This window comes from Pseudomonas sp. UF-293, assembly GCF_058245595.1.
The window spans coordinates 112884-227663 of record NZ_JBSICA010000005.1 but is presented as its reverse complement, the minus strand read 5'-3'; the positions used below and the strand labels follow the sequence as shown (position 1 = coordinate 227663).

Here is a 114780-nt window from a genome sequence, read left to right as displayed (position 1 = left end):
GACTTCAAGGGGAGGTCGGGCGGGGCGGCGAGGGGAAATAGTAGGATCATGACGTGCGCACCTTTGATTGTTTTTGAAAGAGGTCGGGCTGCGTTGATCATTACAGTGGTCGTACAACGTTTCTAAATCAACCGGCAGGTTAGAACGTTTTTTCTTGAAAAAAGCGGATTTGGCGAGAGTGTCCAAAAAGATAAATACATTAAGTTTCAATAAAGGGAGTTAGAAAGATCACCTAATCTATTGAATTAAAGACATTTGCTTTGAGCATTGGCGATTTATGCTTTTGGACACGCGCTTTCGGCACCCCACCATCAGAAAACAACTGCAAACGCCGTCGTCATCGTATGACTCATTGCCGAGCACCGCTCAACCCTGCAAGATGACAAGCGCCACCTCACTGCCCGGAGGACCTCCTGCCCATGTCTTCACCCAGCCGTATTCCGACCTACGTCATGCAGCAACGCAGCGAATTGACCGATTTCTACATTCGCGACAAAAAGGGCCGACGCGCCGAAACCGCTCCTCACCGGCATGAGTACTTCCAGATCCAGATCAACCTCGGTGGCGACACCGTGCAGCACATCGGCAGCGTGCAGCGGCCATTTCCGCGCAACACCCTGGCGTTCATCCTGCCGCATCGGGTACATGTGATTCCGCATCCCGAGGACAGCAATTTCATCGTCATCAATTTTTCCCAGACGTTTCTCTTGCCGCATCTACAGTGCGACCCGATGGATCTGGAAGAAGTGTCGATCCTGCTCGCGCCTGAACTGTCGCCGTTCCGCTTTCAGGAACACCTGGATTTCATTTTGGACGATGAGGATTTCGCTCAAGTCTGCGGTTTGATCGAGCAGATGCGCGCACTTGATGAGAACCGTCAGTTCGGCACGCGGGAAATGCTCAAGGGGCTCTTGCTGCAGATGATCGGCAGCGTGTGTTTTCTCTATGCCGAGCCGCTCAAGCGCCTGGCGGAAGAGAATGCTGCCGAGAACAGCCGTCGCGACGCCTTGAGCCGAATGTTCGAGTACTTGCGGAAGAACATCGCCGATCCTGATCTCAACCTGATCAAAGTCGCTGCTGCGACCTATCTGTCACCGACTTACCTGACGCACTGGCTGCGCAAGGAAATCGGCAAGACCTTCACCGAGCTGGTGCTGGAACGGCGCATGCACGCGGCGCGCAATTTCCTCCTCAACAGCACGCGCTCGGTGGGCGAAGTGGCGCGGTTGTGCGGGTTCGCCGATGAGGCTTATTTTTCCCGGCGATTTCGCCAGATTCATGGCCAGCCGCCGGGCCAGTTCCGTCGCCGCCAGCTCAACCCGGACACGCCGCAGACTCCCCTGAATACTTAGAACGGCGCTCAGACCCACTTGAAGCGCGCAGGGAAGCGCGCCACGAAGCAGGTGCCCGCTTCACGGTCGGACGTCACGCTCAAGGTGCCGTTGTGCGCATTGGCAATCTGCCCGGCGATGTACAGGCCCAATCCCAACCCTTCATGACGCTGGCCTGCTTCGGAACGCGAGAACGGTTCGAACAGCAGCGGCATCAGTGCAGGCGGGATCGGCGTGCCCTGGTTGGTCAGCGAGATAACGATTTCGTCGCCCTCGGCACGGGCCTTGAGCACGATCGGTTCGGCGATGGAACCGTGGGTGACCGCGTTGCCCAGCAGATTCGACAACAACTGACTGATGCGCAGCGGGTCGCAATAGACGCCGGCCGGCACCTCAAGCGCGGCAACAAACCTCGCCTGCGGGTACGCCACCTGGATTTCTTCGAGGGTCTGGCGCAGCGTTTGCTGTAAATCATCGACCAGTTTGCGCTGCACCGGGATGCCACTGCCGAGCCGGCCGCGGGCAAAGTCGAGGATGTTTTCGATCAGCACGCCCATGCGCACTGAGCTGGTACGGATCGCCGACAGTAGCGTGCGCGAACGCTTGTCCTCGGCTTTGCTTTGTAAAAGGTCGGCGCTCATGCGAATGGCGCTGAGCGGCGTGCGCAAGTCATGGCCCAGTACGGCTATGAATTGCTCGCGCAGACGGCCCAATTCATTGGCATCGGCCAACGCGGTTTTGGTCGCGTGCAAATGGCCTTGGGTATCCAGGCTCATCGCAATCAATTGGGCGAACAGGGTGAGGGTTTTCTCGACGGCCGGATCATCTAGGTTCGCCGGGACCGAATCAATGGCGCAGAGTGTGCCGAAAAACTCGCCATCGGCCTTGATGATCGGAATGGAAATGTAGCTTTCCAGGCCGTAGGTTTTCGGCGTGTGATGCGTGGAGAACACCGGATGTTGGCTGGCATGGCCGAAGATCACCGGCTGATGATGCTGACGGATTTCATGACAGATGGTCGATTCGAGCACCAGCTCGCCGCCGGGTAATAATCCGAAGTCGATCGAGTCATCAACGGCGCAGGCAATCCATTTGCTCTCGGTAACCCGTGCCACCGCTGCGAAGCGCATGCCGGTGATGTGCTTGACCATGCTCAGGATCACTGGCACAGCGTCAATGCTGCCAATGGCTTCGAGGTCGGAAGTGAAATCTGTCTGGGACATGGCCGGTGCTTCGCGATAGTGTCGCCAGAGACTATCGGTAATTCCCGGCCATGCCTAATGAACATGCAAAAAAGGCCGCCGGGAAAGTCCCGGCGCCCTTGGTGTTACAGGCTGAACGCTATCGACTCAGAACTTGTACTTCGCGGTCATCATGTAGCTGCGCGGGGTGCCGTAGTTGTCGGTCGAGCCCCAGGTCACGTCGGTGCCGATGGAGGAGTAGTACTTGCGATCGAAGATGTTGTTGGCGTTGACCTGCAGGTCGAGGTGCTTGTTGACCTCGTAACCGGCCATCAAGTCGGTGGTCGCATAGCCACCCTGTTGCAGGCGGTAGCTGCTGCCATTGGCCAGAGCGATGTCGTTGTACATGCGGCTCTGCCAGTAGATGTTGCCGCCCACGCGCAGTTTTTCCAGCGGGCCTTTGAAGCGGTAGACGGTGGAGACCTTGAACAGGTGCTCCGGCATATCGGTGTCGAACTTCTGATTATTGTTGGCCGGGTTTTCGTCCTTGATGTAGTGGGCGCGGGTGTAGGTGTAGCCGGCGCCGACTTGCCATTGCTCGGTCAGTGCACCCTGCAGTTCCATGTCAACGCCTTGAGCGCGGACTTTGCCGGAGGTTTCGTAGCAGGTCAGTTCCGGGCAGCCGAGCTGCGTCGCTGCCTGGGTGGCGCGGTTGGTCTGGTCCATCTGGAACACCGCGAGGCTGCCGTTCAGCGCTCCGTCGAAATACTCGCCCTTGATGCCGACTTCATAGTTTTCACCAACGATCGGCTCCAGCACTTTGCCGCCGAGGTCCTTCTGGGTTTGCGGGGTAAAGATGTCGGTGTAGCTGGCGTAGACCGAGTGATGGTCGTCGAGTTTGTAGATCAGGCCAGCGTACCGGGTCAGGTTGCGCGTGACCTTGAAGTCACCGTCGGCACTGCGATCGTCGTAGTCATACCAGTCCAGACGACTGCCGAGGATCAGCGTCAGCGGGTCGGCCAGGCTCAAGCGCGTGGTCAGGTAAACCGCATCCTGAGTGGTGACGTTGCGCGACTTGCCGCTACGGACGAAGTCAGGCTTGGGCGCGGCGATCGGCAGGCCGGTGTCGTAGGGCGAGTATTCCCTGGTGGTGGCGTCGTACACGCGATTGCTCGCGCCGACCACCAATTCGTGGGTGCGGCCGAAGGCTTCGAACGGGCCGCTGGCGAAACCGTCAAAGGCGCGTTGCTTGTCGGTGTGATGCGACTGGTAGGCGGTGGTTTCCAGCGGGCCGTTGTAGCGCGACAGGTACGTGCCGGAAAATTCGCCCTCGAGTGTCGACGTCGAGCCGCCGAGGTGCAGTTTCCAGTCGTTGTCGAAACGGTGTTCGACTTCACCGAACACGGTGTCGACCTGCAGCTTGCGGTTTTCCCAATCAGTGCCGGGGTAGGTGGAGCGGGGCAGGTCGAGGTGGTGGCCGTTTTCGCCGATCGGCAGGCCGCCCCAGAAATAGTTGGTCTGATCGTTTTGCCGCGAGAAGCCGAGGGTCGCGGTGGTGCTGTCGCTCAGGTCCGCTTCACCGATGGCATAAAACAGGCCGTGATCATTTTCTTCCTTGTCGCGGAAACTGTCCGCGCCCTGATAAGAAGTCACCACCCGGCCACGCAGGGTGCCGCTTTCGTTCAGGGGACTGGAGGCATCGACTTCGCCACGGTAGTCATCCCAACTGCCGGCGGCACCGGTGAGGGTTACGCGCTGATCGGCGGTCGGACGCTTGCGGACCATGTTGATCGCCGCCGACGGATTGCCGGCACCGGTGACCAGGCCGGTTGCGCCACGGACGATTTCCACTCGGTCGAACATCGCCAGGTTCGGTTGCACTGCCAAAGTGAATGGCGAATACGAGCTGGGCAGGCCGTCGTACATGATGTTATCGATGTCGAAACCGCGCGCCTTGTAAGTCTGCCGGCCCGGGCCGCTGGCCTCGCTGAGGAACAACCCCGGCGTGCCGCGCACCACGTCGTTGACGCTGGTCATGTTCTGATCGTCCATGCGCTGGCGAGTGATCACTGTCACCGCCTGCGGCGTTTCGCGCATGGTCAGCGACAGCTTGGTCGCGGTCTGCATCGGGCCGGTGGTGTAGGACTGCGAGTCTTCGGTGGTGCTGCTCATCTGCGTGGCGCCGATTTCGGTCGCTTGCAGTTCCAGCGGGCCATTGGCGGGCGCAGTCGAGGCAGCTTCCTCCGCCAGCACAGGTGCGATGCTGGCCATGCCGATGGCGATTGCGAGGAGGTTAGGTGAAAGGTTCGAACGGCGGTGGATCGTGTGAAACGACATCTATCTGCTTCCCCAGATTACCCAAACGAAACTGATGCGAGTGCATGTAAGAATTATTCGCATTAGTATGTAGGAAGTTTCCGAGGGAATAAACCCGTACGGGTCAGTTAGTTAATGATTTTTTCACAATTGGATTTGATGGCCTCCGCAAGCAAATGTGGGAGCGGGCTTGCTCGCGAAAGGGTTGGGTCAGACAACACGTTGGTTGAATGATCCACCGCATTCGCGAGCGAGCCCGCTCCCACATTTTTGCCCGGTGGTCGGTCAGACAGACCGCGTCTGGTTCAATTCAGATCTTCTGCCCCATGCCGCTCCGGCACCTGACTGTCTTCATCACCCCAGGTGCGGTTCACCCGTTGCCCACGCATGACCGCCGGCCGCTTGGCGATTTCTTCGGCCCAGCGCTGCACGTGGGTGTACTCATGCGCCGCGAGAAACTCCGCCGCCGAGTAAACATTGTTGCGCACCAGTTGCCCGTACCAGGGCCACACGGCGATATCAGCGATGGTGTACTCGTCGCCCGCCAGATAGGTGTTGTCGGCGAGACGGCGGTTGAGCACATCCAGTTGCCGTTTGGCTTCCATGGTGAAGCGGTTGATCGGGTATTCGAGTTTATCCGGCGCATACGCGTAGAAGTGCCCGAAGCCACCGCCCAGATACGGCGCCGAGCCCATTTGCCAGAACAGCCAGTTGAGGGTTTCGGTGCGACCGGCCGGATCCTTGGGCAGTAAGGCACCAAACTTTTCCGCGAGATAGAGCAGGATCGAGCCGGACTCGAACACCCGGATCGGCGGCTCGACACTGCGATCCAGCAGCGCCGGGATTTTCGAGTTCGGATTGACCTCGACAAAGCCGCTGGAGAACTGATCGCCCTCGCCGATGCGGATCAGCCAAGCGTCGTATTCGGCCTCGCTGTGCCCGAGTGCGAGCAACTCTTCGAGCATGATCGTGACCTTGACGCCATTGGGCGTGGCCAGCGAATACAGCTGCAACGGATGCTTGCCGACCGGCAGCTCTTTGTCATGAGTCGGCCCGGCAACCGGGCGGTTGATGCTGGCGAAGTGGCCGCCGGACGGGGCTTCGTGTTTCCAGACCTTGGGCGGAACGTAAGACGCATTGCTCATGAAACGGACCTCGTCGATGCTGGGAGAGAACAGATGGACACCGTAGGGAAAAATTCCGCCGGGTGCCAGCGGTGGGCGGTTATTCATATCGAATGATGCAAACCGATCCGCCGTCTTCGCGAGCAGGCTCGCTCCCACAGGGGTATGTATTGGACAGAGAAACAGGGTTCACCCGAATTCAGTGTGGGAGCGAGCCTGCTCGCGAAAGCGTCGCCAGGGTCGCCGCGCCTAACGGCTCCAATATTGCCCAACAGCACCCCCGACTCCCTGCACCGGATCTGTCTCAGGAAACGCCAGCCCCACGATCCGCGCCAACTGCGCATCACTCGGCGCGGCGCGGCAAATATCCGCCTGCTGCCCCGGCGGATAAGCACCCACCACGAGAAAATCCTCGCTCGATCCCAGATTGCAGTGCCCGGTCCCGGCCGGCAGCAACAACACATCCCCGGCACTGACGTCGACAATTTGCCCGTCCGGTCCGCCCAGCATCAACCGCGCCTGTCCCGCCGCCACGCCAAGCACTTCATGGCCTTCGGTGTGGTAGTGGTGATAGTCGTAAATCCCGTAGCGCCACTGCGCCGGCCAGCCATTGGCGCCGAACGTCTGCTCGAAGCGCGCCGCCGGGTCGTCGCCCTCGATGGCCATCGCGCCGCGATAGATCAGCACCGGCAAACGCGGATTGTTCGGTACCCAGTCATGGCGTTCGAGCAGCAGGGTTTGCACTTCAGTCATGGCCCATCCTCCTTAGATCATTTCTCAATCGACCACAGAGCAGGGCGCACGCCTCAAAAAAATCATTGCCGCGCAAACATGGCGCCGAAGTTGATGCCCGGACAATCCAGCGAAACTTCACTGCGCAACGGGCTGTCCAGACCCTTACATGTCTATGCACCGGCCAATGGCGAGGAACGAGATGACGATGACAGTAGGGGATTTTCTGGTTGAACGGCTCAGCGAATGGGGCGTGACGCGGATTTTTGGCTATCCGGGCGATGGCATCAACGGCGTGTTTGGTGCCATGAGTCGGGCCAAAGGCAAGATCGAATTCGTTCAGGCACGGCACGAGGAAATGGCTGCATTCATGGCTTCGGCCCACGCCAAGTTCACCGGCGAGCTGGGCGTGTGCATCGCCACCTCCGGCCCCGGCGCTTCGCACTTGATCACCGGCCTCTACGACGCGCGCATGGACCATATGCCAGTGCTCGCCATTGTCGGTCAGCAGGCACGCACGGCGCTGGGCAGCCACTACCAGCAGGAGCTTGATCTGGTATCGATGTTCAAGGACGTCGCCGGTGCGTTTGTGCAGCAGGCCTCGGCGCCGTCACAGGTGCGTCATCTGCTTGATCGTGCGGTGCGTACTGCGGTAGGCGAGCGCCGCGTCACCGCACTGATTCTGCCCAACGATTTGCAGGATCTGCCCTACGATCACCCGGCGCGCGCCCATGGCACCGCGCATTCCGGCGTCGGTTACAGCAAGCCGAAAGTCGTGCCTTATGAAAGCGATCTGCAACGCGCCGCCGAGGTCCTCAACAGCGGCGAGAAAGTCGCGATTCTGGTCGGCGCAGGCGCGCTGGAGGCGACTGATCAAGTCATCGCCGTGGCGGAAAAACTCGGCGCCGGTGTCGCCAAAGCGCTGCTGGGCAAAGCCGCATTGCCCGACGATTTGCAGTGGGTGACCGGCAGCATCGGCCTGCTCGGCACCGAGCCCAGCTATAAGCTGATGAGCGAGTGCGACACCTTGTTGATGATCGGTTCGGGCTTCCCGTATTCCGAGTTTCTGCCCAAGGAAGGCCAGGCGCGCGGGGTGCAAATCGACTTGCAGCCGGACATGCTCAGCCTGCGTTATCCGATGGAGGTCAATCTGGTCGGCGATTCAGCAGACACCCTCGCCGCGTTGCTGCCGCTGCTGGAACAGAAAACCTCGAACAAGTGGCGCAAGAAGATCGAAGGCTGGCGCAGCAGTTGGGAGAAAACCCTGGAAAGACGCGCGATGGCCAAAGCCGATCCGGTCAACCCGCAACGGGTGGTCTATGAGTTGTCACCGCGTTTGCCCGAGCAGGCGATTATCACCAGCGATTCCGGCTCCTGCGCCAACTGGTTCGCCCGTGACCTGAAAATCCGTCGCGGCATGAAGTGCTCGTTGTCCGGTGGCCTGGCTTCGATGGGCGCGGCGGTGCCCTATGCGATCGCAGCGAAATTCGCCTTTCCCGAGCGTCCGGTCATCGCCCTGGTCGGCGATGGCGCGATGCAGATGAACAACATGGCCGAGCTGATCACCGTCGCCAAATACTGGCGCCAATGGCAGAGCCCGAAATGGATCTGCGCGGTGTTCAACAACGAAGACCTCAATCAGGTCACCTGGGAGCAGCGGGTGATGGAGGGGGATCCGAAGTTCGAGGCGTCGCAAAGCATTCCCGACGTGCCGTATCACCTGTTCGCGATTTCCATTGGCCTGAAGGGCATCTTCGTTGATCGTGAAGAAGAGGTGGCGGCGGCCTGGGAACAGGCGCTTGCCTCGGAAGTGCCGGTGCTGATCGAGTTCAAGACCGACCCCAACGTGCCGCCGCTTCCGCCGCACATCAAGCTTGAGCAAGCGAAGAAATTCGCCACGACCCTGCTCAAAGGCGATCCGGACGAAGCCGGGGTGATCGTGCAGACTGCCAAGCAGGTGCTGGGCGCCGTGTTGCCCGGGAAGAAATGACGGTGTGCGCTTGAACGCGCCAGCGAACTACATCGGTTGCGCCGGCTGGAGTCTCGCTCGCGAGCACTGGCCGGCATTCCCCGCCGATGGCACGCACCTGCAACGCTACGCCGCGCGCTTCAACTGTGTGGAAATCAACAGCTCGTTCTACCGTCCGCATCGGCGCCAGACCTACGAGCGCTGGGCCGACTCGGTGGCGCCGGACTTTCGCTTCGCAGTCAAAGTGCCGAAGCTCATCACTCATGAGCAACGGCTGGCGGACAGCGCAGCTGCCCTTGATGAGTTTCTCGGACAGTGCCAAGGCTTGGGTGATCGACTGGGCTGCCTGCTGGTGCAACTGCCACCGAAACTTGCCTTTGAGGCGCCGGTCGCCGAGGCGTTTTTTCGTGCCCTGCGCGAGCGGTTCAAAGGCAGTGTGGTGCTGGAGCCACGACACCAATCGTGGGTTGAGGCTGAGGCAATGCTGGTGGATCTGCAGATTGCGCAAGCGGTGGTCGATCCCTCGCGGATCAGCACCGACACCGCGCCGGGTGGCTGGCAGGGCCTGCAGTATTGGCGCCTGCACGGCTCGCCACGGATTTATCACAGCGCTTATGAAGCGGCCTATCTGCAACAGCTTGCTCAGAACCTGCGGCGCGCCAGGGCCGGGGGCAAAGACATCTGGTGCATCTTCGATAACACCGCCAGCGGTGCCGCTACAGCCGATGCGCTGGCTTTGAAGGCGTTGATCGAAGGCGTTGAAGGCTGAACGACGACGCTCTCGCCACCCACACAAACGATCCGGCTACAGGTAAACTCCGCGCACTTTTTCAAGGAGTTCACATGAGTTACTACCAGCCGGGCATTCTCGCCACCCCTGTTCCTGCGCAAGCACGTCATTTGTTTTTCGCTCTGGCGTCGGTTGAAGCCTTGCCGCAAGCGATCGACAGCCTGCTGATGCTGGTGGATGGCAAGTCGGCGGTGCTCGGTTTTGGTGAGTCGTTGACCAAGGCGCTGAATGTCGAAATCGCCGGCCTGCGCAGCTTCCCGGCGCTGACTGGCGTCGGCGTGAACAACCCGTCGACCCAGCACGCCCTGTGGATCTGGTTGCACGGTGTCGACCGGGGTGAGCTGCTGAATCGTTGCAACGCTATCGAAGCCGCGCTGGCCCCGGCCTTGCGTCTGGTCGAGATGCAGGAAGCCTTCCGCCACATGGACGGCCACGACCTCACCGGTTACGAGGACGGCACGGAAAACCCCCACGATGACGCCGCTGTCGCCGCCGCGCTGCTGAGCAGTGGCGCGGACGGGCTGGTCGGTGGCAGCTTCGCCGCGATCCAGCAATGGCAGCACGACCTCAAGGGTTTTCATCGCCTGTCTGCCGGCGCCAAGGACGACATCATGGGACGGCGCTTGAGCGATAACGAAGAAATCGACGACGCGCCAATCTCCGCCCACGTCAAACGCACCGCGCAAGAGAGCTTCGCGCCGGAAGCGTTCGTCGTGCGCCGCTCGATGCCATGGATTGAAGGCGATCGTGCCGGTTTGATGTTCCTCGCCTTCGGCTTTTCGCTGGATGCCTTCGAAGCACAGCTGCGGCGCATGAGCGGCCTGGAGGACGGTATCGCCGATGGCCTGTACCAGATCAGCCGACCGATCACGGGCGGTTACTACTGGTGTCCGCCACTCAAGGACGGACGCCTTGATTTGCGCGCGTTGCGCATCGGCTGAGGACTGAATATGAATGTGGTGCGCTGGGGCATGATCGGTTGCGGCAGCGTCGCTGAACGCAAGAGCGGGCCGGCTTTCTACAAGGCCCCGGGTTCGGCGCTGGTCGCGGTGATGGGGCGACGCCTCGAAGCCGTCACCGATTACGCTTCGCGTCACGGTATCAGCCGCGTCTACACCGATGTCGATGCACTGATCAACGATCCCGAAGTGGACGCGGTGTACATCGCCACGCCACCCGACAGCCACCACGCCTACAGCCTGAAAGTCGCCGCCGCCGGCAAGCATTGCTGCGTGGAAAAGCCCATGGCGCTCAACGCCGGACAAAGCCGCGCGATGCAGCAAGCGTTTGCCGCAGCCGGTCTGCACTTGTTCGTTTCGTATTACCGCCGCTCGCTGCCGCGTTTTGCCCAGGTTCGGCAATGGCTGGAGCAGGGGCGCATAGGTGACGTCCGCCACCTGAGCTGGACGCTGACCAAAGCGCCGTCACTCGTGGATCTCGAAGGGCGCGATAATTGGCGCACTGATCCGGCGGTGGCGGGCGGCGGCTACTTTGCCGATCTGGCCAGCCATGGTTTGGACCTGTTTCAGTATCTGCTTGGCGACATCGTAGAAGTCGCTGGTTTCACTTCGCATCAGGCGGGTTTGTACGCGGCGGAAGATGCGGTCAGCGCCACTTGGCGGTTCGCCTCCGGGGCGCTGGGCATGGGCTGCTGGAACTTTGTTGCGGACCGCCGTGAGGATTGCGTCGAGATCATCGGCAGCAAAGGGCGCATCGGTTTTTCCGTGTTTGACGAGCATCCGGTGCAGTTGGATGCCGATGAGCAACTCAGCCTGGAGATTGCCCATCACGAGCATATCCAGTGGCATCACGTGCTGGCGATGAATGCGCATATTCGGAGTCAATCCGACCATCCTGCCGTGGCCGAGCAAGCCGTCAAGACCGACTGGGTCATGGACCGGATCCTCAGACGCTGAATAGCTCACAATCCCCTGTGGGAGCGAGCCTGCTCGCGAAAGCGGTGTGTCAGTCACGGAGGTATTGACTGACAGAATGCTTTCGCGAGCAGGCTCGCTCCCACAGGTCTTCCGGCGCAACGCGCATCTAAGGTTATGCCCAAACAATATTTCTCAACCTCGTCATAACATCTCTAAGATCACGTCATAACTCGTTATGACAAGTGATCCCGCGATGACCGATAACGTTCTCTCCCTCAGTAGCGTTCCGCTGCACACCCAACTGCGTGATGTCCTGCGTGCGCGGATTCTCGACGGTGAATACCCTCAAGACAGCCAGATGCCTTCCGAAAGCGAGCTGGGTGCGCTGTTCAAAGTCAGCCGCATCACCGTGCGCCAGGCGCTGGGCGATCTGCAAAAGGAAGGGCTGATCTTCAAGATCCACGGCAAGGGCACCTTCGTCGCCAAGCCGAAAACCTTTCAGAACGTCAGCAGCCTGCAAGGCCTTGCCGAGTCGATGACCGGGCGCGGCTACGAGGTGATCAACCGCCTGCGCAGTTTCAGATTCATTCCGGCCGACAAGCGTGTGGCCGAGCGCCTGCAGGTGGTTGAAGGCGAGATCGTCGCGCAGATCAAACGCGTACGGCTGATCAATCGCGAGCCGATCTCGCTGGAAATCACCTACCTGCCCAAAGCGGTCGGCGAACGGCTAGAGAAGGCCGATCTGGTCACTCGCGACATCTTTCTGATCCTGGAAAACGATTGCGGCATCGCCCTCGGCCACGCCGATCTGGCCATCGACGCGGTACTCGCCGACAGCGATCTGACCCAGGCGCTCGACGTCGAAGCCGGATCGCCGATCATGCGCATCGAGCGTCTGACCCACGATGCGCAAGGCCAGCCGCTGGACTTCGAACACCTTTATTACCGTGGCGATGCGTTCCAGTACCGCCTGCGGATCGACCGGCAAAAAGGGGAGCAGGCATGACCCGCAACGTTCTAGAACAGGAATACGACATCGTCGTGATTGGCGGCGGTACGGCCGGGCCGATGGCGGCGATCAAGGCCAAAGAGAAGAACCGCGATTTGCGCGTATTGCTGGTCGACAAGGCCAACGTCAAACGCAGCGGCGCGATCAGCATGGGCATGGACGGCCTGAACAACGCGATCATCCCCGGCCACTCGACGCCGGAGCAATACACCAAGGAAATCACCATCGCCAACGACGGCATCGTCAATCAGGCTGCGGTGTATGCCTATGCGACGCACAGTTTTGAAACCATCGAACAACTCGACCGCTGGGGCGTGAAATTCGAGAAAGACGAAACCGGTGACTACGCGGTGAAAAAGGTCCACCACATGGGCGCCTATGTACTGCCAATGCCGGAAGGGCACGACATCAAGAAAGTTCTGTATCGGCAGTTGAAACGTGCGCGGGTGAGCATCACCAATCGCCTGGTTTGCACGCGTTTGCTGACTGACGAGGAGGGCGCGGTCAACGGTGTGATGGGCTTCGATTGTCGCACTGCCGACTTCCATGTGATCAAGGCCAAAGCGGTGATTCTCGCCTGCGGCGCAGCCGGACGTCTTGGCCTGCCGTCGTCGGGCTACCTGATGGGTACTTACGAAAACCCGACCAATGCGGGTGACGGCTACGCGATGGCCTATCACGCAGGGGCTGAACTGGCCAATCTCGAGTGCTTCCAGATCAATCCGTTGATCAAGGATTACAACGGCCCGGCCTGCGCCTACGTCACTGGCCCGCTGGGTGGCTATACCGCCAACAACAAGGGCGAACGCTTCATCGAGTGCGACTACTGGAGCGGGCAGATGATGTGGGAATTTCACCAGGAACTGGAAAGCGGCAACGGTCCGGTGTTTTTAAAACTCGATCACCTGGCCGAGGAAACCATCCAGAACATCGAGGAAATCCTGCACAGCAACGAGCGCCCGAGCCGTGGTCAGTTCCACGCCAATCGCGGCACCGACTACCGCACGCAGATGGTTGAAATGCACATTTCGGAAATCGGTTTTTGCAGCGGCCACTCGGCGTCAGGTGTGTGGGTCAACGAGCGTGCCGAGACCTCGGTGAAGGGTTTGTACTCGGCCGGCGACATGGCTGCGGTGCCGCACAATTACATGCTCGGCGCGTTCACTTATGGCTGGTTCGCCGGGCACAACGCGGCGGACTTTGTCGCCGGTCGCGAGTTTTCGGCACTGGACAGCGAGCAGATCGCCAAGGAGAAAGCCCGGGTCTATGCGCCGCTCGATCGCGCAGACGGCCTGCCACCGGCGCAGGTGGAATACAAGCTGCGCCGCTTCGTCAACGACTACCTGCAACCGCCGAAAGTGACCAAAAAAATGCAGATCGGCCTGCAACGCTTCAGCGACATCGAGCGCGATCTTGAACAGATGAAGGCCAACAACGCTCACGAATTGATGCGTGCGATGGAAACCAGCGTGATCCGCGACTGCGCCGAAATGGCCGCCCGCGCCTCGTTGTTCCGCGCTGAAAGCCGCTGGGGCCTGTACCACTACCGTGTCGATCATCCGCAACGCAACGACACCGAGTGGTTCTGCCATTGCCATCTGAAGAAGGGCGAGGACGGCAAGATGACCAGTTTCAAGAAAGCCGTCGAGCCTTACATCATCCCGCTCGATGCCGAAGAAATGCAGGCCTATGACCGCCTGCGGGTCGGTGCCTTCGCCGCTTGAGACATCATTTTTCAGAGAGTCCGAACCATGGCTTATCAAGCTCAGGAAATTTTCTTCCGCTCCAACGCGCCGGTCACCGTCGACGAGGACAAATGCATCGCCGACAAGGGTTGCACCGTGTGTGTCGACGTCTGCCCGATGGACCTGCTGGCGATCAACCCGGCCACGCAAAAGGCCTACATGGCGTTCGATGAATGCTGGTACTGCATGCCGTGCGAGAAGGATTGCCCGACGGGGGCGGTGAAGGTCGACATCCCTTATCTCCTGCGTTGAAACCCGGTCGAAGGTGGGAGGGGGCTTGCTCCCGAAGAGGCCGGCATTGCTGGCATCACCCTTGACTGAAAAAACGCATTCGGGAGCAAGCCCCCTCCCACAAAGGTTTCCCACATTCAATGGTGTGGCAAGCCATTAGCTACCCGGAAAACCCGGACGCTGGATTCACCGAAAACCCCTCGTTTCCCACCGCGCCCTGATCGCGGCGGAGACGAACTTCTAACAAATGATTCGAGGGGAAACACTCATGTTGCGTGCAGCACTCGCCGGTCTGGTACTGGCTTCATTCAGCTTGTCGGCCTCGGCCGAAACCATCCGCATCGCCATCGGCACTCAGGACACCACCATCAACTGCGCCGCCGGCGGCCTGTTGATCCGTGAACTCGGTCTGCTGGAAAAATACCTGCCCCACGATGGCGCCTACAAAGACGCGAAGTACGACGTGCAATGGAAGAATTTCACCAGTGGCGCGCCGCTGACCAACGAGATGGTCGCCGGCAAACTCGACTTTGGCGCCATGGCCGATTTCCCCGGTGCGTTCAACGGTGTGGCATTCGAAACGGCGGGCAAGCACAGCCTGTTCATCAGCGTATTGTCGGGCAGCATCAAGGGCAGCGGTAACGGCATCGTCGTGCCGAGCGCCTCGGCCGTGCAGAGCTTGAGTGAGCTCAAGGGCAAGACCATCTCGGTGCCGTTCGCCTCCACCGCCCACGGCATGTTGTTGCGCGCCGTGGCAGAGCAGGGCTGGGACCCGCTCAAGGATGTCAATATCATCGCCCAGCCACCGGAAGTCGCCGGCTCGGCGTTGCAGGCCGGAAAAATCGACGCCCACGCCGATTTTGTGCCCTTCGCCGAGCTGTTCCCGAGCCGTGGCTTCGCCCGCAAGATCTACGACGGCGCCCAGGCCAACGCACCGACCTTCCATGGCGCACTGGTGGATCAGGCCTACGCCAGGAAGTACCCGGAAATCGTCGTCGCCTACCTGCGTGCCAGCATCGAAGCCAACCAACTGCTCGCGGCCGAACCGGAGAAGTACAGCGAACTGATCGCCAAAGTCACCGGCGTCGATGCTGAGGTCAACTACCTGTTCCACGGCCCGTTGGGCGTGCAGACCCGCGACCTGAGCTGGAAACCTGAATACCGCCAGGCCGTCGGCACCGCCATCGATACCTTGAAGCTGCTGAAGAAAGCCGATCGCGGCCTCGACCTGAACAGCTTCATCGACGACCAGTACATCCGCGCCGCCTTCAAGGCTTCGAACCTCGATTACAGCGCGCAACTGGCCAACTACGCGCAGACGCCGTTGCCGGGTGTGGATGCAGCGACGGGCAAAGCCATCACCGATGTCAGCCATGTCGCGGAAATCTGGGTGCGTGGCGAGGAAAAAGTCCGCCGTTACGGCTCGGCTGAAGCGGCGTTCACCGCGCTGGCGGCGTTGAAGCAGGAGGGCAAGAACGTTCGGGCGGTGTATGCGCAGGCCAGTGACAGCGGGATCAAGTTGCTCGCTGAGCAGGCGTGGTTTGCCAGCGATGCCAAGGGTCGCCTCAGCGCATTTCTGCTCAAGGGCCAGGCTCAACAATACGCTGCGACGCAGGGTGGCAAGGTGTTCGATTTCAGCGATGCCACTGCGCAGGTCGTTGCCGTGCGCTAACCCCAAAAAACACTGCATTCCCCCTGTAGGAGCTGCCGAAGGCTGCGATCTTTTGACTTTGTTTTTTAAGATCAAGATCGAAAGATCGCAGCCTTCGGCAGCTCCTACAGGGATCTGGTTGAGAGGAATATTCGTGTATCGATCCTGTTTGCGCTGGATTCCGAGGACGGGCTCGCTGTTGCTCTGCCTGATCTTCTGGCAACTCGCCGCCAGCCACCACTGGAACCTCGGCCTGGTCACCTTCGCCAACGTGCCGACGCCACTGGCGGTGATCGAAGCCGCGCTGGGGCTGGGCGACTCCGGCAAACTCTGGCAACACCTGAGCAGCAGCCTGGGCCGCGTCTTCGCCGGCTATCTGGCAGCGTTGATCATCGGCATCGCCCTGGGCCTGGCCATCGGCCGGTCGAAATGGGCTGAGGATTTGCTGTTGCCGCCACTGGAAGTCCTGCGCCCGATCCCCGCCGTGGCGTGGATTCCGCTGGCGATCCTGATGTTTCCGTCCTCGGAGTTGTCGATGGTTTTCATCACTTTCACCGGCGCGCTGTTCCCGATCCTGCTCAATACCGTGCACGGCGTCGAAGGCGTTGATCCGCGCCTGATTGCCTCGGCGAAGAGCCTCGGGGCAGGGCGTCGGGCGATTCTGCTGGAAGTGATTCTGCCGGGCGCTGCGCCGAGCATCATCACTGGCCTGGCGATCGGCATGGGCACTTCGTGGTTCTGTCTGGTGACGGCGGAAATGATCTCCGGGCAGTTCGGTATCGGTTACTACACCTGGGAGTCCTACACCATTCAGAACTACGCCGACATTGTCGTCGGCATGCTCCTGATCGGCGTGTTGGGCATGGGCAGCAGTTGGCTGATCAAACGCCTGGGCGGCTTGTTCACGCCTTGGCATCGACCGCGAGGCAAAGCCTGATGAGCGTCATGCAAACCCCGGAAGGGCGGATCGACATTCGCCAGTTGTCCATCGTCCTCGGCCAGGGCCGCGAGGCTTTCGAAGCGGTGCAGGGCCTCGATTGTCAGATCGAACCCGGCCAGTTCGTGTGCATTCTCGGCCCGTCCGGTTGTGGCAAGTCGACCTTGCTCGGCGCCCTGGCCGGCCACTTGAGCGCGAAATCCGGCAGCCTGAAAGTCGACAGCACCGAGGTGGCCGGCCCATCACCACAGCGCGGCATGGTGTTCCAGCATCACACGCTGTTTCCGTGGCGCACGGTGCGCGACAACGTCGCCTTCGGCCTGAAGATGCGCGGCGTCGGCAAGGCTGAGCGGCATCGCGCCGCTGATGAAATCCTCAAACTGGTCGGCCTCGAAGGCTTTGCCGAACGTTGGCCGGATCAACTCTCCGGGGGCATGCAGCAACGGGTCGAGATCGCCCGGGTGCTGGTCAATCGCCCGCGCCTGTTGCTGATGGACGAGCCGTTCGGCGCGCTGGATGCGTTGACCCGCTTGAACATGCAGGAACTGCTGCTGGACATCTGGACGCGCATCCGCACCACGGTGGTTTTCGTCACCCACGACATCGATGAGGCATTGTTTCTCGCCGATCGCTTGCTGGTGATGAGCGCGCGACCGGGGCGGATCATCGAAGACTTGCGTCTGGATTTCCCTCGTCCGCGTACCAGTGAACTGGTGACCAGCCCGGAATTCGCGCGCCTGAAACGCCATTGCCTCGACCTGCTGCGCCACGACAACGACCGACCGCTGCCGCGCCTCAATCCGCTCGGCCTGCCTCCTGAAAACCCTTTGCCGCGATTTGCCCTATGACTTCTATTTTTGCTGTGACCGACAACGAAGAGATACTCGCCCTGCAACCGCGCCTGACGGCTGAAGACGCCGGCGTGCGGCGCATTGCCCTGATCGATCTGGCCGATCTGGAGGAGCCGGATGGTTTGCTCTGGCTGGTTGATCGACTCCGGCAGGATCCCGCCGAGGACGTTCGCGCTGAGGCCGCACGATTGCTCGAAGCGTGGGAGGACGAAGCGGTCGTGCAAGCCTTGTGCGAAGCGCTGACGGACCCGGCGCCCGGGGTGCAATCGGCGGCTGCGCAAAGTCTGAGCCTGCTCAAGACTGCGGCGGCGGGGCGGGTCATTCTGCCGTGGACCACACATGCCGATATCAGTGTGCGCATCGCCGCCTTTCGGGCGTTACGCGAATTGCGCTTCGCCGAGGCCGCGCCGGCTGCCGTCGCCGCGTTGGAGGATGCCGATGCCAATGTGCGTCGCGAAGCGGTGGGCGTGCTCGGCTGGCTCAAACAGCTCGACGCGCTGCCAGCCCTGGCGCGCCTGGCCAGCGACGACCCGGACACCGAAGTGCGCCGCGCCGCCACCGGTGCGCTCGGTCTGGCCAGCGATGCCGAAGTGCTGCCGGCGTTGCGCCAGGCTTTGCACGACCCTGCCTGGCAAGTGCGCGAAGAAGCTGCGACCACGCTGGGCAAGGTTGGCCACAGCGACGCCGGCCCGGCCTTGGTCGATGCGCTGAGCGATGATTATTGGCAAGTGCGCCTGCGCGCTACTCGCAGCCTCGGCCGTTTGCGTTTCGTCCCGGCGCTCGACGCGTTGATCGACACCCTCGGCCATCGCATCAGCAACCTGCGCAAGGAAGCTGCGCTGGCCCTCGGTGAATTGAACGATCGCGGCGCCATGGCCGCGTTGCAGGCGGCGCAGGACGACGGCGATCCGGAAGTGCGTAAAGCCGTGCGCATCGCGTTGAGTCAGTTGCAATGAATCCGCTGGCGGTAGGGAACTCGCAGAGTGCACGCACGTTGCGCCTGAGCTGGCCGGACGGGCGTGAATCGTTGCTCACGCATGCCGATCTGCGCCGGCAATGCCCGTGCTCGCAATGCCGCGCGTTTCGCCTGCGCGGCGTCACGCCGCTGGTTGATGATCGCGTGCGCCTGATCGAGGTCACCCCACAGGGTTATGGCGTGCAACTGGTGTTCAGCGACGGGCATCAACGCGGGATTTACCCGTGGGCGTATCTGGCGCAACTGGGTTCCTGACTTTTCCTGGCCCCTGTGGGAACGATGAAGGTTGTCGATTTGTCCCCTGTCAATGTGTGAGCAGGCTTGCGCTGAAGATGGCGGCTTTGCCCCGGATCATTGTGGGAGCGAGCCTGCTCGCGAAAGCGGGCTGTCAGGCGATGATGATGCTGAATGTGCCACCGCCTTCGCGAGCAGGCTCGCTCCCACAGGGATTGTTGTTGCGCTGAAGATGGTGACTTTGCCCCGGATTATTGTGGGAGCGGGCTTGCTCGCGAAAGCGCAGTGTCAGGCGATGATGATGTTGAATGTGCCGAGGCCTTCGCGAGCAGGCTCGCTCCCACAGGGACTGTGTTCACAGATTGATCAGATGGCAGCTCCTGCTTCGGCTTGCGCCGACTGGTGGTTCTTGTCAGGAAATTCCTACAGGAGTACAAATGTACTCCATGACTGATCTGACTCCCCGCCGTACCGCCATTCTGACCTTCATCCGCGATCGCATCGCCGAACACGGTCAGCCCCCAAGCCTCGCTGAAATCAGCGAGGCTTTTGGTTTTGCCTCACGCAGCGTGGCGCGCAAGCATGTGCTGGCGCTCACCGAAGCCGGTTTTATCGAGGTCAACCCGCATCAGGCCCGTGGCATTCGTTTGCTCGGTCAGCCGGCGCGTCCGGAGCTGCTGGAGATCCCCGTACTCGGTCGCGTGGCCGCTGGCGCGCCGATTGGCGCCGATGCCGACATCCATAACCGCTTGCTACTCGACCCGGCATTGTTCCCCCGCACCCCGGATTACATGCTGCGAGTGCAGGGCGACTCGATGATCGAAGACGGCATCCTCGACGGTGATCTGGTCGGTGTGCGGCGCAATCCCGAGGCGCTCAACGGCCAGATCGTCGTTGCGCGTCTGGACGGTGAAGTCACCATCAAGCGTTTCGAACGAATAGGGGATGAAGTGCGCCTGCTGCCGCGCAACCCGGCCTATCAGCCGATTGTCGTGCGTGATGATCAGGATCTGGCCATCGAAGGCGTGTTCTGTGGTCTGGTGAGGCAAGGCTGATGGGCGCCGTCGTTGCACTGGATACGCTGTTCAATGGCGGCCAGGTCTGGCGCGGCAGGCCTGCGCCACCGGCGGCGAGCCCGCAGCCGACCGGGCATGCGGCACTGGACGCAGCGCTGCCCAGCGGTGGCTGGCCGGAAGCGGCGTTGAGTGAAATTCTCCTGGCCGGCCCCGGTGTCGGCGAGTTGCAACTGGTCTGGCCGACCCTGGCGCGATTGTCCGCGGCCCGTGAGCGCATCGTTCTGGTGGCGCCGCCGTTCGTGCCGTACCCGCAGGCCTGGGCCAACGCCGGAGTCGATCTGCGCCAGTTGTCCGTTATTCAGGCCAGCGAACGCGATGCCTTGTGGGCTGCGGAGCAGTGCCTGCGCTCGGGCAGTTGCGGCGCGGTGCTGTGCTGGCCGAACAAGGCCGATGACCGCGCCTTGCGGCGCATGCAGGTGGCGGCGGAAACCGGCCAGACCCTGGCCTTTGCCTGGCGCCCGTTGAGCGAGGCGGTCAACCCGTCACCGGCAGCGTTACGCATTGCCATCGATGCCAAACCGGCGCAGCTACGCGTGCTCAAGTGCCGAGGCGGGCTGGCGCGTGCAACGCCGATTGCCTTTGCCGTGGGGCACTGAACGTCATGCGCTGGGTATGTATCCTTTTTCCGCAATTGGCCCTCGACGCTGTGCTGCGGCAGCGCCCAGACCCTGAGGAGCCGCTGGTCCTGCTTAGTGGCCCGGCCCAACGCCGGGTGCTGCAAGCGGTGAATCCGGCGGCGCGCAAACTCGGTCTGCGTCCCGGTATATCGATGACCGCCGCGCAAGCCATGAGCAAAGGCTTTGCCACCGCCGATTACGAGGTGGCCGAGGTTGAGCACTGGCAGCAGTTTCTCGCCGCGTGGGCCTATCGTTTCAGCGCACAGGTCAGCGTGCATTACCCGCGCACCGTGGTCTTCGAGATCGAATCGAGCCTGGGCCTGTTCGGTACCTGGCCGCAATTCGAAGCTCGCTTGCGCCAGGAGTTGAAAGACCTCGGCTTTCGTCACCGCATCGTCGCCGCGCCGAACCCGGTGGCCGCGCGGGTGCTGGCCAATGCCTACGATGGCTTGGTAGTGCCGGACGGCGAAGCCTTGCAGCATCATCTCGGGCAATTGCCGGTTGATCGTGTCGGGCTGGAGCCGAATGTCGCCACGGCGTTGTCGCGCATGGGGCTGCGCAATCTCAGTCAGGTGCAAAGCCTGCCACGCCAGGCACTGGCCCGGCGTTTCGAAGCGCAGATGCTCAAGTACCTCGACACGCTGTTCGGCGCACGCCCTCTGGCACTGGCGTTCTATCTTCCGCCCGACCGTTTCGACATTCGCATCGAGCTGAATTACGACGTGCAGTCCCATCAGGCCTTGTTGTTCCCGTTACGGCGTCTGACCGGCGATCTGTCAGCGTTTCTTTGCGGGCGAGACAGTGGCGTGCAGCGTTTCGATTTGCTTCTGGAACACGCCGGGCTGCCGGATACGGTGATCAAGGTCGGCCTGCTTAGCGTCGAACGTGACGCGGCGATGCTCTTCGAACTGGCCCGTGGCCGGCTGGAGCAAGTCCAGGTCGAGGCGCCGGTGCGTGGTTTTCGCTTGCGCGCCGAAGACCTGCCGAGTTTCGTTCCGCAGTATCAGGAACTGTTCGACGATCGCCCGCAGCAAACCTTGCCCTGGGAGCAATTGCGCGAACGTCTGCGCGCACGGCTGGGTGATGACGCGGTGCAGGGCTTGCGCTTTCAGCCCGATCATCGCCCTGAGTGCGCTTGGCAGAGCGCCGTCGACAAACAGCCTTGCACGGGGTTGCCTAGTGTCCAGCGCCCGGGCTGGCTGCTCAACGAACCGCAAAGCGTGCCGGAAGGTTCGGCACGGATTCTCATGGGGCCGGAGCGCATCGAATCCGGCTGGTGGGACGGGGGTGACGTGCGGCGTGATTATTACCTGATCCAGAACCGCGCCGGGCAGCAAGGCTGGGCCTGGCGGGCGGTGGGTGAGGGCGGTCCGTTGTGGCTGCAGGGCTGGTTCGCATGAGTGCCGATTACGCCGAACTGCATTGCCTGTCGAATTTCAGTTTCCAGCGCGGCGCCTCAAGCGCACTGGAGTTGTTTCAGCGGGCGAAAAAGCACGGCTATCAGGCGTTGGCGATTACCGACGAATGCACCCTCGCCGGAATCGTCCGTGCTTGGCAAGCGGCAAAGTCCGTCGAGTTGCCGCTGATCATCGGCAGCGAGGTGCGTATCGAAAACGGCCCGAAACTGGTGCTGCTGGTGGAAAACCTTGCGGGTTATCAGGCCCTGTGCGGCTTGATTACCCAGGCTCGGCGGCGTACGCAAAAAGGCCAGTATCAGGTGCTGCGCGAAGACTTCGCCGAAGCGCTGCCGGGTTTGCTGGTGTTGTGGGTGCCCGACTCAGTGGATGAGCGGGAAGAAGGGCGCTGGCTGAAACGAACCTTCGGCGACCGCCTGTGGCTCTCGGTGCAACTGCATCGCGGCCAGGACGATCAGCAGCGGTTGGCGGCATTGTTGGCTCTGGCGGCTGAGTTGCAGGTACCAGCCGTGGCCAGCGGCGATGTGCACATGCACGCCCGTGGCCGCCGTGCCTTGCAGGACACCATGACCGCGATCCGTCATCACGTCCCCGTGGCCGAAGCGGGTCTGTGCCTGCACCCCAATGGCGAGCGGCATTTGCGTTGCCTTGATGAGCTGCGCGAGCTTTACCCGCCAGCCTTGCTCGAAGAGTCGGTCAACCTTGCCCGGCGCTGCACCTTCGATCTGAGCGAGCTGCGCTATCAATATCCGAAAGAGCTGGTGCCTGCTGGTCACAATGCCAGTTCCTGGTTGCGCCATCTGACCGAGGAGGGCATTGCCTGGCGCTGGCCGAAAGGGCCTCAGGCCAAGGTGCTCAAGCAGATCGATGACGAGCTGCAATTGATCGCCGAACTCGGCTACGAAAGCTACTTCCTCACCGTGCACGACGTGGTGCGCTTTGCCCGCACACAGAAAATTCTCTGTCAGGGCCGTGGTTCGGCAGCCAACTCGGCGGTGTGTTTTGCCTTGGGCATCACCGAGATCGACCCGGACCGCACCACGCTGCTGTTCGAACGCTTCATGTCCAAGGAACGCAACGAGCCGCCGGACATCGATGTTGATTTCGAGCACGAGCGCCGCGAGGAAGTCCTGCAATACGTGTTCAACCGTTACGGCCGGCGGCGTGCGGCGTTGACGGCGGTGGTCAGCACCTATCACGCCACCGGCGCCGTGCGCGATGTGGCCAAGGCGCTCGGCCTGCCGCCGGATCAGGTCAACGCGCTGGCCGACTGCTGCGGTCGCTGGAGCGATGAAACGCCGCCGCTGGAACGCTTGCGCGAAGGTGGCTTCGATCCGCAGAGCCCGGTGCTGCGCCGTGTACTGAGCCTGACCGGGCAACTGATCGGCTTCCCCCGGCACCTGTCGCAACATCCCGGTGGATTTGTAATCTCCGAGCAACCGCTGGACACCCTGGTACCGGTCGAAAACGCGGCGATGGCCGACCGTACGATCATTCAGTGGGACAAGGACGACCTCGATGCGGTCGGCCTGCTCAAGGTGGATATTCTCGCCTTGGGCATGCTCAGTGCGATTCGCCGTTGCTTCGACCTGCTGAGCCGGCATCGCGATCTGGATCTGACGCTCGCGACAATCCCGCCCGAAGACAAACCGACCTACGAGATGATCAGCCGTGCCGATACGGTCGGGGTGTTTCAAATCGAATCGCGGGCACAGATGTCGATGCTGCCGCGCCTGAAACCGAAGACGTTCTACGATCTGGTGATTGAGGTGGCGATCGTCCGGCCCGGGCCGATTCAGGGCGGCATGGTTCATCCCTACCTGCGCCGACGCAATAAAGAAGAGGCGGAAACCTATCCGTCGCCAGCGCTCAAAGTCGTGCTGGAAAGAACCCTGGGCGTGCCGCTGTTTCAGGAACAGGTCATGCAGATCGCTATCGTCGCTGCCGACTATAGCCCCGGCGAGGCCGATCAGCTGCGCCGTTCCATGGCTGCGTGGAAACGCCATGGCGGACTGGAACCGCACAAGGAACGCCTCGCCGCTGGCATGAAAAAGAACGGCTACACGCCGGAATTTGCCGCGCAGATCTTCGAGCAGATCAAGGGTTTCGGCAGTTACGGGTTCCCCGAATCACATGCCGCCAGTTTTGCTTTGCTGACCTACGCCAGTTGCTGGCTCAAGTGTCACGAGCCGGCGGCGTTCGCCTGTGCACTGATCAACAGTTGGCCGATGGGTTTCTACAGTCCGGACCAGATTCTGCAGGACGCGCGCAGGCACCAATTGCAGATCCGTCCGGTGGACGTGCGCGCCAGCGACTGGGATTGCAGCCTCGAACCGCTGAGTGCCGGGCAACCGGCGATTCGGATGGGCCTGCGCATGATCAAGGGTTTTCGCGAAGAAGATGCCCGGCGCATCGAAGCCGCGCGGCGACACGGCGCCTTTGCCGATGTCGCTGATCTCGGTGAGCGCGCCGCCCTCGACAGTCGTGCGCAGGCCTTGCTGGCTGACTCCGGCGCCTTGCGCGGCCTGGCCGGGCATCGTCATCGCGCGCGTTGGGAAGTGGCCGGGGTACAGAAACAACTCGGCCTGTTTGCCGGCTTGCCCAACGAGGAAGAAGTCAAAATCGTCCTGCCCAAACCCAGCGTCGGCGAAGACTTGCATGCTGATTACGCCACAGTGGGGACGACGCTCGGGCCGCACCCGTTGGCCTTGTTGCGTGGCGAGTTGCAGGCCCGGCGCTGCCGCAGCTCTCGGGAATTGATGGATATCGAACATGGCCGGCCGGTCAGCGTGGCCGGTCTGGTCACCGGCCGACAGCGCCCCGGTACGGCCAGCGGCGTGACGTTCGTGACCCTGGAAGACGAGTTCGGCAACGTCAACGTGGTGGTCTGGCGTGACCTGGCCGAGCGTCAGCGACAGGTGCTGGTGGGTTCGCAATTGCTCAAGGTCGACGGCCGCTGGGAACGCGAAGGCGATGTGCGCCACCTGATCGCCGGGCGCATGAGCGACCTCAGCCCGCTGCTCAATGGCATTCACGTGCAGAGCCGTGATTTCCACTGATCCTTTGTGAGAAAGTCTGCACCGAAAACGCTGTGACAGTCCCAATCGAGTTGCCTGACACACCGCTTTCGCGAGCAGGCTCGCTCCCACAGGGACTTTGGTGGAGCTGAAGATAGTGGCTTTGCCCCGGACCATTGTGGGAGCGAGCCTGCTCGCGAAAGCGGTGTGTCACGCGATGATGTTGGATGTACCGACGCCTTCGCGAGCAGGCTCGCTCCCACAGGGATTTTGGTGGCGCTGAAGATGGTGGGTTTGTCTCGGATTATTGTGGGAGCGGGCTTGCTCGCGAAAGCGGTGGGTCAGGCGATGATGATGTTGAATGTACCGCCGCCTTCGCGGGCAAGCCCGCTCCCACAGGGATTGTTGTTGCGCTGAAGATGGTGACTTTGCCCTGGATCATTGTGGGAGCGGGCTGTCAGGCGATGATGATGTTGAATGTGCCGACGCCTTCGCGAGCAAGCCCGCTCCCACAGGTTTTGGGCTCAGTGTTCAAAACAGATACAAATCAAAAGGCTGCACCTTTGTGCCGAAGGCAGATATTCTGCGCTTCACACGGGTACGGGAATCCCATCAATCTCCATGGCCGGCCACTGCCAGGATGAATTGCCCGAGGCCAAAGGAGTGTTCGAATGAGCGAAAAGAAGCTGGAAACCACGGTCGACCGCGTCTACCAAGGGGTTTACGCGGCGATCAGCAAGCGTTCGTTGCGCCCGGGCATGAAGCTGGGCGAGGCCTCGCTGGCTGAGCTGTTCAATGTAAGCCGCACCTCGGTGCGGGCTGCGCTCAAGCAATTGGAGGCCGATGGCCTGGTGACGACCGAGCCCAACAAAGGCGCGTCGGTTTCTTTGCCCAGTGACGCAGAGCTGCGTTCGCTGTTCGAAACCCGGCGGCTGATCGAGATCGGCATCGTCACCGAACTGTGCCGACGCAAAGACACCGTTGTCATGCAGGACCTGCGCGAGCACTTATTGCTGGAGGATGCGGCCCATGCGGCCGGCGACCATGAACGGCTGATCCACTTGCTTGGCGAATTCCACCTCAAACTGGCGCGCAGCCTGAACAATCCGGTGCTGCTCGACTGGTTCCAGAAGCTGATCTCGCGCGCCTCGCTGTATGCCGCCGCGCTCGACGACGACAGTCACCAGGCCTGCCGCGACGATGAACACCTGCGCCTGCTCGAGTACATTGAGGCCGGCAATCAGAGCGCCGCGATCGAGCTGACCTGCACGCACCTCAACGGAATCGAGAAAGCGATTCTTGACGCTGCTGCAAAAATGAAAACCGGCTATCACCCGCTCAAACACTTGATTGGCGTCTGAATGGCCCGGCGTTGCAAATCGGCTATACCTCCAATGAAACCAATGCGCTTTCAGAGCCTCGAAACACACGGGCGTCGCGTCGTTGTAGCGTTGCGATAGATCGGAAAACCGCAAAAAAGGACACTGAGTCAGGCGATGCAGTTTTTATCCGAAAGCCACGGCTGTGAGGGCTGGAAAGGCGAAATGGCCGAACGCATCCGTGCGTTCGACTGGAGCCACACGGAACTGGGTCCGCTCACCGACTGGCCGGCCAGCCTGTGCAACACTGTGCAACTGATGCTGGCTTCGCCGTTGCCGATGGTGATGCTCTGGGGCCACGCCGGCTACATGATCTACAACGACGCCTATTCCGAATTCGCCGGTGGTCGCCATCCCTATCTGCTCGGTGTGCCAGTAGAACTGGGCTGGCCGGAAGTCGCCGAATTCAACCGTCACGTCGTCGACACCTGCCTGGCCGGCGGCACCTTGTCCTATCGCAACAAAGAGCTGGTATTGCTGCGTGATGGCGTGCCCGAAGATGTCTGGATGGATTTGTATTACAGCCCGGTGGCCAACGATGAAGGCGTGCCCGGCGGCGTCATGGCGATGGTGGTCGAGACCACCGAACTGGTGCATTCCGAGCGCCTGCGCCAGGCGGCGGAAGACGCCTATCGCGCCGACAACGAGCGCGTGCGTCTGGCCTTGAATGCCGGCGCATTGCTGGGCTCGTTTGTCTGGGACATCAAGAACAATCGCTTGTCCGCCGATGAGCGATTCGCCCGTACCTTCTCCTATCCCGCAGACCAGGATCTGAGCGATCTGCCACAGGAAATCGCCGAATCGCGCATCCATCCCGAGGATCATCGGTGGGTGCAGGAGCGGGTCGCCCATTGCGTGCGCACTGGCGAACCCTACAACGCCGAATACCGCGTGCAGCGTGGCGACGGCCAGTACCTTTGGGTGCTGGCCAGTGGTGCCTGCGAGTTCGATGAAAATGGCAAGCCGTTTCGCTTCCCCGGTGTGCTGATTGACATCCACGAGCGCAAGAACGCCGAAGAATCACTGCTCAAATTCACCCGCAACCTCGAACAGCGCGTGGCCGCCGAAGTGGATGCGCGACTGGCTGCGGAAGAGCAATTGCGTCAATCGCAAAAACTTGAAGCGATCGGCGGCCTCACCGGCGGCGTCGCCCACGACTTCAACAATCTGCTGCAAGTGATCGCCGGCAACCTGCATCTGCTTGCCCGCCATGAGCCGAACAATGCCAACGTACAGCGCCGGGTCGGGGCTTCGCTGGCAGCGGTCGAGCGCGGCGCCAAACTGTCTTCACAACTGCTGGCGTTTGCCCGACGCCAACCGCTTTCACCCGCCGTGTGCAACCCGGAACAGATTTTCGAAGGCGTCGGCGAATTGCTGCAACGCGCCTTGGGCGAAACCATTCAGATCGACGTGCAACTGCCGCCGCAGCCGTGGCACATCAACGTCGATCGCAATCAACTGGAAAACGCCATCCTCAATCTGGCCATCAACGCCCGCGACGCGATGAAGGGCGAGGGCGTTATCGGCCTCAGCGCGGCCAATGTTCGTCTCGACAACGAGTTCTGTGCAGGCAAAGGCATTTCTGCCGGTGAGTATGTCCGTGTGGCGGTCAGCGACACTGGCGTGGGCATTGCCCCGCAGATGCTCGAACAGGTCTTCGAACCGTTCTTCACCACCAAAGCCGATGGGCAGGGCACCGGGCTCGGTCTGAGCATGGTTTTCGGCTTCGTCAAACAGAGCGGCGGCCACGTCGAGATCGACAGCAAGCTCGGCGCCGGCACGCGGGTGCAATTGTATTTTCCGCGCAGCCTGCGTCCGGTTCGCGAAGAGGCCGCCAGTGTCGGCGAACGCAAGAGCGGCGGCCACGAAACCATTCTGGTGGTGGAAGACAATGACGCAGTGCGCGCTTCGGCAGTCGAGTTGCTGCGCGAAGAAGGTTATCGAGTGCTGACCGCCTGTAATGGCGACGTCGCCATGCAGATGTTGCTGGAAGGCATCGAGATTGATCTGATCTTCACCGACGTGGTCATGCCCGGCCTGATCAAGAGTTCGGATCTGGCCGCATGGGCCAAGGTGCAGACGCCGCCGGTGCCGGTGCTGTTCACCTCGGGGCATACCCGCGACATCATTTCCCGCGACCACCAGCTCAGCCCCGATACGCATCTGCTCGGCAAACCCTACAGCCCGCAAGCGTTACTGCAGATGATTTGCGAGGTGCTCGGCACTTGAGGCCGAGCGCTGCCACTGTTTTCCAACCAAGGCAGGTCGATGACTTCCAAGCGCAATTCCAAAGCACCCGCCGGCATGGTCCGTGTGCGCGGGGCCCGCGAACACAACCTGAAGAACGTTGACGTAGATATTCCGCGCGATGCGCTGGTGGTGTTCACCGGTGTCTCCGGTTCAGGCAAGTCATCGCTGGCGTTCTCCACGTTGTACGCCGAGGCCCAGCGGCGTTATTTCGAATCGGTTGCGCCGTACGCGCGGCGGCTGATCGATCAGGTTGGCGTGCCGGATGTCGATTCCATCGAAGGCTTGCCGCCCGCCGTCGCTTTGCAACAGCAGCGCGGCACGCCGAGCGCGCGTTCGTCGGTGGGCAGCGTGACGACGTTATCGAGCCTGATTCGCATGCTCTATTCCCGCGCCGGCAGTTACCCGCCGGGGCAGCCAATGTTGTATGCCGAGGACTTTTCACCGAACACACCACAAGGCGCCTGCCCGGAGTGTCACGGACTTGGCCGCGTCTATGAAGTGACCGAAGCGCTGATGGTACCGGACCCGAACCTGACCATCCGCCAGCGCGCGGTAGCCTCCTGGCCGTTGGCGTGGCAGGGGCAGAACCTGCGCGACATCCTCGTGACCATGGGCATCGACGTCGACATTCCATGGAAAAAACTGCCGAAAAAGCAGCGTGACTGGATTCTCTTCACTGAAGAAACGCCGACGGTGCCGGTGTACGCCGGGCTGACCCCGGAGGAAACCCGCGTCGCCCTCAAGCGCAAGATGGAACCGAGTTATCAGGGCACCTTCACCGGCGCGCGGCGCTACATCCTGCACACCTTCACCCACTCGCAAAGTGCGCTGATGAAGAAGCGTGTTTCGCAGTTCATGCGCGGCAGCCCGTGCCCAGTGTGCGAGGGTAAACGGCTCAAGCGCGAGGCGTTGTCGGTGACCTTTGCCGGTTACGACATTGGTGAGCTGTCGCAGATGCCGTTGCTGCAAGTGGCCGATGTACTGCGGCCGGTGGCAGCGGCGAATTATCTTGAACAGGCCGAGGAGAAAGGCGACACCCTCAGTCATGCGCAAACCCGCGAGGCCCGTCAGCAACGGGTCGCGCATGGCGCCAGCGGTCATGCCAGCGCGCCGGACGTGCGCCACACGCCGAACCTGTCGCTGGAGAAACGTCTGGCGGCGCAGCGCATTGCTGAAGATCTGCTGGAGCGGGTCAGCACCCTGACCGATCTCGGCCTGGGTTATCTGGCGCTGGAACGCAGTACGCCAACCTTGTCGTCTGGCGAATTGCAGCGTTTGCGCCTGGCCACGCAATTGGGGTCGCAGCTGTTCGGGGTGATTTATGTTTTGGATGAACCATCTGCCGGCCTGCATCCGGCGGATGGCGAGGCATTGTTCGAGGCCTTGCAACGGTTGAAGGCGGACGGCAATACGCTGTTTGTGGTCGAGCACGATGTCGAAACCATGCGCCGCGCCGACTGGCTGATCGACGTCGGTCCGGCGGCAGGCGAGAAGGGCGGGCGCGTGCTGTACAGCGGTCCGCCTGCGGGACTTGCTGATGTTGCAGATTCGCAGACTCGCGCCTATCTGTTCGCCGAAAACCAACGCTCTGAGCGCGGCGCGCGCAAGCCGAGCGGATGGTTGAAACTGGATGGTGTCACGCGCAACAACCTGAACAATCTCAGCGCCGAATTCCCCTTGGGCTGTTTCACCTCGGTGACCGGCGTATCGGGCTCTGGCAAGTCGAGTCTGGTCAGTCAGGCCTTGTTGGAACTGGTCGGCGCGCAGTTGGGCCGTCCGGTGGCCGAGGCCGAGCCAGAAGAACCGAGCCTGGAAGATGACACGCCACCGCCCAGCACTGGCCAGATCAGCGCCGGCCTGGAGTCGATCAAACGGCTGGTGCAGGTTGACCAGAAACCGATCGGCCGTACACCGCGCTCCAATCTGGCGACCTACACCGGTTTGTTCGATAACGTGCGCAAGCTGTTCGCCGCGACTCCCGAGGCACAAGCGGCGGGCTATGACGCCGGGCAGTTTTCCTTCAACGTCGCCAAGGGCCGATGCGCCACGTGCGAGGGTGAGGGGTTTGTCAGCGTGGAATTGCTGTTCATGCCCAGCGTGTATGCGCCGTGCCCAACGTGCCACGGCGCGCGGTATAACCCGCAGACCCTGGCGATTCTCTGGCAAGGCTTGAGCATCGCTCAGGTGTTGCAACTGACCGTCGATGAAGCGGTGGCGGTATTTGCCGAGCAGGCGGGGATTCGTCGTTCGCTGGAAGTGCTGCGCGATATTGGCCTGGGCTACCTGCGCCTGGGGCAACCGGCCACGGAACTGTCCGGCGGTGAGGCGCAGCGAATCAAACTGGCGACCGAGTTGCAGCGCAGCCAGCGTGGCGCGACTTTGTATGTGTTGGATGAACCGACCACTGGATTGCACCCGAGGGATGTCGATCGCTTGCTGGAACAACTCGATACGCTGGTGACGGCGGGGCACACGGTGATCGTCGTCGAACACGAAATGCGTGTGGTCGCGCAGAGCGACTGGGTAATCGACATCGGCCCCGGGGCCGGCGATCAGGGCGGCAGGATCGTCGCCGCCGGCACACCGCAGAAAGTTGCGGCGAGCAAGAAGAGCAAGACCGCGCCATTTCTTGCCCGAGCTTTGAGCCGATAACTGCAGCGCCTTGCTGGCCGCCATCGCTGGCAAGCCAGCTCCCACAGGGGGATTGGCGTCAGTTCAGGCGCCATCGATTGTGCGGCGGACCTTGTCGAGCAGTTCACTGATCTGGAACGGTTTGACCAGCATGTCCATGCCGGTGCCAAGGAAGACCTGGCGGTTGAGCGCGGTTTCCGCGTAGCCGGTCATGAACAGGATCGGCAGCCCTTCGTGCCAGCCACGGGCAACATCCGCCAGTTCACGGCCGCTCATGCGCGGCAAGCCGACGTCAGATAGCAGCAGGTCGATCGACGGGTCATTCTGCAAGCGCTCCAGCGCCGATTCGATATCCGCCACTTGCGTACAGCGATAGCCGGCGTCTTCCAGCACTTCGGTAACGAACAAGCGCACCGTGGCCATGTCCTCAACGATCAGCACATGCTCGCCACTGCCTTGGGCGTCGGGCACCGGCACTGGCGCGTCGGCGCCGGTCGGGTCGTTGGTGCCGGGCAGCATGATGGTCACTTCGGTGCCACGGCGGGCGACGCTGCGGATGTGCGCGTCACCGCCGGACTGACGGGCAAAACCGTAGATCGTCGACAGACCGAGCCCGGTGCCCTGGCCCAGCGGCTTGGTAGTGAAGAATGGCTCGAACACCTTGTCGATCACGTTGTGTTCGATGCCGGTGCCGTCGTCGCGTACCGACAGCGCCACGTAAGCGCCATCGGCCAGATTCGGATCGCCGTGGGAATAAGCGGCGTAAGTATTGACCCAGATATTGCCGCCGGAGGGCAGGGCATCGCGGGCGTTGATCACCAGGTTGAGCACCGCGCTTTCCAGCTGCACCGGGTCGACCAGCGCAATCGCCGGTTTGTTGGTCAGTTCCAGCTTGAGGGTGATGCGCTCGCCGATGGTGCGCACCAGCAGTTCTTCCAGCGAGCGGACATGCTCGTTGATGTCCACCGGCCGCGTATCGAGCGGCTGCTGACGGGCGAATGCCAGCAGGCGATGGGTCAGCGAGGCCGCGCTCATCGCTGAGTTCAGCGCCGCTTCGGTATAGAACTGCACTTTGTCCAGACGCTCATCGGCCACGCGTTTCTGGATCAGTTCCAGACTGGTGATGATCCCGGTCAGCAGATTGTTGAAGTCGTGAGCGATACCGCCGGTGAGCTTGCCCAGTGCATCCATTTTCTGCACTTGCAGCAATTGCGCTTCGGCATGCACGCGTTCGGCGACCTCCTTGGCCAGTTGCGTGGTGGTGTCATCCAGCCGCGCCAGGTGCGAGCGCTCGCGGTGGCGGTGTTCGGTGACGTCCTCGACGAACACCAGGCTCAGCTCTGGCGTGCGATACGGCGAAATCTGCCATTCGGTTTCGCGAATTTCACCCTGCACGCGCATGTTCAGCGTGCCTTTCCAGCGCTCGCCGTCGACCAGCCGCAAGCGCAACTCATCGAGAATCGAGCATTGATCCTCAGCGAAGCATTCTCGCAGCGCCTGCGGATCGCGGTTATCGACAATCAACTGAGCAAAGGCGTGATTGCATTCATGTACTTTGAGGTTGGCATCGAGCACCGCGATCGGTGCCGAGACATTGGCGAAAATCTCGCGGAAACGTGCCTCGCTCTCGCGCAGGGCATTCTCCGTGTCGCGCACCCGCAGCAGGGTACGCAACGTCGCCAGCAGTACATCGGGGTCGACCGGGTGAATCAGATAGGCATCGGCGCCCGCGTTGAGGCCGGTGATGATGTCGCCGGTCTGGATCGACGCCGCTGACACATGAATCACCGGCAACAGCGCAGTGCGTGGGTCGGCGCGCAGCAGGCGGACGATGTCGAAGCCGCTCATGTCCGGCAGGTTGACATCAAGGATCAACGCATCGAGGGCTTCGCTCTCGATCAAGGCCAGACCGTCGCTGCCGGTGCCGGCTTCGAGCACCGTGTAGCCATGGCGCTCCAGGCGCCGACGCAGTGCGTAACGGGTAGCGACGTTGTCATCGACGATCAACAGGCGGATGTCACCATTCATCGACGTTCTCCAGAGCGATCGCCAGCGGGATGATGACAAAGAACGTCGAGCCCACGCCCGGCGTACTGTCTACCCCGACTTCACCGCCGAGCAGGGCGGCGAAACGCTTGCACAGTGACAGACCCAGACCGGTGCCGCGCAGACGTTTCTGCAGTGGTGAATCGACCTGTGAGAAATCTTCGAACAGCGTGTCATGCAGCTCGGCCGCGATGCCGATGCCAGTGTCGCTTACGGCAAAGCGCACCTTGTCTTCACCTTCCATGCGCGCCGATACCCGCACTTCGCCACGGGTGGTGAATTTCAGCGAGTTGGAAATGAAGTTGCGCAGGATCTGCCCGAGCTTCTTGTCATCGGTATACAGACGCGGCAGGCCCAGCGGCTCTTCGAAAATCAAATCCACCGCCGAAGCATCGACGATCGGCCGGAACATCCCGCGCAGGGCCGAGAACAGGTCGAACATGTCGAACCAGGCCGGCGAGATGCTGATGCGCCCGGCTTCGATCTTCGCCAGATCCAGCAGGTCATCAACCATGTCGCTGAGCTCGCGGGCAGCCGTGCTGACAAACGCCACTTGCTTGTGCTGCTCAGGACTGAGCGGGCCGTCGAGTTCGTCAGCGAGCAGGCTGTTGATGCTCAGGATCGAACCCAGCGGCGTGCGGAATTCATGGCTCATGTACGACAGGAAACGGCTCTTGAGATCCGACGCCTGACGCAGTTCGTCGGCCTGGTTATCAAGTTCGGCATACAGCGCCAGCACGCCCTGGTTGGTTTCATCGAGCTCTTCGCGCAGGGCGGTGTTTTCACGCTGCAACTGCGCGATGAGCGCCGCCTGTTCAGCAGGGCTCAGGGTTGTCGATTCAGCCATGGGTGGCCTCCAGGTCAACGACCAGCACCGTCACGTCATCGCGGCCACGACAGAAATCGCGGTGCAGGACGCTGGCTATCACGGACGGATGGCGATGCACCAGTCCGGGGTAGTCTTTGAGATTCCAACGGGACTGTAAGCCGTCGCTGTACATGATCAATAAATGTCCGTTCACGTGAGCATAGTCAAAGGGTTTGGCTTTACGGTACTGGCCGCCGACGATGCCGGGATGCGAGGCCAGCCCGCGTGACTTTGCCGGGTCGAGCAAGCTGGCGCCGATATTACCGACACCGGCGAACGTGAGGCCATCGCGCTGGCTGTCGAACTGCGCGAAAGCGACTGCGCCGCCGCGCGTGCCGAGCATTTCCTGATGCAGGTCTTCCATCAATACCACAGGATCGGCAAACGGTGCCCGGGCGAATGCCTGTGCCCCGGCCAGGCCCGCACGCTCGGCGTCCTCGCCATGGCCGAGGCCATCGACCACCAGCGCGCTGATTCGACAGTCTTGATACGCCAGGTGCCAGACATCGCCGCAGGCTGGATCGGCATGCAGCGAATGCTGACTGACCCCAAAACGGATATCAGCCTGACGATCGCTACGCGGAAAAATTCGCGCCAGCAGCACTGCGCCACGGTGGTCGGCGTAGACATCAAACACGTTGGTCTGCCGCGATACGGCGCCGAGGCCGATGCCTTGTGTGCCGCCAGTGGAAAAGCCATCCGCCAGACAGGCATCCAGATCAAAGCCCTGAGCCCGATCGACGGTCTGCATTTCGATGCCGAAACCGTTATCCGGCCGAGCCAGGACACGCAGATGAAACTCACCGCGCTGGGCATGCTTGAGTACGTTGCTCGTCAGTTCCGTCGCGACCAGCGCCACACGGCCGGCATCGTTTTCGTCGAAGCCATGCTGCTCGGCGAGTTTCTGCGCAGTGCGCCGCGCGTGGCCGATCTGGCTGCTGTCCTCGATCGGCAGAACCTGGGTCAACGACCCGGTGATATTCATGTCCATCGTGTAATCGTAATGCGCGTGCCTTTGCCGGGCTCAGTGTCGAGTTCGAATTCATTGACCAGACGCTTGGCACCAGTCAGGCCCAGACCCAGACCGCTGCCGGAGGTCCAGCCGTCGGTCATCGCCAGTTTGATGTCGGGGATGCCCGGGCCTTCGTCGCGGAACGTGATGCGCAAACCGACCCGGCCGTTTTCCTCGAGGATCTGCCAATCCATGTCGCCGCCGCCGCCATAGACCATGGTGTTGCGCGCCAGCTCGCTGACGGCGGTGACCAGTTTGGTCAGGTCGATCAGGCGCATGCCGCATTCGGTGGCGAGCTTGCGCGTGGTCTGGCGGGCCAGTACCACGTCCTGTTCGATCAGGATGGGTTGAGTACCACTGCTGCGCACGGTCATTGCAGGCGTACTCGATCCTGCAGCAGTTTCATTCCGCGTTCGACGTTGAGGGCGGTGCTGACGCCCGGCAAAGTCATGCCCAACTCAACGAGCGTGATCGCCACGGCCGGCTGCATGCCGACCAGCACGGTTTCCGCGTCCATGATTTTCGACAGCCCGGAAATCGTGCCGATCATGCGCCCGATGAAAGAATCGACCATGTCCAGCGCCGAGATGTCGATCAACACCCCACGCGCCGAGGTCCGGCTGATGCGCTCGGACAGATCGTCCTGCAGGGTCATGGCGAGTTGATCGTGCATGTCGACCTGAATGGTCACCAGCAGCAAATCGCCCATCTGAAGAATCGGAATACGCTCCATCGGCTCAGACCGCTTTGCCGAGGCTGATGCCCAGGCGAGTCAGGGCCAGTTTCAATGCGTCGGCCAGATTGGCCTTGGTCACTACGCCTTGCAGGTCCAGACCCAGGTGCACGATGGTTTGCGCAATCTGCGGACGCACGCCGCTGATGATGCAATCGGCGCCCATCAGACGGATTGCGGTCACGGTTTTCAGCAGGTGCTGGGCGACCAGGGTGTCAACGGTCGGCACGCCGGTGATGTCGATGATGGCGATTTCCGAACCGGTGTCGACGATGCGTTGCAGCAGCGATTCCATTACCACTTGGGTGCGCTGCGAATCGAGGGTGCCGATCATTGGCAGGGCGAGGACGCCATCCCACAGCTTGACGACAGGGGTCGACAGTTCCAGCAGTTCTTCCTGCTGACGCTTGATCACCGCTTCACGGGATTTCTGGAAGGTGCCGATGGTGTGCATGCCGACGGTGTCGAGCAGTTCGGAAACTTCCAGCAGTTGCTCGGCGAGCAGTGCCGGCTGATCCTGATAATGATTTTGCAACAGGGCGAACAGCGGACCTTTCAAGGCGAAGATGAAGTTGGCGGTTTGTTGGGAATCCTGGCCGAGCAGGGCGCGGCTCTGCGACAGCTTTTCAAGGAACTGACGGGTATCTTCCCAGCCAGCGGCGGCAATCTTGCTGCCGTTGCCGTTTTCCAGACCGGTGAGCAGCAGGCTCAGCAGGTCGCGGGTTTGCTGAGCGAGGTCGTGTTCCTTGAGATTGCGCGTGGCGCCGCTGGCCTCGAGGCGTTTGGTCCATTCGCTCAACAGTTGAGCCTGATTGTTCTTGATTGCTTCAACTGTGCTGTTCTGCAGTGCTGCCATGTGCGTGTCGCTCCGTTACGTATAGGGGCCGGCTCGGCGAAATGAGCGGCGCGATTTGACTGACATTTGCCGCTTGAAATAGTTGTTCAGCCAGCGGTGATTTTTTCTGCCTGCCGCGTCGAACGCCCCGGTAACTCTAGTCGGCGTGGCGGCAGGCAACGATCTTTTGAACGAATCTACGGCGTCAGGCTTCGAATCTGCATGCCCGACGTTTTCCAGTCGCGCTGGAAGAAGGAGGCAGGACTATGAATGAGGTGGATATGAACGAGCAAGCGCCGCAACAGCAAAATCAGTCCTCAGAGTCAATTAACCGCAACGACCCGGCCATCGACCCGCAAACGCCGGGGCAATCCCAGCCTGCACCGGCCGAAGAAGGACGGGCGGACAGCGCGGCTGCCGAGGTCGATCAGAAACAGCATCACAATGACAACAGCAACGACTTCAGCCCTGGATTCAAGCCTGACCCGGATCGTCCTGAACCGGGCGAAAGCACCGACGCCGATATCGACACCGATGGCGGTTGATCGCCAAAACGCAAAAGGCCGCATCGGATGATGCGGCCTTTTTATTGCCGGGCGGTTACTTGCTCGGGTGTTTGGCTTGCAGCTCTTTGGCGTGGGCCAGATGTTTTTCCAGCGCCGGGAGCATTTTCTGCGCGAACGCTTTCAGTTCGGTTGCGCCTTTGGCCTTGTCATCGGTCACAGTGTTCGCCTGTTTCTTGAACAGCTCGATGGTTTCTTCGTGCGCCTTGACCTGGTTGTTGGCGTAGGCCGCATCGAAGGATTCATCGCGCATGTCGAGAATCTTTTCCTTGGCTTGTTTGACCAGGGTGGTGGTGTCCGGAACTTCGATGTCGTTGGCTTTGGCAATCGCCGCCAGTTCGTCGTTGGCCTTGCTGTGATCGGTGATCATCTGGTTGGCAAAGGCTTTGATGTCAGCGGACTGGCTTTTTTCCAGGGCCAGGCGACTGGTTTCGATTTCAGCAATGCCACCGGCGGCGGCGTTATCGACAAAATCGTTGTCGGTCGCGGCAAAGGCGCTGCCCATGCCGGCAGACAGGGCAACAGCCAGAGCAAGATGACGCAGGTTGAATCCGTCCATTGGGTATCTCCACGCAGGTTTTTGTGAGCGTTATCCAATGGAGCGAACGCAGAAGCCAAAGGTTTTATCGCATTTCCGACAGGGCGACGAACGGCAACCGCTGGTCTGACAGGGTGTCGACAGAAGCCGTTGCGCAAGGCCATGCTGATAAAGAGTCAGCGCATCGGTCGCGCTGGTTGTCGATCAATTTGATGGAGGTGTTTCATGCCGGTTTCACATGATCTGTATCAGGACCTGGGGTGCAAAAAGGAAGAGATCGAGCAAAAACGCTCCGAGGATCCGAAGCTGGACTCGCTGCTCAACAAGTATTTCGACGTGGATAAGGCTGTGGTCGAAGCCGAGAACGCGCAGTCAGACGCCCCCACTGACGACGAGCTGAAGAAGCTCAAAGAGAAGCGTGTGATCGTCAAGGAACAGATCGTTGCCCAACTGGCCGGGCAGCCGCTGACGGGACAGTAATCGCCCGACCTGCGGTCACACTTTGAAGGGAACGGCAACGGTCAATGGCACCTCCAATGTGCAGAGTCTGCAAACCATCGACTCGTTGCGAGGTGCCTCATGAACGACCCCAAATTCCCCAGTGAAGAGCAGGGCGGCTTCGACCCGATTCCTACCCGTCCTGAACCGAACAGCCCGTCGCATACCACTGCGCATCCGGAAAAAACCGTGAAAGAGCTGCCGGAGGATGAAGATCCGGAGAAGTTCGACCGTTCCGGCAACTGACAGACCGCCTTCGCGAGCAGGCTCGCTCCCACATTGAAATGCGCAATCGCTGGCAAGCCAGCTCCCACAGGTTCTTCTGGTGGACACATATTTGGTGTTCATATGGACACTGTGGGAGCTGGCTTGCCAGCGATAGCGTCGGTCCATATGGTGAAAATTTTACTGTTTTACTTCAGCGCCGAATCCAACCCCATCCGCCCCATATGCGTCGCCTTCAACGAGCCGAAATACAACCACTGCCCATACTCGCGCACCGTGGTGATCGGTGAATAATTGCCATCGCTCGCATCCTGCAAACTGGCAATTACCTTGCCGTCCAGATCCAGTCCCAGCACAAACCCGCGCTTTTCGACAGGCTTGGGCAAAACCGTCAACGCCCGCACGATCATCTTGCGCAAAAACGGATGTTCAGCCGTGCCGTCGAGCAGGGCATTGCGTGGTGCATACAGCGCTACCCAGAAACGATTGCTGCCATTGAACGAGAGGTTGTCCGGCAGCCCCGGCAAGTTGTCGATGAACACATCATTGGTGCCGGCCTTCGGTCCGCTCACCCAGTAGCGGCTGATGCGATAAGCGCCGGTTTCGTTGACCAGCACGTAGGCTTCGTCGGGGCCCAGGGTGACACCGTTGGCGAACTGCAGCTTGTCGAGCAGCACGCTGGTCTTGCCGCTCTGAAAGTCGTAACGCAGCAAACGGCCGTCGGCGCCGTGCTCGATGATTGCCTCACCGTCATGGCCATAGCCCCAGCGGCTCGAGGCATCACTGAAATAGGCATAGTGGCCGGACTTGTCGACCGCTACATCATCAGTGAAGCCAAATGGCAAACCGTTGGCTTCGGTGGTCAAGGGGATCACGCGGCCCTGTGCATCGAGAGACAACAAACCTTTGACCGCGTCGGCAATCACCAGCATGCCGTTCGGATGACGGGCCAGGCCCAACGGGCGGCCGCCGGTGTCGGCGAGAACCTTGCGCTGCGTACCGTCGAGGCTGCTGCGAATCAATCGGCCGTCGTGCAATCCGGTGATGAGGAATTCGTCTTCCAGTAGCAACGCCTCCGGCCCTTCGATGTCGCTCGGCCCGACCTTCGCCACACCTTTGAGGCGCTGGTTGTCCGCGTAGATCCCGTCTCTCAACGACGGCGCCGGTAGCGGCGTCCAGGCCACCGGTTCGACTTTGGTCGGCAGCAATAACAAGAAGGCGATGACAAGAACGATCAGCAGGCACAGCACATAACGTAGTTTCACACGCTGGCCCTCGCCGTGCCGATACGCTCGGCAGCCTTGTAGCGCAGGGCGAGCATGGACGCGGCAGACTCGCGCTCAATGCGCCGCTTGAGCAACAGGCGATTAGCCAGACGCATGAGCAAGCCGTCAAAGCGATATTCCAGCGTACGCACGAATCGCGTGCCGCCAGCCTCCGCCGAACACTCGTAAGTCAGCCGCAGGGACAGGCCCTGATCACTTTGCGCGCGTGCGCACCAGCGCCGTCCCGGCAGATATTCAGTGACTTCCCAGCGCAAGTGACCGGCACGTCCGCCGGCATGGATATCCTCTTCGAAACGCGCCCCGGCATGCAGTGGACCTTGCGGGCCGTCAATCTTCAATGAAGAGGGATGCCATTCCGGCCAGTGACTGACGCTGGCGGCATAGGCCAGCACGGCGACCGGTTCGCCGGGGATATCGATCTGGTGCTGCATGCGCGTCATGGGCATTTTCGAATGACTCAAAGGGGCGGGTTCCGGCTCGCGGTACAGCGTGCCGAACAGGAAGTCCATCAAGGGCAGAACGATGTTGAAATTGCGCTCCTGCATGTGCTCGCGGCGGTGATGCAATTCGTGCAGACGGCGCATCTGGCGGATCCACGGCAAACGGGCCAACGGATTTTGCGGCGGCAGATGTTCGCAGGCATGGAACACTTCGTAGAGCAGATAGCCAAGCACCATGCACCCGGCGAACAGCCCGGCGACATTGGCGTTGATCTGCGCGAGCAGCCACCACAGCGGCAGGGTGATCAATAGCGTATGAATGACGATCAGCCAGGCTGGAAACAGAATCACCCGCCAGTCCCGAGCGCTGTCGTAGCTCATGTTGCCGGGGGTGAAAAAACTGTGATGGTCGCCGGCATGCCGCGCGTAGAACATCTTCGCGAAAGCTTTTTTGTGATGACCCAAATGACGATGGACCATGTACACGCCGAAGTTGAACAACAACAGGCTCAGCGGCACGGTCAGCCACTCCAGCCAGCTCACCGAATCTACTGTGTGCCAGAACGCAGCAATCGCGAGAATCCCGAACAGCAGCACGAACGCGCCATGCAGCCACGGGTTGTATAAAGGATGAATGGCCGCGCGGTAACGGCCGCGGAATGCCTCGGTGGTCTGCCTCAATGCGTTTCACCTGCGGGTATTGTTGTTATACCCGGCAGATTAGCCGATCCGCTGACTTGTGCAGGGCGAACGTTGAGGTCACAAATGCCATGCTCTGGACTGCAAGCGCTGCATCAGCTCAACGGATTCCAGCGTTGTGACCAGTCGTCATCGGTGCGGATCACTTCGCGCAACAGATCGAAGGCCTGCTGCAGCACGGCCGAGTCGCGATCACGGGAATACACCAGATAGGTCGGATAACCGAATTCCGGCGCTTTGGTGACGGCTTCCAGCGCGCCGGTTTCCAGATAAGTGCGCACGACCCGGGTGCGGAAATAACCACTGCCGCCATGTTCGAGGATGTATTGCAGGGCCAGCGGACCAAGGTTGAAGCTCAGCGCGGCTTTGGCTTTTTCCGGTAGGGCGGCGTCGTGCTGACGGCGGAAATCCGGGCCCCAGTCGATGTAGACGTATGGTTCGGGACGCTCGGGCGCGCGCACCAGAATCAGTTTTTCTTCCAGCACTTGCTCGACCTGCAGGCCCGGCCAGTATTCCGGTTGATAAACCAGCGCGGCATCGAGCACACCGAGTTCGAGCTGACGTAAAAGATTTTCGCCATCGCGGATTTCCATACGCAGTGCGTGGCCGGGGATTTTCTCGCGCAGTTCCGCCGCCCAACTGAGCATCAGCGGATTGCACAGGCTGACCTCGCCACCGATGTGCAGAACGTTGTGATAACCCTCGGGCAGCGGCAAGTCGCGGCGCGCGGCTTCCCAGGTCTGTACCAATTGATTGGCATAAATCACGAACGCTTCGCCATTGGCCGTCAACTTCGCTCCGGCGCGATTGCGCACGAACAGCGTGCTGCCTAACTGGCTTTCGAGCTTCTGCACCCGTGCGGTGATCGCGGTTTGCGTGACGAACAGCTTCTGCGCGGCGGCGGCGAGGCTGCCGTGACGGACGATTTCGAGGAAAGTGCGGGCGAGGTCGATGTCCATGGAGCAGGGCCGGTATCTGGAGGTGGAGCGCATTGTAAGTCAAAAGTCCCTCGCCCCAACTTGAAAGCAGCAACGGATTACACCGCTGAAAATTGCGTTTGGGTCCTACGGAAACAGGAGCGTTTTGATCAGATGAGGGGATATTTCTGACGACTTTTTCAGGTTGGTCGTCGGACGCTGGGTCTATAGCATCAGTCCTGACATTGAAGTCATCGAGCGCACAGATCGCTCTGGACCCGGACAAAGGATGGACTATGCGAATCCCACTGATTGAAAGCCACACGCCTGCTTACTCCCCTCGCCACTACTGGCGCGACGATCGCGCCAGATGCCCCTCGGAGGACGTCGCCATGCCGACCGCCAAAGCGCCGCGGCTCACAGGCTTGAAGAAGCTCGAGGGTACGCCTTCGGAGTTGCTTCTGCGTGGGCAGGACACCGGCGACGACCCGATGCTCGTCCTGCGCTGCACAAGCGAAGGATTTGAGCTGCTCGATGTGGTCAACATGATCGCAACCTCCGAGCTGTACCAACAGGGAGAGATGGTCAAACGTATCACCGGCAAATCTGTGAGAACCGTGCGACGTCTGCTCAAGGAGGGCGTGCCGGTGCGCCTGGACACGCCACAGAGCATCATCGCCTACCAATATGCCGCGGCGCTGGAGCTGGCCATTGAGGTGTTCGGGCGACAGGCCAAGGCCGAGTCATGGCTGCAGCAAAGCGCCACATACTTCTATGGTCATGTGCCGCTCGATCTGGTCGGGCATGCGTTGGGGTTCAGGATGGTGGAGGAGTATCTGAACCAGATCAAATACGGGGTTTATCAATGAATCCCTTGCCCTGGGATGATCGCTGGTATGCCTGGCGGCTGGATCGCGAGATGTACAGCGCTACCTGGAATAGCGGGCTGGGTTCGAAACTGGACGGCGGCCGCTGGAATACGCCTGGGCGCAGAGTCGTTTATGCGTCGGTCGACCCATCCACGGCGATTCTGGAAGTGGCGGCCCACGGCAGTTTTGATGCGCTTGATCAGGAGCCCTATGTGTTGACCTGTTTTGAGATCACCCACGACGCCAGCGTCAGAATCGTGCAGCCTGAGGATGTGCCCAACCCGCAGTGGCTCACCCCGATCAAAACCTCGCCCAACCAGCGAAAGTTTGCCGATGCACTGTTGGCTGAACATCCATTTGTTCTGGTGCCTTCGGTGGCAACGCGGCACTCGTGGAATTTACTGGTGAGTTGCGATCTGGCGGAGGGTCAGTTCAGGATGGTTTCGCAAGAGCGGTTTGGGCTGGATACGCGGTTGTTGCAGGAGGGTTGATCGTACCTCCGCGAGCGGAGCGCGAAGCCGAGCCCTGCGCTGATTCCCCTTGCATCAACGACAAATCCCGCCAAAAGGGCGGGATGTGTGTTTGACCAGGCAGCTTCTTACGAAGGGAACAGCTCGGACAGTTTCATCGACAGCATCATGTCGCCTTCAACGCGCAGCTTGCCGCCCATGAAGGCTTGCATGCCGTCGGTTTCGCCGCTGACGATGTCTTTGAGGGTCTGGCTGTCCAGCACCAGCGTGCAGTTGGCGTCCGGGTTTTCACCTTCCTGGATGTCGCAGGTGCCGTCTTTGACGATCAGTGCGTATTGCTTGTCTTCGTCGGTAATGTTGAAACCGAAGACCAGGTCCAGACCGGCAGCGGCGGCTGGGTTGAACTTGGCTTGCATTGCTTTTACGGCATCAGCTACGGAGGTCATGGTTCGATCCTTTCTTGGTCATGGGAGCTGGATGGTTACAGCCAGGGTCACAGTAAGCCGGACTCAGCGAAAAGTGATGAGGTCCGGGGCCTTCAGCAGTTGCAGGTGTGCGTGACTGTTGAAGGAAGCCAGAGCCACCTCGCGACCGCGAAACTTCAGTTGGTTGAGCGAGGTGTTGACGATTTGCCAGTTCAGTTCAAAGGCCTGTCTGGCAGGCATTTGCGTAATCAGGTGGAGCAGGGCAGTGATGGTGCCACCGGAGGTGAACACGGCGATTTTCTGGTTCTTTTCTGCCAGATCGAGGATGCGGTGCAGCCCGGCCTGAACCCGCTCGACGAAACCCAGCCAGCTTTCCAGTCCGGGTGTGTCGCAGGTGCCAGCAAGCCAGCGCTCGACGATCAGGGCGAAGATGCGCTGGAATTCACTGCGGTTTTGCGCGGCGTTGCGCAGGATGTCGAGGGCTTCCGGCTCTTCCGGCAGCATGGCCGGGAGCAGGGCGCGGATCACCGCATCGGCATCGAATTCGTTGAAGGCGGAATCGGTTTCCAGGACGGGTACCGGCAGGCCTCTGGCGCTGAATTGCTCCAGTGCACTGGTGGCCGTGTGCTGTTGACGACGCAGGTCACCGGCAAGGCAACGATCAAAGCTGATGCCGAGATCGGCAAGGTGCTGGCCGAGGATTTCTGCCTGACGCACACCGGTCGGCGACAGGACGTCGTAATCGTCTGCACCAAAGGAGGCCTGGCCATGTCGTATCAAGTAGATGCTGCCCACGTCCGCGTCGTCCCGGTACGTTGAAGGTCAGGCGAGGTTATGAGGATGGCGTAAGGCTGTCAATGAAAAAACATACGCTTGTTTGAAATGCCCGTTACAGGCATGTTGCCAGAGGTTTCACGGCTGGCCGATGAGCCGGCGCATGGGTATGCTGGAGCCATTCCGCGTGTATTACAGTTTCACGCATTGCTTTGAGGAGTCTCTGTGGATTTTTTCACCGAATACGCCAGTTTTCTGGCCAAGACTGTCACATTGGTGATCGCCATTCTGGTGGTGCTGGCCAGTTTCGCCGCGTTGCGCAGCAAGGGTCGACGCAAATCGGCGGGCCAGTTGCAGGTCAGTAAACTCAACGATTTCTACAAGGGTCTGCGTGAACGGCTGGAGCAGACCCTGCTCGACAAGGATCAGCTCAAGGCTTTACGCAAGGGCGAAGCGAAAACGGAAAAAAGCGCGAAGAAACAGAAGAACAAGCCTGAGACCAAGTCTCGGGTGTTCGTGCTCGACTTCGACGGCGATATCAAGGCTTCCGCCACCGAGAGCCTGCGCCACGAGATCACCGCGCTGCTGACCCTGGCCACGCCGAAAGACGAAGTGGTTCTGCGTCTGGAAAGTGGCGGCGGCATGGTGCACAGCTACGGTCTGGCGTCGTCACAGCTGGCCCGAATCCGTGAGGCGGGCGTGCCGTTGACCGTTTGTATCGACAAGGTCGCAGCCAGTGGCGGTTACATGATGGCGTGCATCGGCGACAAGATCATCAGCGCTCCGTTCGCCATCCTCGGGTCGATCGGCGTGGTCGCGCAATTGCCCAACGTCAATCGCCTGCTGAAAAAGCACGATATCGATTTCGAAGTGCTGACCGCCGGTGAATACAAACGCACTCTGACCGTGTTTGGCGAAAACACTGAAAAGGGCCGCGAAAAGTTCCAGGAGGACCTCGACATCACCCATCGCCTGTTCAAAAACTTCGTCGCCCGTTATCGCCCGCAACTGGCGATCGATGAGGTGGCTACCGGTGAGGTGTGGCTCGGTATCGCTGCGCTGGAAAACCAACTGGTGGACGAACTGAAGACCAGCGATGAATACCTGGCGCAGAAAGCCAAACAGGCGGAGGTCTATCACCTGCACTACGCCGAGCGCAAAAGCCTGCAGGAACGCATCGGCATGGCTGCCAGTGGCTCGGTGGACCGCGTGCTGTTGAGCTGGTGGAGTCGTCTTACCCAGCAACGCTTCTGATAAACACCAGGCATAAAAAAACGCCGGTCATATGACCGGCGTTTTTGTGTCCGCAACAAAAGCTCTAGGCTCAGCGCCGACGGAACAGCGGCAGTGGTTCGTCACTGGCGGCCTGGTAGGTCACCGAGAAGTCCTTGAGGCCTTCCAGTGCTTCGTACGGGTCTTTGTCCGCGCGAATGGCAAAGGCGTCGAAACCGCAGCGATGCATGTAGAACAGTTGGTCCCGCAGTACATCGCCAATCGCGCGCAACTCGCCTTTGAAACCATAACGGTCACGCAGCAGACGGGCATTGGAGTAACTGCGGCCATCGGTGAACGCCGGGAAATTCAGCGCGATCACTTGAAACTCACCGACGTCTTCACCGATTTCTTCGGCTTCCTCGTCAGCATCCAGCCATACGCCGAGACCGCCGTCGCGGGCCTTGAGCATGCGGCTGTGCTCGCGCCACAACTGCAGAGGAACGATCAGATCGTCGCAGTTGCTGATCTCATCGATGTTGAAATCCTTCGGCAGCAAGTGCCAGGTCTCGTCGACGACTTCGTTGTTCTTAATGATTCGCTGCATAGACGCGTTCCTTGAAGAGGTCGATGCCAATACGCTGATAGGTGTCGATGAAGCGCTCGTCTTCGGTGCGTTGTTCAACGTACACGTCGATCAGCTTCGAGATCACGTCAGGCATGGCTTCCTGTGCGAAGGACGGGCCGAGGATCTTGCCCAGGCTCGCATCACGGCTGGCGCTGCCGCCGAGGGAAACCTGATAGAACTCTTCGCCTTTCTTGTCGACGCCGAGAATGCCGATATGGCCAACGTGGTGGTGACCGCAGGCATTCATGCAACCGGAGATGTTCAGGTCCAGCTCACCGATGTCGAACAGGTAATCCAGATCGTCGAAGCGACGCTGGATCGATTCGGCAATCGGGATCGACTTGGCGTTGGCCAGTGAGCAGAAGTCACCGCCCGGGCAGCAGATGATGTCGGTCAGCAGGCCGATGTTCGGCGTGGCGAAACCGCCTTCTCGCAACTCGCCCCACAGGGTGAACAGCTGGCTCTGCTCGACATCGGCGAGGATGATGTTCTGCTCGTGAGAGGTGCGCAGTTGACCGAAGCTGTAGCGGTCGGCCAGATCGGCCACAGCGTCGAGCTGCTTGTCAGTGATGTCGCCCGGGGCAACACCGGTCGGCTTCAACGACAGCGTTACAGCGACATAGCCCGGCTTCTTGTGCGCCAGGGTGTTGCGGCTACGCCAGCGGGCGAAGCCCGGATGCTCTTTGTCCAGATCGGCCAGTTGTGCGGTCTGGTTGTCGAGGACCTTGTAGTCCGGGTCGACAAAGTGCTTGGCGACGCGATGCAGTTCGGCTTCGGTCAGCGTGGTCTGGCCACCGCGAAGATGCTCCATTTCCGCGTCGACTTTCTGCGCGAACACTTCTGGCGTGAGCGCCTTGACGAGGATCTTGATCCGCGCCTTGTATTTGTTGTCACGACGGCCATAGCGGTTGTACACACGCAGAATGGCGTCGAGGTAGCTCAACAGGTCCTGCCACGGCAGGAATTCATTGATGAACGCGCCGACCACCGGCGTACGACCGAGACCACCGCCGACCAGCACGCGGAAGCCCAGCTCGCCTGCGGCGTTGTAGACCGGTTCCAGACCGATGTCGTGAACTTCAATGGCAGCGCGGTCGCTGGTCGAGCCATTCACGGCAATCTTGAATTTGCGCGGCAGGTAAGCGAATTCCGGGTGAAAGGTGGTCCACTGACGGACGATTTCGCACCATGGACGCGGGTCGATCACTTCATCGGCGGCGACGCCGGCAAACTGGTCGGTGGTAACGTTGCGCAGGCAGTTGCCGCTGGTCTGGATAGCGTGCATCTGCACGGTCGCGAGTTCGGCGAGGATGTCCGGGATGTCTTCCACCGCCGGCCAGTTGAACTGCACGTTCTGCCGCGTACTGATGTGGGCGTAGCCCTTGTCGTAGTCGCGGGCGATTTTGGCCATCATGCGCACCTGGCGCGAAGTGAGCTGGCCGTAAGGCACCGCCACGCGCAACATCGGCGCAAAGCGCTGGATGTACAGGCCATTTTGCAGGCGCAGGGGGCGGAATTCTTCTTCGCTCAGCTCACCTGCCAGATAGCGTCGGGTCTGATCACGGAACTGCTTGACGCGGTCCTCGATGATCCGCTGATCGTACTCGTCGTATACGTACATATAAGTCCTGTTCTCAGGCTTGGGCTACTCGGAAAACGCTGCGTTTTCGCTTGCTGGAGTCCGATGTTGCCTCTGCAATTCTGCGCGCACGGCCGCGCACTCCGTCACGGAGCCGGGGCAATATACCCGTTTGCAGTTATGCGCAAAAGTGATGTTTGAGTATATGTAAAGAACCAAATCGCCTAACGCGAATGGCTTGCAACTAATCCACATTTGTCGTGCGGACAATCATCGTCTTTACTCTGATCGAGTCTATGTGCAATCACCGATAAAACCGACAAGAGGCGATGCAATGAGCAACCCGACCAAAGCCAGGAAAAGCGACAGCAGCGTCGATGCGTGGGCCATTTTGTTCCTGATTATTCTCGTTGTAGGAACAGCGGTCTTCTGGGTCAGCCACCAGTGAGCGAAACTCCGGGTCTGACCGCACGCCTGTAGCCGGTGGTTCGCCAGTGACAAGGCTCGATCGCTTTGCCAAGGCCCGGATTTCTCATATCCACTTCAAACGCCGGCCAGATGCAGCACCAGTTTGACGATACCGAACAGCGTCAGACCGAAAACGGCTGTGAACAAAACGCCCAGTATCAGGAAATGGCTGGGCTTGCCGTGGGTGAAATCCCTTTCCCGGTTTTTGCCACTCTGTACGCCGAATGCTGCGGCCATGACGCTGTGCAGCATCTGCCAGAAGGTCGGCGGTTTGTTGTCGACTGGATCGTCCATAAATCCCTCTCCGCAAAATCGTGCATTACAAGCATAGTCAACTCTGCACCCGACGGTTCTAACCCGTCGCAACACCTTCCTCTCGACTGCGCCGTCATTCGCCACGACCGGGTCCTTCATCACCGATTTGACTAGCGCGCCGGGCGTTTGCGCTTCGGCTGGGACATTTGCATCCGCTTACCTATCGACACTTGAGCGATAGCCGGCTACCACCGAAGGGATAGCGGCAGATGGTCTGCTAACCACTCCATTAACAAGGAGTGACCATGGACGCTATCCCGACTCATTCACCGGCGCCGCCCGAGGCGTCGACCCCGCCCGCCAGACTCAGCGCGACACAGAGCATTCACAGCGGGTTTCTGCAGAAATCCGTCCCGGCATGGCTGAGCGGCGCATCGACGCAACGCCGTCAGGCATTAAAAGGTGTTTCGACCACGCTGCCGGCCTGGTATCAGGACGCCATGCCCGCGCAGCGCACCGCCCTGACCGACAGTTTTATCGCCAGCGTCACCGCGCAGAACGCTCTGGACGAAAGTCTGGCGTCGTTCCAGCAAATCGAGGCTTTTGCCCGGCCCTTGCTGATCAAGGCGCTCAAGGACCAGTATCAGGTGCAGGTGGACGTCGACAAAACCCAGCTGTGCCTCAAGCGCCCCGTGGATGTTGGCGTGCTGAAAATAGAGTTGGCATCGTTTGAGTTCCTCAAGCTGTCGATGCTCGATGCGGCGCTGCATAATTTTGAAGCCTATGAATGCGAAGCGGGCGCCTATCACGAGACGTCCGGTTTCCTCGTGGCGACCCAGACTGCGGCCACTTTCGAATCAGTGAGCATTGGCGTGACGGTCAGCCAGTTCCTGGGGCTTTGCCGCAGCCTGGATATCGGCAAGCAATATCAGACGTATCTGCAGGCGTTCTTTCATCCGGCCGATGCGGCGGCAGAAGACGCACTCCGCGATCCGTTCATAGCCAGCCAGAAAGCCACGATGCGCGCGGCGGCTGAACAGGCGTTGCTGCAAAAAGACATCGAACCGGCGGATTACACTATGATCCTGTCGGTTATCAATGGCGAGATGCATCCGTGGATGGGCGACAAACAGGTCTGGTTCAAAGACCTGGGCTTGATGAAGAAACGCCTGACCGGTTGCGTCGCGTTTGTGATCTGCGAGAAGTACCGCTACAGCGATGAGCTGCTCCTGTACATCCCTCACGATCCACATCACCCGCTCAAGCGCTATAGCTATGAGCAGATGCGTAGCGAATTCAAACGCCTGCTGACCGCCCGCGATGCGACCGAGGCGTCTGGCGCAGCGCCGACCCGGTACCAACAGTTTCTCAGCCAGTTTCTGCCCTGCGACCAGCGCCCTTACTACTTCAGTCAATTCACCCAAGAGGCGGCCGACTCGCCCAAAGATGTCTGGCAATTCTGGCGTTCGCCCTGGGCCACTGTCATCGATGCGATCAGCCCCGGTTCGGCCTTCACCAAAATCAGTGAAGTGCCCCCTGAGCGCAAGGTCAAACTCGAACCGGTGGCTGATCCTTATATCGCTCCGTCGACAATCGGGCGCGCGGGGCGGGGGCTGTGGGCGGCGAATGAAGATCTCTGGGAGTATCTGTTCACCCAGAACCGCGACAAAGCGATTGCCGATGCGCGAAGTCACGCCGTGCCGACGGCCGACGTCGATACGAAAGCCCGTGACGCCAAGCTCGCCCACCTGATGCAGGTTGGCATGCTCGGCTTGAACCTGGTGTCGATGTTCGTCCCGGTACTCGGCGAAGTGATGATGGTGGCCATGGCCAGTCAGCTGCTCTACGAAACCCTTGAGGGTGCTGTCGAATGGAGTGAAGGTGATCGCCGGGCAGCAAAAGACCATCTGATCGACGTGGCGGAGAATCTGGCGCTGATCGGCGTCATGGCGGGTGTCGGCGCCGGTGTGCAGACATTTACTGGCGCCCGGGCTGTGCCGGTGCTCGAACAGTTGAGCCCGGTGTCGCTGCCCACTGGTGAAACCCGGCTGTGGAAGCCTGATCTCGGCGCTTATCAATCCAGCGTGAGCCTGGACGCCAGCCTCGCCCCGAATGAAGCGGGCCAGTATGTGGTAGACGGCAACACGTACATCCGGCTCGACGGCAAGCTTTACCAACAGAGGTACGATCAAGCGCTCGGTAAATGGCGCATCCAGCATCCAACCAATGCCGGCGCGTATCAGCCTGTGCTGGAGAGCAATGGTGTGGGGGCCTGGCGTTTTACCCTGGAGCGACCTCTGGCGTGGGACCGTCTGACCCTGCTGCGGCGAATGGGGCTGCGCAGCGAAGCGTTTTCCGACAGCGAGCTGATCAGGGCCGCCGATATCAGTGGCGTCAGCGATGACGCGTTGCGCAAGATGCACCTCGATCACGCATCGCCACCGCCGCAGCTGCTGCAAGCCATGCGCATGCTCAAGGCCGATTCTGGCGCCGGGCGGGTCATCGAGCAGTTGCGCGGCACGCAACCGATCGACGAGATGTATTCGTATGCCTTGCCATTGGTTACTGAAATGCCGCTATGGCCGGCCAATCGGGTGCTTGAGGTATTCGACGGCGCGTACGTGTCCGGCAAATCCGTGAAGTACGGCGGTGCGCGTCGGGTACGGGGCAGTCGTGTCAGAGCACCGATCCAGGTCTCCCGGGCCGATATCCTCAGCGGAGAACTGCCGGCCGTCATTCTGGCAGCACTTGACGAAGCTGAAATCACCGGGCTGCTTGGGGAGCAGGGCGCACGGGTGCCTGAGGACAGGCCTGGCGAATTTGCCAGGCAGATAGCGGATTACGCACAAACCCGACAATCGGCGATCTACGACAGCATCTACAAAGGGACCGAACCTGCGGACCCTTTGGTCAAGCGATTGCAAAATGCCTGCGTGGGACTCACCGAGTCGGCTGCTCTGGACGTCCTCGCCCACGCCAGCTCTGGTGAACTGGAACAGCTGACGACCACAAAACGCGCGCCGCTGCGCATGCTCGAGCAAGCGCGCTGGTACGCACGGCAAAGCCGACAGGTCAGGGCTTTCGCCGGCCTGCGCAGTGAGAATATCGCTACGGCAGATAGCCGGCGTCTGGCACTGCAGACACTGGAAAACTTGCCCGGTTGGCCTGCTGGTTTGCGGCTGGAGGTGCGCGAAGGCAGTCTCGAAGGTTCGCTGCTCGACAGTGTGGGTACCGAGGCCGGTGGCGAGAAAAAGTACCTGATCAAAAAAGGTGCGCAATTCCAGGCTTTCAATGACCGTGGCGAAGAGCTCAACAGCCTGCCGCGTCACGGCGACAATTTTTACGCATCAATCATGCACGCCTTGCCCGACGAGGCACGCCGCAGCCTCGGGCTGCCGGCAGTCGGCCAGTGGGCTGAGCTGCAGCAAGCGATCATTGCGTACGCCGATCAACATCAAAGTACAGCGCTCTTTTTACTGGAGCCGCAGGCGAAGTGGCTCAGGCCTCCGGCGCGCATCCGCGAAAGGGCGATCGGCTATCGGGCCAGCGGGCGTGGCGCCGCGTTTAATCCCGAGTTGGTCGATCGATTGCGCGATGTCTATCCAGAGCTGACAGTTGAACAAGCGAACGGGTTTGTTCTGCAGCAGGTACGCCTGGGCAAAAGCAACGGTGAAATCTTTGAAATGGTGCAGTCGCGCCGTCAGGAATGGGAGCGGCTTAAAGCGACGCTTGAAGGATGGGTGGGACCTTCGCACACGGCGGCCAGTGATTTATCTGCAATGTTCCAGAGATCGCAAACGGCAAGTGCGCTGGAAGCATGCTGGCGCAGGGCCCCGCTAGCCGCTGACGATCAAAGTGCCGCCAGGCTGACGATCGTAAGCTATTACCCATTGCCAACGATTGAGGCAGATTTTTCCCATGTTCGCGACTTGACCCTGAGCGGTGACGGCATGACGGATATCGACGCCGACGCGTTTCTGTCGCGCTTTCCCAACGTGGTGCAGTTGACCCTCGGCGAGCGAGGCAGCGCTTTCGGCTCCTTCATAGGGCGGGAGCAATCACTGACCAGACTGCCGTCAGCGGTGAGTGCCATGCCCTCGCTGATAAGACTGCGGTTCAGAACCGGCGCGCAGTCCCTGAATGCTGGTTTTTCGCAGGGTCTGGCCGCAATGACGACGCTGCAAGAGCTTGATCTCGAACTGGTACGACTGGACGCCGACGCGCCAGCGCTTGAGCTGGGTACGCTGCAGCAGCTGAAAAGACTCAGAATTGCCGCGCCGGGCCTGACGCAGTGGCCGGTGTCTGTGGAAAGCCTGCCGAACCTGCAAAGGCTGGACCTGTCACAGACAGCCATCGCGACTGTCCCCCCGACACTCTATGCCGGGCATGAACAGGTGTGGGTGGGCCTGTCGCTGGATTGGTCGAAGTTTTCCCACGAGGCATTCAAGCCCGCTTACGACTACGTGAAAAATTACCTCGGCCCTTGGGGGCATCTGGTCGATCTTGACTTGATGGTACGCAGGTATTGCGCCGGGGAGCTGGAGTTCCTGACAGGCGAGGCGGGCCATGTGAATCCATTGCCGCAGCGGATCATGAATCTGTGGGATACACCGCAGACCCGCCTCGCCGCTGTCGAGGCGTTGCGGCTCGAGCACGCGGGTATTTTTCGCCAGTTTTACCAGCCGACGCTGTCCAGCGGATTGAGAAAGGCTGCACCGCTGCCAAGCTGGAGCCTGCCGCCCAATATCAGAGTGGTCCGCGCGCTGGAGAAACACTGGCGTGCCGCTGTTCGTCAGCGCTACGGCGTAAATGCCGATGCTCGACCAGCGAATTTTTTCACTTGGGCGCCCCGGGTAGATGGCAACGATGCGACGATTTTCGAGTTGCTCGATACCGCCTGGATTCAAGGTGAATCGGCTGTGAGCGAATTGCCCCGGTTACCGGCTGGCAGTTTTTCCCAGGTGCAGACCGTTCGCCTGGATCGTCTGGCGGTACCGGCCGAGCAGGTCCGTGGCTTCCTTCAGGCATTCAGCGGGGCCAAGACGTTGGAAATTACAGCCTGTGGCCTTACTGAGGTGCCGATTGCGCCGGAGGATTTTGTCCAATTGACGAGTCTGGACCTTTCGTACAACCGCATCGTCGTCACTCCCACGGTGCAGCGCCAGCTCAGCGCGTTGGCACAGCTGCAACACTTCAACGCTTTCCTCAATCCGCTGGCCGCAATCGACGTGTCCGCACTGACCCGGCTGCAGTCACTCAGGCTCACCTCGACCGGACTGCATGCGTGGCCATCAGGCGCTGAAAGTCTGCCGCAGCTGAAATGGCTCGATCTGCGTTACAACTCGATCAGCGCGCTGCCTGAGCACGTGCTCGCTCACGAGGATGTTTTGCTCAGAACCGATCTGGCCAACAATGCCTTCAGCCCCGAAGGAAGGGCAGCGCTCACGGTTGCGCAGCGCCGGATCGAAGGTATCAGAGGTTTGCCCGCCGGCGCGCTGGAGCGCTTCGAGCGCGGCTCACCGCCATTTTCAACCATCGGCATGTCTCCCGAAACTGCAGGCTCTCTGGCCGAATACCTACTGCCGCTGCCTCGGCGGACGCCGGCGCTGGAGGGTGCTCAGGGATTTGTCAGTCGAGTGCAGGACCTGAACCCGGCGCTCTCGGCAGATCAGGCAACAGCCTGTGTGACGCGATTGCGCAATGCGGGCATGACCGAGGCCCAGATCGACACCCGGCTCATTGAATGGCTTCAGGCCAGCGAGGCATTGGTTCGTGAGCTGAACGACTGGATATTCACCCGCGAGGTGCAAATCAACGGCAATCGGGAGTCGGCGTTCAGCCGGCAATCGGTGGCGCAGAAAATTCGTGACTGCTGGCAGGACGGATTGACCGGTTCTGGTACAGGGGCGGGCCACACGCTGGACTTCACCGGACTGCAGATCGGCCAGTTGCCCCGCTTGGAGACGGTGTTTACGCATGTCCGGACACTGAACCTGACCGGCCTCGGGTTCACCGTCGACAGTTTCAATCTGTTCTGCACCGCGTTCCCTGAACTGACCGCACTGAAACTCAACGGCAACGCGTTACAGCTGCTGCCGGATGCCGTGAAAAGCCTGAGCCGCCTTGAGCGTCTGGAACTCAGCGGTAACCGCTTGGAGGACGCGCTAACGTTGCAAAGCCTGGTCGCTACCCCTCGCTTGCGCTTGCTGGATTTGAGTCACAACCGGCTCGACGTTTTCGACGCCAGCGTGTTCGTTCAGCTCGAAACCCTCGACCTTGCTCATAACGGTCTCGATGCCTGGCCGGACGGCGTGCTGGAACTGGCACAGCTGCGCACATTGAATCTGACAGGCAATGACATCACGCAGTTTCCGGACCGGCTGCTGGGTGGCAATCACGAGGGCCTGGTGGCGGGCACCGACCTTTCCGACAACACCCTGACGCTCAACAGTCTGGAACAACTGCGTGATCACAGTGCGGCTCACGGCAACCGTGACGTGATGGGCTATTCGAGTACGACGCTGGACCAGGAAATGGCGCAGCGGCTGGTTTCTGAAAGTGAATCCGGTTCGGACTCGGACTCGGATTCAGATTCGGACAGCGACGGCCATGATACTCATGCAGTTGTCGAGGCCGATGAAGTCATCGATAACCCGCTGCAGGATGTGGCTGCTCCGGCCATGGACATCTGGCTGACCTACACGCCTTCGGATGTCCGTGTGGAGCGATATGCGCTCTGGCTGCAGTTGGCTGAACAGGTCGGGCATGAGTCGTTTTTCCATTTGCTCTCGACATTGCGCTATACCGCCGAGTACCAGCTGTCGGGCGCCGACCTGACGCACCGGGTATGGCAGGTGATACAGGCGGCGACAGAAGACAGCGAGTTGCGCCAGTTGCTGTTTGCCAACGCCGATACCCATGGCACCTGTGGCGATGGCCGGATTCTGTCGTTCAGTGAACTGGAAACCCGCGTCTATGAATTCAATGCTCTGCGCGACGTACCGCTCCATCGTCCGCAACAGCGCGGCAAAGCCTTGCTGGACCTGACCCGGCGTCTGTTCCGTCTGGAGCGGGTCGACCGGCTTGCCGAGGCGGCCGGGAAAAACAAGGATCGGGCGGAGATCCGCCTGCAGTACCGGATCGGCATGATCCGCGGCTGGCCTGACGGCCTGGAATTGCCCGCGCAACCGGAACACATGTTGTACGCCACGCCGATTCGCGGGCGGACCCTGCTCAACGCCCGCGCCTCCGTACTGGCGGACGAGGCGTCCGACCTGTTTATCGAGGACCTGATTTCCCGTGACTACTGGGTGCGTTACCTGCGCGACCAGCATCCCGAAGTGTTCGATGAGCTGGAACGCAACGCGACCCGACGTCAGGAGGAGGTTGAAGATGCGTATGCGCGCAGAGATGACAGTCAGGACGTGCTTGATCAATATCTGGCTGCAATGAATCAACTGGAAATCGAAACCGCCGAAGCACGGAACCTCAAACTCAAGGAGCTGACACGTACGGCGGTGGCACAAACCCCGGCGAGCACCACGCAAGCGGGCTCATCGTCACCGCAACCCGGGCCTTCTCAACCCCGAACCTGATGCCTGAAGCAGCCTGGGAGCGCACGGCTCCCAGGCTTTCGCTGTGTATCAGCTGTCGTAACCCAGGTTCGGTGCCAGCCAGCGCTCGGTGACGCTCAGGTCCTGGCCTTTGCGCGCGGTGTAGCTCTGCACCTGATCCTTGTCGATCTTGCCCACGGCAAAGTACTGCGCCTGCGGATGGGCGAAGTACCAGCCACTGACCGCAGCGGCGGGGAACATCGCGTAGTGCTCGGTAAGGAACACGCCGCTGCGTCCGGCACGCATTTCAGCCGCTTCGGGGTCAAGCAAGGTGAACAGCGCGGCTTTCTCGGTGTGATCCGGGCAAGCCGGGTAGCCGGGAGCGGGGCGGATGCCACGGTATTGCTCTTTGATCAGCGCATCGTTGTCGAGGGTCTCGTCTTTGGCGTAACCCCAGTGCTCTTTGCGCACTTGCTGGTGCAGCCATTCCGCGCACGCTTCGGCCAGGCGGTCGGCGAGGGCCTTGACCATGATCGAGTTGTAGTCGTCGCCAGCGTCCTGATAGGCCTTGGCCACTTCTTCGGCGCCGATGCCAGCGGTGGTGATAAAGCCGCCGACATAGTCGGTGACTTCGCTGTCCTTTGGCGCCACAAAGTCGGCGAGACAGAAATTCGGTTTGCCGTCGGTCTTGATGATCTGCTGACGCAGGTGATGCAGTTTAGCCAGCGGCTCGCCGTTATCGTCGTACAGCTCGATGTCGTCTTCGTTGACCTGATTGGCCGGCCAGAAACCGAACACGGCACGGGCGCTGATCAGCTTTTCGTCGATCAGCTTGGCGAGCATTTCCTGGGCGTCCTTGTACAGCGCGGTGGCGGCTTCACCGACCACTTCATCTTCGAGAATGCGCGGGAACTTGCCGGCCAGGTCCCAGGAGATGAAAAACGGCGTCCAGTCGATGTATTCGGCCAGCACCTTCAGATCGATATTGTCGAGCACCTTGCTGCCGGTAAAGGTCGGTTTGACTGGCTGGTAATTGGCCCAGTCGAATTGCGGCTTCTTGGCGATGGCGGCAGCGTAGCTCAGGCGTTCGGTGCGGGCGCTACGGTTGGAGGTACGCTCGCGCACGTCGATGTATTCCAGACGGGTTTTCTCGACGAAACCGGCCTTGAGCTCCTTGGACAGCAACTGCGTCGCCACGCCAACGGCGCGTGAGGCGTCGGTCACGTAGACCACCGCGTCGTTGCTGTACTTGGGCTCGATCTTCACCGCCGTGTGAGCCTTGGAGGTGGTTGCGCCACCGATCATCAGCGGCAGGTGGAAATCCTGGCGCTGCATCTCACGGGCAACGTGGACCATCTCGTCCAGCGACGGGGTGATCAGGCCGGAAAGGCCGATGATGTCGCATTTCTCTTCCCTGGCGACCTGCAGGATCTTCTCGGCCGGGACCATCACGCCGAGGTCGACAATGTCATAGCCGTTGCAACCAAGCACCACGCCGACGATGTTTTTGCCGATGTCGTGGACGTCGCCTTTGACCGTGGCCATGAGGATCTTGCCCTTGGCCTCCGGTTTGTCGCCTTTCTCAAGTTCGATGAACGGAATCAAGTGCGCCACGGCCTGCTTCATCACGCGGGCGGATTTCACCACTTGCGGGAGGAACATTTTGCCCGCGCCGAAGAGGTCGCCGACGATGTTCATGCCGGACATCAGCGGGCCTTCGATCACTTCGATCGGCCGCGCAAACGACTGCCGGGACTCTTCGGTGTCTTCGACGATGTGCGTGGTGATGCCCTTGACCAACGCGTGTTCCAGACGCTTGTTGACGTCCCAGTTGCGCCACTCTTCGGTCTCGGCTTCCTTGACGCTGCCGTCGCCCTTGTACTTGTCGGCAATGGCGAGGAGGGCGTCGGTGCCGTCCGGCGTACGGTTGAGAATCACGTCTTCAACAGCGTCGCGCAGCTCGACCGGGATCTGATCGTAGATCTCCAACTGGCCGGCGTTGACGATGCCCATGGTCAGCCCGGCGCGGATCGCGTAGAGCAGGAACACCGAATGAATCGCCTCACGCACCGGGTTGTTGCCACGGAACGAGAACGACACGTTGGACACGCCGCCGGAGCTCAGTGCATACGGCAGTTCATCGCGGATGTAGGCACAGGCATTGATGAAGTCGACGGCGTAGTTGTTGTGCTCTTCGATGCCGGTGGCGACGGCGAAGATGTTCGGGTCGAAGATGATGTCTTCCGGCGGGAAGCCGACTTCGTTGACCAGAATGTCGTAGGAGCGTTTGCAGATTTCCTTTTTGCGCGCTTCGGTGTCGGCCTGGCCGGCTTCGTCGAAGGCCATCACCACCACCGCAGCGCCGTAGCGCTTGCACAGCTTGGCGTGATGGATGAACTGCTCGACGCCTTCTTTCATGCTGATCGAGTTGACGATGCCCTTGCCCTGAATGCACTTGAGACCGGCTTCGATGACTTCCCATTTCGACGAGTCGATCATGATCGGCACGCGCGAGATATCCGGTTCGCCGGCGATCAGATTGAGGAAGGTCACCATGGCCTTCTTCGAATCGAGCATGCCCTCGTCCATGTTGATGTCGATGATCTGCGCGCCGGCCTCGACCTGCTGCAGAGCGACTTCAAGGGCTTCGGTGTAGTTGTCTTCACGGATCAGGCGGGCGAATTTTGCGGAACCTGTGATGTTGGTGCGCTCGCCGACGTTGACGAACAGCGAGCTGCGATCGATGGTGAACGGCTCCAGACCGGAGAGGCGGCAGGCCTTGGGAATGTCCGGAATCTGACGTGGCGCGTAACCGGCCACGGCTTTGGCGATGGCTTCGATGTGGCCCGGCGTGGTGCCGCAGCAGCCGCCGACGATGTTGAGGAAACCACTCTGGGCGAATTCTTCGATGACTTTGGCGGTTTGCGAGGGCAGTTCGTCGTACTCGCCGAATTCGTTGGGCAGGCCAGCGTTCGGGTGCGCCGAAACGTGGGTGCTGGCCTTGTTCGACAGCTCTTCCAGGTACGGGCGCAATTCGCTGGCGCCGAGGGCGCAGTTCAGGCCTACGGAAATCGGCTTGGCGTGAGCCACCGAGTTCCAGAACGCTTCGGTGGTCTGGCCGGACAGGGTGCGACCGGAGGCATCGGTGATCGTGCCGGAAATCATGATCGGCAGTTCGAGGTGCAGTTCTTCGAACACGCCCTGCACGGCGAAAATCGCCGCTTTGGCGTTGAGCGTGTCGAAAATGGTTTCGATCAGGATCAGGTCGGCGCCGCCCTCGATCAAACCTTTGGTGGCTTCGGTGTAGTTTTCCACCAGCTCATCGAAGGTCACGTTGCGGTAACCGGGGTTGTTGACGTCGGGCGACAGCGAGCAGGTACGGCTGGTCGGGCCAAGCACGCCGGCAACGAAGCGCGGCTTGGCCGGGTTTTCGGCGGACTTGGCGTCGGCAATCTTGCGCGCCAGACGTGCGCCTTCTACGTTTAACTCGTACGCCAGCTCTTCCATGCCGTAATCGGCCATGGAAATGCGCGTGGCGTTGAAGGTGTTGGTTTCGAGAATGTCGGCGCCGGCGTCCAGATAGGCTTTTTCGATACCGCCGATCACGTCCGGACGGGTGATCACCAGCAGGTCGTTGTTGCCCTTGACGTCACTCGGCCAGTCCGCGAAGCGTTTGCCGCGATAATCCTGCTCTTCGAGCTTGTAGCTCTGGATCATCGTGCCCATCCCGCCGTCGAGAATCAGGATGCGCTCTTTGAGGGCTTGCTTGAGAGCTTGAAGGCGGACGCTGCGATCGGACATGTGGACTACTCGAAAAGACCATTACGAAGGAGCGCGATCATAGCAAACCTGTGCGCTTTTGGAGCATGCGCAGCTTTTGCATGAATATCGCTCATGTTGGTACGAGCGTCATAACGGTAGAATTGCAGCCTTTTTTATAATCGAGACCAGCAGCATGCCGCACCGCTTCATCAGTTTATGGTTGCTGGTCCTGAGTGGAAGCGTCGCGGCGCAAGATCCTGCCATTTCTTCTGCTATCTCTTACAGCCGGGATATCCAACCGATCTTCACCGAGAAGTGCGTAGCCTGCCATGCCTGCTATGACTCGGCCTGTCAGCTCAATCTGGGCAGTGGCGAAGGCGCCGCCCGTGGCGCGAGCAAGATGCCGGTGTACGACGGCGAACGCACCCAGGCTGCACCGACCACGCGTTTGTTTTACGACGCCTTCGGCAAGCGCGCCTGGCAACAGAAAGACTTCTATTCGGTCCTCGACGCCCAGGGCAGTCAGGCCGCACTGATGGCGCGCATGCTTGAACTCGGCCACAAGACGCCGCTGACGCCGAACGCCAAACTGCCCGAAGACATTGTCCTGGGGCTCAATCGCAACAATCTATGCGCCATGCCCGCCGAATTTGACGCGTATGCCGGGGTGCACCCGAAAGAGGGCATGCCGCTGGCGGTCACTGGCCTGACCGACCAGCAATACCAGACCTTGCAGCGCTGGCTGGCGTCTGGCGCGCCGATTGACGAGCAGAGCCAGGCGCCGAGTGCCAAAGAGGCCATGCAAATTCTGCAGTGGGAAAACCTGCTCAACGCCCCCGGTGCCCGGCAGAGTCTGGTCGGGCGCTGGCTGTTCGAGCACTGGTACCTGGCGCACATCTATTTCAAGGATGGTGAGCCGGGGCATTATTTCCAGTGGGTGCGTTCGCGTACGCCGAGCGGCCAACCGATCGACCTGATCGCCACTCGCCGTCCCAACGACGATCCGGGCACGCAGGTGTATTACCGCTTGTGGCCAGTGCAGGGGGTGATCGTGCACAAGACGCACATCACCTACCCGCTGAGCGCGGCGAAAATGGCCCGCATCAAAAGCCTGTTCTACAGCGGCAACTGGCAGGTCAACGCGCTGCCGGGCTACGGCCCGCAGAGCCGGGCCAATCCGTTTGCCACCTTCGAAGCGATTCCGGCGCAGGCGCGCTATCAGTTCATGCTCGATAACGCCGAATACTTCGTCCGCACCTTCATTCGCGGGCCGGTGTGCCGTGGGCAGATCGCGACCGACGTGATTCGCGACAACTTCTGGGCGCTGTTCCAGGCCCCGGAACATGACCTCTACATCACTGACCCGAACTACCGTGGCCAGGCCACGCCGCTGCTGGCAATGCCGGGGCAGAACGACGATGTCGGCAGCGTGCTGAGCCTGTGGCGCAACTACCGTGACAAGCGCAACGAATACGAGGCACTGCGCCGTGACAGCTACGCCGATCTGCCGGCGCCGAGCTGGTCGACGCTGTGGGCCGGCAACGACAACGCCTTGCTGAGCATTTTCCGCCATTTCGACAGCGCTTCGGTGACTAAAGGCCTGATCGGTGAAGTGCCGCAAACCATGTGGCTATTCGACTATCCGCTGCTCGAGCGCACCTATTACCAGCTAGCGGTCAACTTCGATGTGTTCGGCAACGTCTCCCATCAGGCGCAGACTCGCCTGTATTTCGACCTGATCCGCAACGGTGCCGAACAGAACTTCCTGCGCCTGATGCCCGCCGACTCGCGCGAGGACTACCTCAACGATTGGTATCAGGATGGCGGTCAGTTCAAGATGTGGCTGGACTATGAAGCCATCGACGACGACAAACCGACCGCATTGAAACTCGACGAAAATGACCCGAAACGCGATTTCGCCATGCAATTGCTGGCGCGCTACGGCGATCTGAACGCGCGGCCAGACCCGATCAATCGCTGCGACGGCGCTTATTGCTCACGGCCGAATATCGATCCGGCATTGCAGAACGCCGAGCAGGCCTTGAGCCGTCTGGCCTCGCGACCGGCAGCGGGGCTGAAAGTCATCGACCAGTTGCCCGAGGCGACCTTGCTGCGCGTCGAAACTGCCAGCGGCAAGCGCGAGGTCTACAGCCTGCTGCGCAACCGTGCGCACAGCAACGTGGCGTTTCTGCTCGGTGAGTCGCGGCGCTATCAGCCGGGGCTCGACACGTTGACTGTCTATCCGGGCGTACTCACCAGTTACCCGAACTTCATGTTCAACGTACCGGCCGAGCAGGTGCCGGCGTTTGTCGATGCCATGGAGAACGCCAGGGATGCCAATCGCTTCGAAAAAATCGTCGAACGCTGGGGCATTCGCCGCAGTCATCCGCAGTTCTGGCGGTATTTCCATGATCTGAGCCAGTACATCCACGAAACCGATCCGGTGGAAGAGGGTGTGCTGGATATGAACCGGTACGAGAACCTTTGAGCATTCGCCGGCGTGTGCCGAGATTCTTTCCTGACAAAAATACTAGGACTTTGTCAGCCGCGCCGATTGGCGTAAACTGCGCCCAAGCCTGCGAGGAGTTTTTATGACCGCTATTACCATTACCGACGCCGCCCATGATTACCTGGCCGATCTGCTCTCCAAGCAGAACACCCCGGGCATCGGCATCCGCGTCTTCATCACCCAGCCTGGCACCCAGTACGCCGAAACCTGCATTGCCTACTGCAAGCCGGGCGAAGAGAAGCCTGAAGATACCGCGCTGGGGCTGAAAAGCTTCACTGCCTACATCGATTCCTTCAGCGAAGCGTTTCTTGACGACGCCGTTGTCGACTATGCCACCGACCGCATGGGCGGCCAGCTGACCATCAAGGCGCCGAACGCCAAAGTGCCGATGGTCAATGCCGACAGCCCGGTCAACGAGCGCATCAACTACTACCTGCAAACCGAGATCAACCCGGGGCTGGCCAGCCACGGCGGTCAGGTCAGCCTGATCGATGTGGTCGAGGACGGCATTGCCGTGTTGCAGTTTGGGGGCGGTTGCCAGGGCTGCGGCCAGGCCGACGTAACCTTGAAGGAAGGCATCGAGCGCACCTTGCTCGAGCGCATTCCTGAGCTCAAGGGCGTTCGCGACGTGACCGACCATACGCAGAAAGAAAACGCCTACTACTAAGGCGTTCGCTGCGAACATGAAAAACGGCGCCCCGTGAGCGCCGTTTTTTTATGGGCAACATTTGCCGCCCATTCGCGAGCAGGCTCGCTCCCACAAAGAAATGCAATCCGATGTGTGAGCGAGCCTGCTCGCCAAAGCGCCTTCAAGGGCGATAAAGATGTGCATGCCCGGCGCGATACAGCGAAGACTCGCTGAACACCTCACTGCCCAGCACCCGCCCGACCAGAATCAACGCCGTACGTCGAAAGCCTTTGGCCTCGACCTTGTCGGCAATGTCCGCCAACGTACCAACCACCCAATCCTGATCCGGCCATGTCGCGCGGTGAATAACGGCAATCGGGCAATCCGCGCCGTAGTGCGGCAGCAGTTCAGACAGAATCTTCTCCAGATGATTGACCCCCAAGTGGATCGCCATGGTCGCGCGGTGCTGCGCCAGACTGGCCAGTTCTTCGCCGGCCGGCATCGCGGTCTTGTCGGCGTAACGGGTCAAAATCACGCTTTGCGAGATGTCCGGCAAGGTCAACTCGGCGCCGAGCAGCGCTGCGCATGCCGCTGTAGCCGTCACGCCGGGAATGATCTCGAAAGGAATGCCCAGCTCACGCAAATAGCGAATCTGCTCACCAATCGCTCCGTACAGACTTGGATCTCCGGAGTGCACACGGGCCACATCCTGGCCTTTGGCATGGGCGCTCCTGATCAAATCGATGATCTGCTCAAGGTGCAGCTCAGCGCTGTTGACCACGATTTCGGCTTGGTGACCTTCCAGAACCGCCGTCGGCACCAGCGAACCGGCGTAGATAATCACCGGGCAGTTGCGAATCAGGCGCTGGCCTTTGACAGTGATGAGTTCGGGGTCGCCGGGGCCGGCGCCGATGAAGTAGACGGTCATCGTTGAATCCTTGGTAAGAAGCGCAGCCGCACCTCAGATGAAGTGTGCTCATGATCGATGGCGGGGATTATCGGGATTTTAACCGGCGCCAGCCAAGGCCAGCGTGGCCTGCGCATATTTCTGCCGGGGTATCAGCAGTTTCACCGGTGCCTGAATCAGTTGCTCGGCCAGCGCCAGCGCGGCGCTTTCCGCCACGCCGTAGCAGCCGGTGCGCTCAAAGGCGATCTGCGATTGATGGCTGAGACGCTGTTGATAGGGCGCCAGCTCGGCACTGTTGAAATACTGCAGTGGCAGGTTCAGTTGTGTGGCCAGTTCCAGCAGACCCGGTTCGTCGCGTTTGAGATCGATACTGGCCAAAGCCCTGACTGCTCGCAGTTCAATGCGATGCGCCTGCAACGCCTGATCGAGTAACGCGCGCAACGTACTGGCCGGGCAGCCGCGCTGGCAGCCGAGGCCGACCACGAGGGTCGGCGCTGCGCGGTCATCGGTCATGCCTGATATTGGCCTGCGCTTTTGCGGCGGAACAACCACGCACTGATCAGGCCCAAGGCCAGCCAGAACGCGACGTTGGTCAACTGCGAAGCGATTTTGAACTGGGTTTCCAGTGCCTCTGGCGCGAGCATGGAATGCACCTGCGGTTGTGGTGCGCCGATCACATGCGGCACGGCGAGAATCGCCACGCCGAGAAGCTTCATCAGCCAGTGGCGGCTGAAGGCGATCAACGCCAGACCGACAGCGGTCGAAGCGGCAGTGCCGATCCACCAGATCTGCCGAGAAGCCAGATCAGCAGCCGCAGTGCCCGGCAATTCAGGTGGCAGCCCCAGCGTCGGTGCGAGAACGAACGTGGCATAACCGGCCAGACCCCAGAGCAGGCCTTGCGAGGTCTTGGTCGGCGCGCGCAGGGTGTACAGGCCGGCGAGCATCAAGGCGAAACCCACCGCCACCACCAGATTACCGCCAGTGGTCGAGACCACGCGCTGCCAGCCGTCTTCCGGCTCCCAGGCTTCGCCATCGTGGCTGTGGGCGGCAGTGCCAGCAGCATGTTCGTGGACTTGCGCGACCGGTTCGGATTTCTCGAACGTTTCGGCCTGAAGAATCAGTGGCGAGACCCAAAAACTCTGCAGCAAAGTCAGGAGCAGGGCGGCCAGCAAGCCGGTGAATCCTGCGGTTTGCGCGATACGCTTGATCATGTCGGCAGGCCTCAGTGGCACGGGAACGCGGCACTGTGGCGCGTATCGTGGGCGGCGTTGTGCACCGCTTCGATGTGCGAGAAACCGGCGAACCAGACCAGGCTGGCACCGAGGATCGAGGCGAAGAGGGCGGCAGCTACGCGCTGGCCCAGGGTGGTGCTGCTGGAGATGTGGTCAGTGTGGCTGACGGTATTGCTGATGATCGACATAGCGCTTCCCTCTGAAATGTCAGCGGGTAAACAGAGCGCATGAAAAACCCCGCGAGCCGGGCACGCAGGGATTTCGAACAGCGCCCGCCCACCGCGGGTTTGTTTGTGGTCAGCGGCGCTGGTGCGCGCTGGATGTTGCGGGCCGGTCTCCGGGCTTGCGAGGGGCTGGCTTGTCGCCGACCTGCAAGCGTCACCTTCCCATGCCGGGGCACAGTGGATTTGACGCTTCGCTCGCTTACCGTTGCGGGGGCAGCACCGGACTGACATGGCTTTGAGTAAAGCACATGATTCACCGGTTTCCCGTTTCACCCTGTGAAGGGCACCCGTAACAAGGTGTGCAGGAGAACATGGGCGGCGATTGTCGTCAATCGACCGCTAGCGCATTACGAGCAGCACGTAGAGCGCCAAAGCGATCAGAAACGCGTAGTAGGACTTGAGTGGCGTCAGGCTCAGCAGCCAGGCCAGCACCACTGGCGCCATCCACGGCAGGTTCTCTGCGTGCTGGCTGGCCAAGGGATAGAGCGCTGCCGCCAGCAAACTCACCAGCATCGCCACCGAGGTGTATTTGCCCAGTCGGTCAATGAACGTGCGCGCACCGCCGGACAGCCGTTCGACGTCGACCGCCAGGGGCAGCAAACGACAGATTGCCGACACCAGCGCGCAAATCGACACGTACAGCCAGAACGTACTAGGGTCGGTCATAGGCATAACTCGTCAGTACCGTGACGGCGAGCACCAGCAGCAGGCTGATTTCGCCGAGCCATAACAAGCTTGCAACGCTGGCCAGGCCGGCAATCCATTGGCCGTGGAAGCTCTGACGGTCGCGGGCCATCTTGCCCAGCGAAGCGCTGAGAAAGATCGCGATCACCACGTTGGCGTGATCCATCAAGGCATTGTCGGCCAGGCTGGCGAAGCAGTAGCCGGCCATGGTGCCAAGCAGAGCGGCGCCATACAGCAAAAAACACACAGTGTTGGCGTACGGACGGCTGATCGATTGCTGCTCCTTGCGAATCGACATCAGCGTGAAGGCTGCATTGGCCATCACCGCCAGCGCCGGGATGAACGCTTTGACCGGGCCGTCGAGGCTGGATTTCAGGCTCAGAGTGAATACCAGAAAACGCAGGTTGATACTCAGCGCCGAGACCAGCACGCCAAAGGCATTGAGCAGGTGCGCGGGCGTCTCCAGCAGCGTCAGTTGCAACGGCGAGGCCATCACCGTGCCGCTGAACACCACCATCGCCGGCAATTCCAGACCATGACGGCGCCCGAGCATGCCGATCAGTGTGAACGTCAGCAACAGCGAGAACACGAAGGGCAGCGCGTCGCGGATGCCCGTCGCTATCTCGCTCTGTGATCCAGCTTTCGCCAGACTGGATTCAGCCGGCATGGGTGTTCTGTCGCGCGTCGGCAAGCAAGGTCTCTACGCCTTGTTTGTAGGCCAGCGCCTTCTCCAGGTAATACTCGGTGGAAAAGCGCGGAATGAATTCCTCCACCACCGCCACGCCTCGATAGCCATTGACCGCGAAGCGATTGAGCACGTCGCTCAAGCGCAGATTGCCTTCGCCGATTGGCAGATGTTGGTGGTGCGTGTCGTTGAGGTCGGCAATGTGCAGATGGCGGGTCACCGGTGCCAAAGTGGCGATGGCTGCGAACAAATCTTCGCCGTAGGGCATCAGCGAGCAGAGGTGCGTTACGTCGATGGTCACGAAGCAACCGGTCTCGCGATGGAAACGCAAGTGTTCCTCGACTGTGAAAACCGGGAACTTCGGACGCTGGCCACCCATGTTTTCCAAACACAAAGCGATGCCCGTCGTGTTGCAACGCGCCTTGACCTGATTAATGGACGCGATGAGGTTGTCGAGCAATTCAGCGTTTTCCAGATGATCCTTGTAACCGGGATGAAAAGTCACGCTGGTCGCACCGGCCGCGCGCGAGAACTCCACGGCTGCGCTCAGGCAGTCGACGGCCTGGGCACGCTCGGCCTGATCCGCAGAGCACAGGTTGTACTGTCGCCCCCACCACCCGGCATGCACTGTCAGCGTGATGCCTTTGTGCTGGATGAAGTGGTGAATCTGCCGGGCAAGTTCAGCGCGCTGCCCGGTGTCGAGAGACCAGAACACCTGTTCGGCGTCCTCGCCGATTTCAAACTCCACTGCCTTGAAGTGCCGGGCCAGATCAGTGATCGAGCCAAGGATGTCTGCGGGATTGTCGTACACATTGGTTGAAAACGAGATCAGCGGAAAGTCAGGGCTGATCGGTCCATCGATGTGGTACAGCGTTTCGTCTCTGCTCATTGCACCTGTCCTTGGGTATTGAAAGGTGGGTTGGAAATCGCCGCGTTGAAAAGCACCGGGTCATCCGCTTCACAGCAGGCGAGCAATACGTAGCCGTGGCGATCGGCGGAGCGGTGGATGGGGTGGCCGAACTTCTCGTGATTGAGGCTTGCCCGCAAGGCGAATGGTTGTCGCAGCAGGCTTGCCTTGAGTGGCTGCGGATCGGTTGCCGGGTCCGCTTCGATGTAGCGGATGGCCATTTTCACAAACTGTTTTGCGGGCGTCGGCAGCGCAATGCCGGTCATGCCGGCGATCGTGCTGGCGGCGAGATGCACGCCGGTGGTTTTCCAGACCATTTCCCAGATCTGGTCACCGCCGAAGCGGGTCTGGGTTTCGATGAAATGCAGGCGTGAACCGTCGAGCTTGATCTCGGTATGCGCCGGCCCCCAACGATTGCCCATGCGCTCGAGCAGCCACAGCACTGCCTCTTCGATCCGGGCGCGACTGGAGCTGTCGAGCGCGGCGGGAAAATCATGTCCGGTCTCAACGTAGCCCGGCGCGCCGCTGGTGTGTTTGCGGGTGATACCGAGAATCTGATGGTGTCCGTCCAGGCTCAGGGACTCGACACTGTATTCGTCACCCCGGGCGAACGCTTCGATCAGATTGTTGCCTGCAAGCGGCAGACGCTCGGCATCTTCCGGCGTGTCGATGGCGTAGACGCCCAGGCTGCCTGAGCCATCGACGGGTTTGACAATGGCCGGGCCGTGGCGAAGGACGAAGGCGCGAACTTGTTCAACGCTGCTGACCGCGTCTGCCGGCAGTTCGTAGCGGCTGCCCTGGAGCAACTGGCGGAAGCGCAATTTGTCGCGGCTGACTTCGACGCTGCGCACGTTGTTGTGGCTGATGCCCAGCTTTTGCCCCAGTTGCGAGGCGGGCAACAGACCCAGTTCCGAGAACGATACAACGGCGTCGAAGGGGCGCTGCCGGTGCAGCCGCGCAATGGTTTCGCTGTAGGCCGACAGATCGGCGATGTCCGTCGTCAGCACCAGGGTGGCATGTTGACGCTGGTAGTCCGTGACCGCCGTCGGCTGTTGCACAAGGGTAAAGCGCAGCTGGCGCGCAGTGTCCCAATCCAGTCCTGAATCGCGCCCGCCGATTACCAGAACATGCCTGGTATTGGTTGCAGTAGCGTTTTCGCCGTAGACATCGATGTCGGCGACCGCCAGCAGTGATTGACGCAAGCTTGCCGTGTCGGGCTGTTTGAATTCGACGTAGAGATAGTTTTGAAAGCCGTGGCTGACCGGGCCGATGGCATCTCCCGGATTCACGTAGGCATACCAGCGCTGAAAACCCGGCACATCGGTCAGACGTTCGGCGTCGTACACCCCATCAAAGAGACGGTCAGAGCGGGCGAAGGGTGTGGCGATGCCGAACGGTGTAGGCGTGTCACTGGCCGACGGCAGCGTTTGTGCGCTGAGCGCCCGGTGGTAGCAGACGTCCAGCGCCACGCCCCAGGCTTGCCGGATGACGTGAATCCGGCTGCCTCCCGGGCGTGCACCGACTTCAAGGATTCTGGGGCCGTTGGCGGTGAGAATGAATTCGACATGGGCAAAGGTGCCCTTGAGCTCAAGCGCTTTGACGGCATCGTGGGCCAGACGCTGGCAGCGCTCGTGCAGATCCGCATCGGCTGCAAGCGTCGAGGGTGTGTAACGGGCAAAGTGGTGGAAGTCTGCGCGACCGATATCGACGCCAGCGATGACGTCGACGATTGCAAAACTGTGGGTCGTGCCGTCAGGTTCGATCGCGCAGTCAATGGAGTGGTTGGAGCCGTGAAGGAATTCTTCCAGCAGCAGTTGATCGCTCTCGCGGTCCTTGCCGGCGACATAACGCTGCAGCAGTGGCCATTCGTGGCTGGCATAGTCGAACAGATCCCGTTGGTCATGAATGCAGCGCACAAACAGACTGCTGTAAAGGCTGGCCGGTTTGAGAATGAACGGGTAGGGCAGCTCGGCGGGGCGCGCCAGCAGATCGTCGATGCGTACCTCGCGCGACATCACGTGCAGATCAGGGTTGACCGATTGCTGAAAGCGTTGACGCTGCAGGAGCTTGTCCAGCGTGTTTTCGACGTTGCGGTGCAAATGAGCCAGTGCCGGAATCGCCGTGCACAGCCGGGCCGTGGTTGCGACGTAGCTTTCACGGAAGTTCAGCACGCTGGTGAAGCGGTGCTCGTGCAGCAACTGTTGCGTCAGTTCGACCAGTTCGGCCGTCAGTCCTTTGGAAAAGTCGTACAGCGCGACCGGCGAAATCCGCTTCGCGTCGGCAATCTTGCTGGTTACGCGGCTGTCGGCAATCAGCAGTGGTTTGATGCCCTCGGCCAGCAGGCCCTCGTACTCGCCATCACGGACGTTGCCCAGAATCAGGCAGGCTGGCGCGCTCATTGGCGACTCTCCCGGTCGAAGCTGTAATGAACCTGATTCAAACGCTGGCAAATATGTGCCAGGCGGATGCGGTCGATGCCATTCGCACCACGGTTCAGGACGTTACGGATGATTTGCGCCAATGCCTCGAGATCCTCTGTGGTGATGCCCAGACGAGTGATTTCCTGAAGCCCGAAGCGCAGGCAGTCGCGACCGTTCACTTGCTTGTTGTTGACTCGGATGCCCAGCTCATTGAGCTGCTGCGCCGCTTGCCTGGCCTGTTCACCTTCGAGCAGCAGCAAGTGGGTGTCGGTGGGGTGCAGTCTCCAGCCTGGCATGTCGGCCAGCGCGTCGTGCAGTTGCTGGCTATTGGCACACATGCGCCGGGCGTAGGCCTGGCCGAAACACTCGGTTTCGATGAGGGTGACGAACAGTTGCAGCAAACCGGGCAGATTCGGCGATGACACCAGCCCGCCGCTGAGCGTTTGCTCGATCGACCGCGCCAGATCGGCGCGGCGCGTGACGATCAGCGCCCGGTGCGGACCGGCCATGGATTTGTGGGTATTGCCTTGCAGGATGTCGGCACCTTCGTCGAGCGGATTCGGGAATGCCTGACCTGCGATCAGTCCCAAGGTGTGTGAGGCGTCATAAAGAATCAGGGTGTGCTCGAGGCCGCAGCGGTCGAGTAACGCGCGCAACGGCTTGATAGCGATGGCGCGGATGGTCAGGCCATGATCGAGCAGCACTGCCGAAGGAGGCGCAGCGAGTGACCGAACGACCTGCTCGAAATACGCCAGATCGATTTGCCCGTCTGTTGTCATCCGGCAATAAACGCTGTGCCTGCCGATTCGTCGTACCAGTGGGCCAGTGGCGAAATGCCCGCCACTCTCGGGGGCCAGCGACACAATGGTGGCCCCTGGTTCAGTCAGGGCAGCCAATACGCTCAAGGTGCAATGGACGCCGGATAGCACGCGGTATTCGACAAATGGCGCGTTGAACATTGCCTGCGCGGCTTGCTTTGCCAACGCCTTCAATGTTTCGACTTCAGGAAAATGTTCGACCTGCATACCGTTGAATTCGGCGGCGTAGCGCTGCCCTTCAATGGCCTTGGCATTGAACAGATAGCGCTCGTAGTGGCGGTTTTGCCCGAGCGTTCGCGCAGTATCCGACAAGACGTTTTCATTGGCCGTCAATGACAAAGTGCAAGTTCGTCTGGACCAGGCTTGCTGGAACTGCTTCAGAATAAAATCATGTGTGCCAGGCATGGCAATGGGAAGTGCATGATTTGAATGATTCATTAGTAGTCCGCCAGGTCGAAGTCGATAATCAACATGTCGCGGCTGCCGCGATCGGAATGAATGCCTGATGTTTGCAAGGCAGAAACTTCGTGCGTAAGTATTCGGTCATTCAGGACGATAGTTTCCAGATAGTCCGTAAGCGTTGCGCTGAACACACAGCCGCGTTCGTCATGAAATACCCGGCTTTCGCCGCCGATGACATGCTGGCGATCGATCAGGTGTTGAAAAACAAAGTCATGCCCATCACGATGCCGGCCCTCAGGCGTGGCGTGCCCGTCAGTGCCTGGATCGCAGAGAATGCGGAACTGGTGGCAGGTCACCAGCCAGTCGCGCCGCCCGACCGTCAACTCCATGAGTGCCAGATCGGCGGCCAGCAACGAGCGCAACACTGCGGACTCGATGAACGTCGCTTCGCTGCGCTGGTAGGTGCGCTGGACGCCGCCCAGTAGCGGGTTGTGCGCTTCGGTCTGAAAGAAGTGGCAATCGGGCAGCGGCGCCCACTTGCCTTCGCGGTGGCGATATTCGAATTTGCAGATGCGCCTCTCGCGGCTACCGTGCTGCACGCTCAAATACGTATCTGCGCACAAACGCTCCCAGGTTGCATTGAAATTGCGGAACTCTGTTTGGCCAAGCGATGCAAGTTCGGCCGATGGATAATCGTAACTGTGCGCGTAGTGGCAATTAACCAGTAATTCGGAAAGTTGTTTTAATACGGCTGCGTCTGATTGCCGTAATGCGTTGCCAGCACTCATGGTGCTGGCTCGCTGACAGAGTGGGTATGAAAAAACAGGATTGAACGCTGACGAAAATCAGGCATGCCGAAAATCCTTTTATGTGTGATTCATAATCCGTATGAATATTTATAGTTCATATCTTGTTTCGATTTATCAATTTTGTTTTTGTAAAGAAATGTAATTCGTTGGATTAATGGCTCTGGTTCAGGCTTTAGCGTGATTGAGTTATTAGTGTGTGTATTTATGTATGTAGGAAATAACTTACAAGTAACTGAGGGCGGTTCGACGTATATATATGAAAGTTCATCTCCATATAACGAGATCGTTGCAGATGTTGACCCGCCCCCCGGGCATGCGTAGCCTTGCGCTTTCGAGGTTCTTCGGCACTTGCCGAAGCTAAGAAGGGAACGCGGTCGAAGCCGCGGCTGCCCCCGCAACTGTGAACGGTGATGTTCGTTGCCACGCCACTGCCAGCTCAACCGATGAGCAGCGGGAAGGCGCAGCGAACGCCAGGCCCCGCGCCTGAACGCCGTCAGCCAGGAGACCTGCCTCGTCACAGATTCTCACTACAACCGGGCGGGGTGATCCGGTGGCGAATGCTTCCGGCGTGCACGCGCGCTGCCGGTTCTCGTCCCGTATGCCCGCCGCTTGCCAAAGGGCATACCGATGAAAACACTGGCCAAACTCCCCGTCACCATCGTCACCGGTTTCCTCGGTTCGGGCAAAACCACGCTGCTGCGGCACATGCTCGACAACGCTCAGGGCCGGCGTATCGCGGTGATCGTCAACGAGTTCGGCGAGCTCGGCATCGACGGTGAAATCCTCAAGCAATGCACCATCGGCTGCACCGAAGAAGAGGCCAGTGGCCGCGTTTATGAGCTGGCCAACGGCTGCCTGTGCTGCACGGTGCAGGAAGAATTCTTCCCGGTAATGCGCGAACTGGTCGCCCGTCGCGGTGACCTTGATCACATCCTTATCGAAACCTCCGGTCTGGCTCTGCCCAAGCCGTTGGTGCAAGCCTTCCAGTGGCCGGAAATTCGCAGCGCCTGCACCGTCGACGCTGTCATCACCGTGGTCGACAGCCCGGCTGTTGCTGCTGGTACGTTCGCCGCGTTCCCGGATCAGGTCGATGCCCAGCGCAAACTCGATCCGAACCTCGACCACGAGTCGCCGCTGCACGAATTGTTCGCCGATCAACTGGCCAGTGCTGACCTGGTCATCCTCAACAAAGCCGACCAGACCAGCCCGGAAGATCTCGCTCGGGTACGCGCTGAAGTCGCCGAAGAGCTGCCGCCAGCGGTGAAAATCATCGAGGCCAGCAACGGCCGCCTGCCGCTGGACGTGCTGATCGGTCTCGGTGCCGGCTCCGAGGAGCACATCGACAGCCGCCACAGTCACCACGATCACCATCACGACGGTGATGACGACGATCACGATCATGACGCCTTCGACTCGATCTCCATCGAACTGCCGCAAGCCGATGAAAGCCTGCTGCTCGATGCTCTGACGCAACTGGTGGTGCAGCACGGCATCCTGCGCGTCAAAGGTTTCGCCGCTATCCCGAGCAAACCAATGCGCCTGCTGATCCAAGGCGTCGGGACACGTTTCGACAAGCATTTCGACCGCCAGTGGGGTGCCGAGGAAGCGCGCGTCACGCGCCTGGTGCTGATCGGTCAGGAGCTTGATGCGGCACAGCTCGAAGCGCAATTGCGCGCTGCGCTCAGCGTTTAAGCCATGCACCTGCTCAGGACCCAGCCTGGCGGATTCGTCTCGGACGACAACATTGCCGACCTCGGACAAACCCCCGCCGAGCTGGTGATCCTGTGCAGCGGCGATTCCAGCCTGGCGCTGCTCGCCGAGGCTGCGCAGCAACTGCCCGATGATTATCCGAGCCTGCGTCTGGCCAACCCGATGCAGGTGCAGAATCATGCCTCGGTCGACCTGTATGTCGACGAAGTGCTGCGCCACGCCAAGGTCATTCTGATCTCGCTGCATGGCGGCATTGCCTATTGGCGCTACGGCGTCGAGCGGCTGGTCGAGTTGTCGGAGCGCGGCGTACAGCTGATCCTGGTGCCCGGCGATGACCGCCCGGACCCCGAGCTCAGCGACTTGAGCACAGTCAGCGCCGAAGTGCGCGATCGACTCTGGCAATTTCTGCGTCAAGGCGGCATGGGCAACGCGCTGGATTTCTTCCGTTGCCTGGGCAACCAATGGTTCGCCCGCGATTACCCGTGGAGCGAACCGCACACCCTGCCGCGCACGGCGATTTATCACCCACAGAAAACCAGCGCAGCCCTGAGCGATTGGCAAACCGAATGGCGACCCGCTCAATCGGTGGCGGCGCTGTTGTTTTATCGCTCGCATTTGCAAGCGGCGAACACCGCTTTCATCGATGTGTTCTGTCAGCGTTTGCAGGCGGCCGGACTCAATCCGCTGCCGATCGCGGTGGCGAGTCTGAAAGAAGCCGGTTGCCTGTCGGCGGTCGAGGATTGGCTTGACGAGGTCGAAGCGGGGGTGATCCTCAACACTACCGGTTTCGCTCAGTCCAGCCCCGAAGCGCCGCATCTGCGCCCGTTCCGCCGCAACATTCCGGTGATTCAAGCCATCTGCGCCCAAGACAATGAGCCCGGCTGGCGCGACAGCGAACAGGGCCTGGGGCCGCGCGATCTGGCGATGCACATTGCCTTGCCGGAACTTGACGGGCGCATCATCAGCCGACCGATCAGCTTCAAGGATCTGGCCTGGCGCAGCGAGCGCAGTCAGTCCGATGTGGTCTGCTATCGCGCCCAGCCCGAACGCATGGATTTCGTCGCCGAACTGGCGCGGCGCTGGATCGCTCTGGCGCGTGTGCCCAATGGCGAAAAACGCATCGCGCTGATCCTCGCCAACTACCCGACTCGCGACGGCCGTATCGGCAACGGTGTTGGTCTCGATACGCCGGCGGCGGCGCTGAACATCCTGCGTGCTCTGCGCGACGAGGGTTATCCGATCACCGCTGAGTTGCCCGATAGCGGCACCGAGCTGATCCAGCAACTGCTCGGCGGCGTCAGCAACGACCTCGACAGCCTCGATCTGCGCCCCTGTCAGCAGAGCCTGGCGATGGACGATTATCTGGCAATGTTCAACGCGCTGCCGGAGGCAAATCGTGTCGCGGTGCAAGAGCGTTGGGGGGCGCCACACAACGATCCGATGTGCCGCGACGGTCGCTTGATGATCGCCGGTCTGCGTTTGGGTCTGACCTTTGTCGGCATTCAGCCGGCCCGGGGTTATCAGGTCGATCCGAGCGCGGTGTATCACGACCCGGATCTGGTCCCGCCGCACGGCTATCTGGCGTTCTATTTCTGGTTGCGCAACACCTACGGCGCGCACGGCGTGATCCACGTCGGCAAGCACGGCAATCTCGAATGGCTGCCGGGCAAAGGCGTTGGCCTTTCGGAGAATTGCTGGCCGGACGCGCTGCTCGGGCCGCTGCCGAATATCTATCCGTTCATCGTCAACGACCCGGGCGAGGGCGCCCAGGCCAAACGGCGCACGCAAGCGGTGATCATCGACCACCTGATGCCGCCACTGACCCGCGCCGAAACCTATGGGCCACTGCGCAATCTGGAGTTGCTCGCCGACGAGTATTACGAGGCGCAACTGCTCGATCCACGCCGCGCCCGTGAGTTGCAGCGCGACATTCTGCAACTGGTGCGTGACACGCAGATCGACCGCGAATTGCAACTGGATGCCGCGCTGGACAGCGATGCCGATGCGGCGATCTGGTTGCCGCGTCTGGACACTTATCTCTGCGATCTGAAGGAATCGCAGATTCGCGATGGGTTGCACATCTTCGGCGAATCGCCGAGCGGGCGCTTGCGCATCGACACGTTGCTGGCGTTGCTGCGCATCCCGCGCGGTGACGGCAAGGGCGCGCAGTCGAGCTTGTTGCGAGCGTTGGCCAAGGCGTTTGAGTTGGGCTTCGACCCCCTGGATTGTGCGTTGGCAGATCCTTGGAATGGCCCGCGGCCGACCGAGTTGCAGGCCGTCAGCGAAGAAGTCTGGCGCACCGCCGGCGACACCCGCGAGCGCCTCGAATTGTTTGCCGCAGACCTGATTTCCCAAGCACTGAATGTCCCCTGTGGGAGCGAGCCTGCTCGCGAAAGCGGTGCGTCAGGTAAATTATTGTTGAATGACACACCGAGTTCGCGAGCAGGCTCGCTCCCACAAGGGCCGGGTTGGGCTGAGGTTGATTCGATACTCGATCATCTGCGCGAAGTCGTCGCTCCACGTCTCGACGCCTGCGGGCCGGCCGAAATGCGCGGTCTGCTCGACGCCTTGAACGGTCGTTTCGTCCCCGCCGGCCCCAGCGGCGCGCCCAGCCGTGGCCGCCTTGATGTGCTGCCCACCGGGCGCAACTTCTACTCGGTCGATGTACGCAACCTGCCGACAACTACCGCGTGGCGCATCGGATTCCAGTCGGCAACGCTGATTCTCGAACGACACTTGCAGGATCATGGCGATCACTTGCGCCAGTTGGGCTTGTCGGTGTGGGGCACCGCAACCATGCGCACCGGTGGCGATGACATCGCCCAGGCCATGGCGCTGATGGGCGTGCGTCCGGTCTGGGCCACGGGCAGTCAGCGCGTGGATGATTTCGAAATTCTGCCGCTGAGTCTGCTCGATCGCCCGCGTGTTGACGTGACACTGCGGGTTTCGGGGTTTTTTCGTGATGCCTTTGCCAATCTGATCCGCCTGTTCGACGCCGCCGTGCAAGCAGTGGCCGCGCTGGACGAGCCGGACGACTTGAACCCGCTGGCCGCCAAAGTGCGCGCTGAACGTGAAGCGCTGCTGCAATCGGGCGCCGATGAGGACACCGCGCGGCGTCAGGCCGGGTGGCGCATCTTCGGCGCCAAACCGGGGGCGTACGGCGCCGGGGTGCAAGGCGCTATCGACGGGCGCCTGTGGCAAACCCGCGAAGACCTCGCGGAGGTCTACCTGAACTGGGGCGCCTACGCCTATGGCGGCACTGACGAAGGTACGGCCGCCCGCGAGCAATTCAGTCAGCGCCTGAGCCAGGTGCAGGCAGTGCTGCAAAACCAGGACAATCGCGAGCATGACCTGCTCGATTCCAATGATTATTACCAGTTCCAGGGCGGCATGCTGGCGGCGGTGGAGAGCCTGCGAGGCGAGGCGGCGGCCAGCTATCACGGCGATCACAGCCAGCCGGATCTGCCGAAGATTCGTACCCTGAAAGAAGAGCTGAACCGCGTGGTGCGCTCGCGCGCGGCCAACCCTAAGTGGATCGACGGGGTTAAGCGTCACGGCTACAAAGGCGCGTTCGAACTGGCCGCGACGGTAGATAATCTGTTCGCTTTCGATGCGACTACACAGTTGATCGATGATCATCAGTACGCGTTGCTGGCAGATGCCTATTTGCTGGATCCAGCGACCCGGGATTTTGTCCGTGAGCATAATCCCCATGCGTTGCGTGACATGACCGAACGCATGCTCGAAGCGCAGCAGCGCGGGATGTGGCAGGAGCCGGGGGCTTATAAAGAGGCGCTGGAGAATCTGCTGTTGGATATCGAGGAAGATATGTAGCCGCTAAAAAGCTACCCTCACCCCAGTCCTCTCCCTCTGCGAGAGGGCTAGGGTGAGGGCAACAACTGACACACCACAACGTGATGACCATCCACGACCACGAAAGAGAAACCCATGATCGACACCCCGCATTTCCCGCTCTCCGCCGTGGTCGGCGCTGATGACTTGAAGCTCGCCCTGTGCCTGACTGCCATCGACCCGAAAATCGGTGGCGTGCTGATCGAAGGGCCGCGCGGCATGGCCAAGTCGACGTTGGCACGGGGCCTGGCGGATCTGCTCGCCAGTGGCCAGTTCGTGACTTTGCCGTTGGGCGCTACTGAAGAGCGCTTGGTCGGCACCCTCGATCTCGACGCTGCCCTGAGCAACGGTCGCGCACAATTCTCCCCCGGAGTATTGGCCAAGGCTGATGGCGGCGTGCTCTACGTCGATGAAGTCAATCTGCTGCCCGATCACTTGGTGGACCTGCTGCTCGATGTCGCCGCCAGCGGCACCAACCTGATCGAGCGTGACGGCATTTCCCACCGGCATTCGGCGAGGTTTGTCCTGATCGGTACCATGAACCCGGAAGAGGGCGAATTGCGGCCGCAGCTGCTTGACCGTTTCGGTTTGAATGTCGCCCTCAGCGGGCATACCGCGCCTGCCGAGCGCGGACAGATCATTCGCCGGCGGCTGGATTTCGACAGTGATCCACAAGGGTTCTGCGCGCAATGGGAAAGCCAGCAGCAGATGTTGCGTTCGCGTTGTGAAAACGCCCGCGAGCGCTTGGCAGCCATCCCGCTGGATGATGCGGCTTTGGCGCTGATTACCGAGCGTTGCTTCGCCGCTGGCGTCGATGGCTTGCGCGCCGATCTGGTGTGGTTGCGCGCAGCTCGCGCCCATGCGGCGTGGCGTGGGGCGGATGCGATTGCGCAAGAGGATATCGACGCGGTGGCCGAATTTGCCTTGCGCCATCGCCGTCGCGAGCAACCCTCGACCCAGGCAGAATCGTCTGCGTCAGCGCCGTCAGGTGCAGAGAGCAAACCCAGCGAAGGGCAGGGCCAATGGGGCGAGTTGCCGGCGACGGCGCAAGCCACCGGTGCTCGCCGCGAAGTTCCGAGCTGGCCGCCGCTGGCAAAAAAGCCCTAGGCATTCGCCCCCGATCCGAGGCGGGGGCGAATGCCAGTTCCCGCGCCGGACAACTCGACAATGGCCGCCAGGGCCAACGGCAGAGCGCCAGCAGCGGTTCGGTAAACTGGCCGGGCACGCTGCTCAATGGTCGCCCTCGCAGCCGCGCTGATCTATTGTTTCAACAGCGCACCCGCTCACCCCATGAGATCTGGCTGGTGATCGTCGACGCGTCGGCATCGACCCGCCGCCATCAGGCCTTGAGCGATGCCAAGGGTCTGCTCGCGCAACTGTTCGACGACGCTTACCGCCAGCGGGCGCGGCTGGCTCTGCTGACGGCCAGTGGTACTGCACCGAAGTGGCAGGTGCAAGGATTGAAGGCCTCAAGCGGCCTGAGTGTCTGGCTCGATGGTCTCGGTGCCGGTGGCGGTACGCCGTTGCTCGCGGCGCTGGCGCAGGCGCAGCAGTGGCTGACAGTGCGGCGCAAGCGCTTTCCCGCCGAATTGCAGCGTTGCCTGATCGTGACCGATGGTCGCCTGAAAGACGTGTCGGGGTTGCCCGTGCTGGCGTGCCCCGGATTGCTCATCGACATCGAGCGCGGGCCGATTCGACTGGGCCGAGCGAAAGATCTGGCGACCGCGCTGCAGGCGCAGTATCAGCATATCGATGAGCCGGGTTTACGCTGAAATCCGCCGCGCCGCTCAAACCCTGGGGGAGCGAGCCTGCTCGCGAAGGCTTCTTCAGCAGCGCTGAAAATCTCCGGTTGAGTTCATTCATACAAATTTTGAAATGATTTGCCGCTGGGGAACAGCCCCGTCGACCTTGTACGCTCCAAGGCCATTTTTCATTCAGGATTTACATGGACACCCTCTCGGAGCCTCCCAGTCAACATTCTCCAGCACGCCTTCGCGCGGTCTTGATTCATTCGCAGCATCCCGTCTTCCGACTCCCGACTATGGTTGATAACGCGGCTCTTGAGCCTTCGCGTTGCACTTCGCCGTGTCCGGCAGCCTGAATTCACTGAAGAGAGATCGAGACGTTTTATGGAATGGTTAGCGGATCCCACGGCCTGGTTAGGCCTGTTGACTCTGATCGTGCTGGAATTGGTGCTGGGTATCGACAACCTGGTGTTCATCGCAATTCTTGCCGACAAGCTGCCGCCGCATCAGCGTGATCGCGCGCGCATCATCGGCCTGTCGCTCGCCTTGCTCATGCGCCTGGGCCTGTTGGCGAGCATCTCCTGGCTGGTCACGCTCACGCAGCCGTTGTTCGAGGTGTTCGACAAGAGTTTCTCCGGGCGTGATCTGATCATGTTGTTTGGTGGTGTGTTCCTGTTGTTCAAGGCGACGATGGAGCTGCATGAACGCCTCGAAGGCCATGTCGGTGAGCGCTCGACCAATGCCGCCTACGCGCTGTTCTGGCCGATCGTGGCGCAAATCGTGGTGCTCGATGCGGTGTTCTCTCTCGACGCGGTGATCACCGCCGTGGGTATGGTCGATGAGCTGGCGGTGATGATGATCGCCGTGATCATTTCCATCGGCCTGATGATCGTCGCCAGCAAACCTCTGACCCGTTTCGTCAACGCGCACCCGACCGTGATCATGCTGTGTCTGGGCTTCCTGATGATGATCGGCTTTGCCCTGACTGCAGAAGGCCTGGGCTTCCACATCCCGAAAGGTTATCTGTACGCGGCCATCGGTTTCTCCATCCTCATCGAGGTGTTCAACCAGATCGCCCGGGCACGGCGCAAACGTTCGATGCAGGGCTTGCGACCCATGCGCGAGCGCACCGCGCATGCGGTGATGCGCTTGCTCGGCGGGCGCAAGCTGGCGGTGGAGGAGGTCGGCGAGGAGATCTCCGATTTGCTCGACAACGGTGAAGCGCCGATTGCCGAGCTGTTCGATCGTCGTGAGCGGGTGATGATCAGCGGCGTGCTGCAACTGGCGGAGCGGCCGATTCGTAACCTGATGACGGTGCGCGCCGATGTCGATCTGATCGACCTCGGCGACGAAGCCGAAACCATTCGCACGAAGTTGATGCATTCGTCTTACTCGCGCTTGCCGTTGATTCGCAATGGTGCGGTGGATGAGCCGCTGGGCTTCGTACACAAGAAGGAACTGCTCAAGGAATATCTGGCCGGCAACGAGCCGAGTCTTGAGCATCTGGCACGCAAGACGATCAATCTGCTCGACAGTTATTCGATCCTCAATGCGCTGGAGCAAATGCGCGCGGCATCGACGCACATCGCTTTTGTGGTCAATGAGTTCGGCGATTTCGTCGGGGTACTGACCATGACCGACATCCTCGAATCGATCGCCGGCGAGTTACCCGACGCCAGCGAAATCGAAGGCCCGGACGTGGTCGAAGAGCGCGGCGGCTTTCTGGTCAGCGGCGCGCTGCCCCTGGCTCGCGTTCGCCAGCGTACTGGCTTCGATGCTGAGCCGACCGAGGATTATCAGACCATGGCCGGGTTGGTCATGAGCCTGCTGGATCGCTTGCCGATGACCGGCGATCGGCTCGAATACGAAGGCTGGCAACTGACCGTCAAAGTGGTGGAAGAGCGGCGGGTGACGCGGGTGTTGCTGGAGCGCGCTGCCGCGTAATCCGTGCGTTTTCTACAAGCTGTGCCGGCCTTTTCGCGAGCAGCCTCGTTCCCATATTGCAACGCGGTTCAATGTGCGAGCGAGCCTGCTCGCGAAGGTGATTTGGCAGGCACTTCACAGCTCTGGTGAGGCTCGTTCAGAACATCCGGCACAGGCGTCCACGTGGAACGGTACGCAAAGTACGAAGTGTCTGACGCAGCCAAGGCCGGTCATGCGTTCGTTTGCGCGCGGCAACGGGCGCTTTGGTCTTGCCGATATGCACCGCGAAATCCCGTGCAAGGGTTTCTTCAGTGCCAATACCTTTGAGTTTTTTGAGCAGCCTGCCATTTTTGTAGAACAGCGCTGTAGGCGTGCCGGTCACGTTCGGATGGCGAGGCGATTGGCTGGTGTCGAGCATGTAAATGTTGGCGCGCAGTCGGTAAGGCTCGGCAATCCGCCGAAAGATAGGCCGGCCCATTCGCAGGCGGGGCAGTGATCATTGGCGAAATACAGAATGACCGGGCGCCAGGTTTTCAGGGCTTTGCGGTAAACCGGGGCCAGCGTGGGGGTTGTGTTTGAGGCGTTCATCGAAGGGTCCTTTTCAACGAGCGAGTAGGCTCCTTGACGTTAGAGGAGTTGGGGCGTCGCGGTCTACTGTCAGAAATTACAGGTGGCCTCCGCAGCCACGAGATTAAAAAGGCTGGCAAATCCGCACGTTCCGGCGGCTCGTCTGAAAGGATTGAGTAACGCCCATGAAATCAAGCTTCGAAGCGCTGGATATCGGTTGGTCTATCGGGTCAGGGACGAGGTACTGGCCGTTACGGTGATAGCGACCGGGAAACGGCAGGGTGGTGATGTGTACAGGCAGGCACTCAAACGCTGACACAGGTATTGCTCAACTGTAACCCTGATTCGCACCATGACGACGCCATCTGACCCAAGTTGGGAACGAATCACCCCTTCATCAGTGATCGCAGGAAACTTCCTGCGTGCTGGGTCGGACCAATCAGTTAGTCCGCAAATCCATATCTCCTTGATTACCAAAGCATTCACCGCGACTACAGATTTCTCCTGATTCCTGTGGCACACTTTCTGCTGTCTATTCCGTAGTAACAAACCGTGTTCCGGTATAGCGGAATAAACACAATTCTGGAGTGCTTGCCATGCATCGCCGTCCTTCGTTGTTCAAAGCGTGTGTTTTTGTTCTTGCGGCTTCTTCCTCGGTCATGGGCGTTGCCCAGGCTGCCGACAGCAAGCTCGACAGTGTTCTGGCCCGTGGCAAGTTGATCGTGGGCACCGGCAGCACCAATGCGCCGTGGCACTTTCAGGGCGCGGATGGCAAGTTGCAGGGTTTTGATATCGACATCGCCAGGATGGTGGCCAAGGGGCTGTTCAACGATCCGAGCAAAGTCGAGTTCGTGGTGCAGTCGTCCGATGCACGGATTCCCAATCTGCTCACCGACAAGGTCGACATGAGCTGCCAGTTCATCACCGTCACCGCCAGCCGCGCGCAGCAAGTGGCATTCACCTTGCCGTACTACCGCGAAGGCGTCGGCCTGCTGTTGCCGAACAACAGCAAATACAAGGAAATCGAAGACCTGCAAGCGGCGGGCGATGACGTCACCGTTGCGGTGCTGCAGAACGTCTACGCCGAAGAATTGGTACATCAGGCATTGCCCAAAGCCAAGGTCGACCAGTACGACAGCGTTGACCTGATGTATCAGGCGGTGAACTCCGGCCGCGCCGATGCCGCCGCCACCGATCAATCGTCGGTCAAATACCTGATGGTGCAGAACCCTGGCCGTTACCGCAGCCCGAGCTATGCCTGGAGCCCGCAGACCTACGCTTGCGCAGTCAAACGTGGCGATCAGGACTGGCTGAACTTCGTCAACACCGCGCTGCATGAAGCCATGACCGGAGTTGAGTTCCCGACCTACGCCGCCTCGTTCAAACAATGGTTCGGTGTTGATCTGCCATCTCCAGCCATCGGTTTCCCAGTCGAATTCAAATGATCCCGTGAGAGTGGGGCGATTGCCGTCGCCCCGCTCAAGGTGCTGCTGACCATGAACTATCAGTTGAACTTTGCCGCCGTGTGGCGCGATTTCGACACCTTGCTGGCGGGGCTCGGTCTGGGCTTGCAGCTGGCGCTGGTGTCGATCGCCATCGGCTGCGTGATCGGCCTGCTGATGGCGTTTGCCTTGCTTTCCAGGCATCGCGCCTTGCGGGTGCTGGCCTCGGTGTACGTTACGGTGGTGCGCAACACGCCGATCCTGGTGTTGATTCTGTTGATCTACTTTGCCTTGCCAAGTCTGGGGATTCGTCTGGACAAGATTCCGTCGTTCATCATCACGCTGTCGCTGTATGCCGGCGCGTACCTGACCGAGGTCTTTCGGGGTGGTTTGCTGAGCATACCCAAAGGCCAGCGCGAAGCGGGGCTGGCGATCGGCCTCGGCGAATGGCAGGTCAAGGCGTACGTCACGGTGCCGGTGATGCTGCGCAACGTGTTGCCGGCGCTGTCGAACAATTTCATTTCGCTGTTCAAGGACACCTCGCTGGCGGCTGCGATTGCAGTGCCCGAGCTGACCTATTACGCGCGCAAGATCAACGTCGAAAGCTACCGGGTGATCGAAACCTGGCTGGTGACCACGGCGTTGTATGTCGCGGCCTGTTACCTCATTGCCATGCTGCTGCGATACCTCGAGCAGCGTCTGGCGATCCGCCGATAGGAGGCTGCGATGTACCAATCGCCCAGTTGGTTGCATGAATTGTGGCTCGCCCGCGAGCCGTTGTGGCAGGGTTTTCTGACCAGTGTGCAGGTCTCGGCGCTGGCCATTGTGCTCGGCACCATGCTCGGCGTGGTTGCCGGTCTGGTCCTGACCTATGGCAAATTCTGGATGCGCGCACCGTTCCGCGTTTACGTCGATCTGATTCGCGGCACGCCAGTATTCGTGCTGGTGCTGGCCTGCTTCTATATGGCGCCGGCGTTGGGCTGGCAGATCAGCGCGTTTCAGGCCGGCGCGCTGGGCCTGACGCTGTTCTGCGGCTCGCACGTCGCCGAAATCGTCCGGGGCGCCCTGCAAGCCTTGCCGCGCGGGCAGATGGAGGCGGGCAAAGCCATCGGTCTGACTTTCTACCAATCCCTCGGCTACGTCCTGTTGCCTCAGGCACTGCGGCAGATCCTGCCGACCTGGGTCAATTCGTCCACCGAAATCGTCAAGGCTTCGACTTTGCTCTCGGTGATCGGTGTCGCCGAATTGCTGCTCAGCACGCAACAGATCATCGCCCGGAACTTCATGACCCTGGAGTTCTACCTGTTCGCCGGTTTTCTGTTCTTCGTCATCAACTACGGCATCGAATTACTCGGCCGGCACATTGAAAAGCGGGTGGCCCTGCCATGACTCAAGCTCAAGTTGCTTCACAGGATCAGGCATTGCTGGACATTCGCGGCCTGCATAAACAGTACGGCGCGGTGGAAGTGCTCAAGGGTGTCGACCTGAGCATGCAGCGCGGCAACGTCGTCACGCTGATCGGCTCCAGTGGCTCGGGTAAAACCACGCTGCTGCGTTGCGTGAATATGCTCGAAGAATTCCAGGGCGGGCAGATCCTGCTCGACGGCGAGTCCATCGGCTACGAGGAGCTCAACGGCAAACGCGTGCGCCATGCGGAAAAGGTCATTGCCCGGCATCGTGCGATGACCGGCATGGCGTTCCAGCAATTCAATCTCTTTCCGCACCTGACCGCGTTGCAGAACGTCACCTTGGGCCTGCTCAAGGTGAAGAAAATGCACAAGGACGAAGCCGTGGTACTCGCCGAAAAATGGTTGGAGCGCGTCGGCCTGCTGGAGCGACGCAATCACTTTCCCGGTCAATTGTCCGGTGGTCAGCAACAGCGCGTAGCCATCGCCCGGGCCATTGCGATGAACCCGAGCCTGATGCTCTTCGACGAGGTCACCTCGGCCCTCGATCCGGAGCTGGTCGGCGAGGTACTCAACGTGATCAAGGGCCTGGCCGAGGACGGCATGACCATGTTGCTGGTGACCCACGAAATGCGGTTTGCCTTCGAGGTGTCGGACAAGATCGTTTTCATGAATCAAGGGCGCATCGAAGAGCAGGGGCCTCCCAAGGAACTTTTCGAACACCCGCAATCGCCGCGTCTGGCGGAATTTCTCAAGAGCACGCGGTTTTGAATCTGCACTTTTGCAATCAGGAGAAACACCCATGAGCATTACGCGTTACGGCACCGGCAGCACCGCCGCCGGCGGCCAGCCACGTCCCTTCGCCCGCGCTGTCGAAGCGGACGGCTGGCTGCATGTGTCCGGCCAGGTACCGGCGGTGGATGGCGAGATCATCGTTGGCGGTATCGTCGAGCAGACCCACCAGACCATGAAGAACCTGATCGCCATTCTCGAGGAAGCTGGTTATGGCCTTGAAGACGTGGTCCGCGCCGGCGTCTGGCTGGACGATCCACGGGATTTCAGTAGCTTCAACAAGGTCTTCGCCGAGTATTTCAAGCCCGAACACGCCCCGGCGCGGGCCTGTGTGCAGGCGAGCATGATGGTTGACTGCAAGGTCGAGATCGACTGCATTGCCTACAAGAAGAAGGCCTGATACACCGCGGCTCTTGTAGGAGCTGCCGAAGGCTGCGATCTTTTGGCATTTTTGGATGCGCCAGAAAGGCAAGATCAAAAGATCGCAGCCTGCGGCAGCTCCTACAGGAAATATCGAGTGAGTAATGACATGACCGAAGACACCATCAAACGCCGGGCACGCGGTCTGGACCGGGCGTTCGATATCCTCGATTTTCTCAAGGAAATCGGCCAGCCCTTGCGCCCCAATGACATCGCCAACGGCATCGGCAGTCCGAAATCCACGGTCTACGAGTTGGTCGCATCGTTGCTGGAGCGGCGGATTCTCGAGCCGGTGGGTAAGGACGGCCACGTCTATCTCGGCCGCCAGTTGTACTTCCTCGGCCAGGCGCATCTGCGTCATTTCGACCTCAGCCGCGAGGCCGATCACGCCCTGCAGGAAATCGTCAGCCAGACCCGCGAAACCGCGCAGATGTGCCTGCTCAACGGGCGCAAGTACACGGTAGCGTTGATGAAGGAGGGCGAACGGCATTTCCGCATTTCCTCCGATATTGGCGAAAACGCGCCGATCCCGTGGACGGCCTCCGGGCGCCTGCTGCTCGCGCATTTGAGCGATCAGCAGATCATCGACCTGATCGACGAGGACGACTACATCCTGCCCGACGGCGAACGTCTGCCACTGGAACGCTTTCTGGCGGAGATTCGCCAGGCCGGTATCGATGGCTTCTTCTCCTTCGACAGCGTCGCCGACACCTTCACCCATTGCTTCGCCGCGCCGGTCAAAGACCCGCAAGGCGTGGCCATTTGCACGTTGTGCATCGTCGCCCCACGGGCCGACGCGAAAAACAATTACAACGACTATCGCCGGGTGCTGATCGAGAGCGCCAACAGCCTCGCCCGGCGTATCAACGAATAACCGCGGCTGCCTGCGGCCGCGCCTGTGAGGATTGGACCATGACGACTGCCATCAACTCTGCTGTGGAAAAAGGCGATGCCGTGATCGGCGCGCAACTGACCCGCGACGTCAGCCTGCCGGCGCTGGTGCTGCACCGCGCGGCCTTGGAGCACAACATTCGCTGGATGCAGAAATTTGTCAGCGACAGCGGCGCCGAACTGGCGCCCCACGGCAAAACCAGCATGACCCCGGCACTGTTCAAGCGACAGCTCGAGGCCGGCGCCTGGGGCATCACCCTCGCCAGCGCTACCCAGACCCGCGCCGCTTATGCCCACGGTGTACGCCGGGTGTTGATGGCCAATCAATTGGTCGGCACGCCGAACATGGCGCTGATTGCCGATCTGCTCGCTGATCCGGCGTTCGATTTCTATTGCATGGTCGATCACCCCGACAACGTCGCCGACCTCGGGACTTACTTCGCTTCCCGTGGGGTCAAGCTCAACGTGATGATCGAATACGGCGTGGTTGGCGGCCGCTGCGGTTGCCGCAGCGAGCAGGAAGTCATCGAACTGGCCAAGGCCATCGACGCGCAACCGGCGCTGGCCCTCACCGGCATCGAAGGTTACGAAGGCGTGATCCACGGCGATCATGCGGTCAGTGGCATTCGCGAGTTCGCCGCGTCGCTGGTACGCCTGGCGGTGCAGTTGCAGGACAGCGGCGCTTTTGCTATCGCCAAACCGATCATCACAGCGTCGGGTTCGGCCTGGTATGACCTGATCGCCGAATCCTTTGAAACCCAGAACGCCGCAGGCCGTTTCCTCAGCGTGTTGCGCCCGGGCAGTTACGTGGCGCACGACCATGGCATCTACAAAGAGGCGCAGTGCTGCGTGCTCGACCGTCGCAGCGACCTGCACGAAGGCCTGCGGCCGGCGCTGGAAGTCTGGGCCCATGTGCAGTCGCTGCCGGAGCCGGGTTTTGCGGTGATTGCTCTGGGCAAGCGTGACGTCGCGTTCGATGCCGGTTTGCCGGTGCCGTTGTTGCGCTACAAGGCCGGCGTGGTGCCGGCGGCGGCTGATGATGTCGGCGCCTGCAAAGTCACAGCGGTGATGGATCAGCATGCGTTCATGACCGTGGCGCCGGGTGTCGAGTTGCGGGTGGGCGACATCATTTCCTTTGGTACATCGCATCCGTGCCTGACGTTTGACAAGTGGCGGGTAGGGTTGCTGGTGGATGAGCAGTTGGCGGTTATCGAGACCATGGAGACTTGCTTCTAAGGCTTGAGATTGCGTTGCGGCGGCTATTCGCGAGCAGGCTCGCTCCCACAAGATCAATGCGTTCCATTGTGGGAGCGAGCCTGCTCGCGAAAGCGGTGTGTCAGGCGATGATGGTGTTGAATGTGCCGGCGCCTTCGCGAGCAGGCTCGCTCCCACAGGGATTTTGGTTGCGTTGAAGATGGCGGCTTTGTTCCGGATTATTGTGGGAGCGGGCTTGCTCGCGAAAGCGGTGTGTCAGGCAATGATGGTGTTGAATGTGCCGGCGCCTTCGCGAGCAGGCTCGCTCCCACAGGGGGTTCGGTTGCGCTGAAGATTGTGGGTTTGTCCCGGATTATTGTGGGAGCGGGCTTGCTCGCGAAAGCGGGCTGTCAGGCGATGATGATGTTGAATGTACCGGCGCCTTTGCGGGCAAGCCCACTCCCACATGGATTGGGTTGGATTGAAGAGTTGCGTTTGTCAGCGGTTGTATTTCAGCGCTTCGACAAACGCCGCAAACGCCGCCGAGCCCTGGCGTCTGTTCGGGTAATACAGGTGATAGCCCTGAAACGTTGGGCACCACTCTTCCAGCACCTCCACGAGTCGCCCGTCGGCCAGATAAGGCGCGACCAATTGCTCGGGCACATACGCCACGCCGATGCCGTCCACAGCGGCATTGAGCACATGCATGATGCTGTTGAACACCAGTTGCCCATCGACCTTCACGCTGAAATCCTGACCCTTGTGCGCAAACTCCCACGCGTATATCGCGCCGGCCGGTTGGTGGCGGATGTTGATGCAGGTGTGCTCCGTCAACTGATGGGGCGTGGTGGGTGCCGGGTGACGAGCAAAGTAGTCGGGCGCGGCGACCACTGCCAGGCGCCAGTCCGGGCCGATGCGCACAGCGATCATGTCTTTGCTGATCGATTCACCGAGACGGATGCCGGCGTCGAAGCGCTCCTTGACCACATTGGTAAATCCGTAATCGACGTAAAACTCCAGGGTGATGTCCGGATAGTCCTGCAAAAACTTCGTGAGCATCGGCCGGATGCACAATTCGATCTGATCGTCCGTGCAGGAAATCCGGAGGGTGCCGCTGGGCTTGTCGCGCAGTTCACCGAGGGCCTCGAGCTCGGCGTTGATCTGCTCGAACAGCGGCGCAATCGAACGCACCAAGCGTTCACCCGCTTCGGTCGGCGAGACGTTGCGCGTGGTGCGGGCGAGCAAGCGAATACCCAGACGCTGCTCCAGCGCGCGAACCGTATGGCTTAACGCAGACGGCGTGACGCCGAGGCGAGCGGCGGCTTTCGTGAAGCTCTGCTCCTGCGCCACGGCCAAAAAGGCCTGGAGATCGTTGACTTTGGCGTTGCTCATTGCTGAATTTTTCTCAAAAGCACGTGAAGATTACCGCTACTAATCAACTTAACCGCAATCCGTCAAGCTTTACAGCCTGAGTAGCGCGGCAAAAATGCTTCGCTCAAATCTTCTCCAAAACAGGTTTTTCATGACGGCCCAAGTAATTGATAACCCGACAGCCCAGTCCATGGGCGCGTCCACAGCCGGCGAGCAACCGGCGTACTGGAGCGGCGTGTTCGCGATGACCTTGTGCGTCTTCGCGCTGATCGCTTCCGAATTCATGCCGGTCAGTCTGCTCACGCCGATGGCGACGGACCTGAGCATCAGCGAAGGTTTGGCCGGTTACGGCATCGCCATTTCCGGCGCCTTCGCGGTGCTGACCAGTCTGACGATCGCCAGGCTCGCCGGCTCGATGGATCGCAAGCGCTTGTTGCTGCTGTTGACGGCGTTGATGTGCGCGTCCGGGCTGGTCGTTGGTCTGGCGCCCAACTACACGGTGTACATGATTGGCCGCGCATTGATCGGCGTAGTAATTGGCGGCTTCTGGTCGATGTCGGCGGCACTGGCCATGCGTCTGGTGCCATCGGCCAGCGTGCCCAAGGCACTGGCAATTTTTAACGGCGGCAATGCTTTGGCGACCGTTGTGGCGGCGCCGTTGGGCAGTTATCTGGGCAGTGTGATTGGCTGGCGCGGGGCGTTTTTCTGCCTGATACCGGTGGCGTTGATAGCGCTTCTCTGGCAGTGGATCAGCTTGCCCGCGCTCCCCGCCGCGCCACGCAAGGCGAGTGCAGGCAATGTCTTCGCCTTGCTGAAAAACCGCCGGGTGGCATTCGGCATGCTCGGCGCCGGGCTGTTCTTCATGGGCCAATTTGTTCTGTTCACTTACCTGCGGCCGTTTCTGGAGACCGTGACCCGGGTAGATGTTTCGGTGCTGTCGATGATTTTGCTGGTCATTGGTGTGGCCGGGTTTATCGGCACTGTGATCATCGGGTCGGTGCTGAAGTCAGGTCTGTACAGAGTGGTGATCGCCATTCCGTTGTTGATGGCGATGATCGCCGTGGCGCTGATCGGGCTGGGCAGTTCAGTGCTGGCAGCGTTCGTGTTGCTGGGCTTGTGGGGATTGATCGCGACGGCGGCGCCGGTAGGCTGGTGGTCATGGCTGGCGCGCACGCTGCCCGACGATGCCGAAGCCGGCGGTGGGCTGATGGTGGCGGTGGTGCAATTGTCGATCGCTTCGGGCTCGACTGTCGGTGGTTTGCTGTTCGACGGCAGCGGTTATCGGCTGACCTTTTTCGCCAGCGCGGCATTGCTGGTGCTGGCGGCACTAATGACCTGGCTGACGTCGCGGCAGACAGCCTGAGTCAGGTTTCGGTGTTCTCGGCCGACGCCTGCGCAGCTTCGGCTTCCAGCTTCAGGCGATCGGCCTTGCAGATGTATTTGGGCTTTTTCGGCGCCAGTTTGGCGTTGGCCTTTTTGGCTTTTTCCTTGAACAACTGCTGCAGCTTCTTTTGGCGATTCATGTTTTTTCGATCAGGGTGGAGAGGGTGGGAATCCTGACGCAAGGCCGAGTGGTCAGCAAGAAGAAATCCACTAAGCTGAGCACATTCGCCCATACTCAAGAGCATCCCCCCACCGAAGGAATCGCACATGAGAAAAGCTCGCAGATTGATGACCGCGTTGTCTTGCCTCGCGCTTGTGATCGGCAGCACGACCGCATTGGCCGACCCCGGCAATGGCAAGGGGCAGGGTGGCCAAGGCGGCCAGGGCAACGGCAAGGGCAAACCGCAGAACATGCAGGATCACGGCAAACAGGGAGGGGGCGGCCAAGGCAATGGCAACAAAGGCCTGCAACACTCTGGCAATGGTGGCGGCCCGAGTTTCGATCGCGGCAATATCCTCGGCATCGTCGACGGCTATCGCGGCGAATACTGGAATCCGGGGCCACCGCTGCCGCCGGGCATTCAGAAGAATCTGGCGCGGGGCAAACCGCTGCCACCGGGCATCGCCAAGAAACTGGACGGGCGTCTGCTCGGCCATTTGCCGCACTATGACGGCTACGAATGGCAACAGGTGGGTACCGACCTGATTCTCGTTGCGCTGGCCACCGGGCTGATCTACGAGGTGCTCAACGGCGCTTTCGATTGATTTTTCCAAGAGGAGTGGCAGCACGTGCCGCTCCTTTTTTTATGCGCGCATAGCTGCATCAGGTGCAGCAATGAACTGCATTCAGGCTGGGTTGTTCGTTGAGTTCTGAGCTTTCAGACTGGAGCTCAACGCTTGACGAATGAATGGAGATGACCATGGCCAACGCAATCCGCTTCACCGAAACGGGCGCTCCGGACGTCCTGCAATTGCAGACTTTCAGCGAGCAAAACCCTGGTCCCGGCGAGGTCTGGCTGGAGCAAGCGGCGGTTGGCGTCAATTACCTCGATGTCACCCAGCGCAAAGGCGCGGTGCCGGTGGCGTTGCCGTCGGGGCTGGGTCTGGAAGGTGCGGGCCGGGTTGCGGCTGTCGGTGCCGGTGTGAGCCACGTGCGCGTCGGTGATCGGGTCGCTTACGCCACTGGCCCGTTGGGCGGTTACGCCTCGGCGCGGCTGTTCCCGGCGGAGCGATTGGTAAAAATCCCTGATGAGCTGTCGTTCGAAGATGCAGCGGCGGTGCTGTTCAAAGGCATCACCGCGCAGTACCTGCTGAAGGCGACCTACCCGGTCGGGCCGGGCACGACGATGCTGCTTTACGGCGTCGCGGGTGGTCTGGGGGAAATCATGGCGCCGTGGGCCAAACACCTTGGCGCGACGGTGATCGGTGTGGTGTCGAAACAGGCCAGTGTCGACAAGGCGCGCGCGTCGGGCTGTGACGAAGTGCTGGTGTTCAATGCCGAGACCCTAGCCGCCGATGTGTTGCGTATCACCGAGGGGCGCAAGGTCGACGTGGTGTATGACCCGATTGGCCGGGTGTCTTTTCAGGCCTCGCTGAACAGCTTGCGCCCGCGTGGATTGATGGTCTCGTTCGGCGCGCAGACCGGCGCGCCGGCGGCGGTGGAAATGGCCACGCTGAACGCCAAGGGTTCACTGTTCCTGACGCGTCCATCGCTGGCCGCGCACACTGCTACGACAGCCGAATATCAGGAGCGCGCACAAGATGTGCTGGCCGCCGTGGCCGCCGGTATCATCACGCCGCAAATCCGCGCGCGTTATTCATTGGCTGACGCGGCACAAGCGCATGCCGATCTCGAGGCAGGCCGATCATCAGGGGCGATCATTTTAAAACCATGAATCTGGATGTTCTGAGCAACCCGCACAGCGATGAAATCGCTGCTTTCCTGGCCGTCGCCGCGCAAGGTTCGTTTGTCGCGGCGGGCCGTTTGTTGCAGCGTCATCCGACCATCGTTTCCAAGCGCCTTGCGGCAATGGAAAAGCGACTGGGCGTGCGGCTGGTGGAGCGCTCGACACGACACGTGCGTATCACCGAGGCTGGCCTGCAACTCGAACAGCGTCTGCGCGCGGCCGTCGAGTTGATGAACGAAGCGCAGCAGCAAGCGGTGCAGGGCGCCAGCGAAGTGCGCGGCACCTTGCGTCTGGCGTTGCCGGCGGCGATGGGGCGGTTATGGCTGGGGCCGCTGCTGCCGGAATTTCTCAAGGCCCATCCGCACGTTTCGTTGGTCGCCGATTACAGCGAAGGCCTGGTCGACATCATCGAGCAGGGCTTCGACGCTTCCATTCGCATCGGCGAACTGGACGACAATCGGCTGATCGCGAAGAAGCTCAGTGACCATCGCCGGATTCTCTGCGCGTCACCGGCGTACCTCGAGGCGCACGGCATGCCGCAAACCCCGCAGGACCTGCTGCAGCACAATTGCCTGCGCTTCAGCGGGCTGGCGTCGTTCCCTTTGTGGCGTCTGCATCGCGGCAACGAGGTACAGACCCTCACGCCACACGGCCACCTGACCGCCAGCGACAGCGAATCCCTGCTCGCCGCCGCCCGCGCCGACGCCGGGATACTCGGCGCCGGCGACTGGCTCATGAGCCGCGATCTGACGGCAGGGCGGTTGATTCGCGTGTTGCCCGACTGGCATCTGGATTCGGCGGGCGGCGTCTATCTGGTCAGGCCGTCATCGCGGTTTCCAGCGGCGGTGGTGGTGGCGTTCAAGGAGTGGATCGAAGCGAAATTCGATCCCGGACCCCCTTGGGGCCTCTGACCACAACCTGCATCAGCACTGACACTGCGCCAGTGGGAGCGAGCCTAATCGCGAAAGCGCAGTGTCAGTCATAGATGATCTGATTGACCTGACGCCTTCGTGGGCAAGCCCACTCCCACCGGTTTCGTGGTTTGCCCGGAAATTCCTGACACCCAAAAACCCAGTGGCTTGCCTCAAAATTCTGAACACCCAAAAAACCAGTGGCTTGCCCCAAAAATTCCTGAACACCCACAAATCCAGTGTGGGAGCGGGCTTGCTCGCGAAAGCGCAGTGTCAGTCATAGATGATCTGATTGACCTGACGCCTTCGTGGGCAAGCCCACTCCCACAGGTTTTGTGGTTTGCCCCAAAAATTCCTGAACACCCAAAAATCCAGTGTGGGAGCGGGCTTGCTCGCGAAAGCGGAGTGTCAGTCGTAGATGATCTGATTGACCTGACGCCTTCGTGGGCAAGCCCACTCCCACAGGTTTTGTGGTTTGCCCGGAAATTCCTGAACACCCAAAACCCACTGGCTTGCCTCAAAATTCTGAACACCCAAAACCCAGTGGCTTGCCCCAAAATTCCTGAACACTCACAAATCCAGTGCGGCAGCGAGATCCATTTCGGGCGCACAAAAAAGCCCGGCATCGCTGCCGGGCCTCGGTGTCTTCAGCACTTCAAGCGGCAATCTTGTTGGCCGCCATTTCCTTTTTGTGGCTCGCCTTCATGGCTTCCATCTGTGCGCCCAGCTCTTCGAGCTTGGCTTTGCCGAGAAGCTTCTGCGCTTTGGGGAACATCTCCTCTTCTTCCTCTTCGATGTGATGCTCCAGCAGTTCCTTGACCACTTTGACGCGACCGGCGAATTCCGGTGAGCCTGGATCGGTTTCTTTCAGATCAGGCAGCACCAGCGAATCCACGGTGCGGTGCTCTTCCTTGGCTTCGTAGTACATGATGTCTTCTTCCTTGCTGCCGGCTTCCTTGAACGCAGGGTAGAGAATCTCTTCTTCGAGACGGGTATGGATGGTGATTTCCATTTCCAGTTTGCCCAGCAACTCGACGCGTTTTTTCAGCGCACGGTCGGTGGACTCGCTCAGTTGGCTGAGGATGCCTTTTACTTTTTCATGGTCGGCTTTGAGAAGGTCGATGGCATTCATTTTTTGAGGCCTCTGCTTTTCACGTATTGAACACAGCGTTCTTTTTACGCGCTGCTGTGTATTCAGGAAGAGGCTGTCGCATGACTCATGCCAACTCGCCGATCAAGCGCAACCCGCGTAAATCAAGGGCTGTCGCCGAAGCAGGCATAACGCCTTCGTGCAGGCTGCAAGATATCCGCGCGACGGACATTGCATATAACAAGCCCGGCAAAGCCGGGCTGTGGTGATGCTTGAAAAAGGGCCAGGGCCGGCGCTTCACCGGTTAGCCTGGGATGGCGAAACGCGCCCGATATGCTTGGGCCCCGCCAACGCCCAGGCGATCAGGCCGAACAGCGGCACGAACACGATCAGCACGATCCACACGCCTTTATTGCTCGATTTTCCCTCGCTTTTACGCACCCGGTTGATGGCCCAAAGCTCGATCAGCACGAGAATGACCGCCAATACGATCCACACGGTTTCGATTTGCATAGGCTTACCTCCTGATGGTCTGTGCGTTAGGCGACGAGAGGGGCGTTGGGTTCATTCTTTTTGCCCGGGACAAGCGGACGCCGTGATACCCGTTGCAAAATAAATGTCTCATTGCGGCTGCGCCCTATATCCTCTGCGCCACACGTTTGGGCTGAAACAGGGAAAGGGCAATGGCATTCAGGGTGATGGTTGTCGGTGGTTACGGCAATTTCGGCAGTATCGTTTGTCGGCATCTGGCGCTCATGCCAGAGATTGAACTGCTGCTGTCGGGCCGCGATGCGCGCAAGTTGCAGGGCAAGGTCGCTGAGCTGCAAGCGCAATCGGGCCGAGCTTGTGAAGGGTGGTGCGGTGATGCAATGGGCGCAGGTTTTCAAGCGGCGTTGCGAGAGTTGAATGTTCAGTTGGTGGTGCACACCGGCGGGCCGTTTCAGGGGCAATCCTACGCAGTGGCTGAAAGCTGCATCAGTGCCGGGGTCAATTACTGCGATCTGTCTGACTGCCGCACCTTCGTCAACGGCATTCATGTGCTCGACGCCCGCGCCAAGGAGGCTGGTGTGGCGGTGCTCAGTGGTTGCAGTTCAGTGCCGACCTTGTCTTCAGCAATCATCGATCAGCAGCGCCAGCGTTTTGCGCGAATCGACTCGATCGAGCATGGCATTTCTTCCTCGGCGAAAATGCCGGGGCTGTCCACGGTCGAGGGCGTGCTCGCCTATGCCGGTAAGCCGATCAAACAATTGAAGAACGGCCAGGTACACGAAGTACTGGGCTGGCTCGATCTGACCCTGCGCAGCATGCCGCAACTGGGCACGCGGGTGCTGGCCAATGTCGATGTGCCGGACATGGATATTTTCGCTCGCCGCTATGGCGCACAGACGCTGCGCTTCAAGGCTGGCGCCGGCCTGAAGCTCGGCGGCGTCGCCAATGCCGTGCTGGCGCAAGCCTTGCGCTTCGGTGTGGTGCGCGATCACGTGCGCTGGGCGGCGCGCTTGCATCGACTGGGCACCGGGTTCGAACGCTTCGGTGATGGCAAAAGCGCGATGTACATCGATGTTCGCGGCATTGCTGTCGATGGCCAGCCGCTGAGCATGACCGCTCAACTCACCGCACTGAATGACAAAGGCCCGGAAATCCCCAGCTGCGCCGCCGTCGCCCTTGCTACAAAAATGGCTCGGGGTTACGTGCCGCAATCTGGCGCGCGGCCGTGTGTTGGCGAAATCAGCGTCGAGGAATATCTGGCAGCAATCAACGATCCGGCCAACTTGAGCCTGTCGGTTCAATTCTCCGATGGGCAGCGTTGAGATGCTCTATCTCTGTCTGAAGTATTTGCATGTGATCGCAGCGATTTTCCTCTTTGGTTTCGGCATGGGCTCCTATCTGTACCTGATCGCCGCCAGCCGCACCCGCAACCCGCAAGTGATCGCCCATGTCGCGCGGATGGTCGTGCGTTTCGATACGTGGATCACCACGCCCGCCGGGTTCGTGCAGGTCATCACTGGCTATCTGCTGATGCGGCTTTCCGGGCTTTCGATGAGCACTGAATGGCTGCTGACTTCGCTGATCATTTTCTTCTGTGTGGGCGCGTTGTGGCTGCCGGTGCTGGTATTGCAAAAGCGTTTGCAGAGCATGGCGCTGAGCGCGGGCGAGGCTGGCCAGTCGCTGGATGATCGCTACGCGAGCACTTACCGCTGGTGGTTCTGGATGGGCATTGCCGGGTTCGCCGGGATGTTTGTCATCGTGCTGATGATGGTGACGAAGATGACGCCGCTGCAACTGCTCGGGTCAGCCGTGGGCCTTTAGAAAACGGCTTTCGTGATCCGCTGTTGGTAGCAGGCAAGTGTCGTACCTGCCGAACAGTCGATAGCGATTTAGCGCAATGCGATCGTAAGCCCAATCGCGCAGGCCGCGCGGGAAGACTCGCAGCAGTTTCAGCGGCTGCCAGCGTCCCGGCAGTTGCCCGACCACTTCCAGGAATGCATCCGAGCGCTCCCAGTAATGCCGGTCGCGAATCACCGCCATGGTGTCGAACTCATCCAGCGGCAGACCGGCCCATGCCAGCAAGGCCTGGCCCTCGGGCGATTGCACCGCCGCCAGCCGCACACGGCGCTGGCGGTCATGGCGAATCAGAAAGCGCGCCCAGCCGTTGCACAGTTTGCACACGCCGTCGAACAGCACCACAGTTTCGTCGGGCTTGAGCAGTGGCGCGGGGCTAGGGCGGGTTTTCATGGCAGGCATCGGCGGATGTCCTTGGCGGCGGTTGGCGCGATCATAACCTCGATCGTTGGGCTACAGGAGTGGGTCGCGCCGGTATTGCCCCGGCGATATTCCGTGGACTCGGCGGAAGGCAGCGCCAAACGCCGCGTCGGACAGATAGCCCAGTGAAGCGGCGACAGTCGCCACAGTGTCCCGACCATTGCGCAAGCGAAACGCGGCCACGCGCATCCGCCAGCGCGTGGCGTATTCGACCGGCGCCAGACCCATGCGTGTCTTGAACAGCGCAGCGAAACCGGAGCGCGACATGCAGGCAATCTCGGCCATTTGCGTGAGTCGCCAGGGCTTTTCCGGAGCACCGTGAACGGCGCGCAAGACGCCGGCAAGCGCCGGTTCCCGCAGCCCGCCCAGCCAGGCCAGTTGTTCGGCATCCGCGCTGTTTATGTGATGGCGCAGCGCATGGATGAAGATCAGCCGCAGCAGGTCGTTGCACATCGCCTGCGAGCCGGCCTGATGTGATGGCCACTCGCGGCCCAGTTCATCAAGCAGCCAACCGAACGACGAGGCGCCTGCGGTTTCGGCACGAATGATCAGCGAGGCGGGCAGCACATCGAGCAGCTCTGTTGCGCCTGGACCTGAGAGCGACACGCTGCCTCCCAGCAGCTCGACTTCCTCGCCGACGCCAAAGGTCGCCGAGGCGCCGTCATGGGCGAAAACATCCGCTGCATTCACCGCCTCGACGTCGGCGCCGCTGGCCAGAATGAACGGCGTGCGCGACACCACAAAACAGTCGCCGGCCCGCAGCAACTGCGCCGGCAAGCGCTGCATGCGCAACCAGCATTCGCCTCGTCGCACCACGTTGAATTTCAGTTCGATGGGTTGAAAACGCAGCGCCCACACGCCGCCAGCCTGTAGCCGAACCGAGCAGGCTGCGCGCAGTTCCGAGAGCGCCAATACGGCAGAAAGCGGATCGCCAGCAGGATTTTGGATGATCACGACAGAAACCTGGATTTATAAGACTGGTTCGTCCGTAGAGCTTAGCCAAGAATGAAGACCTTCGATAGCTCACTCAGGATTAACGCTCATGACTACGCTCCAACAACCTGTGGAATCACCGTTCAACGCCGCGAGCACAGCGGCTGAAGTCATGGCCGGCATCGATCTGCGCGGGCAGCTCGCTGTGGTCTCCGGCGGCTATTCCGGCCTGGGTCTGCTGACGGTGAAAAGCCTCGCGGCGGCGGGCGCGCAAGTCATCGTGCCGGCCAGAGATACGGCGCGGGCAGAGGTGGCATTGGCCGGTGTTGAAGGTGTCCGCGTGACGCCCATGGACCTGATGCAGGCTGAATCGGTGGCGGCGTTCAGCCAAAGCGTGGTCAGCGCGGGGCAGCCAGTGTCATTGCTGATCAACTGCGCCGGAGTCATGGCCGCGCCGTTGCTGCGCGATGCCGATGGCCATGAAAGCCAGTTCGCGACCAATCACTTGGGCCACTATCGCCTGACCTGCGGCCTCTGGCCGGCGCTGGCCAAGGCTGGGCAGGCGCGGGTGCTGTCAGTGTCCTCGCGCGGGCATCAGATTGCCGGGCTGGACTTTGACGACATTGATTTCTCGCAACGGCCGTATGACAAATGGGTCGCGTATGGTCAGTCGAAAACAGCCAATGCCTTGTTTGCCATCGCGCTGGATCGGCGCGGACGCAGTCATGGCGTTCGTGCGTTCTCATTGCATCCGGGGCAGATTCTGACGGATCTGGCACGGCACTTGAGCACGGCGGAACTCGCCGCATTCGATGCCCTGGACGAGCAGGGCCGGCCACGGCTGGATGCCCACAACGGGCTGAAAACGCTGGAGCAGGGCGCCGCGACGGGGTTGTGGTGTGCGACCAGCGCGGCGCTTGCGGATTTGGGTGGCGTGTATTGCGAAGACTGCAATGTTGCGCCGATCAATCAACCTGAAGCGGGCCGCAAGGGCGTTGCGCAATGGGCGGCGGATGCTGAACTGGCTGAGCGACTTTGGGCGGTTTCGGAGCAGTGGACGGGGCTGACCGTGGCATGACTGGAAATAAAAAGCTCAACAGTCGAAAGCCCCTCACGCTAGCCTGAGTCAACATCACCCACCCAGCTTCGCCCAGAATTCCTCGGCCGAATGACTGATCGGTGCCGTCGGGCGAGTCAGATGGATTTCCAATGGAATGTCCCAGCTTTCATCCAGCGCCCTGACCAGGCGCCCGTCGGCCATTTCCTGCTCGGTCAGGCTTTTCGGCAGCCAGGCCACGCCTTTGCTTTCCAGCGCCATCGACATCAGCACTGCCGCCAGATGGCTGCTGAACAGCGGTTTCAAATGCAGATAATCGGCCTTGCCGTGCAGCCTGTGGGCGACGATTCGGCCCAGACCGGATTCGTGGGTATAGGCCAGATAGGGCAGGGTTTCAGGGGAAGTGTCGAACTGGGCTGAAGCACTTGCCAGCGGCACGAGCACGTCTTCGCCGACCTTCTTGCCAATGAACTGATCAGGCGCCAGCAACGGCGGAACGTCAGGATGACGATGGCACAGCAGGAACTGCACCTGGCCATGAATCAACATCTGTTCGCACACGGCCATGCTGTCGGAGTGCAGGCGAACCGCGTCGATTGGCGCGCCATTCTCGGCGCTGCGCAACCAGCGTGGGAAGAAGGTGAATGACAGCGAATGAGTGGCGGCAAACTGCAGGGTTTTCGCCGCCATGCCCGCCACTTCCTGCGCCTCGGAGCGCATGCGGTAAAGGCGTCTGGCCGCTTCCTGCGCACTGGGCAGAATCTGCCGGCCGGCCTCGGTCAGCGTCGCGCCTTGCGGGGTGCGCACGAACAACTCCACCCCCATCCAGTTCTCCAGCGAGCGCACTCGGCGACTGAACGCCGGCTGCGTCACATGGCGCGCTTCGGCGGCCCGGACAAAGCTGCCGTACTCGGCCAGCGCTGAAAAATCCTCAAGCCAAACCAGTTCCAAGGGCAATGCCTCCTGTGCATAGGGCGCGGCATTAATAGCATTGGGCGGGTGTCGTCGCAACGCATAACGTTGGGTCACCACAACAAGAGGAACCCGTCATGCGTATCGTCGATATCCGTGAAAAAACCGTCTCCATCGCTTCCCCGATCGCCAATGCCTACATCGATTTTTCGAAGATGACCTGCTCGATCGTCGCGGTCATTACCGACGTGATCCGCGACGGCAAACCGGTCATCGGTTACGGCTTCAACTCCAACGGTCGCTACGGCCAGGGCGCGTTGATGCGCGATCGTTTTCTGGCGCGAATCACCGAGGCCGACCCGGAGACCCTGATCGATCACGAGAACAATAACCTCGATCCGTTCGCCATCTGGAAAACCCTGATGACCAACGAAAAACCGGGCGGGCACGGCGAGCGTTCGGTAGCGGTCGGCACCATCGATATGGCGGTGTGGGATGCGGTGGCGAAGATCGAAGGCAAACCGCTGTATCGCCTGCTCGCCGATCGTTATCGCAACGGCGTCGCCGATGACAAAGTCTGGGTGTATGCGGCGGGTGGTTATTACTATCCGGGCAAGGACCAGACCAAGCTCAAGGCCGAAATGCAGAGCTATCTGGATCGTGGCTACGACGTGGTCAAGATGAAGATTGGCGCGGTGCCGCTGGACGAAGATATCCGCCGCATTGAGGCGGTGCTCGAAGTGGTGGGCGACGGCCAGCGCCTGGCGGTCGACGCCAACGGCCGCTTCGATCTGCAGACCGGTATCGCCTACGCCGAAGCGATCAAGAAGTACAACCTGTTCTGGTACGAAGAAGTCGGCGACCCGCTGGATTATGCGCTCCAGGCCGAGCTGGCCAATCACTACGAACTGCCGATGGCCACTGGGGAAAACCTGTTCTCTCACCAGGACGCCCGCAACCTGTTGCGCCACGGCGGCATGCGCCCTGACCGAGATTACCTGCAATTCGACTGTGCGCTGTCCTACGGACTCGTCGAGTACATGCGCACCCTGAAAGTGATGGAAGAGCTGGGTTGGTCCTCGCGCCGCGTGGTGCCGCATGGTGGTCACCAGATGTCGCTGAACATCGCTGCCGGTCTGCACCTGGGCGGCAACGAATCGTATCCGGACGTGTTCCAGCCATTCGGCGGGTTTGCCGATGGCATCCGCGTGGAAAACGGCTACGTCGGGCTGCCGGATATTCCGGGGGTCGGCTTCGAAGCCAAATCTGCGCTGTATGCCGTCATGCGTGAATTGGGCGAGGGCTGATTCAGTTTCATCTGCGGCCTCGATTTCTGAGGCCGCAGCTTCAGGCGTCGTCCGCGACGCCAAAGCCACATGCCCACCACAACAATAAAATGAGGTGCTTCCGTGGAAACTTCAAAATCGCGCTGGTACAGCCAGCTCTATGTGCAAGTGCTGATCGGCATCGTCATCGGCGCTGCCATCGGTTACTTCGTGCCCGACATCGGCGCCAAGCTCCAGCCGTTTGCCGACGGTTTCATCAAGCTGATCAAGATGCTCCTGGCGCCGATCATTTTCGGCACGGTAGTGGTCGGTATCGCCAAGATGGGTAGTATCAAGGAGGTCGGCCGCATCGGTGTGAAAGCGCTGATCTACTTCGAGATTCTTTCCACCATCGCTCTGGTGGTCGGCCTGATCGTAGTCAACGTGGTCAAGCCCGGCGCCGGCATGAACATCAACGCCAGTACCCTCGATGGCAGTGCTGTCAACAAATACAGCCAGGCGGCGAGTGAGCAGGGCGGTCTGGTCGAGTTCTTCCTCAATATCATCCCGCATACCTTTCTCGGCGCTTTCTCCAATGGCGTCATGCTGCAAGTGATTCTGTTGTCGGTGCTGATGGGCGTCGCCTTGGTGCAAATGGGCGAAACCAGCAAACCGCTGATCAACACCATCGATCTGTTCCTGCAAGGTCTGTTCAAAATCGTCGCGATGGTCATGCGTCTGGCGCCGCTGGGTGCGGGGGCCGGCATGGCATTCACCATCGGCAAATACGGCATCGGCACCTTGCTGTCGCTGGGGCAGTTGCTGGTCGCGCTGTACATCACCACGCTGATTTTCATCGTCGTCGTACTGGGCGCGGTGGCGCGATGGTCGGGCATGCCGCTGATGCAGTTTCTGCGCTACTTCAAGGATGAAATCCTGATCACGCTGGGCACCTGCTCGACCGAAGCGGTACTGCCGCGAATGATGGTCAAACTGGAGAAGCTCGGCTGCAAGAAATCCGTGGTCGGCATGGTCCTGCCGACGGGCTATACCTTCAACGCGGACGGCACCTGCATCTACCTGACCATGGCGGCGATCTTCATTGCCCAGGCGACCAACACGCCGCTGACGTTCATGGATCAAATGATCCTGCTCGGCGTGTTCCTGCTGACCTCCAAGGGCTCGGCCGGTGTGGCGGGAGCAGGGTTCGTGACCCTGGCGGCGACCCTCACCACCATTCACTCGATACCTCTGGTGGGCCTGGTGTTGCTGTTGGGCATCGACCGCTTCCTCAACGAGGCGCGAGCGGTGACCAACCTGATTGGCAACGGCATCGGCACCATCGCCATTGCCAAGTGGGACAACTCCTTCGATGTCGAAGCGTGCGAGCGGGAAATCGCTGCCATGAAACACGCCAAGGCTGCACGCAAGGCGCTGCTGGCGCACAAGTAATCCGCGCAACGTGGCGATGTTGGCGACAGCTCGCCACGGTTTCCTGGCTAACCATCATGCGATGCCGATAGCGTGGTCATTTCGCAACTCCACAACTGCAAAAACGGCTGGCTGATACTAGCCGGCCCAACCCATCGGCTGACCAATTCGCACTTGCCGTCCATGCATAACTGGTAATCGCCGGCCTGCGGGGTTCGGCCCAATTGCAGTGGTTGCAGCGGCGGCAAGTGGCGTCGGAAATGCCAACTGCCGTTCTCCAGCCGAGCATCGTCGGGTATCTCCATGCCAGCGCCGTTGCCGCGAACCCTGGCCTCCTGCAGAACCAGGCCTTGGGCCGTGACGCTGTAGTCTTCTTCCCAACGGATTTTTTCGATGCTGTGGTTCCATGCCAAGGTGAAATTCGTTACCGGCAACTGGGCCCAAATGCTGCCGGCCAGACCCAGGCACAAGCCGATCATGCATTGACCGCTGCTGCGCGCCGTGAGCGCCAGAGGTGTTGCACGATGACCAGAATCCCGAGTGCGAAGCCGATTTCATCGGTCACCGGCAGTGCCACGATCAACAGGGCGCCGGCGCCGAGACTGAGCACTCGTTCCCAAAGCAGCATTTTCTGTTGTAGAAAACCGGTAGACGCCATGCCCCACAGACCAACCGCCAGAAGAGTCTTGATCAGCATGTAGGCAGTCGCCCACAAGTTGTCGCCTTGCAGCATCAGGGCCGGGTTGTAGACCGCCATGAACGGGATGACGAAACCTGCCAGCGCAATGCGCACGGCCCACAGGCTGATCTTGAAGCCGCTTTCCTTGGCGATCGGTGCGGCGGCAAAGCAGGCGAGGGCGACCGGCGGGGTCAGGTCGGCGAGGATGCCGAAGTAGAACACGAACATGTGCGACACGATCAGTGGCACGCCCAGCTCCAGCAGGGCGGGCGCTGCGATCGAGCTGGTGATGATGTAGTTGGGAATGGTCGGAATGCCCATCCCCAGCACCAGGCAGGTGATCATCGTCAGGATCAGCGACAGCAGCAGGTTGTCGCGGCCGATGGCGAGAATGTAGCCAGCGAACGTCGAAGCGACGCCGGTGAGCGAAACGATGCCGATAATGACACCGACCAGTGCGCAGGCGATGCCCACCGGTACCGCGTGGCGGGCGCCCTCGACCAGCGCGCGCAGGCAGATCAGCAGTGTTTCACGACCGCCCTTGATGAAAGCGCAGACCAGCACCAGGACGGCAATGACCGCAAAAATCACCGCGATGCCGAGCTGGAAAAAACCTGTGCAGAGCACGCCCAGGGCAATCCAGAAAGCACAACGCAGGCCAAAGCTGTGCACCCTGAAAATGATCGCCGAGCCGAGAATCACGATGGCGGTCAATGCCAGGCCGACCATGCCCGAGAACAGCGGTGTGCGCCCGGAAAACAGCAGGTAAACCAGAACCAGCAGAGGAATCAGCAAATACCAGCTGGTTTTCACCGCGCCCCATGCGCTGGGGCATTGGTCTTTGGGCAAGCCCTTGAGGTTGGAGCGCTTGGCTTCCAGATGGACCATCCAGAACACCGAACCGAAATACAGCAGGGCCGGAATCAGCGCCGCCTTGGCGATCTCGACGAAGGGCACATTGATGGTTTCAGCCATGATGAAGGCGACCGCGCCCATCACTGGAGGCATGATCTGGCTGCCCATGCTGGAGGTGGCTTCCACGCCGCCGGCGAACGCGGCGCGATAGCCAAAGCGCTTCATCAGCGGAATGGTGAATTGCCCGGTGGTCACGACGTTGGCGATCCCGGAGCCGGTGATCGTCCCCATCAACGCCGACGAGGCCACGGCCACTTTTGCCGGGCCTCCCAGCTTGTGACCGAACAAGCCCATGGCGAAGTCGGTGAACAGCTTGATCATGCCGGCCTGCTCGAGGAAAGCGCCAAACAGGATGAACAGGAAAATGTAGGTCGCCGATACGTAGGTCGGCGTGCCGTACAACCCTTCGGTGCCGAAGGACAGCTGGTTGATGATCTGGTCGAAACCGTAGCCGCGATGGGCCAGTTCGCCTGGCAGGTATTCCCCGAACAGGCCGTACGCCAGGAACAACCCGCAAATCACCGGCAGCGCGATGCCCATCACCCGTCGCGCGGCTTCGAATACCAGAGCAATCAACACGATGCCGATAACCAGATCGGCCGACGTCAGATCACCGGAACGCTGGATCAGGTCGGCCTCGAACACCCATTGATACAGCGCGGTAGCGATAGCGGCCAGGCTCAGCAGCCACGCCAGCGGTTGCCACGGACGGTCTGTGCCGCGTGCGGGATAACTGAGAAACACCACCCACAGCAGGAAGCCGACGTGCACCGCACGCAGCACCTGGCTGGAGAGAGGTGAGAAGGCTGCGGTGACGATCTGGAAAATCGAGAACAGCAACGCTACGTAAAACAGGGTTTTCGGCCAGTCCCGTGGGTTCGCGGAAATACCGTGATGCTCGTCACTCATTGGCTGCCTTCCTCATGACCACACAAAGGAATCGACGCTGCAGTGGCCGTCACGCCACTGCGCACAAGCGCTTATAACGCGCCTTTTTCCTTGTAGTAGCGTTCGGCGCCGGGGTGCAGCGCGATCGGCAGGTTTTTCGCAGCCGCTTCCAGCTTGATGTCCTTGGCCGCCGAATGGGAGTTGCCCAGGCGCGTCAGGTTGTCGAACAGCAGGCGGGTCATGCCATAGACGACGTCATCCGGCAGGTCGGCGCGGGTCACCAGAATATTGGTGATTGCCACGGTAGGCACGGCTTCGGCCTGTCCGTCGTAGGTGTTGGCCGGGATCATTGCGCTCTGATAGGCCGGATTGCCGATTTTTGCCACCACTTCGCTCGGGATAGCCACGTAGTTCAGCGGCATCACCGAAGCCAGGTCACGGATGGCGGCCATGCCCAGCCCCGACGATTGCAGGGTGGCATCCAATTGCCGGTTCTTGATCAATTCCACCGATTCGGCAAACGGCAGATATTGCACCTTGCCCATGTCCTCGTAGGTCAGGCCGGCCGCTTTGAATATCGCCCGCGCATTCAATTCGGTGCCGGATTTGGGCGCACCGACCGAAATGGTCTTGCCCTTGAGATCGGCGAGGGTTTTGATCCCCGACTCCTGGCTGGCGACGATTTGAATGTAATTGGGATAGGCGCCGCCCAAGGCGCGCAATTTGGTCAGTGGTGCTTTGAAACCGGCGTCTTCCACGCCGTTTTTGGCGTCGGCGACTGAGTCGCCCAAAGCCAGGGCCAATTCGCCGCGACCGGCCTGTAGCAGGTTGAGGTTTTCTACCGACGCTTTAGTGGCCTGCACCGATGTCTTCGAGCCGGCAATGCCGTCGCTGTAGATTTGCGACAGGCCGACCCCGATCGGGTAGTAAACCCCGCTGGTTCCGCCGGTGAGGATATTGATGAACACGGGCGCCGCCTGCGCAGCACTGCTAAGGGTCAGCGTGGCGGCGGCCAGCAGGGCAAAGCGTGTTTTGACTCGCATGGGAGCACTTCTCCGTCTTGTTATGGTTTTAAGCAGAGTGATTGCACTTTAGTCGATCCCGGCTGAACGTGATCGCCACTTCAGTTCATCCCCAGCCAGTTCGGCAGCACCAGTGAGATCCAGGGTACGTAGGTAATCAGGATCAGGAACAACAGCAGAATCGACAACCAGGGCATCGCGGCTTTAACCGTGGCGGGCAAGGACATGCCGGTTACCGCCGAGGTCACGAACAGGTTCAGGCCCACCGGTGGCGTGATCAGGCCGATCTCAAGGTTGACCACCATGATGATGCCGAGGTGAATCGGATCGATGCCCAGTTTCATCGCGATAGGGAAAAGGATGGGCGCCAGGATCAGGATGATCGCTGACGGTTCCATGAACGCGCCGGCAATCAACAGCACAATGTTGACCACCAGCAGGAACGTCACCGGCGTCAGGCCGGCGTCGATCACCCAGGCAGTGATTTGTTGAGGTAACTGTTCGGTGGTCAGCACGTGGGCGAACAGCATGGCGTTGGCAATGATGAACATCAGCATGATGCTCAGCTTGGCCGAGTCGAGCAGAACCTTGGGGGTCTCGCGAAAGGTCAGATCCTTGTAGACGAACAAAGCGATGAAGGCCGAATAGACGGCTGCCACTGCGGCAGCTTCGGTCGGGGTGAACATGCCCGAATAGATGCCGCCGAGGATGATCACCATCAGCAACAGGCCCCAGATTGCCTTGCGTGCCGTGCTCAGAAACTCGCGAAGCGTTGCACGCGGCAAGGCGGGGAGATTTTTCTTCACCGCGACGATGTAGATCGCCACCATCAAAGCGGTGCCCAGCAGCAGGCCAGGCACCACGCCGGCCATGAACAGCTTGCCCACGGAGGTTTCTGTCGCGGCGGCGTAAACCACCATCACAATCGACGGCGGGATCAGGATGCCCAGCGTACCGGCGTTGCAGATGATCCCGGCGCCGAAGGCCTGCGGGTAGCCGGAGCGGACCATTCCGGCAATCGCAATCGAGCCCACCGCAGCGACCGTGGCGGGACTTGAACCGGAGAGTGCGGCAAACAGCATGCAGGCCAGCACCGCCGCAATGGCCAGGCCGCCGCGAATATGCCCGACACAGGCGTTGGCGAAGTCGATCAGCCGGCGGGCGACGCCACCGGTGGTCATGAAGGCCCCGGCCAGCAGGAAGAACGGAATGGCCAGCAGCGTGTAGTGTTCCGAGGTCTCGAACAGTTTGATCGCCAGCGAGCGCACCGAGTCGGGACTGAAGAAAATGATCGTCAGGGAGCCGGCCAGCCCCAGTGAAATGGCGATCGGCACGCCGATGAACATCAAGGCGAACAGGGCCACGAACAGGAAGGCGATGGTCATGGCTTGTCATCCTCGTGTTCGGCTAGTTTCAGCGCGTCGGCCGCTTCATCGGCCAGCCCGAGGCCGGTCTGACGGTTGAGCAGGATGCGCAGGAGAATTTCAGCGAAGCGGATGAACACCAGCGCGAAGCCCAGCGGCACGATCAACCCGACATGCCATTGCATGACGCCGAAATGGCCGAGATCCTCGGCGCCGATACCGGCGTTCATCAAGGTTTCAATCCATTCGAAGCTGGCGACGCCGAGCAGTCCCGCGTAGGCCAGGCAGCAGAGGCAGGCGAGGATGCCGATGTAGCGCTGCACCGATCTGCGTGCCAGTTTGACCAGTGCGTCGACACCGATATGCCCGGCGGTACGCACGCCATAAGCCAGGCCGAAAAAAATCAGCCAGCCGAACAGCGCTTTGGTCAGGGCTGTGCTCCAGGTCATGGCCTGCGCCATGCCCATGATCTGATCGCCCACGGCGAACAGCGGGACACTCGCTGCCGGCCAATGATCGGCGAGCCAGTAAAACTGACTGTAGAAGTTATTGAGGATCACGTAGACAAACGTGACGAGGGTCATGGCCGCCAGAAGGAAGACGATGAAGCCTTCCTCGAAGTGTTCCCAGATTCGCCGAAGCGCTTTCATGGATGGCATCTCACGTCGAGTGAAGACGGGCAGGCGCCGACTTGGCGGCGCCTGCCTTGCGATTATTGCGCCTGGTTTGCGGCTTCGGCAGCAGAGATCAACTCAGGGCCGATTTCGCCTTCGAACTTCTTCCAGACCGGTTTCATCGCATCGCGCCATTGCGCACGTTCTTCTGGCGTAAGCGTGATGATTTCCGTGGTTTTGGCGGCAAGGATGCGTTGCTTGTCACCCTCGTTCAGTTGCTGGGCTTCCTTGTTCACGTGAGTGGTGACTTCCACGACAATCTTGTCCAGTTCGCTGCGCACGTCGGGTGGCAGGCCGTTCCAGAATTTGGTGTTGGTGATCAGCATGTAGTCCAGTACACCGTGGTTGGATTCGGTGATGTATTTCTGCACTTCATGCATCTTCTGGCTGTAGATGTTCGAGTAAGGATTCTCCGCCCCGTTGACCACACCGGTCTGCAGGCCTTGATAAACCTCGGCAAAACTCATCTTGCGCGGATTGGCGCGCACCGCCTTGAACTGCTCTTCCAGCACCGCCGAGGCCTGCACGCGGAACTTCAGGCCGCGCGCATCAGCGGGCACACGCAGTGGCTTGTTGGCCGACAGTTGTTTCATGCCGTTGTGCCAATAAGCCAGGCCGGTGATGTTTTTGCTTTCCATGGATTTGAGCAGGCCCTGACCCTGCGGGCTCAGTTGAAAACGGTCGACAGCGTTGATGTCATTGAAGAGGAAGGGCAGGTCGAACAGCTGCACGGTCTTGGTGTACTGCTCGAACTTGGCCAGCGACGGCGCAATCATCTGCACATCGCCGAGCAACAGCGCTTCCATTTCCTTGCCATCACCAAAGAGCGAGGAGTTGGGATACACCTCGACCTTGACCTTGCCCGGCAAGCGTTCCTCGACCAGTTTCTTGAACAGCAACGCACCTTGCCCCTTGGGCGTCTGGTCAGCGACCACATGCGAGAACTTGATGATCACCGGGTCTGCCGCCATGGCCGGGTTCATGCTGCTTACCGCCAAAGCGCAGGCAAGTGCGCTGAACAGAGATCTGAGCATCTGGGTGATTCCTCTTGTTTTTATTGTGATGACCGCTCGACGCGCTGAACGCGTTCAAGTGCCGGGACATGTTCAAGTCTAGGCAGAAATATCTGATTTGCCGGGGAATTGACGAGAAAGGGCAAAACACTGTCGGAAGGCCTGACTGGTCAACTTTCACAGGAGAAGTTACTGGCCATCTTTTTCGGCGCGGATGACCAGCAAGCCGGCAATCAAAATCAACGCCATTCCTGCCCATGTAAAAATATCCGGGACCTCGTGGAACAGCACGTAACCCCAAAGACAGGCAAAAACCAGGTAGGCGTAATCAAACGTGCCGATCAGTGCCGCAGGCGCGATTTGATAAGCCTTGGCGGTAGCGGTGTTGATGAAGACCAGAGCGCAGGCATAACAGAAGATGAACAGCGTCACTTGCCAATCAAGCGTTTGCCATGGGGAGAGTAGAAAACCGGCACTTGTGGCAGTCGTGTCACTGACCATCAGCGAAGCGATACCGCCGATGCTGGCGGCGACGAGGAAAGCGGTATTCAATCCCAGGGCCAATACCAGTGGATGTTCACTGCGACAGTGTCGGCGCGTCACTACCATCGCAAGCGCGTAGAACACAGCAGCGATGACGGGCAGCAGCGTTGCGAGAACGAAGATGTCCGAGCCTGGACGTAACACCGTTGCGACACCCGCAAAGCCTGTTCCTATCGCCACCCAGCTACGCAGTGATAACGGCTCACCTCCATAAAGGGTGGAAAAAAGCGCAATGAACAGGGGCGTCGTGTAGATCGCCACGGCAGCGACTGATAATGGAATCAGCGGTAATGCCGCGTAGTAGGTTACCCACATCAACAAAAGCAGGATGCTCCGGACGGTCACCCAGTACAGCGATGTAATCCCTTGGCGGCCCGATCTGATGCGTCTGCCGAGCCAGACGCCAAGGGCGGGAACCGATAGACAAGACACCAAGAGAAACAGCTGCCAGAGCGGTAAGCGAGTGCTGAAGTATTTGACCGCTGCATCGGCCAGGGAGAGCAGAAAGACAGCAGCGCTGATCAGCACTATGCCCTTGGAAACGCTGTCGCTGCTCGCATTGTGCTTGCTCACGCACCGTGCTCCTGTTCCGTCAGTGATTGCGATCCTAGCAGACGTTCGTGCATTACAGATGGTTAAGGTCCGGCACTGCGTATGAGATGCGCATGCCCTGACGGGCTGGTTCGAAGAGGGGCTGACGTCTGCGCTGACAGACCTCAGCCCTTGTTTCCGGGCTTTGGAAAGCAGATCTGTTCTGCTCAGTCAGACTCCCGTTGCCTTGAGCAACAGCGAACCGCGCCGGCGCATGAGGGCGTAGTAAGCGCACGCAGGGAACAGCAAGCCAACGGCCCACGCCAGGTCTACGCCTTGCAGGCTGGTGGCAACAGGCCCGACGTACATGGAGGTGTTCATGAACGGAATTTCCAGAGCAATGGTGCAAAGGAATACTGCGATTGCTGTCCAGTTCACCCGACCGTAGATGCCTGCCGGATCGAAGATGTCGGCAATCCGGTAAACGCCTTTGCGCAGCGCGTAGTAGTCGACAAGATTGATCGCCGTCCAGGGGATCAGAAAGTAGCTCATGAAAAAAATGAAATTCAGGAAGAACTGCAGAAAGTCGTCCTGCGCCAAAGTGCATAAACCGGTTGCGATCGTGCAGATGATCAGCAGGAATCCCGCACGTACAGACGGGGTGATTTTGAGCGCAGAGAAAGGCTCGATCATCGTGACCGTCGACATGAAAGCGCCATACAGGTTGAACACGTTGATGGCGATCTGGCCGTAAAGCACGAATGCCACCATCAACAGCGTGCCTCCTCCGAGCAGGCCTATAAGATGCAGCCCGACGTTATCGGAGAACCCCACCATGCCCTTGGCCAGCACGGCGCCTAACAACATCATCCAGCTTCCGCCGATAACGGTACCGGCGTAGCTGTACCAGAACACTTGGCGGGTGGATGTGTCGCTCGGCAAATACCGAGAGTAATCCGCCACGTAAGGTGCGTAGGACAATTGCCAAGTGACCGCGATACTGACGGAGGCGAGGAAGCTGACCAGATTGAAACCCTGCGCGGTCCATTGGCCGGTCTCTATCGGCAGCGCGAGGGCGAGCAGGGTGGCGATGCCGAACACGGCAATCGAAACCAACGAGAGCACCTTCTGCACGCGATGGATCAATTGGTAGCCGAACAGCGCGACCAGGAAGCATGCCGCGCCCAGCAGAGCGATGTTGCCAGCGGTGCTCAACGGGCTAAGGTTGCTGACCGCCTGAGCAGCCAACAGCGTGTTGCTGACGAAAAAGCCCAAGTAAATAAGCATGACGAACAGCAGCGGGACGATAGCGCCGAAAACCCCGAATTGTGCCCGGCTCTGGATCATCTGCGGAATACCCAGTCTCGGCCCCTGCGCGGAGTGCGAAGCCATAAAGATTGCACCAATCAGCGAACCGATAAGGATCGATAGCGCACTCCAGAAAAGATTGAGTCCCAGGCTGATGGGCAACACTCCAGCCGCTACCGTGGTGATGTTGGCGTTGGCACCAAACCAGACGAAGAACAGGGAACGTGGCCGACCGTGACGCTCGCTCTCAGGGATAAAGTCGATGCTGCGTTTTTCAACTTTCATGTCTGTTCTCCGTTCAGCAGGCGTCGACGAGGCGGCGTTGAAAGCGCGCTACGACTTGTGGGAATTCATCTGGCTGGAAGGCGAGGTGATCGGGTTCTGCGGTTCGAAGCGATGTTGCCGGCTCGTTGTTCCAGCGTCTCGACAGCTGCTCGGTGGTAAAGAGCTCCAGCCCGTACAGCCAGTTGGACAGGATGAACAGTGCCGAGTAATGCGCTCCCTCTGTAGTCGCACTACAGGCGTCAGCGACAAGGCTGACCTGGAAGTCGTGCTGATAGGCGTCGAACAGACTGCTCATGACACACACATCCGTCAGCACGCCGATGACCACCAGTTGCTTGATGCCTCGGCGGTTGAGCATCTGAGCCAAACGGGTGCCGTGGAAGGCGCTGTAGCGGCGTTTATCGATGACGACGTCAGCGTCTCGAGGCGCCAGGGCATCAATGATCTCGATCGCAGATGTGCCGGCGCGGTAAGTCGTTGGCCTGCCTTGGTCGTCTACCGGTTCGCCCAGCGCCAGATCGCGGCCCGGAGCGTCGTTGACGTGGCGGGTATAGAAAATCGGGATGTGCAACTGGCGAGCGCGATCGATCAGGGATGCGGCGTTATCGACCACTTGATCGAAGCGTTCGAGCGGGAAGCCATCTTCCTTTTGCATATCGATCACAAGCAAGGCGGTGTTTTGGTTCATCAGGTTTGTTCCGGATGCAGAGCGCCGGGCGAGCCGGAGGGACTCACCAGGAAACTCGGTAATGACGGTGCGCAGCGATCCGCCAAGGCGGAAACTGCGAGAGATCGAGAGAGACTCTCGTCGGGAGGTGTTACCTGACTATCTGCCAGAAGCCGTTTTGCTTTGCGCTCACGCAGGATGGCAGCCGAGGCAGCACGATGGAGGACGAAGAGCGGAATCGACGGAGGTAACGCGCCATGGCTGCGCACGGCAACGCACACACCGCGCTTGAAGAGCGGGTGTGAGCGTCGCCGAATTGTGCGGAGGATGCAGGCATGGCCATAGACCTTGAGCGCGATATGCACTGGAGGAGCAAGATACGGGCCAAGCTCTGCAAGGCCTTCGAAGCCATTGAGCCAGAGCGGACCAAGCGCTTGACGCAGCGTTTACTGGTATCTGGTATTCCATAATATTGTGTTACGTAGCGTAGCAGCGGGTTGCGTTCTTGCTCCCTTTTGAAGCAGATCCCTCCAGGCTCGCGGTGATCAACGCCGCGCCGTGCGCGTACTCACATCCACCCAGACCGCCAACACCAGAATGCTGCCCTTGACGATCATCTGCCAGTAGCTATCGACGTCAAGCATGGACATGCCGTTGTCCAGGCTGGTGATCACCAGCGCGCCGAGAAGGGCGCCGTAGACGGTGCCGGAGCCGCCGCGCATGGAGGTGCCGCCGATGAAGCAGGCGGCGATGGCGTCGAGTTCGCCCATGCTGCCGGCCGAGGGTGAGCCGGCGGCGAGGCGTGCGGTGTTGACCACGCCGGCGAGGGCGCACATCACGCCCATGATGCCGAAGATCCACAGCTTGACCGCCTGCACATTGATGCCTGACAGGCGCGTGGCTTCCATGTTGCTGCCGACTGAATAGACCCGGCGGCCGAACACGGTCTGGCTGGTGACGTAGCTGAACACGCCGAGCAGAATCAGCAACAGCAGCACCGGCACGGGAATGCCGTCATAGCTGTTGAGGGTCTGGACGAAACCGGCCAGCACCGCGCCGATCACCAGCACGCGCACAACATCACGCACCAGTGAATGCGCCGCCAGGCCATGCAGGGCGCGATTGCGTCGTTGTTTCCAGGTGAGGAACACCGTCAGCACAAACAGCAGCACACCCAGGCCAGTGCCGATCGCGTGGGGCAGATACCCCTGGCCGACGTAGACCAGCTCCGGCGATACCGGGGCGATGGTGGTGCCGCCGGTGATCCCCAGCAGAATCCCGCGAAACGCCAACATGCCGCCCAGGCCGACGATAAAGGACGGGATGCGCAAGTACGCCGCCATGTAGCCGTTGGCGAGGCCGATCATCAGGCCGCACAGGGCGACCAGACTCAGATTCGCCAGCAACGGAATGTGATAGACCACGTCGAGTATTGCCGCGAGGCCGCCGAGCAGGCCGAGCAATGAACCCACCGACAAATCGATCTCGCCGCTGATGATCACCAGCACCATGCCGCAGGCCAGAATTCCGGTGATCGACATCTGCCGCAGCAGGTTGGAAAGGTTGCGCGGGGTGAGGAAACCGCCTTCGGTCTGCCAGCTGAAGAACAGCCAGATCAGCACCACGGCAAATACCAGCGCGAGCATCTTGTAGCGGGTGAACAGTTGTTTGACCTGATTCATTTACGCGGTTTTCCGATCATTATTG

At 60.5% G+C, this 114780-nt stretch carries 99 protein-coding genes, 1 pseudogene and 2 riboswitches (1 of these 102 cut by a window edge); of the genes and pseudogenes, 51 read left to right on the top strand and 49 right to left on the bottom strand.

Annotated elements, in window-relative coordinates; genetic code table 11:
• Positions 1-419 precede the first annotated feature (419 nt).
• On the top strand, positions 420-1352 hold the full coding sequence (locus AC4IHP_RS08870; protein ID WP_460118708.1) for a helix-turn-helix transcriptional regulator: 933 nt from the start codon (positions 420-422) through the stop codon (positions 1350-1352).
• A gap of 8 nt (positions 1353-1360) precedes the next feature.
• Here AC4IHP_RS08870 and AC4IHP_RS08865 read toward each other — a convergent pair whose 3' ends face one another.
• The 4 genes from AC4IHP_RS08865 to AC4IHP_RS08850 all read right to left on the bottom strand — a co-directional run bounded on the left by AC4IHP_RS08865 (position 1361) and on the right by AC4IHP_RS08850 (position 6705).
• Complete coding sequence (locus AC4IHP_RS08865; RefSeq protein WP_490831491.1) at positions 1361-2554, bottom strand: GAF domain-containing sensor histidine kinase; 1194 nt, start codon at positions 2552-2554, stop codon at positions 1361-1363.
• 126 nt (positions 2555-2680) lie between these two features.
• Positions 2681-4849, bottom strand: a complete 2169-nt coding sequence (locus AC4IHP_RS08860; protein ID WP_460118712.1) for a TonB-dependent siderophore receptor — start codon at positions 4847-4849, stop codon at positions 2681-2683.
• A 284-nt stretch (positions 4850-5133) separates the two neighbouring features.
• On the bottom strand, positions 5134-5973 hold the full coding sequence (yghU, locus tag AC4IHP_RS08855; protein WP_490831490.1) for a glutathione-dependent disulfide-bond oxidoreductase: 840 nt from the start codon (positions 5971-5973) through the stop codon (positions 5134-5136).
• A gap of 228 nt (positions 5974-6201) precedes the next feature.
• Positions 6202-6705: a cupin gene (locus AC4IHP_RS08850; protein ID WP_490831489.1), complete on the bottom strand. Its 504-nt coding sequence runs from the start codon at positions 6703-6705 to the stop codon at positions 6202-6204.
• 181 nt (positions 6706-6886) lie between these two features.
• Here AC4IHP_RS08850 and AC4IHP_RS08845 point away from each other — a divergent pair, with 181 nt between their 5' ends.
• From AC4IHP_RS08845 to AC4IHP_RS08755, 19 genes are all read left to right on the top strand, one after another.
• Positions 6887-8674 carry a thiamine pyrophosphate-requiring protein gene (locus tag AC4IHP_RS08845; RefSeq protein WP_490831488.1) on the top strand — a complete coding sequence of 596 codons (1788 nt, stop codon included), beginning with the start codon at positions 6887-6889 and terminating at the stop codon, positions 8672-8674.
• 10 nt (positions 8675-8684) lie between these two features.
• Entirely contained in the window at positions 8685-9422 is a 738-nt protein-coding gene (locus AC4IHP_RS08840) for a DUF72 domain-containing protein (protein WP_490831487.1), read from the top strand.
• Between the two features lie 74 nt (positions 9423-9496).
• Positions 9497-10384: a Dyp-type peroxidase gene (locus AC4IHP_RS08835; RefSeq protein WP_490831486.1), complete on the top strand. Its 888-nt coding sequence runs from the start codon at positions 9497-9499 to the stop codon at positions 10382-10384.
• A 9-nt stretch (positions 10385-10393) separates the two neighbouring features.
• Complete coding sequence (locus AC4IHP_RS08830; RefSeq protein WP_490831485.1) at positions 10394-11359, top strand: Gfo/Idh/MocA family protein; 966 nt, start codon at positions 10394-10396, stop codon at positions 11357-11359.
• A 214-nt stretch (positions 11360-11573) separates the two neighbouring features.
• Positions 11574-12326 (top strand): GntR family transcriptional regulator, encoded by a 753-nt coding sequence (locus AC4IHP_RS08825; protein WP_490831484.1) that lies wholly within the window; start codon positions 11574-11576, stop codon positions 12324-12326.
• Entirely contained in the window at positions 12323-14053 is a 1731-nt protein-coding gene (locus AC4IHP_RS08820; RefSeq protein ID WP_460118726.1) for a fumarate reductase/succinate dehydrogenase flavoprotein subunit, read from the top strand. The genes AC4IHP_RS08825 and AC4IHP_RS08820 overlap by 4 nt, the downstream gene beginning before the upstream one ends.
• Before the next feature lie 27 nt (positions 14054-14080).
• Positions 14081-14326, top strand: coding sequence for a 4Fe-4S dicluster domain-containing protein (locus tag AC4IHP_RS08815; RefSeq protein WP_042559450.1), 246 nt, complete (start codon positions 14081-14083; stop codon positions 14324-14326).
• Between the two features lie 226 nt (positions 14327-14552).
• Positions 14553-15977 carry an ABC transporter substrate-binding protein gene (locus AC4IHP_RS08810; protein ID WP_490831483.1) on the top strand — a complete coding sequence of 475 codons (1425 nt, stop codon included), beginning with the start codon at positions 14553-14555 and terminating at the stop codon, positions 15975-15977.
• Between the two features lie 133 nt (positions 15978-16110).
• Complete coding sequence (locus AC4IHP_RS08805; protein ID WP_490831482.1) at positions 16111-16893, top strand: ABC transporter permease; 783 nt, start codon at positions 16111-16113, stop codon at positions 16891-16893.
• The gene (locus AC4IHP_RS08800) at positions 16893-17741 is read left to right on the top strand and encodes an ABC transporter ATP-binding protein (protein WP_490831481.1); all 849 of its coding nucleotides are present in this window, start codon (positions 16893-16895) and stop codon (positions 17739-17741) included. Before AC4IHP_RS08805 ends, AC4IHP_RS08800 begins: the two co-directional genes overlap by 1 nt.
• Positions 17738-18700, top strand: a complete 963-nt coding sequence (locus AC4IHP_RS08795; RefSeq protein ID WP_460118735.1) for a HEAT repeat domain-containing protein — start codon at positions 17738-17740, stop codon at positions 18698-18700. Before AC4IHP_RS08800 ends, AC4IHP_RS08795 begins: the two co-directional genes overlap by 4 nt.
• The gene (locus AC4IHP_RS08790; protein ID WP_490831480.1) at positions 18697-18975 is read left to right on the top strand and encodes a DUF971 domain-containing protein; all 279 of its coding nucleotides are present in this window, start codon (positions 18697-18699) and stop codon (positions 18973-18975) included. Before AC4IHP_RS08795 ends, AC4IHP_RS08790 begins: the two co-directional genes overlap by 4 nt.
• Positions 18976-19391: 416 nt before the next feature.
• Positions 19392-20009 (top strand): transcriptional repressor LexA, encoded by a 618-nt coding sequence (lexA, locus tag AC4IHP_RS08785; protein ID WP_490831479.1) that lies wholly within the window; start codon positions 19392-19394, stop codon positions 20007-20009.
• Positions 20009-20626, top strand: a complete 618-nt coding sequence (gene imuA, locus AC4IHP_RS08780) for a translesion DNA synthesis-associated protein ImuA (RefSeq protein ID WP_490831478.1) — start codon at positions 20009-20011, stop codon at positions 20624-20626. The genes lexA and imuA overlap by 1 nt, the downstream gene beginning before the upstream one ends.
• 5 nt (positions 20627-20631) lie before the next feature.
• Entirely contained in the window at positions 20632-22047 is a 1416-nt protein-coding gene (locus AC4IHP_RS08775) for a Y-family DNA polymerase (RefSeq protein ID WP_490831477.1), read from the top strand.
• Entirely contained in the window at positions 22044-25121 is a 3078-nt protein-coding gene (locus tag AC4IHP_RS08770; RefSeq protein WP_490831476.1) for an error-prone DNA polymerase, read from the top strand. The genes AC4IHP_RS08775 and AC4IHP_RS08770 overlap by 4 nt, the downstream gene beginning before the upstream one ends.
• Positions 25122-25750: 629 nt before the next feature.
• On the top strand, positions 25751-26440 hold the full coding sequence (locus tag AC4IHP_RS08765) for a GntR family transcriptional regulator (protein ID WP_460118748.1): 690 nt from the start codon (positions 25751-25753) through the stop codon (positions 26438-26440).
• A gap of 135 nt (positions 26441-26575) precedes the next feature.
• Positions 26576-28687, top strand: a complete 2112-nt coding sequence (locus AC4IHP_RS08760; protein WP_460118750.1) for an ATP-binding protein — start codon at positions 26576-26578, stop codon at positions 28685-28687.
• Positions 28688-28726: 39 nt separating this feature from the next.
• On the top strand, positions 28727-31360 hold the full coding sequence (locus AC4IHP_RS08755; protein ID WP_490831475.1) for an excinuclease ABC subunit UvrA: 2634 nt from the start codon (positions 28727-28729) through the stop codon (positions 31358-31360).
• Positions 31361-31423: 63 nt separating this feature from the next.
• Here AC4IHP_RS08755 and AC4IHP_RS08750 read toward each other — a convergent pair whose 3' ends face one another.
• The 6 genes from AC4IHP_RS08750 to AC4IHP_RS08725 are packed head-to-tail and all read right to left on the bottom strand — an operon-like array spanning position 31424 to position 36854.
• The gene (locus AC4IHP_RS08750) at positions 31424-33367 is read right to left on the bottom strand and encodes a response regulator (protein WP_490831474.1); all 1944 of its coding nucleotides are present in this window, start codon (positions 33365-33367) and stop codon (positions 31424-31426) included.
• Positions 33357-34232 carry a sensor histidine kinase gene (locus AC4IHP_RS08745; RefSeq protein WP_490831473.1) on the bottom strand — a complete coding sequence of 292 codons (876 nt, stop codon included), beginning with the start codon at positions 34230-34232 and terminating at the stop codon, positions 33357-33359. Before AC4IHP_RS08745 ends, AC4IHP_RS08750 begins: the two co-directional genes overlap by 11 nt.
• Positions 34225-35238 carry an ATP-binding protein gene (locus AC4IHP_RS08740; RefSeq protein WP_490831506.1) on the bottom strand — a complete coding sequence of 338 codons (1014 nt, stop codon included), beginning with the start codon at positions 35236-35238 and terminating at the stop codon, positions 34225-34227. The genes AC4IHP_RS08745 and AC4IHP_RS08740 overlap by 8 nt, the downstream gene beginning before the upstream one ends.
• Complete coding sequence (locus AC4IHP_RS08735) at positions 35235-35639, bottom strand: anti-sigma regulatory factor (protein ID WP_016774465.1); 405 nt, start codon at positions 35637-35639, stop codon at positions 35235-35237. The genes AC4IHP_RS08740 and AC4IHP_RS08735 overlap by 4 nt, the downstream gene beginning before the upstream one ends.
• A complete protein-coding gene (locus AC4IHP_RS08730; protein ID WP_016774466.1) occupies positions 35636-35998 on the bottom strand; it encodes an STAS domain-containing protein in 363 nt (120 codons plus the stop codon). The genes AC4IHP_RS08735 and AC4IHP_RS08730 overlap by 4 nt, the downstream gene beginning before the upstream one ends.
• A 4-nt stretch (positions 35999-36002) precedes the next feature.
• Entirely contained in the window at positions 36003-36854 is an 852-nt protein-coding gene (locus AC4IHP_RS08725; protein WP_460118758.1) for an STAS domain-containing protein, read from the bottom strand.
• 260 nt (positions 36855-37114) lie between these two features.
• Here AC4IHP_RS08725 and AC4IHP_RS08720 point away from each other — a divergent pair, with 260 nt between their 5' ends.
• Entirely contained in the window at positions 37115-37378 is a 264-nt protein-coding gene (locus AC4IHP_RS08720; protein WP_490831505.1) for a hypothetical protein, read from the top strand.
• A gap of 55 nt (positions 37379-37433) precedes the next feature.
• Here the strand turns inward: AC4IHP_RS08720 and AC4IHP_RS08715 are convergent, their stop codons facing one another.
• Complete coding sequence (locus tag AC4IHP_RS08715) at positions 37434-37955, bottom strand: DUF4142 domain-containing protein (RefSeq protein ID WP_016774469.1); 522 nt, start codon at positions 37953-37955, stop codon at positions 37434-37436.
• 204 nt (positions 37956-38159) lie between these two features.
• Between AC4IHP_RS08715 and AC4IHP_RS08710 the strand changes: the two genes are divergently transcribed.
• Both AC4IHP_RS08710 and AC4IHP_RS08705 read left to right on the top strand, forming a co-directional pair.
• A complete protein-coding gene (locus AC4IHP_RS08710) occupies positions 38160-38414 on the top strand; it encodes a DUF465 domain-containing protein (protein ID WP_041478686.1) in 255 nt (84 codons plus the stop codon).
• Between the two features lie 99 nt (positions 38415-38513).
• Positions 38514-38678 carry a hypothetical protein gene (locus AC4IHP_RS08705; protein WP_490831472.1) on the top strand — a complete coding sequence of 55 codons (165 nt, stop codon included), beginning with the start codon at positions 38514-38516 and terminating at the stop codon, positions 38676-38678.
• Between the two features lie 167 nt (positions 38679-38845).
• Here the strand turns inward: AC4IHP_RS08705 and AC4IHP_RS08700 are convergent, their stop codons facing one another.
• The 3 genes from AC4IHP_RS08700 to AC4IHP_RS08690 form a co-directional block, all read right to left on the bottom strand.
• On the bottom strand, positions 38846-39922 hold the full coding sequence (locus AC4IHP_RS08700; RefSeq protein ID WP_490831471.1) for an SMP-30/gluconolactonase/LRE family protein: 1077 nt from the start codon (positions 39920-39922) through the stop codon (positions 38846-38848).
• Positions 39919-41064 carry a sterol desaturase/SRPBCC family protein gene (locus tag AC4IHP_RS08695; protein WP_490831470.1) on the bottom strand — a complete coding sequence of 382 codons (1146 nt, stop codon included), beginning with the start codon at positions 41062-41064 and terminating at the stop codon, positions 39919-39921. The genes AC4IHP_RS08700 and AC4IHP_RS08695 overlap by 4 nt, the downstream gene beginning before the upstream one ends.
• Before the next feature lie 113 nt (positions 41065-41177).
• Entirely contained in the window at positions 41178-42041 is an 864-nt protein-coding gene (locus tag AC4IHP_RS08690; RefSeq protein WP_024012724.1) for a LysR family transcriptional regulator, read from the bottom strand.
• Positions 42042-42391: 350 nt separating this feature from the next.
• Here AC4IHP_RS08690 and AC4IHP_RS08685 point away from each other — a divergent pair, with 350 nt between their 5' ends.
• Positions 42392-42868 carry an antitoxin Xre/MbcA/ParS toxin-binding domain-containing protein gene (locus tag AC4IHP_RS08685; RefSeq protein ID WP_490831469.1) on the top strand — a complete coding sequence of 159 codons (477 nt, stop codon included), beginning with the start codon at positions 42392-42394 and terminating at the stop codon, positions 42866-42868.
• Positions 42865-43359: an RES family NAD+ phosphorylase gene (locus AC4IHP_RS08680; RefSeq protein ID WP_460118766.1), complete on the top strand. Its 495-nt coding sequence runs from the start codon at positions 42865-42867 to the stop codon at positions 43357-43359. Before AC4IHP_RS08685 ends, AC4IHP_RS08680 begins: the two co-directional genes overlap by 4 nt.
• 107 nt (positions 43360-43466) lie before the next feature.
• Here AC4IHP_RS08680 and AC4IHP_RS08675 read toward each other — a convergent pair whose 3' ends face one another.
• Both AC4IHP_RS08675 and AC4IHP_RS08670 read right to left on the bottom strand, forming a co-directional pair.
• Positions 43467-43784 (bottom strand): SCP2 sterol-binding domain-containing protein, encoded by a 318-nt coding sequence (locus tag AC4IHP_RS08675; RefSeq protein ID WP_016774477.1) that lies wholly within the window; start codon positions 43782-43784, stop codon positions 43467-43469.
• A gap of 63 nt (positions 43785-43847) precedes the next feature.
• Positions 43848-44558, bottom strand: coding sequence for a histidine phosphatase family protein (locus AC4IHP_RS08670; protein WP_490831468.1), 711 nt, complete (start codon positions 44556-44558; stop codon positions 43848-43850).
• 204 nt (positions 44559-44762) lie between these two features.
• Here AC4IHP_RS08670 and sohB point away from each other — a divergent pair, with 204 nt between their 5' ends.
• Positions 44763-45791: a protease SohB gene (sohB, locus tag AC4IHP_RS08665; RefSeq protein ID WP_490831467.1), complete on the top strand. Its 1029-nt coding sequence runs from the start codon at positions 44763-44765 to the stop codon at positions 45789-45791.
• 70 nt (positions 45792-45861) lie between these two features.
• Here sohB and AC4IHP_RS08660 read toward each other — a convergent pair whose 3' ends face one another.
• From AC4IHP_RS08660 to AC4IHP_RS08650, 3 genes are all read right to left on the bottom strand, one after another.
• A complete protein-coding gene (locus AC4IHP_RS08660) occupies positions 45862-46356 on the bottom strand; it encodes a DUF934 domain-containing protein (RefSeq protein ID WP_041478697.1) in 495 nt (164 codons plus the stop codon).
• Entirely contained in the window at positions 46340-47998 is a 1659-nt protein-coding gene (locus tag AC4IHP_RS08655) for a nitrite/sulfite reductase (protein WP_460118772.1), read from the bottom strand. The genes AC4IHP_RS08660 and AC4IHP_RS08655 overlap by 17 nt, the downstream gene beginning before the upstream one ends.
• Positions 47999-48499: 501 nt before the next feature.
• Complete coding sequence (locus AC4IHP_RS08650; protein ID WP_460118774.1) at positions 48500-48718, bottom strand: DUF2970 domain-containing protein; 219 nt, start codon at positions 48716-48718, stop codon at positions 48500-48502.
• A 266-nt stretch (positions 48719-48984) separates the two neighbouring features.
• Between AC4IHP_RS08650 and AC4IHP_RS08645 the strand changes: the two genes are divergently transcribed.
• Positions 48985-56274: an NEL-type E3 ubiquitin ligase domain-containing protein gene (locus AC4IHP_RS08645; RefSeq protein WP_490831466.1), complete on the top strand. Its 7290-nt coding sequence runs from the start codon at positions 48985-48987 to the stop codon at positions 56272-56274.
• A gap of 48 nt (positions 56275-56322) precedes the next feature.
• On the opposite strand, the gene metH is transcribed toward AC4IHP_RS08645, so the two are convergent.
• Positions 56323-60033 (bottom strand): methionine synthase, encoded by a 3711-nt coding sequence (gene metH / locus AC4IHP_RS08640; RefSeq protein WP_490831465.1) that lies wholly within the window; start codon positions 60031-60033, stop codon positions 56323-56325.
• Positions 60034-60187: 154 nt separating this feature from the next.
• Here metH and AC4IHP_RS08635 point away from each other — a divergent pair, with 154 nt between their 5' ends.
• A complete protein-coding gene (locus AC4IHP_RS08635; RefSeq protein WP_490831464.1) occupies positions 60188-62482 on the top strand; it encodes a fatty acid cis/trans isomerase in 2295 nt (764 codons plus the stop codon).
• Positions 62483-62585: 103 nt separating this feature from the next.
• A complete protein-coding gene (gene nfuA / locus AC4IHP_RS08630) occupies positions 62586-63170 on the top strand; it encodes a Fe-S biogenesis protein NfuA (protein ID WP_003225494.1) in 585 nt (194 codons plus the stop codon).
• Between the two features lie 142 nt (positions 63171-63312).
• On the opposite strand, the gene cobM is transcribed toward nfuA, so the two are convergent.
• From cobM to AC4IHP_RS08580, 10 genes are all read right to left on the bottom strand, one after another.
• Positions 63313-64059: a precorrin-4 C(11)-methyltransferase gene (cobM, locus tag AC4IHP_RS08625; RefSeq protein WP_460118782.1), complete on the bottom strand. Its 747-nt coding sequence runs from the start codon at positions 64057-64059 to the stop codon at positions 63313-63315.
• A 78-nt stretch (positions 64060-64137) separates the two neighbouring features.
• The gene (locus AC4IHP_RS08620; RefSeq protein ID WP_460118784.1) at positions 64138-64551 is read right to left on the bottom strand and encodes a cobalamin biosynthesis protein; all 414 of its coding nucleotides are present in this window, start codon (positions 64549-64551) and stop codon (positions 64138-64140) included.
• Positions 64548-65249, bottom strand: a complete 702-nt coding sequence (locus tag AC4IHP_RS08615) for a CbtA family protein (protein WP_095179739.1) — start codon at positions 65247-65249, stop codon at positions 64548-64550. The genes AC4IHP_RS08620 and AC4IHP_RS08615 overlap by 4 nt, the downstream gene beginning before the upstream one ends.
• A gap of 11 nt (positions 65250-65260) precedes the next feature.
• The gene (locus tag AC4IHP_RS08610; protein ID WP_016774486.1) at positions 65261-65458 is read right to left on the bottom strand and encodes a CbtB domain-containing protein; all 198 of its coding nucleotides are present in this window, start codon (positions 65456-65458) and stop codon (positions 65261-65263) included.
• Positions 65459-65581: 123 nt separating this feature from the next.
• Positions 65582-65800, bottom strand: a riboswitch (cobalamin riboswitch).
• A 33-nt stretch (positions 65801-65833) separates the two neighbouring features.
• Positions 65834-66160, bottom strand: a complete 327-nt coding sequence (locus AC4IHP_RS08605) for a hypothetical protein (protein ID WP_460118786.1) — start codon at positions 66158-66160, stop codon at positions 65834-65836.
• The gene (locus AC4IHP_RS08600) at positions 66147-66845 is read right to left on the bottom strand and encodes an AzlC family ABC transporter permease (protein ID WP_490831463.1); all 699 of its coding nucleotides are present in this window, start codon (positions 66843-66845) and stop codon (positions 66147-66149) included. The genes AC4IHP_RS08605 and AC4IHP_RS08600 overlap by 14 nt, the downstream gene beginning before the upstream one ends.
• Entirely contained in the window at positions 66835-67752 is a 918-nt protein-coding gene (locus AC4IHP_RS08595) for a sugar phosphate isomerase/epimerase family protein (protein WP_460118790.1), read from the bottom strand. The genes AC4IHP_RS08600 and AC4IHP_RS08595 overlap by 11 nt, the downstream gene beginning before the upstream one ends.
• Positions 67749-70169 (bottom strand): ATP-grasp domain-containing protein, encoded by a 2421-nt coding sequence (locus tag AC4IHP_RS08590; RefSeq protein WP_490831462.1) that lies wholly within the window; start codon positions 70167-70169, stop codon positions 67749-67751. Before AC4IHP_RS08590 ends, AC4IHP_RS08595 begins: the two co-directional genes overlap by 4 nt.
• Positions 70166-71413, bottom strand: coding sequence for a PLP-dependent aminotransferase family protein (locus AC4IHP_RS08585; RefSeq protein ID WP_490831504.1), 1248 nt, complete (start codon positions 71411-71413; stop codon positions 70166-70168). The genes AC4IHP_RS08590 and AC4IHP_RS08585 overlap by 4 nt, the downstream gene beginning before the upstream one ends.
• A 32-nt stretch (positions 71414-71445) precedes the next feature.
• On the bottom strand, positions 71446-72198 hold the full coding sequence (locus AC4IHP_RS08580; protein WP_490831461.1) for a 2OG-Fe dioxygenase family protein: 753 nt from the start codon (positions 72196-72198) through the stop codon (positions 71446-71448).
• A 338-nt stretch (positions 72199-72536) separates the two neighbouring features.
• A riboswitch (cobalamin riboswitch) is annotated at positions 72537-72747 on the top strand.
• A gap of 99 nt (positions 72748-72846) precedes the next feature.
• Between AC4IHP_RS08580 and cobW the strand changes: the two genes are divergently transcribed.
• From cobW to AC4IHP_RS08555, 5 genes are all read left to right on the top strand, one after another.
• Positions 72847-73911, top strand: a complete 1065-nt coding sequence (cobW, locus tag AC4IHP_RS08575; protein ID WP_490831460.1) for a cobalamin biosynthesis protein CobW — start codon at positions 72847-72849, stop codon at positions 73909-73911.
• A 3-nt stretch (positions 73912-73914) separates the two neighbouring features.
• Positions 73915-77763, top strand: coding sequence for a cobaltochelatase subunit CobN (gene cobN, locus AC4IHP_RS08570; protein WP_490831459.1), 3849 nt, complete (start codon positions 73915-73917; stop codon positions 77761-77763).
• Between the two features lie 114 nt (positions 77764-77877).
• Positions 77878-78888 (top strand): magnesium chelatase ATPase subunit I, encoded by a 1011-nt coding sequence (locus AC4IHP_RS08565; protein ID WP_490831458.1) that lies wholly within the window; start codon positions 77878-77880, stop codon positions 78886-78888.
• Positions 78804-79553, top strand: a complete 750-nt coding sequence (locus AC4IHP_RS08560) for a vWA domain-containing protein (protein ID WP_490831457.1) — start codon at positions 78804-78806, stop codon at positions 79551-79553. The genes AC4IHP_RS08565 and AC4IHP_RS08560 overlap by 85 nt, the downstream gene beginning before the upstream one ends.
• A 357-nt stretch (positions 79554-79910) precedes the next feature.
• The gene (locus tag AC4IHP_RS08555) at positions 79911-81470 is read left to right on the top strand and encodes a TerC family protein (RefSeq protein WP_490831456.1); all 1560 of its coding nucleotides are present in this window, start codon (positions 79911-79913) and stop codon (positions 81468-81470) included.
• A 136-nt stretch (positions 81471-81606) separates the two neighbouring features.
• Here AC4IHP_RS08555 and AC4IHP_RS08550 read toward each other — a convergent pair.
• Positions 81607-82037, bottom strand: a pseudogene (locus tag AC4IHP_RS08550) (thioredoxin family protein).
• 575 nt (positions 82038-82612) lie between these two features.
• Between AC4IHP_RS08550 and AC4IHP_RS08545 the strand changes: the two are divergent.
• The 7 genes from AC4IHP_RS08545 (at position 82613) to AC4IHP_RS08515 (ending at position 88203) form a co-directional block, all read left to right on the top strand.
• The gene (locus tag AC4IHP_RS08545; protein ID WP_490831455.1) at positions 82613-83461 is read left to right on the top strand and encodes a transporter substrate-binding protein; all 849 of its coding nucleotides are present in this window, start codon (positions 82613-82615) and stop codon (positions 83459-83461) included.
• Between the two features lie 51 nt (positions 83462-83512).
• The gene (locus AC4IHP_RS08540) at positions 83513-84175 is read left to right on the top strand and encodes an amino acid ABC transporter permease (RefSeq protein WP_126362776.1); all 663 of its coding nucleotides are present in this window, start codon (positions 83513-83515) and stop codon (positions 84173-84175) included.
• 9 nt (positions 84176-84184) lie between these two features.
• On the top strand, positions 84185-84847 hold the full coding sequence (locus AC4IHP_RS08535; RefSeq protein ID WP_065617203.1) for an amino acid ABC transporter permease: 663 nt from the start codon (positions 84185-84187) through the stop codon (positions 84845-84847).
• Entirely contained in the window at positions 84844-85635 is a 792-nt protein-coding gene (locus tag AC4IHP_RS08530) for an amino acid ABC transporter ATP-binding protein (RefSeq protein WP_490831454.1), read from the top strand. The genes AC4IHP_RS08535 and AC4IHP_RS08530 overlap by 4 nt, the downstream gene beginning before the upstream one ends.
• 31 nt (positions 85636-85666) lie before the next feature.
• On the top strand, positions 85667-86056 hold the full coding sequence (locus AC4IHP_RS08525; RefSeq protein ID WP_016774497.1) for a RidA family protein: 390 nt from the start codon (positions 85667-85669) through the stop codon (positions 86054-86056).
• Positions 86057-86185: 129 nt separating this feature from the next.
• Complete coding sequence (locus AC4IHP_RS08520) at positions 86186-86950, top strand: IclR family transcriptional regulator (protein ID WP_415762646.1); 765 nt, start codon at positions 86186-86188, stop codon at positions 86948-86950.
• Positions 86951-86988: 38 nt separating this feature from the next.
• Complete coding sequence (locus AC4IHP_RS08515) at positions 86989-88203, top strand: amino acid deaminase (protein WP_490831453.1); 1215 nt, start codon at positions 86989-86991, stop codon at positions 88201-88203.
• Between the two features lie 456 nt (positions 88204-88659).
• On the opposite strand, the gene AC4IHP_RS08510 is transcribed toward AC4IHP_RS08515, so the two are convergent.
• Positions 88660-89553 carry a LysR family transcriptional regulator gene (locus AC4IHP_RS08510; protein ID WP_490831452.1) on the bottom strand — a complete coding sequence of 298 codons (894 nt, stop codon included), beginning with the start codon at positions 89551-89553 and terminating at the stop codon, positions 88660-88662.
• A 130-nt stretch (positions 89554-89683) separates the two neighbouring features.
• Between AC4IHP_RS08510 and AC4IHP_RS08505 the strand changes: the two genes are divergently transcribed.
• Positions 89684-90895 (top strand): MFS transporter, encoded by a 1212-nt coding sequence (locus AC4IHP_RS08505; protein ID WP_490831451.1) that lies wholly within the window; start codon positions 89684-89686, stop codon positions 90893-90895.
• A gap of 1 nt (position 90896) precedes the next feature.
• Here AC4IHP_RS08505 and AC4IHP_RS08500 read toward each other — a convergent pair whose 3' ends face one another.
• Positions 90897-91055 (bottom strand): DUF2986 domain-containing protein, encoded by a 159-nt coding sequence (locus AC4IHP_RS08500; RefSeq protein ID WP_490831450.1) that lies wholly within the window; start codon positions 91053-91055, stop codon positions 90897-90899.
• 127 nt (positions 91056-91182) lie between these two features.
• On the opposite strand from AC4IHP_RS08500, the gene AC4IHP_RS08495 reads away from it, so the two are divergent.
• The 3 genes from AC4IHP_RS08495 (at position 91183) to AC4IHP_RS08485 (ending at position 93733) form a co-directional block, all read left to right on the top strand.
• A complete protein-coding gene (locus AC4IHP_RS08495) occupies positions 91183-91680 on the top strand; it encodes an anti-virulence regulator CigR family protein (protein WP_490831449.1) in 498 nt (165 codons plus the stop codon).
• 155 nt (positions 91681-91835) lie between these two features.
• Entirely contained in the window at positions 91836-92810 is a 975-nt protein-coding gene (locus tag AC4IHP_RS08490; protein ID WP_490831448.1) for a quinone oxidoreductase family protein, read from the top strand.
• Positions 92807-93733 carry a LysR family transcriptional regulator gene (locus AC4IHP_RS08485; RefSeq protein WP_490831447.1) on the top strand — a complete coding sequence of 309 codons (927 nt, stop codon included), beginning with the start codon at positions 92807-92809 and terminating at the stop codon, positions 93731-93733. Before AC4IHP_RS08490 ends, AC4IHP_RS08485 begins: the two co-directional genes overlap by 4 nt.
• 655 nt (positions 93734-94388) lie before the next feature.
• On the opposite strand, the gene AC4IHP_RS08480 is transcribed toward AC4IHP_RS08485, so the two are convergent.
• A complete protein-coding gene (locus AC4IHP_RS08480; RefSeq protein WP_490831446.1) occupies positions 94389-94865 on the bottom strand; it encodes a PA2171 family ribosome-binding persister protein in 477 nt (158 codons plus the stop codon).
• Positions 94866-94945: 80 nt separating this feature from the next.
• On the opposite strand from AC4IHP_RS08480, the gene AC4IHP_RS08475 reads away from it, so the two are divergent.
• The gene (locus tag AC4IHP_RS08475; protein ID WP_490831445.1) at positions 94946-95092 is read left to right on the top strand and encodes a hypothetical protein; all 147 of its coding nucleotides are present in this window, start codon (positions 94946-94948) and stop codon (positions 95090-95092) included.
• 28 nt (positions 95093-95120) lie between these two features.
• Here AC4IHP_RS08475 and AC4IHP_RS08470 read toward each other — a convergent pair whose 3' ends face one another.
• Positions 95121-95336, bottom strand: coding sequence for a PLD nuclease N-terminal domain-containing protein (locus tag AC4IHP_RS08470; protein WP_460118489.1), 216 nt, complete (start codon positions 95334-95336; stop codon positions 95121-95123).
• A 170-nt stretch (positions 95337-95506) separates the two neighbouring features.
• Here AC4IHP_RS08470 and AC4IHP_RS08465 point away from each other — a divergent pair, with 170 nt between their 5' ends.
• Together AC4IHP_RS08465 and AC4IHP_RS08460 are read left to right on the top strand one after the other, a co-directional pair.
• A complete protein-coding gene (locus AC4IHP_RS08465) occupies positions 95507-96634 on the top strand; it encodes a saccharopine dehydrogenase family protein (protein WP_490831444.1) in 1128 nt (375 codons plus the stop codon).
• Between the two features lies 1 nt (position 96635).
• Complete coding sequence (locus tag AC4IHP_RS08460) at positions 96636-97133, top strand: DUF2269 family protein (protein WP_460118493.1); 498 nt, start codon at positions 96636-96638, stop codon at positions 97131-97133.
• On the opposite strand, the gene AC4IHP_RS08455 is transcribed toward AC4IHP_RS08460, so the two are convergent.
• Both AC4IHP_RS08455 and AC4IHP_RS08450 read right to left on the bottom strand, forming a co-directional pair.
• On the bottom strand, positions 97116-97568 hold the full coding sequence (locus AC4IHP_RS08455) for a thiol-disulfide oxidoreductase DCC family protein (protein ID WP_460118495.1): 453 nt from the start codon (positions 97566-97568) through the stop codon (positions 97116-97118). The two genes, AC4IHP_RS08460 and AC4IHP_RS08455, sit on opposite strands and share 18 nt — an antisense overlap.
• Before the next feature lie 51 nt (positions 97569-97619).
• Positions 97620-98540 carry an AraC family transcriptional regulator gene (locus AC4IHP_RS08450; protein ID WP_490831443.1) on the bottom strand — a complete coding sequence of 307 codons (921 nt, stop codon included), beginning with the start codon at positions 98538-98540 and terminating at the stop codon, positions 97620-97622.
• A gap of 88 nt (positions 98541-98628) precedes the next feature.
• Here AC4IHP_RS08450 and AC4IHP_RS08445 point away from each other — a divergent pair, with 88 nt between their 5' ends.
• Positions 98629-99597, top strand: a complete 969-nt coding sequence (locus AC4IHP_RS08445; RefSeq protein ID WP_490831442.1) for an oxidoreductase — start codon at positions 98629-98631, stop codon at positions 99595-99597.
• Between the two features lie 54 nt (positions 99598-99651).
• Here the strand turns inward: AC4IHP_RS08445 and AC4IHP_RS08440 are convergent, their stop codons facing one another.
• Positions 99652-100527 (bottom strand): LysR family transcriptional regulator, encoded by an 876-nt coding sequence (locus tag AC4IHP_RS08440; protein WP_460118502.1) that lies wholly within the window; start codon positions 100525-100527, stop codon positions 99652-99654.
• Positions 100528-100625: 98 nt separating this feature from the next.
• On the opposite strand from AC4IHP_RS08440, the gene AC4IHP_RS08435 reads away from it, so the two are divergent.
• The gene (locus tag AC4IHP_RS08435; protein ID WP_490831441.1) at positions 100626-101795 is read left to right on the top strand and encodes a mandelate racemase/muconate lactonizing enzyme family protein; all 1170 of its coding nucleotides are present in this window, start codon (positions 100626-100628) and stop codon (positions 101793-101795) included.
• Positions 101796-101897: 102 nt separating this feature from the next.
• A complete protein-coding gene (gene dctA / locus AC4IHP_RS08430) occupies positions 101898-103205 on the top strand; it encodes a C4-dicarboxylate transporter DctA (protein ID WP_490831440.1) in 1308 nt (435 codons plus the stop codon).
• Positions 103206-103252: 47 nt separating this feature from the next.
• Here the strand turns inward: dctA and AC4IHP_RS08425 are convergent, their stop codons facing one another.
• The 11 genes from AC4IHP_RS08425 to xylG all read right to left on the bottom strand — a co-directional run.
• Complete coding sequence (locus AC4IHP_RS08425) at positions 103253-103663, bottom strand: DUF1850 domain-containing protein (protein ID WP_490831439.1); 411 nt, start codon at positions 103661-103663, stop codon at positions 103253-103255.
• Positions 103660-105687 (bottom strand): TRAP transporter permease, encoded by a 2028-nt coding sequence (locus tag AC4IHP_RS08420; protein WP_490831438.1) that lies wholly within the window; start codon positions 105685-105687, stop codon positions 103660-103662. Before AC4IHP_RS08420 ends, AC4IHP_RS08425 begins: the two co-directional genes overlap by 4 nt.
• Positions 105688-105758: 71 nt before the next feature.
• Positions 105759-106709 carry a TAXI family TRAP transporter solute-binding subunit gene (locus AC4IHP_RS08415; RefSeq protein WP_490831437.1) on the bottom strand — a complete coding sequence of 317 codons (951 nt, stop codon included), beginning with the start codon at positions 106707-106709 and terminating at the stop codon, positions 105759-105761.
• A gap of 80 nt (positions 106710-106789) precedes the next feature.
• Positions 106790-108073, bottom strand: a complete 1284-nt coding sequence (gene dctM, locus AC4IHP_RS08410) for a C4-dicarboxylate TRAP transporter large permease protein DctM (RefSeq protein WP_016774319.1) — start codon at positions 108071-108073, stop codon at positions 106790-106792.
• Positions 108070-108702 (bottom strand): TRAP transporter small permease, encoded by a 633-nt coding sequence (locus AC4IHP_RS08405; RefSeq protein WP_490831436.1) that lies wholly within the window; start codon positions 108700-108702, stop codon positions 108070-108072. The genes dctM and AC4IHP_RS08405 overlap by 4 nt, the downstream gene beginning before the upstream one ends.
• Positions 108703-108764: 62 nt before the next feature.
• Positions 108765-109760, bottom strand: a complete 996-nt coding sequence (gene dctP / locus AC4IHP_RS08400; RefSeq protein ID WP_434768609.1) for a C4-dicarboxylate TRAP substrate-binding protein DctP — start codon at positions 109758-109760, stop codon at positions 108765-108767.
• A gap of 168 nt (positions 109761-109928) precedes the next feature.
• The gene (locus tag AC4IHP_RS08395; protein WP_490831435.1) at positions 109929-110855 is read right to left on the bottom strand and encodes a DMT family transporter; all 927 of its coding nucleotides are present in this window, start codon (positions 110853-110855) and stop codon (positions 109929-109931) included.
• Positions 110856-111044: 189 nt separating this feature from the next.
• Complete coding sequence (locus AC4IHP_RS08390; RefSeq protein WP_460118517.1) at positions 111045-112406, bottom strand: purine-cytosine permease family protein; 1362 nt, start codon at positions 112404-112406, stop codon at positions 111045-111047.
• A 13-nt stretch (positions 112407-112419) separates the two neighbouring features.
• On the bottom strand, positions 112420-113094 hold the full coding sequence (locus AC4IHP_RS08385) for a cysteine hydrolase family protein (protein ID WP_130911009.1): 675 nt from the start codon (positions 113092-113094) through the stop codon (positions 112420-112422).
• Between the two features lie 524 nt (positions 113095-113618).
• Positions 113619-114755, bottom strand: a complete 1137-nt coding sequence (locus tag AC4IHP_RS08380; protein ID WP_016774325.1) for a sugar ABC transporter permease — start codon at positions 114753-114755, stop codon at positions 113619-113621.
• Positions 114756-114780 carry the end of a D-xylose ABC transporter ATP-binding protein gene (gene xylG, locus AC4IHP_RS08375; RefSeq protein WP_039758957.1) on the bottom strand. The gene runs 1532 nt beyond the window's last position, so the window shows 25 of its 1557 coding nt (coding positions 1533-1557); its start codon lies off the right edge, out of view; the stop codon is at positions 114756-114758.

Bases quoted from the DNA above. Each gene is read 5' to 3' on its own strand.
- AC4IHP_RS08825 (WP_490831484.1), top strand. From the start codon at position 11,574: ATGACCGATAACGTTCTCTCCCTCAGTAGCGTTCCGCTGCACACCCAA.
- AC4IHP_RS08580 (WP_490831461.1), bottom strand. From the start codon at position 72,198: ATGAGTGCTGGCAACGCATTACGGCAATCAGACGCAGCCGTATTAAAA.
- AC4IHP_RS08610 (WP_016774486.1), bottom strand. From the start codon at position 65,458: ATGTCGATCATCAGCAATACCGTCAGCCACACTGACCACATCTCCAGC.
- AC4IHP_RS08790 (WP_490831480.1), top strand. From the start codon at position 18,697: ATGAATCCGCTGGCGGTAGGGAACTCGCAGAGTGCACGCACGTTGCGC.
- AC4IHP_RS08710 (WP_041478686.1), top strand. From the start codon at position 38,160: ATGCCGGTTTCACATGATCTGTATCAGGACCTGGGGTGCAAAAAGGAA.
- AC4IHP_RS08820 (WP_460118726.1), top strand. From the start codon at position 12,323: ATGACCCGCAACGTTCTAGAACAGGAATACGACATCGTCGTGATTGGC.
- AC4IHP_RS08535 (WP_065617203.1), top strand. From the start codon at position 84,185: ATGTACCAATCGCCCAGTTGGTTGCATGAATTGTGGCTCGCCCGCGAG.
- AC4IHP_RS08565 (WP_490831458.1), top strand. From the start codon at position 77,878: ATGATCGACACCCCGCATTTCCCGCTCTCCGCCGTGGTCGGCGCTGAT.
- AC4IHP_RS08510 (WP_490831452.1), bottom strand. From the start codon at position 89,553: ATGAGCAACGCCAAAGTCAACGATCTCCAGGCCTTTTTGGCCGTGGCG.
- AC4IHP_RS08865 (WP_490831491.1), bottom strand. From the start codon at position 2,554: ATGTCCCAGACAGATTTCACTTCCGACCTCGAAGCCATTGGCAGCATT.
- AC4IHP_RS08655 (WP_460118772.1), bottom strand. From the start codon at position 47,998: ATGTACGTATACGACGAGTACGATCAGCGGATCATCGAGGACCGCGTC.
- imuA (WP_490831478.1), top strand. From the start codon at position 20,009: ATGGGCGCCGTCGTTGCACTGGATACGCTGTTCAATGGCGGCCAGGTC.
- AC4IHP_RS08615 (WP_095179739.1), bottom strand. From the start codon at position 65,249: ATGATCAAGCGTATCGCGCAAACCGCAGGATTCACCGGCTTGCTGGCC.
- AC4IHP_RS08850 (WP_490831489.1), bottom strand. From the start codon at position 6,705: ATGACTGAAGTGCAAACCCTGCTGCTCGAACGCCATGACTGGGTACCG.
- AC4IHP_RS08420 (WP_490831438.1), bottom strand. From the start codon at position 105,687: ATGAGTGACGAGCATCACGGTATTTCCGCGAACCCACGGGACTGGCCG.
- AC4IHP_RS08745 (WP_490831473.1), bottom strand. From the start codon at position 34,232: ATGGCTGAATCGACAACCCTGAGCCCTGCTGAACAGGCGGCGCTCATC.
- AC4IHP_RS08595 (WP_460118790.1), bottom strand. From the start codon at position 67,752: ATGAGCAGAGACGAAACGCTGTACCACATCGATGGACCGATCAGCCCT.
- AC4IHP_RS08590 (WP_490831462.1), bottom strand. From the start codon at position 70,169: ATGAGCGCGCCAGCCTGCCTGATTCTGGGCAACGTCCGTGATGGCGAG.
- AC4IHP_RS08485 (WP_490831447.1), top strand. From the start codon at position 92,807: ATGAATCTGGATGTTCTGAGCAACCCGCACAGCGATGAAATCGCTGCT.
- AC4IHP_RS08405 (WP_490831436.1), bottom strand. From the start codon at position 108,702: ATGAAAGCGCTTCGGCGAATCTGGGAACACTTCGAGGAAGGCTTCATC.
- AC4IHP_RS08530 (WP_490831454.1), top strand. From the start codon at position 84,844: ATGACTCAAGCTCAAGTTGCTTCACAGGATCAGGCATTGCTGGACATT.
- AC4IHP_RS08380 (WP_016774325.1), bottom strand. From the start codon at position 114,755: ATGAATCAGGTCAAACAACTGTTCACCCGCTACAAGATGCTCGCGCTG.
- AC4IHP_RS08680 (WP_460118766.1), top strand. From the start codon at position 42,865: ATGAATCCCTTGCCCTGGGATGATCGCTGGTATGCCTGGCGGCTGGAT.
- AC4IHP_RS08460 (WP_460118493.1), top strand. From the start codon at position 96,636: ATGCTCTATCTCTGTCTGAAGTATTTGCATGTGATCGCAGCGATTTTC.
- AC4IHP_RS08600 (WP_490831463.1), bottom strand. From the start codon at position 66,845: ATGCCGGCTGAATCCAGTCTGGCGAAAGCTGGATCACAGAGCGAGATA.
- AC4IHP_RS08475 (WP_490831445.1), top strand. From the start codon at position 94,946: ATGACTCATGCCAACTCGCCGATCAAGCGCAACCCGCGTAAATCAAGG.
- AC4IHP_RS08750 (WP_490831474.1), bottom strand. From the start codon at position 33,367: ATGAATGGTGACATCCGCCTGTTGATCGTCGATGACAACGTCGCTACC.
- AC4IHP_RS08540 (WP_126362776.1), top strand. From the start codon at position 83,513: ATGAACTATCAGTTGAACTTTGCCGCCGTGTGGCGCGATTTCGACACC.
- AC4IHP_RS08605 (WP_460118786.1), bottom strand. From the start codon at position 66,160: ATGACCGACCCTAGTACGTTCTGGCTGTACGTGTCGATTTGCGCGCTG.
- AC4IHP_RS08500 (WP_490831450.1), bottom strand. From the start codon at position 91,055: ATGAATCGCCAAAAGAAGCTGCAGCAGTTGTTCAAGGAAAAAGCCAAA.
- dctM (WP_016774319.1), bottom strand. From the start codon at position 108,073: ATGACCATCGCCTTCCTGTTCGTGGCCCTGTTCGCCTTGATGTTCATC.
- metH (WP_490831465.1), bottom strand. From the start codon at position 60,033: ATGTCCGATCGCAGCGTCCGCCTTCAAGCTCTCAAGCAAGCCCTCAAA.
- AC4IHP_RS08425 (WP_490831439.1), bottom strand. From the start codon at position 103,663: ATGATCGGCTTGTGCCTGGGTCTGGCCGGCAGCATTTGGGCCCAGTTG.
- AC4IHP_RS08830 (WP_490831485.1), top strand. From the start codon at position 10,394: ATGAATGTGGTGCGCTGGGGCATGATCGGTTGCGGCAGCGTCGCTGAA.
- AC4IHP_RS08730 (WP_016774466.1), bottom strand. From the start codon at position 35,998: ATGGAGCGTATTCCGATTCTTCAGATGGGCGATTTGCTGCTGGTGACC.
- AC4IHP_RS08715 (WP_016774469.1), bottom strand. From the start codon at position 37,955: ATGGACGGATTCAACCTGCGTCATCTTGCTCTGGCTGTTGCCCTGTCT.
- AC4IHP_RS08690 (WP_024012724.1), bottom strand. From the start codon at position 42,041: ATGGACATCGACCTCGCCCGCACTTTCCTCGAAATCGTCCGTCACGGC.
- AC4IHP_RS08725 (WP_460118758.1), bottom strand. From the start codon at position 36,854: ATGGCAGCACTGCAGAACAGCACAGTTGAAGCAATCAAGAACAATCAG.
- AC4IHP_RS08385 (WP_130911009.1), bottom strand. From the start codon at position 113,094: ATGAACCAAAACACCGCCTTGCTTGTGATCGATATGCAAAAGGAAGAT.
- AC4IHP_RS08770 (WP_490831476.1), top strand. From the start codon at position 22,044: ATGAGTGCCGATTACGCCGAACTGCATTGCCTGTCGAATTTCAGTTTC.
- AC4IHP_RS08795 (WP_460118735.1), top strand. From the start codon at position 17,738: ATGACTTCTATTTTTGCTGTGACCGACAACGAAGAGATACTCGCCCTG.
- AC4IHP_RS08835 (WP_490831486.1), top strand. From the start codon at position 9,497: ATGAGTTACTACCAGCCGGGCATTCTCGCCACCCCTGTTCCTGCGCAA.
- AC4IHP_RS08465 (WP_490831444.1), top strand. From the start codon at position 95,507: ATGGCATTCAGGGTGATGGTTGTCGGTGGTTACGGCAATTTCGGCAGT.
- AC4IHP_RS08720 (WP_490831505.1), top strand. From the start codon at position 37,115: ATGAACGAGCAAGCGCCGCAACAGCAAAATCAGTCCTCAGAGTCAATT.
- nfuA (WP_003225494.1), top strand. From the start codon at position 62,586: ATGACCGCTATTACCATTACCGACGCCGCCCATGATTACCTGGCCGAT.
- AC4IHP_RS08645 (WP_490831466.1), top strand. From the start codon at position 48,985: ATGGACGCTATCCCGACTCATTCACCGGCGCCGCCCGAGGCGTCGACC.
- AC4IHP_RS08525 (WP_016774497.1), top strand. From the start codon at position 85,667: ATGAGCATTACGCGTTACGGCACCGGCAGCACCGCCGCCGGCGGCCAG.
- AC4IHP_RS08470 (WP_460118489.1), bottom strand. From the start codon at position 95,336: ATGCAAATCGAAACCGTGTGGATCGTATTGGCGGTCATTCTCGTGCTG.
- AC4IHP_RS08735 (WP_016774465.1), bottom strand. From the start codon at position 35,639: ATGACCGTGCGCAGCAGTGGTACTCAACCCATCCTGATCGAACAGGAC.
- AC4IHP_RS08800 (WP_490831481.1), top strand. From the start codon at position 16,893: ATGAGCGTCATGCAAACCCCGGAAGGGCGGATCGACATTCGCCAGTTG.
- AC4IHP_RS08810 (WP_490831483.1), top strand. From the start codon at position 14,553: ATGATTCGAGGGGAAACACTCATGTTGCGTGCAGCACTCGCCGGTCTG.
- cobN (WP_490831459.1), top strand. From the start codon at position 73,915: ATGCACCTGCTCAGGACCCAGCCTGGCGGATTCGTCTCGGACGACAAC.
- AC4IHP_RS08685 (WP_490831469.1), top strand. From the start codon at position 42,392: ATGCCGACCGCCAAAGCGCCGCGGCTCACAGGCTTGAAGAAGCTCGAG.
- AC4IHP_RS08495 (WP_490831449.1), top strand. From the start codon at position 91,183: ATGAGAAAAGCTCGCAGATTGATGACCGCGTTGTCTTGCCTCGCGCTT.
- AC4IHP_RS08755 (WP_490831475.1), top strand. From the start codon at position 28,727: ATGACTTCCAAGCGCAATTCCAAAGCACCCGCCGGCATGGTCCGTGTG.
- AC4IHP_RS08520 (WP_415762646.1), top strand. From the start codon at position 86,186: ATGACCGAAGACACCATCAAACGCCGGGCACGCGGTCTGGACCGGGCG.
- AC4IHP_RS08705 (WP_490831472.1), top strand. From the start codon at position 38,514: ATGAACGACCCCAAATTCCCCAGTGAAGAGCAGGGCGGCTTCGACCCG.
- AC4IHP_RS08740 (WP_490831506.1), bottom strand. From the start codon at position 35,238: ATGAATATCACCGGGTCGTTGACCCAGGTTCTGCCGATCGAGGACAGC.
- AC4IHP_RS08435 (WP_490831441.1), top strand. From the start codon at position 100,626: ATGCGTATCGTCGATATCCGTGAAAAAACCGTCTCCATCGCTTCCCCG.
- lexA (WP_490831479.1), top strand. From the start codon at position 19,392: ATGTACTCCATGACTGATCTGACTCCCCGCCGTACCGCCATTCTGACC.
- AC4IHP_RS08660 (WP_041478697.1), bottom strand. From the start codon at position 46,356: ATGCAGCGAATCATTAAGAACAACGAAGTCGTCGACGAGACCTGGCAC.
- yghU (WP_490831490.1), bottom strand. From the start codon at position 5,973: ATGAGCAATGCGTCTTACGTTCCGCCCAAGGTCTGGAAACACGAAGCC.
- AC4IHP_RS08650 (WP_460118774.1), bottom strand. From the start codon at position 48,718: ATGGACGATCCAGTCGACAACAAACCGCCGACCTTCTGGCAGATGCTG.
- AC4IHP_RS08585 (WP_490831504.1), bottom strand. From the start codon at position 71,413: ATGCCTGGCACACATGATTTTATTCTGAAGCAGTTCCAGCAAGCCTGG.
- AC4IHP_RS08560 (WP_490831457.1), top strand. From the start codon at position 78,804: ATGGGGCGAGTTGCCGGCGACGGCGCAAGCCACCGGTGCTCGCCGCGA.
- AC4IHP_RS08760 (WP_460118750.1), top strand. From the start codon at position 26,576: ATGCAGTTTTTATCCGAAAGCCACGGCTGTGAGGGCTGGAAAGGCGAA.
- AC4IHP_RS08545 (WP_490831455.1), top strand. From the start codon at position 82,613: ATGCATCGCCGTCCTTCGTTGTTCAAAGCGTGTGTTTTTGTTCTTGCG.
- AC4IHP_RS08445 (WP_490831442.1), top strand. From the start codon at position 98,629: ATGACTACGCTCCAACAACCTGTGGAATCACCGTTCAACGCCGCGAGC.
- AC4IHP_RS08620 (WP_460118784.1), bottom strand. From the start codon at position 64,551: ATGACCGATGACCGCGCAGCGCCGACCCTCGTGGTCGGCCTCGGCTGC.
- cobW (WP_490831460.1), top strand. From the start codon at position 72,847: ATGAAAACACTGGCCAAACTCCCCGTCACCATCGTCACCGGTTTCCTC.
- AC4IHP_RS08555 (WP_490831456.1), top strand. From the start codon at position 79,911: ATGGAATGGTTAGCGGATCCCACGGCCTGGTTAGGCCTGTTGACTCTG.
- AC4IHP_RS08815 (WP_042559450.1), top strand. From the start codon at position 14,081: ATGGCTTATCAAGCTCAGGAAATTTTCTTCCGCTCCAACGCGCCGGTC.
- AC4IHP_RS08860 (WP_460118712.1), bottom strand. From the start codon at position 4,849: ATGTCGTTTCACACGATCCACCGCCGTTCGAACCTTTCACCTAACCTC.
- AC4IHP_RS08490 (WP_490831448.1), top strand. From the start codon at position 91,836: ATGGCCAACGCAATCCGCTTCACCGAAACGGGCGCTCCGGACGTCCTG.
- AC4IHP_RS08845 (WP_490831488.1), top strand. From the start codon at position 6,887: ATGACGATGACAGTAGGGGATTTTCTGGTTGAACGGCTCAGCGAATGG.
- AC4IHP_RS08870 (WP_460118708.1), top strand. From the start codon at position 420: ATGTCTTCACCCAGCCGTATTCCGACCTACGTCATGCAGCAACGCAGC.
- AC4IHP_RS08480 (WP_490831446.1), bottom strand. From the start codon at position 94,865: ATGAATGCCATCGACCTTCTCAAAGCCGACCATGAAAAAGTAAAAGGC.
- AC4IHP_RS08415 (WP_490831437.1), bottom strand. From the start codon at position 106,709: ATGCGAGTCAAAACACGCTTTGCCCTGCTGGCCGCCGCCACGCTGACC.
- AC4IHP_RS08775 (WP_490831477.1), top strand. From the start codon at position 20,632: ATGCGCTGGGTATGTATCCTTTTTCCGCAATTGGCCCTCGACGCTGTG.
- AC4IHP_RS08635 (WP_490831464.1), top strand. From the start codon at position 60,188: ATGCCGCACCGCTTCATCAGTTTATGGTTGCTGGTCCTGAGTGGAAGC.
- AC4IHP_RS08505 (WP_490831451.1), top strand. From the start codon at position 89,684: ATGACGGCCCAAGTAATTGATAACCCGACAGCCCAGTCCATGGGCGCG.
- AC4IHP_RS08390 (WP_460118517.1), bottom strand. From the start codon at position 112,406: ATGAAAGTTGAAAAACGCAGCATCGACTTTATCCCTGAGAGCGAGCGT.
- cobM (WP_460118782.1), bottom strand. From the start codon at position 64,059: ATGACCGTCTACTTCATCGGCGCCGGCCCCGGCGACCCCGAACTCATC.
- AC4IHP_RS08455 (WP_460118495.1), bottom strand. From the start codon at position 97,568: ATGCCTGCCATGAAAACCCGCCCTAGCCCCGCGCCACTGCTCAAGCCC.
- AC4IHP_RS08515 (WP_490831453.1), top strand. From the start codon at position 86,989: ATGACGACTGCCATCAACTCTGCTGTGGAAAAAGGCGATGCCGTGATC.
- dctP (WP_434768609.1), bottom strand. From the start codon at position 109,760: ATGCTCAGATCTCTGTTCAGCGCACTTGCCTGCGCTTTGGCGGTAAGC.
- AC4IHP_RS08675 (WP_016774477.1), bottom strand. From the start codon at position 43,784: ATGACCTCCGTAGCTGATGCCGTAAAAGCAATGCAAGCCAAGTTCAAC.
- AC4IHP_RS08765 (WP_460118748.1), top strand. From the start codon at position 25,751: ATGAGCGAAAAGAAGCTGGAAACCACGGTCGACCGCGTCTACCAAGGG.